General features: G+C 33.7%; 80 protein-coding genes (1 of these 80 running past the window's edge). 25 read left to right on the top strand and 55 right to left on the bottom strand.

Annotation, left to right across the window (positions count from 1 at the left end; all coding sequences use genetic code 11):
- The 7 genes from RBH94_RS08825 to RBH94_RS08795 all read right to left on the bottom strand — a co-directional run.
- Positions 1-890, bottom strand: partial view of an AhpC/TSA family protein gene (locus RBH94_RS08825; protein ID WP_307880580.1) — the 5' portion only. The gene continues 157 nt to the left of window position 1, outside the view; the window shows 890 of its 1,047 coding nt (coding positions 1-890); its start codon is at positions 888-890; the stop codon falls past the left edge of the window.
- Positions 891-908: 18 nt separating this feature from the next.
- Complete coding sequence (locus RBH94_RS08820) at positions 909-1,751, bottom strand: thioredoxin family protein (RefSeq protein WP_307880579.1); 843 nt, start codon at positions 1,749-1,751, stop codon at positions 909-911.
- A gap of 90 nt (positions 1,752-1,841) precedes the next feature.
- Positions 1,842-3,326 carry a PKD-like family lipoprotein gene (locus tag RBH94_RS08815; RefSeq protein WP_307880578.1) on the bottom strand — a complete coding sequence of 495 codons (1,485 nt, stop codon included), beginning with the start codon at positions 3,324-3,326 and terminating at the stop codon, positions 1,842-1,844.
- A 35-nt stretch (positions 3,327-3,361) separates the two neighbouring features.
- Positions 3,362-4,153, bottom strand: a complete 792-nt coding sequence (locus RBH94_RS08810) for a DUF4843 domain-containing protein (protein ID WP_307880577.1) — start codon at positions 4,151-4,153, stop codon at positions 3,362-3,364.
- An 11-nt stretch (positions 4,154-4,164) separates the two neighbouring features.
- A complete protein-coding gene (locus RBH94_RS08805) occupies positions 4,165-5,616 on the bottom strand; it encodes a RagB/SusD family nutrient uptake outer membrane protein (protein WP_307880576.1) in 1,452 nt (483 codons plus the stop codon).
- A gap of 15 nt (positions 5,617-5,631) precedes the next feature.
- Positions 5,632-8,835: a SusC/RagA family TonB-linked outer membrane protein gene (locus RBH94_RS08800; protein WP_307880575.1), complete on the bottom strand. Its 3,204-nt coding sequence runs from the start codon at positions 8,833-8,835 to the stop codon at positions 5,632-5,634.
- Between the two features lie 252 nt (positions 8,836-9,087).
- A complete protein-coding gene (locus tag RBH94_RS08795; protein WP_307880574.1) occupies positions 9,088-10,272 on the bottom strand; it encodes a FecR family protein in 1,185 nt (394 codons plus the stop codon).
- A 135-nt stretch (positions 10,273-10,407) separates the two neighbouring features.
- On the opposite strand from RBH94_RS08795, the gene RBH94_RS08790 reads away from it, so the two are divergent.
- Positions 10,408-10,992, top strand: coding sequence for an RNA polymerase sigma factor (locus RBH94_RS08790; RefSeq protein ID WP_307880573.1), 585 nt, complete (start codon positions 10,408-10,410; stop codon positions 10,990-10,992).
- Positions 10,993-11,030: 38 nt separating this feature from the next.
- On the opposite strand, the gene RBH94_RS08785 is transcribed toward RBH94_RS08790, so the two are convergent.
- The 3 genes from RBH94_RS08785 to RBH94_RS08775 form a co-directional block, all read right to left on the bottom strand.
- Positions 11,031-11,615: an HDIG domain-containing metalloprotein gene (locus RBH94_RS08785; RefSeq protein ID WP_307880572.1), complete on the bottom strand. Its 585-nt coding sequence runs from the start codon at positions 11,613-11,615 to the stop codon at positions 11,031-11,033.
- Positions 11,616-11,697: 82 nt separating this feature from the next.
- The gene (locus tag RBH94_RS08780) at positions 11,698-13,680 is read right to left on the bottom strand and encodes an adenylate/guanylate cyclase domain-containing protein (RefSeq protein ID WP_307880571.1); all 1,983 of its coding nucleotides are present in this window, start codon (positions 13,678-13,680) and stop codon (positions 11,698-11,700) included.
- Positions 13,681-13,686: 6 nt separating this feature from the next.
- The gene (locus RBH94_RS08775; RefSeq protein WP_307880570.1) at positions 13,687-18,378 is read right to left on the bottom strand and encodes a S8 family peptidase; all 4,692 of its coding nucleotides are present in this window, start codon (positions 18,376-18,378) and stop codon (positions 13,687-13,689) included.
- A gap of 450 nt (positions 18,379-18,828) precedes the next feature.
- Here RBH94_RS08775 and RBH94_RS08770 point away from each other — a divergent pair, with 450 nt between their 5' ends.
- From RBH94_RS08770 to RBH94_RS08750, 5 genes are all read left to right on the top strand, one after another.
- Positions 18,829-19,719, top strand: a complete 891-nt coding sequence (locus RBH94_RS08770) for a YitT family protein (protein ID WP_307880569.1) — start codon at positions 18,829-18,831, stop codon at positions 19,717-19,719.
- Between the two features lie 309 nt (positions 19,720-20,028).
- Complete coding sequence (locus RBH94_RS08765; protein ID WP_188224205.1) at positions 20,029-20,430, top strand: DUF2541 domain-containing protein; 402 nt, start codon at positions 20,029-20,031, stop codon at positions 20,428-20,430.
- 133 nt (positions 20,431-20,563) lie between these two features.
- On the top strand, positions 20,564-21,286 hold the full coding sequence (locus RBH94_RS08760; RefSeq protein ID WP_307880568.1) for a DUF2092 domain-containing protein: 723 nt from the start codon (positions 20,564-20,566) through the stop codon (positions 21,284-21,286).
- A 17-nt stretch (positions 21,287-21,303) separates the two neighbouring features.
- Positions 21,304-22,398, top strand: coding sequence for a DUF6515 family protein (locus tag RBH94_RS08755; RefSeq protein WP_307880567.1), 1,095 nt, complete (start codon positions 21,304-21,306; stop codon positions 22,396-22,398).
- Between the two features lie 267 nt (positions 22,399-22,665).
- A complete protein-coding gene (locus tag RBH94_RS08750; RefSeq protein WP_307880566.1) occupies positions 22,666-23,922 on the top strand; it encodes a glycoside hydrolase family 27 protein in 1,257 nt (418 codons plus the stop codon).
- A gap of 57 nt (positions 23,923-23,979) precedes the next feature.
- Here RBH94_RS08750 and RBH94_RS08745 read toward each other — a convergent pair whose 3' ends face one another.
- From RBH94_RS08745 to RBH94_RS08690, 12 genes are all read right to left on the bottom strand, one after another.
- Complete coding sequence (locus RBH94_RS08745; protein WP_307880565.1) at positions 23,980-24,996, bottom strand: zinc-binding dehydrogenase; 1,017 nt, start codon at positions 24,994-24,996, stop codon at positions 23,980-23,982.
- Between the two features lie 163 nt (positions 24,997-25,159).
- Complete coding sequence (locus RBH94_RS08740; RefSeq protein ID WP_307880564.1) at positions 25,160-25,600, bottom strand: heavy-metal-associated domain-containing protein; 441 nt, start codon at positions 25,598-25,600, stop codon at positions 25,160-25,162.
- Positions 25,601-25,635: 35 nt separating this feature from the next.
- Positions 25,636-27,357, bottom strand: coding sequence for an efflux RND transporter periplasmic adaptor subunit (locus RBH94_RS08735; RefSeq protein ID WP_307880563.1), 1,722 nt, complete (start codon positions 27,355-27,357; stop codon positions 25,636-25,638).
- Positions 27,358-27,360: 3 nt separating this feature from the next.
- The gene (locus RBH94_RS08730) at positions 27,361-29,859 is read right to left on the bottom strand and encodes a heavy metal translocating P-type ATPase (RefSeq protein ID WP_307883151.1); all 2,499 of its coding nucleotides are present in this window, start codon (positions 29,857-29,859) and stop codon (positions 27,361-27,363) included.
- A 77-nt stretch (positions 29,860-29,936) separates the two neighbouring features.
- Positions 29,937-30,494, bottom strand: coding sequence for an AraC family transcriptional regulator (locus RBH94_RS08725; RefSeq protein ID WP_307880562.1), 558 nt, complete (start codon positions 30,492-30,494; stop codon positions 29,937-29,939).
- 2 nt (positions 30,495-30,496) lie between these two features.
- Positions 30,497-31,732: a TolC family protein gene (locus RBH94_RS08720; RefSeq protein WP_307880561.1), complete on the bottom strand. Its 1,236-nt coding sequence runs from the start codon at positions 31,730-31,732 to the stop codon at positions 30,497-30,499.
- A gap of 6 nt (positions 31,733-31,738) precedes the next feature.
- Entirely contained in the window at positions 31,739-35,464 is a 3,726-nt protein-coding gene (locus RBH94_RS08715) for an efflux RND transporter permease subunit (RefSeq protein WP_307880560.1), read from the bottom strand.
- A gap of 117 nt (positions 35,465-35,581) precedes the next feature.
- The gene (locus RBH94_RS08710) at positions 35,582-35,959 is read right to left on the bottom strand and encodes a hypothetical protein (RefSeq protein WP_307880559.1); all 378 of its coding nucleotides are present in this window, start codon (positions 35,957-35,959) and stop codon (positions 35,582-35,584) included.
- Positions 35,960-36,121: 162 nt separating this feature from the next.
- Positions 36,122-37,822 (bottom strand): beta-N-acetylhexosaminidase, encoded by a 1,701-nt coding sequence (locus tag RBH94_RS08705; protein WP_307880558.1) that lies wholly within the window; start codon positions 37,820-37,822, stop codon positions 36,122-36,124.
- A 156-nt stretch (positions 37,823-37,978) separates the two neighbouring features.
- A complete protein-coding gene (locus RBH94_RS08700; protein ID WP_188224219.1) occupies positions 37,979-38,419 on the bottom strand; it encodes a hypothetical protein in 441 nt (146 codons plus the stop codon).
- 54 nt (positions 38,420-38,473) lie between these two features.
- A complete protein-coding gene (locus RBH94_RS08695; protein ID WP_307883150.1) occupies positions 38,474-39,862 on the bottom strand; it encodes an MBL fold metallo-hydrolase RNA specificity domain-containing protein in 1,389 nt (462 codons plus the stop codon).
- Between the two features lie 2 nt (positions 39,863-39,864).
- Positions 39,865-40,704 carry an ATP cone domain-containing protein gene (locus RBH94_RS08690; RefSeq protein WP_307880557.1) on the bottom strand — a complete coding sequence of 280 codons (840 nt, stop codon included), beginning with the start codon at positions 40,702-40,704 and terminating at the stop codon, positions 39,865-39,867.
- Between the two features lie 165 nt (positions 40,705-40,869).
- On the opposite strand from RBH94_RS08690, the gene ggt reads away from it, so the two are divergent.
- Positions 40,870-42,582, top strand: coding sequence for a gamma-glutamyltransferase (gene ggt, locus RBH94_RS08685; protein WP_307880556.1), 1,713 nt, complete (start codon positions 40,870-40,872; stop codon positions 42,580-42,582).
- A 61-nt stretch (positions 42,583-42,643) separates the two neighbouring features.
- Here the strand turns inward: ggt and RBH94_RS08680 are convergent, their stop codons facing one another.
- From RBH94_RS08680 to RBH94_RS08650, 7 genes are all read right to left on the bottom strand, one after another.
- A complete protein-coding gene (locus RBH94_RS08680; protein ID WP_307880555.1) occupies positions 42,644-43,543 on the bottom strand; it encodes a serine protease in 900 nt (299 codons plus the stop codon).
- A 264-nt stretch (positions 43,544-43,807) separates the two neighbouring features.
- Positions 43,808-46,174 (bottom strand): hybrid sensor histidine kinase/response regulator, encoded by a 2,367-nt coding sequence (locus tag RBH94_RS08675; protein ID WP_307880554.1) that lies wholly within the window; start codon positions 46,172-46,174, stop codon positions 43,808-43,810.
- Positions 46,175-46,558: 384 nt separating this feature from the next.
- Positions 46,559-47,947, bottom strand: coding sequence for an alpha/beta fold hydrolase (locus RBH94_RS08670; RefSeq protein ID WP_307880553.1), 1,389 nt, complete (start codon positions 47,945-47,947; stop codon positions 46,559-46,561).
- A gap of 3 nt (positions 47,948-47,950) precedes the next feature.
- Complete coding sequence (locus RBH94_RS08665; RefSeq protein WP_307880552.1) at positions 47,951-49,930, bottom strand: TlpA disulfide reductase family protein; 1,980 nt, start codon at positions 49,928-49,930, stop codon at positions 47,951-47,953.
- A 59-nt stretch (positions 49,931-49,989) separates the two neighbouring features.
- A complete protein-coding gene (locus RBH94_RS08660) occupies positions 49,990-51,402 on the bottom strand; it encodes a RagB/SusD family nutrient uptake outer membrane protein (protein WP_307880551.1) in 1,413 nt (470 codons plus the stop codon).
- A gap of 10 nt (positions 51,403-51,412) precedes the next feature.
- Positions 51,413-54,928: a SusC/RagA family TonB-linked outer membrane protein gene (locus RBH94_RS08655; RefSeq protein ID WP_307880550.1), complete on the bottom strand. Its 3,516-nt coding sequence runs from the start codon at positions 54,926-54,928 to the stop codon at positions 51,413-51,415.
- Positions 54,929-55,126: 198 nt separating this feature from the next.
- Positions 55,127-56,296 (bottom strand): FecR family protein, encoded by a 1,170-nt coding sequence (locus RBH94_RS08650; RefSeq protein ID WP_307880549.1) that lies wholly within the window; start codon positions 56,294-56,296, stop codon positions 55,127-55,129.
- A gap of 121 nt (positions 56,297-56,417) precedes the next feature.
- Between RBH94_RS08650 and RBH94_RS08645 the strand changes: the two genes are divergently transcribed.
- Positions 56,418-56,999 (top strand): RNA polymerase sigma factor, encoded by a 582-nt coding sequence (locus tag RBH94_RS08645; protein ID WP_307880548.1) that lies wholly within the window; start codon positions 56,418-56,420, stop codon positions 56,997-56,999.
- 136 nt (positions 57,000-57,135) lie between these two features.
- On the opposite strand, the gene RBH94_RS08640 is transcribed toward RBH94_RS08645, so the two are convergent.
- The 5 genes from RBH94_RS08640 to RBH94_RS08620 all read right to left on the bottom strand — a co-directional run bounded on the left by RBH94_RS08640 (position 57,136) and on the right by RBH94_RS08620 (position 65,353).
- Positions 57,136-58,194, bottom strand: a complete 1,059-nt coding sequence (locus RBH94_RS08640) for a thioredoxin family protein (RefSeq protein ID WP_307880547.1) — start codon at positions 58,192-58,194, stop codon at positions 57,136-57,138.
- Positions 58,195-58,227: 33 nt separating this feature from the next.
- Positions 58,228-58,896 (bottom strand): DUF2927 domain-containing protein, encoded by a 669-nt coding sequence (locus tag RBH94_RS08635; RefSeq protein ID WP_307880546.1) that lies wholly within the window; start codon positions 58,894-58,896, stop codon positions 58,228-58,230.
- A 91-nt stretch (positions 58,897-58,987) separates the two neighbouring features.
- On the bottom strand, positions 58,988-60,406 hold the full coding sequence (locus RBH94_RS08630) for a RagB/SusD family nutrient uptake outer membrane protein (RefSeq protein ID WP_307880545.1): 1,419 nt from the start codon (positions 60,404-60,406) through the stop codon (positions 58,988-58,990).
- 13 nt (positions 60,407-60,419) lie between these two features.
- Entirely contained in the window at positions 60,420-63,995 is a 3,576-nt protein-coding gene (locus RBH94_RS08625) for a SusC/RagA family TonB-linked outer membrane protein (protein ID WP_307880544.1), read from the bottom strand.
- Positions 63,996-64,189: 194 nt separating this feature from the next.
- The gene (locus tag RBH94_RS08620; RefSeq protein WP_307880543.1) at positions 64,190-65,353 is read right to left on the bottom strand and encodes a FecR family protein; all 1,164 of its coding nucleotides are present in this window, start codon (positions 65,351-65,353) and stop codon (positions 64,190-64,192) included.
- Between the two features lie 122 nt (positions 65,354-65,475).
- Here RBH94_RS08620 and RBH94_RS08615 point away from each other — a divergent pair, with 122 nt between their 5' ends.
- A complete protein-coding gene (locus tag RBH94_RS08615) occupies positions 65,476-66,057 on the top strand; it encodes an RNA polymerase sigma factor (RefSeq protein WP_307880542.1) in 582 nt (193 codons plus the stop codon).
- 330 nt (positions 66,058-66,387) lie between these two features.
- Here the strand turns inward: RBH94_RS08615 and RBH94_RS08610 are convergent, their stop codons facing one another.
- The 8 genes from RBH94_RS08610 to RBH94_RS08575 form a co-directional block, all read right to left on the bottom strand.
- The gene (locus tag RBH94_RS08610) at positions 66,388-67,797 is read right to left on the bottom strand and encodes a TlpA disulfide reductase family protein (protein ID WP_307880541.1); all 1,410 of its coding nucleotides are present in this window, start codon (positions 67,795-67,797) and stop codon (positions 66,388-66,390) included.
- Between the two features lie 81 nt (positions 67,798-67,878).
- Positions 67,879-68,925: a TlpA disulfide reductase family protein gene (locus RBH94_RS08605; protein WP_307880540.1), complete on the bottom strand. Its 1,047-nt coding sequence runs from the start codon at positions 68,923-68,925 to the stop codon at positions 67,879-67,881.
- A gap of 22 nt (positions 68,926-68,947) precedes the next feature.
- Entirely contained in the window at positions 68,948-69,784 is an 837-nt protein-coding gene (locus tag RBH94_RS08600) for a thioredoxin fold domain-containing protein (RefSeq protein WP_307880539.1), read from the bottom strand.
- Positions 69,785-69,886: 102 nt separating this feature from the next.
- Positions 69,887-71,371 (bottom strand): PKD-like family lipoprotein, encoded by a 1,485-nt coding sequence (locus RBH94_RS08595; RefSeq protein WP_307880538.1) that lies wholly within the window; start codon positions 71,369-71,371, stop codon positions 69,887-69,889.
- Positions 71,372-71,392: 21 nt separating this feature from the next.
- Entirely contained in the window at positions 71,393-72,166 is a 774-nt protein-coding gene (locus RBH94_RS08590; RefSeq protein WP_307880537.1) for a DUF4843 domain-containing protein, read from the bottom strand.
- A gap of 19 nt (positions 72,167-72,185) precedes the next feature.
- Positions 72,186-73,619 (bottom strand): RagB/SusD family nutrient uptake outer membrane protein, encoded by a 1,434-nt coding sequence (locus RBH94_RS08585; RefSeq protein WP_307880536.1) that lies wholly within the window; start codon positions 73,617-73,619, stop codon positions 72,186-72,188.
- Between the two features lie 13 nt (positions 73,620-73,632).
- Positions 73,633-76,920 (bottom strand): SusC/RagA family TonB-linked outer membrane protein, encoded by a 3,288-nt coding sequence (locus RBH94_RS08580; protein ID WP_307880535.1) that lies wholly within the window; start codon positions 76,918-76,920, stop codon positions 73,633-73,635.
- A gap of 154 nt (positions 76,921-77,074) precedes the next feature.
- A complete protein-coding gene (locus RBH94_RS08575; RefSeq protein WP_307880534.1) occupies positions 77,075-78,214 on the bottom strand; it encodes a FecR family protein in 1,140 nt (379 codons plus the stop codon).
- A 106-nt stretch (positions 78,215-78,320) separates the two neighbouring features.
- Here RBH94_RS08575 and RBH94_RS08570 point away from each other — a divergent pair, with 106 nt between their 5' ends.
- A complete protein-coding gene (locus tag RBH94_RS08570) occupies positions 78,321-78,857 on the top strand; it encodes an RNA polymerase sigma factor (RefSeq protein WP_307880533.1) in 537 nt (178 codons plus the stop codon).
- Positions 78,858-79,213: 356 nt separating this feature from the next.
- Here RBH94_RS08570 and RBH94_RS08565 read toward each other — a convergent pair whose 3' ends face one another.
- From RBH94_RS08565 to RBH94_RS08520, 10 genes are all read right to left on the bottom strand, one after another.
- Positions 79,214-80,593, bottom strand: a complete 1,380-nt coding sequence (locus tag RBH94_RS08565) for a TlpA disulfide reductase family protein (protein WP_307880532.1) — start codon at positions 80,591-80,593, stop codon at positions 79,214-79,216.
- A 72-nt stretch (positions 80,594-80,665) separates the two neighbouring features.
- On the bottom strand, positions 80,666-82,048 hold the full coding sequence (locus RBH94_RS08560; RefSeq protein WP_307880531.1) for a TlpA disulfide reductase family protein: 1,383 nt from the start codon (positions 82,046-82,048) through the stop codon (positions 80,666-80,668).
- A gap of 15 nt (positions 82,049-82,063) precedes the next feature.
- Positions 82,064-83,275, bottom strand: coding sequence for a TlpA disulfide reductase family protein (locus RBH94_RS08555; protein WP_307880530.1), 1,212 nt, complete (start codon positions 83,273-83,275; stop codon positions 82,064-82,066).
- Between the two features lie 85 nt (positions 83,276-83,360).
- Entirely contained in the window at positions 83,361-84,326 is a 966-nt protein-coding gene (locus RBH94_RS08550) for a hypothetical protein (RefSeq protein ID WP_307880529.1), read from the bottom strand.
- Positions 84,327-84,389: 63 nt separating this feature from the next.
- Positions 84,390-85,799, bottom strand: coding sequence for a RagB/SusD family nutrient uptake outer membrane protein (locus RBH94_RS08545; protein WP_307880528.1), 1,410 nt, complete (start codon positions 85,797-85,799; stop codon positions 84,390-84,392).
- Between the two features lie 32 nt (positions 85,800-85,831).
- A complete protein-coding gene (locus RBH94_RS08540; protein ID WP_307880527.1) occupies positions 85,832-89,362 on the bottom strand; it encodes a SusC/RagA family TonB-linked outer membrane protein in 3,531 nt (1,176 codons plus the stop codon).
- Between the two features lie 158 nt (positions 89,363-89,520).
- Positions 89,521-90,687, bottom strand: coding sequence for a FecR family protein (locus tag RBH94_RS08535; RefSeq protein WP_307880526.1), 1,167 nt, complete (start codon positions 90,685-90,687; stop codon positions 89,521-89,523).
- Between the two features lie 187 nt (positions 90,688-90,874).
- Positions 90,875-91,441, bottom strand: coding sequence for an RNA polymerase sigma factor (locus RBH94_RS08530; RefSeq protein ID WP_307880525.1), 567 nt, complete (start codon positions 91,439-91,441; stop codon positions 90,875-90,877).
- Positions 91,442-91,597: 156 nt separating this feature from the next.
- A complete protein-coding gene (locus RBH94_RS08525) occupies positions 91,598-92,029 on the bottom strand; it encodes a hypothetical protein (protein WP_307880524.1) in 432 nt (143 codons plus the stop codon).
- Between the two features lie 22 nt (positions 92,030-92,051).
- Entirely contained in the window at positions 92,052-96,371 is a 4,320-nt protein-coding gene (locus tag RBH94_RS08520; protein ID WP_307880523.1) for a T9SS type A sorting domain-containing protein, read from the bottom strand.
- A gap of 637 nt (positions 96,372-97,008) precedes the next feature.
- Here RBH94_RS08520 and RBH94_RS08515 point away from each other — a divergent pair.
- From RBH94_RS08515 to RBH94_RS08490, 6 genes are all read left to right on the top strand, one after another.
- A complete protein-coding gene (locus RBH94_RS08515; RefSeq protein ID WP_307880522.1) occupies positions 97,009-97,554 on the top strand; it encodes a carboxymuconolactone decarboxylase family protein in 546 nt (181 codons plus the stop codon).
- Between the two features lie 62 nt (positions 97,555-97,616).
- The gene (locus tag RBH94_RS08510; protein ID WP_307880521.1) at positions 97,617-97,817 is read left to right on the top strand and encodes a hypothetical protein; all 201 of its coding nucleotides are present in this window, start codon (positions 97,617-97,619) and stop codon (positions 97,815-97,817) included.
- 102 nt (positions 97,818-97,919) lie between these two features.
- Positions 97,920-98,339: a nuclear transport factor 2 family protein gene (locus RBH94_RS08505; protein ID WP_307880520.1), complete on the top strand. Its 420-nt coding sequence runs from the start codon at positions 97,920-97,922 to the stop codon at positions 98,337-98,339.
- Between the two features lie 28 nt (positions 98,340-98,367).
- On the top strand, positions 98,368-99,396 hold the full coding sequence (locus RBH94_RS08500) for a DUF4405 domain-containing protein (RefSeq protein ID WP_307880519.1): 1,029 nt from the start codon (positions 98,368-98,370) through the stop codon (positions 99,394-99,396).
- Positions 99,397-99,428: 32 nt separating this feature from the next.
- On the top strand, positions 99,429-100,313 hold the full coding sequence (locus RBH94_RS08495; protein WP_307880518.1) for an AraC family transcriptional regulator: 885 nt from the start codon (positions 99,429-99,431) through the stop codon (positions 100,311-100,313).
- 30 nt (positions 100,314-100,343) lie between these two features.
- Entirely contained in the window at positions 100,344-101,273 is a 930-nt protein-coding gene (locus RBH94_RS08490) for a hypothetical protein (RefSeq protein ID WP_307880517.1), read from the top strand.
- A gap of 353 nt (positions 101,274-101,626) precedes the next feature.
- Here RBH94_RS08490 and RBH94_RS08485 read toward each other — a convergent pair whose 3' ends face one another.
- The 3 genes from RBH94_RS08485 to RBH94_RS08475 are packed head-to-tail and all read right to left on the bottom strand — an operon-like array spanning position 101,627 to position 104,205.
- On the bottom strand, positions 101,627-102,163 hold the full coding sequence (locus RBH94_RS08485; RefSeq protein WP_307880516.1) for a hypothetical protein: 537 nt from the start codon (positions 102,161-102,163) through the stop codon (positions 101,627-101,629).
- A 27-nt stretch (positions 102,164-102,190) separates the two neighbouring features.
- The gene (locus RBH94_RS08480; protein ID WP_307880515.1) at positions 102,191-102,868 is read right to left on the bottom strand and encodes a hypothetical protein; all 678 of its coding nucleotides are present in this window, start codon (positions 102,866-102,868) and stop codon (positions 102,191-102,193) included.
- Positions 102,865-104,205: a tyrosine-type recombinase/integrase gene (locus RBH94_RS08475; RefSeq protein WP_307880514.1), complete on the bottom strand. Its 1,341-nt coding sequence runs from the start codon at positions 104,203-104,205 to the stop codon at positions 102,865-102,867. Before RBH94_RS08475 ends, RBH94_RS08480 begins: the two co-directional genes overlap by 4 nt.
- A gap of 246 nt (positions 104,206-104,451) precedes the next feature.
- On the opposite strand from RBH94_RS08475, the gene RBH94_RS08470 reads away from it, so the two are divergent.
- The 9 genes from RBH94_RS08470 (at position 104,452) to RBH94_RS08430 (ending at position 115,115) form a co-directional block, all read left to right on the top strand.
- The gene (locus RBH94_RS08470; protein ID WP_307880513.1) at positions 104,452-105,048 is read left to right on the top strand and encodes a hypothetical protein; all 597 of its coding nucleotides are present in this window, start codon (positions 104,452-104,454) and stop codon (positions 105,046-105,048) included.
- A 480-nt stretch (positions 105,049-105,528) separates the two neighbouring features.
- On the top strand, positions 105,529-107,277 hold the full coding sequence (locus tag RBH94_RS08465) for a trypsin-like peptidase domain-containing protein (protein ID WP_307880512.1): 1,749 nt from the start codon (positions 105,529-105,531) through the stop codon (positions 107,275-107,277).
- A 405-nt stretch (positions 107,278-107,682) separates the two neighbouring features.
- Positions 107,683-109,875 carry an Hsp70 family protein gene (locus RBH94_RS08460; protein WP_307880511.1) on the top strand — a complete coding sequence of 731 codons (2,193 nt, stop codon included), beginning with the start codon at positions 107,683-107,685 and terminating at the stop codon, positions 109,873-109,875.
- Between the two features lie 7 nt (positions 109,876-109,882).
- Positions 109,883-110,383, top strand: coding sequence for a LysM peptidoglycan-binding domain-containing protein (locus RBH94_RS08455; RefSeq protein WP_307880510.1), 501 nt, complete (start codon positions 109,883-109,885; stop codon positions 110,381-110,383).
- Entirely contained in the window at positions 110,383-112,815 is a 2,433-nt protein-coding gene (locus tag RBH94_RS08450) for a hypothetical protein (protein ID WP_307880509.1), read from the top strand. The genes RBH94_RS08455 and RBH94_RS08450 overlap by 1 nt, the downstream gene beginning before the upstream one ends.
- Before the next feature lie 11 nt (positions 112,816-112,826).
- Entirely contained in the window at positions 112,827-113,105 is a 279-nt protein-coding gene (locus tag RBH94_RS08445; protein WP_307880508.1) for a hypothetical protein, read from the top strand.
- Positions 113,106-113,114: 9 nt separating this feature from the next.
- Entirely contained in the window at positions 113,115-113,561 is a 447-nt protein-coding gene (gene grpE / locus RBH94_RS08440; RefSeq protein WP_307880507.1) for a nucleotide exchange factor GrpE, read from the top strand.
- Positions 113,561-113,863, top strand: coding sequence for a DUF6804 family protein (locus RBH94_RS08435; RefSeq protein WP_307880506.1), 303 nt, complete (start codon positions 113,561-113,563; stop codon positions 113,861-113,863). Before grpE ends, RBH94_RS08435 begins: the two co-directional genes overlap by 1 nt.
- On the top strand, positions 113,853-115,115 hold the full coding sequence (locus tag RBH94_RS08430) for a hypothetical protein (protein ID WP_307880505.1): 1,263 nt from the start codon (positions 113,853-113,855) through the stop codon (positions 115,113-115,115). The genes RBH94_RS08435 and RBH94_RS08430 overlap by 11 nt, the downstream gene beginning before the upstream one ends.
- Positions 115,116-115,343: the final 228 nt, after the last annotated feature.

Genomic DNA, 115,343 nt, shown 5'->3' with positions numbered 1-115,343 from the left:
GGTGCCAATATCTGTACACCAGACATATTTTTGTCTTTTACCATTTTACTCCACTTTTCTTTATCGGATGGTTTATCAACAGACATGCTAACAAATACGATGTTCTCATCTTTATACTCCTTTTCCAGTTCTTCTAAATACGGAATCTGTGCCTTACAAGGTGTACACCAGGTTGCCCACACATCTATAAACACATATTGTCCTTTAAAATCGGAAAGCGAGGTTTTAGATCCATCAATATTCTCATAATCTTCAAATACAGGCGACACACTTCCTTTATCTAATTTTGTAGCAAAACTGTGTTCCTTTTCATATTTTGAAGTGATGTTTTTAATAAAACGTTCTACAAAAATGTTTTCAGTTTTTATTTGTTCGTCAGTGATATTTTGATAAGAATTCAGAGCTGTATTTAATGCGCCTCTTAAAGTATTAACATGCTCTTCAAATTCAGCTTCATTAAAACGATACCAGGTTTTACTATTAAAACCGATATCAGACGATATAATTCTGTATTTTTCACTCTGATAGTTGTTGTAATCTGCAAGGTCCTTTGTAAACCTAACTGTGTTCATGAAATCTTCTGCATTGGCTTCAAAATGAATATTTGCTCCATTCTCGGCATACAAACGCATCATAACTTTATCTTTATCTAGCAGTAATTGATAATTACTACCTCCACCTTTTACTTTAAAGCTATCTATAAAAGTACCATTCTCGGAAATTTTAATTTTCTTATTATCCCCACCCATGGAATAAACAGTAATCATCTCTGATTTGGCATTGGTTATTTTTCCTGTTATCTCAACATAATCCGGGTGTGGTTGCTTTGCTTTGCAAGCAAATATTGCGCCTAAAGCCGTTAATAATGCTAAAGTTTTAATCTGTTTCATTATAATTTTATATTAATGCTATAGTTGTTTATATTTTTCAAAAGTCTTTTTAAAATCAGAACCAAATTTATCCCATTCGTTAGTTGTAAATACTGGCTTAACCTGCTCTAATAAATTTTCAAATTCTTTTTGATTGTTTTCAGTTCCAAAATATTTAGCCTTTACGTTAACCATTCCCGACAAATAGTTTCTAACAGGAATTCGTCCGTAAGCTTTAGCCAATTTATCAGCATGACTTATAACATAGTCTACATACTCGCCACCGATTCTTAACCCTGTTATAATAACAAACGGAATTTCTGCATTCCAATCTTTTTGAGATTTCAAATAACTATCAACAACCTCAAAAGATACTTTTCTTTTGTTTTTTAAATACGCATCACTATAAAATTCAGGGTAATCAATATTTAATGCTTTTGAATAGGATTTAAAGTCTTTTGCATTAAATTTTTCCTTCGCCGCATTTAACAGACTTAACAATTCCTCAACTGATTTAAAACCTGAATTTACATCGACAGTATTGCCTTTAGAGTCTAAAATTACAAATGAAGGAAAACCTGTAACACCATATTTTCTTGCCAATCGCTTACCTATATCTTCTTTAAAAATATCGGACTTAAAAGCAACAAAATCCTGATTTAAAAGCTGTGACACTTTTTTGTCTGTGAATACAGTTTTGTCCATTTGTGCACAGGGAAAACAGCCTGTAAAGTATAAATCGACAAATATTAATTTGTTTTCATTTTCAGACTTTACTAATATTTCTTCCCATGGAGTCTTAATAAAATTAGTCTGAGCTATGCTAGAATTAAACCAGAATATCAATAATGCCAAAAGTGACATTCTAAATATATTTTTCATCAATATTTAAATTATAAATAATTAAGTGCAAAAAAATAGGAGATAATGTAAAAACAAAAACCTCCTATTTTTATTCATTTATTACTAATTTTAACGCTGTCTGTAACTAATGCTTTTAACCTTACCAAAACCTGTAAATGAACTCACAAAACTAAGTGGTTCAGGCCCTAAACTTAAAACATCATAAAACTCTACTGTTCCAACACCTCCATTACTACGCCCTACAATCAAATGGTTTTGCATCTCTACGTAATTTCCCTTGTTTCCTTTAAAATCATGAAATTTAAGCATGTTTATTTCATCACTTCCTGCGTCTAAAACTTCTTCTAGTTCGGGTACTTCAGGGTTCCAATCATATCTAAATACTTTCGATCCTACATTGTAAAACACATAACCATACACCGGGTTTATAGCAATATTACTCGCCTGATCAAAATTTGAAGCCTCTATTTCATTGAAATACATCTGAGACGAATTAGATACATTAAAAATAGCCAAGTAGTACTTTGAAGTTTCGGCATTTTTTAAAATAGCGAAAGTCGCAGCACCACTTAAACCTCCATAATCATTACTTGTTAAATAAACAATCTCCATACCTGTATCGTTATAATCGAATTTGGTTGAGGCAGCAGGAGCAAATGTTACAACATTCCCTCTAAGGCTTCGTAAAAAACGTCTGTTAGTTACATCATATAAAGTTGAATATGTAGCAATACCACCTTTACCAATCATAGGAGCAACATTAAAACTAACCCCTGATATGTTATTAATAGGGCTTCCATAAGCTATTTGACTGACATCATTATAGTAGTAGGCATTCCCATCTGCAAAAGTGTAACACGTACGACCAGATTGAGATTCCATAAAATCAATTTCTAAATCATCTGGCTGTGATGACAAGAATTCATTTGAAATTGGAAAGTCCGGAAACCATTCAAAGGTATTTTGTTCTATTCGGGTTGTTCCATTACCAGACGTTGATACATAAATTCCATAATTATTAGATTTATAACCATATGTGTATACAAATCCAGCTTCTCCACTAAGTTCTAGGCCTGAACCTGCTAAAACATCGTATAACGGCTCATATTGTCCATCTATTAGTGAGACCATATCTAATCTTGGAGATTCGTTGGTATCACTCAAAATCAGCCATCCTTCATAAATACTATCTACAACTTCAATATTAAATTTGTACTGCGTTTCTATTCCTGTTTTTACATCTTTCACAAAATAGTAACCAAAATAATTACCAGTAGTGAGAGGTATTGGCGCATCCAAATTTTTTGTTGTCGCCAACTCTGTTAATTCTTGAATACCAATTCCGGTATCTTCAACAGCAACCCATCTGTACTCGTAATCGCCAGTACCATCTACATCTAAATTAAATTTAACTTCCGGGTTTATAACCAAGTTTTTAAATCGTTCTACAGTATAGTCTTCTTCTATTGCACCAATTTCTACCTCGTTAATCTCACTATAATCATAATTTCCTTCATCTTCCATGCAAGACACCACTAACAGATGCATTGCCAGAAGACTTAAAAATTTTATTCTTAATGTATATAATTTCATAATTTTTAAAATATTATCATTTACTCCTAAACCAATTAAATATAGGAAGCATAAATTCCTACGGTCATTTCGGTAACACCATCTTCTTCATAAACAGGGGTACCTGCTGCTTTTTGAGCAGCCAAATAGTCTCTCAACGTTCTCGTGAATGCAAAGATTTGAGGTAATGATGGCATTGTAGCAAATACTTCCACATCAGTCCCTGTTAATTCAGCCAACAAGTAAATTTTCTTTGCCGACCATGTTCCAGGATAATAATCGAAGAAAGCACTCCAATAAGCAGGCTTGGTTAAAATATCTGAAAATGTAAATTCAAATTCTGTAAAGCTCAGTTCTCTGTCTACATTATAATATTCTTCGGTAGTGTAAATATCTGTGTTAAAATACTGGTTTTCCGATAATTGAAACTTCAACGATACTGGTCCATCTTTTAGGGATGCATCTCTAAATAAACTCACAGGTATATAAGCACGTACTGAATCTGCTGGTAAAACAACTGAATTTGGCATTTGATAATGTACACCTTCAATAGCTGTTGATTCATCTGCTAGTACCTTTAAATTTATAATTCTATCAAAATCTGCAGTATACCCTTGTATTTTAACAGGAACATTAATAAGGGAATCGGTTACTGTAGGTAATTCGAAAGCAAATGAAACATCTAAACTATCTAAAGTTTCACTTTCATTTTCTCTTCCCTCTTTTGCCCATTCAAAATAAATATTACTACTTGTAGCATCAAATAAAGGAATCTCATCTTCGGCACAAGACATAAATGCTAGTAGCATACAACATGTCAAAACTGGTAAATAAATATATTTCTTCATTCTACTATTTTTTAATTACGATAATCGGTTTCAGATAAAGGTAGCGGCACAACATACTGATCTGCCCCCATTGTAAAGGCAGCAACTCCAGGAGTTCCACTACGCAATGTTTCAACATTTAAACGCTTGTAATAAAAGAACAACTGGCCCTCGCCATAAAACTCTTTTTGATATTCTTTTAGAATCTCATCTTGTAAATTTATCTCACTTGATAAGCTTTCTAATCCTCGACTATTTCTAACTGTGTTAATATATTGTAATGCTTTAGCTGCATCCGTTTCTGCTTCGGCTGCGATATAATACATTTCTGTTAAACGAATTAAAGGCTGTTTAAATCTAAATGTTGTTCTATTATCGCTAACATCGGCATATTTTAAAAACGTTTTATATGCCTTTACACCAGAGGCAGGTTGCTGCCAAGTTGAATTAAAGCGGTAGTCTAATGTATTATTCTCAAAAACTTCAGCTAAGTACCCTTCTTCTGCTGTTAAAATATTTTCATCTCTAACTGATGGAGCAAAGTAGCTTCTATATCTATCGTACATTGAAGTGTTTACCAATCCAAATACCACTTCCTTTGAAAAAGTACGATCAGGGTTTGCTGCTTCTGTAAAAATCTCACTCTCCGAAGTCCAAGGGAACCATTTCGACGCGTCTTGTATTATAAACGTAGCGGCCTCCAAAGCCTCTGCTTTATTACCTGCATAGAGATGCACTCTAGCTTGTAAAGCCTTTACTGCATAGTAATTAAAACGAAATTGTCTACCTGCAACAAATTTAAAACGATCATCTGGCAAGACTGCTAAACCTAAATCGTTTGGTCCATATTCCCTTATAACATCGTTAACTAATAAGCTTTCGGCCATTGCCAAATCAGACAGCACCATATCTATAACTTCTTTAGCGGGCTTGAAAGGTTCTGTTTCCCCTGAATTATTAGTGTAATATGGGATAGCTTCTTTATCTGGACTCACGCTATAAACAGGCCCAAACAAACGTAATAAATCAAAATGTAACATAGCTCTCAACCCATATGCCTCGCCCCTTAATATACTTTCTTCCCAAGCAGATAATACTCCTGGATAGGTATCTAAGCCAGCCAAAAAGTTATTTACGCTTAAAACATTTGCATATTGCTCTGACCACGCCGCATTAAAGGTTGATCTAGCAGCTGGTTCTTCATAATTATAATTAGCCACTTCATACCAGGCATGCTGCTCTCCTGCAGCCCTATATCGCTGACCCAAAACATCTACCGCTGTCATAGTTAAATTGCCACCGTAAGTTGCAGGTTTCGTCATATTGGTATAAATACCATTTAAAGCATCTAATATGCTGCTCCTAGATTGGAACACTTGTTCTTCTAGAAATTTATCTTCTGGTTTAACATCTAAGTAGTCATCACACGAAACGAAAAATATTCCAGTGAATAACATTAAAATATATTTTGTATGTATTTTCATAATTCGTTCTTTTCTTTAGAAGTTAGCATTTAAACTAAATGAAACAGATCTGGCAAAAGGGTAATTAATACCACGTTCTGAGGTTATTGAAGATATACGGAAAATATCATTCATATAAGCATTTAATTTTAAACGTTCTAAACCAATATTACGCATCCATGCTTTATCTCTAAATTGATACCCTAAATTAATAGATTCCCCTATTAATACATTTTCTTCCTGTAAAAAACGTGAAGACATTCTAACCTGATCGAAATTTGAAATAGATTTAAACTGAGAGATATCTCCTGGATTTTGCCATCTATCTGTTAAAGCTCTCAAATCCTGATTATTAATACGACCTGCTCTTGATATGTTTTCAACTTTACTAAATAAAGCGTTATTAAACACATCACCGCCTAAACGATATCTTAGATTAACTCCCAGAGTAAACTCTTTAATTCTGAATGTATTACCAATAACGCCTTCAACAGACGGACGGCTATTGCCCATCTTTTTAATATCCTCTGAACTATATTCAAATGTAGGTCGCCCATCCTTTGTTAAAAATACTTCTTCTCCTGTTGCAGGGTCAATACCCAAGGATTCTACCGTCCATATGTCGTCAGGACTAAACCCATCGTAATAACGTTGTAATGAATTATTTAAAGTGGCCTCATCATTTAAGTTTTGTAATAAATTTCTAAAATTATCATACTTACTACTAACCGTAGATGCATTAACCACAACCGTCCATATAATTTGATCTTCTAAATTATACACAGGAGAAAACCTTAACATACTTTCTACACCAGTTGTATTCATTAAACCGGCATTAATTGGATATGAAACAACCCCTGTTGATGAAGGTTTATCTATTGATACAACTAATGGGTCTGTAAGCTTTTTATAGACATTAAACTGTGTACTAATTCTATTATTTAACAATGTTGCTTCTACACCAAAACTATAATCTAAAGTTTTTTGCCATTCCAAATCAGGGTTTGCCAATGTGTTTAAATCTATAGATTGACCAAAATTATTAACGCTTGTTAAAAAACCATAGACACTTACATCTGATAAGTTACCAAATCCTTGATTTCCGGTTTTACCAACACTCCCTCTTAATCTAAATGCAGACACATATTCTTCATCGAAATTAAACTGATTTGCTAAATTCCAACCAGCTCCAACAGACCAGAATGGCGTATAGGTATTATTAACTCCAAAAACAGTAGATCCATCTAAACGATAATTTAAATCAAAGAAATACGTTTTATCATATTCGTAATTGGCACTACCAACCACATTCACTCTTCTATAAACATTAGAGGTATTTGATGGTTTTGCATTTTCTTTGTAACTAAATGCAAAGCCTGGATTTCCGTTGGTACCCAGAGGAAATCCTTCAGCTGAAAAACCAGTTCTTCTATTATTGCTTTCTTCTATAGACCCCCTTAAGTTCGCTGTAATTCTATGCTTATCATTAAAGACCGTGGCATAAGTAGCCATGGTGTTAAAATTATAACTAAACTGCTCTGTTTGATTAAAGTCATACGTACCTGCTTGAGTATAATTATCACCTATAAAACGTGTGTTTGCAGGGTCAACAAACACTTCTGCTCTGGTACTTATTTTATTAATCTGTAATTGCGTGGTTAATCGCAATTTAGAATTTAGCTTTAATATCGCTCTTAAGTTATTTGTAATTTGCGTGTTTTTAGTTTTGTCGTATGAATTTAAACTGGCATTAAATAGAGGATTGGAAATCAAAGGTCTATCCAAAGTTCCATTCCAGAAAGAATCAATATCTAAAAACATAGACACCTCACCTTGTGGATCGTACTTTTTAAAGTAAGGGTTCGCCTGGGCATAAGTTGCAAATGAACCATATGGTGATTCGGCAGCGTCATAACCATTAATACGCAAACGGTTACTAATATTTAACTTTCCTTTTCTGTAAGTTAAATCTAAATTAGTACCCCAGGTTTTACGACCAGATCCAATCATAACTCCTTCCTGATCTCTATAGTTAACACCAACACCATAAGTAATATTCTCAGCGCCACCGCCTGCATAAATAGAATGTGCTAAAGATGTTCCTACCTGAACAGGCTCATTTAACCAATACGTATCAACTCCACTTTCAATTTCAGACAATATGTTGTTATACTGTTTATCTAACTCGAATTGCGCCTCATAATTCGATGGGTTACTTGTTGTCCATAAACCAGACAGTCTTTCATATTCTAATTTTTGTCTGGAATTCATTAAATTATAATCTGTTAAATCTGGCATCTCGATTCTAAAGTCAGACGTATAATTTACGGTTAGTTTTCCAGCCTTCGGCTTAACGGTTTCAACCACAATAACACCGTTCGCTGCTCGAGCTCCATACAAGGCTGTAGACGCAGCATCCTTTAAAATCGTAATCGATGCTACGCGATTCATATCTAAATCTATAATTGTACGCAAAGTAGTTTCAAAACCATCAAGAACAAATAATGGTTGATTTGGATTTCCTCCAAATTCATCTCGAATATCATCAGTTGAAATACTTGTTTTACCACGTACCTCAATATCTGGTAAGCGGTTTGGATTAGATCCTAGAGCATTATTTTCAACAATAACAAATGATGGGTCTAGTGTTTTTAAACTCTCTATGACATTTAAATTCCCAATTGCCTTTAAGTCGTCTCCTTTTACTGTTGTTACAGCTCCTGTAAAACTTTCCTTTTTACGTTCTACAATACCTGTAATTACGACCTCCTCTAAGGTGCTTACGTCTTCTTGTAAAACAACATCTACTTTGGTTTTACCATCTAAAGTAACTTCTACAGTTTTATATCCTATATAACTAAAAACTAAAGTGGATGCTTCATCTGCTCGTAAAGCATAATTACCATCAAAGTCTGTTGTTGTTCCATACTTTGTTCCTTTAACAAGCACTGTTACCCCAGGTAAAGGCATACCATTATTATCTATAACTACACCACTTACATTTATTTCATTGTTAAAAGAGGCTGTATGTTTTGGACTTATTAGAATAATACCATCTTCAGTTTTTTGAACATTATAGGTGTTACCTAATAAAGTATAGAGTACATCTAATACATCTGCATTTTTAAAATCTACTGAAACAATTCGATTTACATTAACTTCTTTATCACTATAAAAGAAGTCTACATCTGCCGACTTTGTAATTTCTTTAAGAGCTTCATATAGTTTAACTTTTCCCATTTTCAAGGTTACTTTCTGCGAAAAAGAAAAAACTGATATACTAAAAAATGCGATACATAACATGAGAGAACGTTTCATGAATCGTATAATTAAAGATTTGTGTTTACTGAGTAACCTACAACTTCTTGTGGTTAACTTTTTTTCCATACATTTGTGTGTTAAGTTAATTTATTGAGTTTTAATAGTTTTTTATTAGCTAACAAAATCTAAATGGGGAATGTTGCAGCATTTCCCATTTTTCTGTTACTAATCTTACTTGGTTAACCTTATTTCATATTTCCCAGAACTTGTATTTTTTGTTATTTTATAATTGACTTTAGTCGTTTTACTAATCATGTTTAACAGGTAATCGACCGGCTTATTCTTATAAGCCACTCCGGTAAATGTTTCATTCCTCAAGCTTTCATTTTCTATAATCACATCTACATTATACCAACGGCTCATTTTTACCAGAATTTGCTCTAAACGCTCACGCTCGAAATAGAATTTACCTTCTTTCCATGCCGTGTAGACTTGAGTATCGACCGAAGCCACATCTATACTCGGATTCATCATTTCAATTACAGCTCGTTGTCCAGGTGCTAATATTGTACTGCTTTGATCCTTTAAATTTGAATTTAAGGCGATACTTCCTTCAACCAATGTTGAAGAGAAATATTCGTCATCATCGTAAGACGACACATTAAACTGAGTACCAAGAACAGTGATATCTGCCGAATTGGTTTTTACGATAAAAGGACGTTTGCCTTTAGTCACCTCAAAATAAGCCTCTCCTTTTAAAGTTACCACACGTTGCTCTCCTACAAAACGTTCTGGAAACTCTAACGAGGTTGCCGAATTTAACCACACCTTAGTACCATCAGGTAATTTTATTTGATACACACCTCCAACAGGCACATTCAGGGTATTTATTTTAGGGGCTTTTACCACTACCTCATCTGCATCCCCCAACACATCATAAACTAAACCTTCTTTGGTGTTTTGAATGCTTGCCAGTTCATCCTCAGCAATCAATTCTTCCTGATGCGCCGCTAAATCAACAATGGTACCATCAGACAAAACTAATGTTGCCTTTTGATCTCCCGGAAGAATTTCCTTTAAAGCATTTTCGGTTATAACTTCTACATTAGTATTTGTTTGATTGTATATACCAATTCCAACAGCAATAAATAAAATTAATATGGCTGCATACTTAAATACGGTTTGTAACTTAAATACTTTAGGCTGCTTACGTATTGTTTTTAATAAAGTATCTACCGTAGCTTTCGTATTTGGTGTATTTACACTATAACTTATAGCGTAATTGGTCTTCACAAATTCTTTGAAAATTTGTTTATTTTTCGAATCCTCTAACCATTTCGAAAGTTCCTTTAACTCCTCAGGAGATGCAGATTGCGACAAATACTTTAATAATATGTTTTCTATATTCTTAGACATGTATTGCTACCTTGTTTTTAATTATTACTCAACAAAAATCACCTACCCTTACTTTTATTCTTTCTTTTTTTACTTTTTATTGTTTTTTTTGTGACATTTACGAAACATTTCTCTTTTTTTGACACAAACTTATTCATGTCCGCATCACAGGAACATAACATAAACTTAATACGTCAGCTCCAAAACGGTGATGAAGAGGCCTTTTCGCACCTTATAAATACCTACCATAAACCGCTTTATATTTACGCCCTCAACCTTACTAAAGATCACGCTGCGGCTGAAGATATTGTTCAAAATACATTTTTAAAAACCTGGAAATACAGAAAAAAACTGAATCCAGATTTACCTATTAAAAATCTGCTTTATAAATCGACCTTTAACAATTTCATAAGTCATTACCGCAAAGAAAAACCTTTTCAATCTATTGAAGAAACTTATATTGAAGCTATTAACGAAACTATTGAGGATGATAATGCCGAAATACTTTCAAAAAAAATAGAAATGGTTACTCAAGGCATTGAAGAACTTCCAAAAAAATGTAAAGAGATTTTTTTATTAAGTAAACAAGACGGATTAACGAACTCTGAAATTGCAGAATACCTAAGTATTTCGGTAAAAACAGTAGAAGGACAAATAACAAAAGCTTACCGAATTTTAAGAGATTTAATTGGAGAACAATTGAAAGAGATCCTGTTTATTCTATTCGATATTAAAAAATAACTTAAAGAAGCCTCTCCAACAGGTATCTTTACCCCTTGTTACATTTTTAAAGAATCCTTTAGCTCCCTAATTCGTTTTACTTTTTTTGGTTTCCTGTATTTTTTTGCAAACTCAGTATGATACCTGTGTTCTTCTAAAAACGCCACCTGCATTTTATTCCACTGGTCAACATCCAAATCTAATCCTTGATTGTTTAATTCTTTTAAAAGCTGATCTCCGGTAACATAAAAATCACGACGCCCAAGATAATCTAAATCGGAATCACATATTATTTCCTCTAAATGAGTCCTTGGATTTTGAGGGACTTTTGTTGCCATAATTAAACCTTTTACTGTTTTAATAGCTTCCTCAGGAAATCCATATTGATGCATTAATCGTTTTGCTATTACAACGCCCTTTTCTTCATGATTTTCTCTTCCCACTGTAAAACCAATATCGTGAAGAATAGCTCCAACACGCAGCAATTTAGCATGATAACCATCTATTTTTTCGCGTCTTATGTATTTATTAACCACATTAAGGACATCCAACGTATGAATAATGTTATGGTAGCAAAGTTCTTCAGGCAATTCTGTATTTAAAATATGTAGAGCATGTTTTCTTAGTTTCAAATAGCCTTTCATACGCTAGTGCTTTATGATCCAATCCCTTTTGGAATTGACAAAAGTAATTTATAATATTTTTCTTATTAAATATAAGAATTTTTTAAACAGCTGTTTTTTTCAATTGAAGTCGGTCTAAAAACTCCTGATCTTTTACGCCATTCACAAAATACATTTTCATCATACCTCGATTCTTTACTTCTATCTCACCACGATATTTACAATCAAACACATCTTTCACTATTTCATAAGTATTTTCAGAGATATTAATTCTTCCAGGATCAGAAAGTGTCTCCATCCTTGATGCAACATTTACCGTATCACCCCAGATATCATAAGCAAACTTGTGAATTCCAACCACACCCGCTACAATAGGACCTGTATTAACCCCTATACGAATATCAAAAGTAGTTACATTTTCTCCGGCATTTCGCTTTGTTTCATCAATAAACCGGGCTATTTCAAAAGCAGCCATAATAACTTTAAAAGGATGATCAGAGGTTGGGAAAGGCAATCCGCCGGCACACATATAAGCATCTCCAATAGTTTTTATTTTTTCAATGCCATATTTTTCCATGATTTGATCGAATCTTGAAAAATAATAATCAACACTATTTACCAGTTCTTCAGGAGATAAATCTTTTGCAAAATAGGTAAACCCTTTAAAATCGGTAAACAACACAGTAACCGATTCAAATTTCTTAGCTTCCACCTTACCTTTCTCCTTAAGTTCCACAGCTGTTTCTTCAGGAAGAATATTATGCAATAAGTTATCTGAGCGTTTCTTTTCCTGCTCTATAATCAGATTGGTTGCCTTCACAAACTTGTACCGTTTATACAACCCTACTGCAGAAATAAAGACAACAAGTATGGTTAGCAACGACACTAAAATAACACTCTTTTGGCGCTTTTGTTTTAACTGTTGAATTTCCGATTCTTTCTCCAAGAGTCCAATTTGATCTTCTTTCTTCTCTAAATCAAAATCAAATTGAAGTCCACGTATTTTATCATCTGTTTCTAAATTGAATAAACTATCCTTTTTGGCAACATACAACTCCTTATACTGGTAGGCCTTTTTGAAATCCTGATTTAAAGCATATGCACTAGACAAACCTTTGTACACATCCCTTAATTCATCATTAGCTTCAATACGCTTGGCTAAAATTTCTGCTTCTTCATAAACTTCAATTGACTTAGTAATATCTTTATATTTATAAGCTTCTCCTAAGGCATACAATGCTTGTACTTCATCAAGCTGCAAAGCATTTAATTGCGCAATATTGTAGGCCTCATTTAAATATTTTATAGACTCCTCAATATCATTTTTCTTTAAAAGTACCCTGCTTGTTTTTATAAGAATATCCGCTCTTGAAGCCACCTTATCATTACTTGATAATGCCTCTTGATAATAGTAAAGCGCTTCATCATAAAGTCCCTTTTTGAAATAAACCTCTCCTACTCCCATCAAGTAACTAATAACAAGTTGCGGATCTTTTAACTCTTCCTTAAAATCATTACATCTATTATAATATTCAAGGGCTTTATCATAGCTCCCCATTTCAGCATAAAGCCCTCCAATATTTAACAAGGCAGATGAAATTCGCAAAGGATCCTTTAATTTCTCTGAAATATTTAACGACCTCAAATAATAATCCAAGGCCCTCACATTACTTCCCTGGCTATAATAAACGGCCCCTAAATTATTAACAAGGTTTGCCATTCCAATAGTATCGTTAATGGATTCAAATTCTTTTAAAGACTCGGTCCAGGAATTTAGCACATCTAAATATTTCCCTTGAAAATATTGAGTAAGACCAATGTATTTTAACGCATAGCCTTTCCCTCTTTTATAATCTAAACTAGTAGCCAATTCATTTGCTCTTTGTGCAAATTCGTGAGCTTTATTAATGTCGCCAATATTCAAGACCTCTCTACTTAAATCATTTAGATTAATTACCATAGAAGTGTCTTTAACTCCTGTATTAACAACATGTTTCAAACTATCAATGGTACTGTTTTGAGCCATACCAGAAAAAGACAAGAAAAAGAAAAAACAGACTAAAATTATACCTGACCTTAATTGCATACAATTTTATTCTTTTAAAATATTATAAGTTCTCAGTTCAGTCTCACTAGCAATCCTAACGATATATAATCCTACGGGCAAGCCAGACATATTAACCTCTATAGTATCAAGAGGGTTAACAAAAGTACCTGCATCAATTACTACAAATCCGTACATATTGATCACTAAAACCGACACATTATTTTCCATGACATTCTGCTCAATATACAGTATTGTAGAAACCGGATTTGGATATATAGAATAGGCACCGTCTAATTTCGCATCGCATTTACCACTCTCACTGGTTGATGCCGATGACACCGAACTTTTTTGTGTCCCGTCGTAAGTTGTTAAACTCCAAACTAATTGGGTTCCATCAAATTGAATTTCAAAGGTTCCCTCCCCAGGCATAAAAACGGTTGGGAGTAATCCACTATGCTCTGCTCCTGTTAATTTATTATCCTCACCTTCATTAACATACACTGGATAATCATTATCATTTTCATACCTGTAAACCACAGTGTATTTCAAACTCCCAATCGCGTTAGGGTCGTAAGACACACAATCGGCATACGTACGTACCTTTCTGGAACTGTCTGATGGATTTACAAACAAATGCGCATTATTAGAAACAATTATGTAATTTTCAGGTTCAGTAATTTTTACATAATAAGATCCTGGGATATTTGTATCATAAAAAACATTATCCGTATCATCCACAAAATAATATGGAACACCATCTGGAAACACCGTATCTTCACTATCTTCTCCAACAAAGCCATCAAACGTAAACATCAGTTCTGGTTGCTCCCCTTGATAAACCACAGATTCTTCCGGAGAAACAATAACATTAAGGGTAGCTGGTGTAATGACTAAGGTGCCGAAAGTTTCATTTAGCAGATTATGTATCACATAATTATTAGGGTTTCTGATTTTAATCTCATATGCACCCAGCATATCAAGTTCTGATAACTCGTACTCCACATTATCCTTAACAAAGTAAAATGGCACACCATCTGGAAAAACAGTTGTAACAGATTCCACAGCCTCACCTTCAAAAGCCCATCCTTCAAAAGTTGTCTTTTCCAAAAGCATAGCTTCTGTTAAATTAGTTCCGTAAGGCATGGTTATATTTTCAGTACTAACATTTAAATCCTTTGGATTAATAATTACATTCCCAACACCGTAAGTAATATTGAAGTTTGCTGACATTTCATTTAAGAATGCACCCGGATACACTTGATGGGTATCCTCATCGGTTGGCGTCACATCAATACCTGTTATCATATTTAAAGCGTAAATTTCAGAAATGGCGCGTTCATCATCCGATCCGTCTTCTGGCGGAGCATCCTCTGCATCGATAATAGTGAATACCTCACCATAATCTTTAAAAGGCCTATCAGGGTCATCTGTATTCACTACTGCACGAAACTTATTAACAACCGCTCGAAATTTATTCTCGATTCCCAACTCAACATCTCCTGTAAACAAATCTTCGGCATTTACTACCGCTCGAAATTTATTAACTACAGCCCTAAACTTACTCGTTGTTCCACTATCAAAGTCATCTCTAGCAGAAATATAATTGGTTATATCATCTGTTTCAAGGTCTACTACATTCATTCCATTTACAACAGCCCGAAATTTATTTTGTATGGTACGCTCTGAGGCACTCCAGCTACCACCATTTAAAAAGCTCAAATCATAATCATTTACAACCGCTCGAAATTTATTTACCACCGCCTGAAACTTGCTAGGAATACCATCTTTAAAGTCATTAGCATGAGTTTCATCAATTAATAACCTAAAACCATCTTCATCTGAGATTCCTGCACCATCAAATTGATAATTAAACCCTATTGAAATGGCATCACCATAGGTATAAACAACATCTTCAGGCATAATTGTTAAATCTTTTTTAGTAATGGTTAAATACCCGATCTTACCAATATCTGGGTCTGGATCTATATAACCAGACACAAAATTCACCTGATATTTCTCCGATAACTCAGTAGATAATTCTTCCGCAAAGGATGGGGTTATTACATAATCAAAAACAATAGGATATTCCCCTAAAGCCAATTTAGCATCCGCACCAGAACTTAAAATTACTTCAGGAAAACCAAGTGTTGTCATAATTTCAGGGAAAGATAAGGTTGCATCTTCAATATCTTCAGGAGGTAAACCTTGAACATAATAGGACAGACTAATATCCTGTCCATATTCAAATGCAGTATTATTAGGCACAATATTTATAGCGTACTTGCCGTCTGGTAATATTTTAACCGGATCTGAAAACCCTCCATTACCTTCAGTTCCCGGCTTGGGCTCGGTATATATCTTTAAATCAGGATTACCAGTAAACTCTGGAATGACAGCTATAATCTCTGTATCCGATACCACCTGGATGTCGGTAATCTCATTTCCATCAAAAAAGACTTTCGCCGGATAAGGCTCTTCACTTTCAGACGGGAAGAACTCACCTATTATAGAGAGTGTAATAGGTTCGGCTCCCGGGTTTCCTGTTAAGATAGTTAAAGATGTGATATTAGCCGTTTGTGCTGCTATACTTTTAAAAGCATTTAAAGTATTTAAAAACTGAGCATTGCCGCCATCTCGAGCCGTAAAGTTAACTGCTGTATTCTTAAACGTGGATAATGCTTGACCATCTGAAAAGGTAGAAGCACCTGAACCATCGGGATACCAATAGGGTAACGCCGACTTAAGTAAAGCCATTGCAGCTGCTGCATGCGGTGCCGCTGCCGAAGTTCCGTAAAAATTTAAGGCTTCATCATTGTCACAAGTATCACATGTTGCCAATTGACCTATGGTAGTCGAAGCCGTATTACCTCCGTCAGGAGCATACATATCAACATCAAGCGTCACACCATCTTTTAGTAAGCCCCCATAACTGGAGAAGGCTTCTGCAACAGGATTGTCTGCAAAACGATAATCTACAGCTCCAACAGTAACAGATTCCGGTGTCATGGCATGCCCACTTACCGTCGGGGCACCATCGCCAAAATATTCCGGAAATGAAAGTCCGTCTGCAGTACCATCTTCTCCCGTAGTTCTAAAAGCGATATACCGAAACGGTACATTCGTTGGACCGTTGGCACTCGTGATTAAAATATTAGCATCTCCGGTGCCTGTGGATCGAAACACAATAATTTCGGTAGGATCACCATTTACATTAACGCGATTATTTCCCACCAGTAACCGTCCTGCATCATCAACAATATATATATCTAAATCGTTATCTGCACCCAATTGATTCTCTTGTGATGCTACATCCTCTTTCCATTGAAGCGCAATTAAATAGGTTCCTGGAACCACACTTATTTTTTGTAAATAATCAGGTGTTCCATCAGTATTTGTTCCAAACACATGTGCTACTGTAGGCGTTCCATTTGGAATAAAATTAGTTAATGGTGTACTTGGTGAACTGTTAAAAGTTGCCTGATATCCTTTATTTGCAACATTTCCGGCCGATGTAAAATGAAATTTACCTAACTGCCCCACAAAGGACTGAACGTTTTCTGAAATTCTTCCTATTCCAAAAAACGGTTCTGTAATAAACGTAATATCATCTACTATTAAATCACAACCAGCATCTTTTAAAGCATTAAACCCCACTTCAAACTGTCTGGGTGATGCTGTTGCTGTATGAAACGCTAAAGAAGCTCCGGGAGCTACATCATGAATAATCTGAAGCATGGCTCGCCCTTCATCAGACGACTTATATTTATTATCTTCTAAAACCTCAATACCTGCAGGCAACTCGCCATTTTCAACATCAAGTGCGGCATACTCAGGGGAACCTAAAGCCATATCATAACTATCAGACAACACGCCTATTTTAACTCCTGTTCCATCTACAGGTAAAACAGTACCATCCTCTTGAATTATTCGAAATGACTGTCGCACCAAATTTGAAGTTTGAGCACCATCGCCTTGCGATAGAATTCCTCCGGAATTATTATAAGCCGGATAAACTGGTCTGGCGAAATTTATAATATCCGGATAATCGTTTAGAGCGCATAAGTCTGCTGGATTAAAATATACATCTATCGCTGCCAACCCTAAATATTCCGATATATCCAGAAGAAAGTCGGAAGCCGGAATGTTAAATGTATCTTGAAGCAAACTTAGTACTGCCTGCATCTGGTTAGCCACTGGTACAATTTCAACCAACACCTTACCCGCTTCTATTTGAAAAATTAATTCGGAAGGTGTTTCTCCTGCTACGCCATCACACAACGAAGATAATTCCTGCCCTATAAGATCGTACGACTTCCCGTTATTTCCAATAACTGGAAAAACAAAACCATCATCAGGGTTACATTTCGCTGAATTAGCATTTGCTCTTACTGTGTGAGTATTACCGTTACTGATAATGGTCCACTCTACATAGTCATGCGGACCAAACTCTTTAGTAAACACTTTTTCTACGGTACCCGGTTTAAATTTATTTAAACCTTTAGCAACTTTTTTCCCGTTATTCGTTTTTATAATACTTCCAGATTCATCAATAACCACTTCCTTATTAGTAGGGTTATAATAACTAAAGGTTGCTTGATACAGACCATTGCTTAAATCTTTAACACAATAAACAACGGGCTCTATATCTTTATTTTTCTGAGCAAAAGATGGTAGTGAAATAAAAAAAACTATGAGGCAAAACAAAAAGACATCCTGAGGTGAGTATTTTTTTTTCATACTAAAAAGATTTATAGTTAAATCCACATTTCACGATAGTTTCTAGCGTAAAAAATGACCAATACTACTATACCATAAATCTTAGAGAGGTTGAGAGGTGACCCGAGAAGCCTCGTAAATTTACCACAAATAATTGATTATTAACCAAATAAACCAATATTTAACATTACAATATTTATATTGTTAATAAATTATGTAATCTCTATTTTTTTTAACATTTATTTAAAATTAATACAAGTTTTAACAAACATACTAACTATCAACATGTTAAATTAGAACCTAAAACAACAGATTTAAACAAGAATACACCACATACTGTAGTAGTTATTTTCAAACAATAGAATTACTATGTATTTTTTTACGTACCTTAGACTGTCCTCATATCACACATGAACCACCTCTTTTTGAATTAATTAGCAGCATGTTCAGTTTCATTTTAATTAAATTTATATGAGTGATATTAATTCTGAAGAGTTAAACTTCAAAACCATTTTTTCGTTTCGATCATTATCATTAACCCTTTTGGGAGTTTGTTTTGCTGTATTCGCCATAAAGGGATTTATGATACCTAACCATTTTCTGGATGGTGGTCTTTTAGGTATTTCCATCTTAATCCATGAGTTTTACCATATAAGCGTAAGTATCCCACTGGTTCTTTTAAACCTTCCTTTTGTATATATTGGTTATTTAAAAATCGGTAAAAATTTCGCAGCCAGTTCTTTAATTGCTGTTATTTTACTGGGTTTTGTAATGCATGTATTACCTGTTCCGGAAGTTACCAACGACCATTTTTTAACCGCTATTTTTGGTGGTGTCTTTGTTGGTCTGGGTATAGGCTTTGTTATTCGGGGAGGCGGAGTAATCGACGGACTTGAAGTTATTGCGGCCTATACCAATAAAAGTATTGGGTTATCTACAGCCGAAATTATCATGACCATTAATACCACGTTGTTCTTAATCATTGCATTTTATTTAGGTATTGAAAAAGCCATGTACTCCATTGTAACCTTCTATACCGCACTAAAAACTTCAAACTATGTCGTTGATGGATTTGAGAAGCTAATTTCTTTAACCATCATAGCTCCAGACTCCGAAAAGGTAAAATCCTTAATTGTAAACGATTTTAAAAAGGCGGTTACCGTCTACAAAGGCGAACGAGGTAACTTACCGGGGTCTTACGGCATAAAACAAGACTGCGATATTATTGTTGCCGTGGTCACCAGAATTGAAGTTCATAAAATAAAAAAAGCCATTAGAAGTGCCGACCCTAAAGCCTTTATGTATGTGCAAAACATTAATGAAGTTGGCGGTGGCATTGTAAGTAAACGTAGCAACCATTAACCACTTTTATTCAAAAATTTCAGCAAAAATAACGCCAGAGGTTCCGTTAATTTCTTATTCGGGTTTTGTTCGAGTTTCGTTAGAGACTTGTTCAGTTCTAAAAACAGGATGATTTTCACCTATTTTATCAAAAAGTATCGCTAGACGAACAAACCTAGACCTTAACTCAAATTAAACCAAAACATTAGCCTTGCTATTTTGTTTTAACACCCCTAGATTATCTAAATATTAAAATTTAAAAAATGTAAGAAAAAGTGAAGATAATTCACTAAATTTAAGACAGAAAATGTTAAACCTAAACCTTTTACAATGAAATATTTATTTATTCTATTCTTCTTGATTTCTGTTGCTGCACCTGCACAAAACGACAACTGGAAAAAATTAGCTGAAAAGACTGTTGCTTTTAAAAATGAAAAAGATAAAGTGACGCTTACCGGTTCTGAAAAAGATATAACCAAAGTAAAACTGACCTGTACACAAGGTACATTGGAACTAAAAAGTGTTACCATTGTTATGGAAAATGGTGAAAAAAAAGAATACGACGCCAAAGGTCTTGGTGTTTTAACCAATGGTATGTCATCAGTACCTTATGCCGTTCCAAGCAAAGGGGATAAAGTAAAATACCTGGAGTTAGAATACGACACCAAAGGGAAAGTTATATTAACCAAAAGAGCTAAAGTTGAAGTTTGGGGTAAAAAAGGAAAAGATTAAAATCATATACTTAAAAGTCGGGTTCAATTCATAAAATCCGGCTTTTGTTTTTTTTCAAACCTCCTAATTACGCGCTTAATTTTCAGTTGGCGTCTGGTTAATTAGGTATCATTTCTTCTTAATAAACTTTCCTATGAAAAACTTTTTAACCCTTATAGTCCTACTCGCTGTTTTCTGTTCTCAAGCCCAAACCAAAAGCATTGATTCTACAGCAGTTTATATTCTTGATAAAATGGCAGATATCATTGGTAGTCTGGAATCGGTTAAATTCGATATAAATACAGCTAACGATAAGTTAGATACCGATGGTAATTTAAGCACCTACTATGCTACAAGTAATATTGCCATGACCGGACCAAACAAATTTACCTCAACAACAAATGGAGATGCAGGCAATTTTGGATATTGGTACGATGGCAAATATATTTCGTATTACTCGTTAACAGAACATAATTATGTGACGCTGGAAGCACCGGAAACCATATTAACTATGATCGACTCCATGCATACCGCATTCGATTTTAAATTCCCTGCAGCCGATTTTTTCTATCCATCATTCACAGATGATCTTATTGAAGATTTCGACACGATTAGCTATGAAGGCCAACGTAGTATTGATGGCGAAAAATGTTTCTACATTACTGCCACAAATGCAGACAAACACATTCAACTGTGGATAACAAGTAACACGACCATGTTACCTAAACGACTGATTATTGTGTACAAAACCGAAGGTAACTTACAGTTTGAAACCAGCTTTTACAACTGGGAATTGAACCCTAATATTCCAGAGGCTATTTACAATTTCACTCCCCCTCCGCATGCTAGTCTAATAAGCATTCTGGCTAAATCCTAACCTTAACTCAAGTAACTATGAAACTCATATTAAACTCTATTAAATATTTTTCGGCCACAGCCTTAATAGTTATTTTAAGCTTAGGAACAACCGAAACCACGCACGCTCAACGCTTAAAACATCCCGTTTCAAGAGGAGGCAATAAAAGCATGGCTCATAAACCTGCGAGCCGTCCGGTAAGCAGACCAACAACAGCTAACCGAAAAGTTACGACACCTACAAACAGAGGAGGTTCTATAAACGGAGGGCACACAAAAGTGATATCCAGAAATAATTTACCAAATAGAAACACTAACAATAAAACCACGGTAAATAGAAATAAACCAACTATTAACAATAATAACAAACAGGTTATTAACAGAAACAAGCCAACCATTAACAATAACAAAGGAAAACAAGTTATTAACCGGAATAAAAACACTTCAAATGTTAAAACTATAAATCGAAGACCAGGTAATACAGGCGGTGGTGGTCGCAATAATATCAACATTAATAACAGTCATAACAACATTAACATTAATGTCAACAATAACCGACATAACCACAGGAACACGTATGTAAGACACAGTCATAGGCATTATACGCGTCCCCCTCATATTTTTGGAGGTTTTAGATTTTATTGTCATTGGCCATATTATTACCATCCTTATCGTCCATACTACTGGGGACCACACTGGCACCCTTGGGGTTATTTCGTAACCTCATTGGCAACAACTGCTATTATTGTAGCCATTATAGACGACAGTAATGATAATAATGAAGAATACCATTACGATAACGGCACCTACTATTTAAAAACCGAAGATGGCTTTGAAGCGGTTCAAGCGCCTATTGGGGCTCAAGTACCATCAATACCAGATGAAGCAGAGAAAGTTACTGTAAATGAAACCAACAATTACTATTATGGTGGTGCCTTTTACGAACAAAATGCAGATGGCTACATTGTGGTACCTGCTACTGCCGGAACCATTGTTCCTAACTTACCTGAAGGCGGAGAGGAAGTAAAAATTGGCGACCAAACCTATGTACAATTTGGCGACACGTATTATCAACCTATTCAGGTAGATGGTAAAAACATGTATGAAATTGTAGATGTCCTTGAAGACGAATAAATTCTTTTAAAAAACATTAAAGCTATCTTTGATGGCTTTAATGTTTCATGAAAATATTTAAATCGATTGATTTAAATAAACACAAATTAGGTGCAAACATTTTGGACTTTTTACTTCATTAACTAATCCCCAAGTTTAATATTCATTTTTTATTATTTCTATCTAATACCAAACAAGGGTAAGCTAAGTTTTCTGCGTATTAACAGTACGAATAATTAAATTATATTTATCGTTTTTCAATCTATACCAACATTACAATTCACATAAATGAATCTATTAAAACTTCTATTCTACACCCTTCTTTTAAACTTAATCAGCATTTCATGTAAAACTCCAAACACCTACGAAAAGCCACATGAAAATAACACACTCCATCCTCCATTAATGGGCTGGGCTTCGTGGAATAACTACCGGGTAAACATAAATGAAAACATCATAAAAAGTCAGGCTGATGCTTTGGTTAATCAAAAATTAAATGATTATGGCTACACGTATTTAAACATAGACGATGGGTATTTTGGAGGAAGAGATGAAAACGGAAAAATAAGATCTCATGAAACTCGTTTTCCTAATGGCATGAAGGCCATAGCGGATTATATTCACTCTAAAGGATTAAAAGCTGGCATCTATTCTGATGCTGGTATTAACACCTGCGCCTCCTACTGGGACAAAGACACTATTGGTGTTGGTATGGGGTTATACGGTCATGACAAACAAGATTTAAACCTATTTCTGAAAGAATGGGATTTCGATTTTATAAAAATAGACTGGTGTGGTGGTGAATGGTTAGGACTTGATGAAGAATCGAGATATACTGAAATTGGCAGACTAGCCAAATCCATAAAACCATCTGTAATTTATAATGTTTGCCGTTGGAAATTCCCTGGCAAATGGGTAACACAAGTCGCTAATTCCTGGCGAATAAATGGTGACCTAGCAGATACTTTTGAATCGGCTTTAAAAACCATCGACGCCAATGCCGACTTATGGCCTTACAGTTCCTACGGACATTATAACGATATGGATATGCTTCAGGTGGGACGTGGTATGACTTACGAAGAAGATAAAACCCAGTTCTCGATGTGGTGTTTAATGCATTCGCCTCTTTTATTAGGTAATGACTTAACCACAGTATCGGAAGAAACCAAAGAAATCATAACCAACGAAGAACTTATTGAATTAAATCAAAGTACGTTTGTTTACCAAGCCAGAAGAGTAGTTGACTATGGTGAAACTGAAATCTGGGCGAAACCAGTAACTTCAACAATGAGTGGTATTGTAGCGGTGGCTTTATTAAACCGAACGGACGAACAACAAAATATTAGCTTTAATTTAAAAGATATTGGAGTTAAGGCTTCGGAAGGTTATGACACTAAAGATTTGTGGTCCAAAGCGGTTCTGCCAACTTCAAAAGAGCCTAGTATAACTAAATCGGTTGCTCCTCATGGGGTTGTTGTTTTAAAAATTACTGGAACACCCATTCCGTACAACGTTTTTCAATATAAAGGCAAAAAACAAAATTAACAGACACAAAAAAGGCTTGGATAAACCAAGCCTTTTTTAATATTTTCAAACTGAATATTAATTGCAGTTTACAACCACTTTTACCGATTGACTACTATCTGCCTGAACTTCGAAAGCCTTTGGCAATTCATCTAATGGAAAACGGTGTGTAATAATTGGAGTTACATCAACCTTACCACTTTCAACCAACGCAATCGCTTCTGCAAAATCTTCATCTGTATAAAATAAAGATCCTTGTACATTCAAACGTTTGTAGACCACCAAATTAGGATTCACTGTTGTTTCCTTGCTATAAATAGCTAAAACTGTCATTTTCCCATCTGGCGCTAAAAGCTCAAGGCATTGTGCAAAAAGAGAGCTTACTCCTGTACATTCAAAAACAGACGTTAAATTTGGTACTTTACCTGAATAATCAAGTGCATCAACCTCTCCATATTGCTCAACAATAAAGTCTTTTAAATCGCCATCCTTAGTTGGATTAAACGTAAACTTGGCCCCTAAAGTTTTTGCCAACTCTAAACGCTTTTCACTGATATCGGTCGCGATAATATTCTCAATACCTTTACTTTTTAAAGCAGCAATAGTAACCAAACCAATAGTTCCGCAACCTGACACCAACACATTATCTGATGACGTTAAATGCGTTTTATTAATCGCTGCCAAACCTACAGTTAACGGCTCTAAAAGCGCTCCTTTATCACTGGTAATTTTATCAGATATTTTATGAATATTTTTTCCTAATAAAGCTTGATCAACTTTTACTTGTTTGGCAAATCCACCGGCGCTTATACCTAAGCCAATTCCGTTATACATCGGGTTAACTACTACACGGTCACCAACTTTTAAATTTTCAACAGCCTCGCCAACTTCAACAAGTTCTCCGCAAAACTCGTGTCCTAAAACAGAACCCGAAGGCACTAAACCCTCATGATAAATATGTAAGTCTGTTCCACAAATACCTGTTGCTTCGACTTTAAGGATAACACTATCGTTAGTTAAAATTGGTAATTCTCTTTCTTCTACTTTTATTTCATGGATACCCTGAAATACACCTGATGGATTTTTCTCTTTCATAATCTTTATACGTATGTTACTTTAGTTCAGAATTTATATTTTTAATATAATTCTACTTACAAATTTGAAAAAAATTAAGTGTATCTCAAAAATACCCTTCAAAAATTAACAATTTACCAACATTAAAGTAAACATAAGTTACTTTTAATAAAAGTAACTTACTTTACATGTGATGTTCTCCATGATCTTCAGCCTTAATTTCACCAGACTGATTCATTTCCATAGTATGATCGTACTGACAACATCCTGGTAAATTTTTGTAAGCTTCTTCGCTTCCTGCAACCTTTTCGGTATCGTACCCCGAAGCAGCAATCGCTTTATGAATACTCATAGCATCAGTTTTTGATCCATCAAAAGCGACATCAATTTTCTTTTTATCAACATCCCAGTCGGCTTTAGTCACACCATCAACAGCGTTTGCAGCCTTTTCAATGGTGTTTTTACACATGCCGCAATTACCACGAACTCCAAAAGACAGCTCGGTTAAAGCTACTTCGCTAGCTCCTTCTGTTTGTGTTGTTTCCGCTTCTTTTTTGGTGTCGTTCTTACAACTTACAAATCCTAATACGGCAATAACCGCTACACTTAAAATTACTTTTTTCATCTCTTAATACATTTATTGATTTTTAATTTATTTGATTATTCTATTATTTGTTTTACTTCTCCACAGGTTAACATAGCATCTCCAAAATATGGATTCAAGACTTTTTCTTCTTTACTTAACCAAAACGCTCCTTGATTGTCATTAGCCATTGGACAATACTCTAAAAATACTTTTTCATTAACCCCAAACGATTGTATCGCTGCTATTAATGCATCCGACAGCCCTTTAAAATGCTGCCTTTGTTCTTCAATTTTAGAAGACTTTGAAATTGAAGCTGAATTACTTTCTATCTTCTTTAATTGAGTCATCCATCGCATATGTGCTTCATTCTCTTTCAACAATTTCATATCGACTTTCGGCAGGCTTTTTTCCAAACTTTGAGATGCCTCTGAAGCCTCTTCTGAATATCCTTCAACCAAAGCATCTTTTAAAGCGATGTACTCATCATACACTGATTTTAGCTGCTGCTGAAACTCTTTTGAAACCGTTAATCTATTCGTTTTTAATTCATCAGACTCCATAGCCTCTTCCTTAGCATGATTCATCATCGATTTTTTACCTTGTAATTGTGCTGCTGCATCTACAGTAAACGTTCCGTTAGTTACAATTTCATCGCCAGCATTTAAACCTTCTAAAACCTGATAAGTATCTCCTAGTCTTCCTCCTAAAGTCACTTCACGCATTTCAAACACGGGTTCTGTTTTGCTTGATTTTAGGTAAACAACCGAACGTTGTCCTGTCCACAAAACGGCTGTTGACGGAACTGTTAAAATCTCTTTATTCTTAGCATTCACTCCTTTTAATTCTGCTTCCACAAACATGCCTGGCTTGAATTCTCCTTTAGTATTATTAAGCACTACGCGTAAATTAACCGTTCTGGTATTCGGGTTTAATACAGGATCTATAAAATCGACGGTACCATTAAATACTTTTCCCGGATAAGCTTTCGCTGAAACATCAATAGCCTGACCTATTTTAAACTGTGAAATCTGATTTTCATACACATCGAAATTAGCCCAAACAGTTTCTAAATTGGCAATTTTTAAAAGTGGCTGACCTTGTTTAATATAATCACCTTCATTAATTAATTTTTGAGTTACCACACCCGATACTGTGGCATACACAGGAAGTTTTTCCTTTACCTTTCCGGTGGTTTCAATCTGATTAATTTGACTATCGGACAACTTCCATAACTTTAATTTGTTGCGAACCGCCTGATACAACTCGGGTTGAGATTCCTTTAACGACACCGCGGTTAACAATTCCTGCTGTGCTGCATACAATTCTGGTGAATAAACGGTAGCCAACAGTTGTCCTTTTCGAACATCTTCACCAGTAAAACTCACATTCAAGTGCTCTATTCGACCCGATACATAACTTACCTGAACAGCATTTGCACTTTCATTTTCTGCTATTTTACCTGATAACGTTATTCCGTGATTCTCTGACTCATTATTCCCCACAATGGTCGTTTGAATATTAGCCAAAGCCATGGCGTTTTCAGTTAGCTTAAACTGATCTGCCGTTAAACCTGTTGCTCCTGCCTCAGCTGGAATTAAATCCATACCACAAATAGGACAATCTCCCGGTTCAGGCTGCATAATTTGAGGATGCATGGAGCAGGTCCACATTTGCGTTATCGAAGTTTCCGCTTCATGATTATGTTCTGTTTCTTGAGAAGACGCGCCTCCAAACAACAACCAACCTAACAATAGGCCTAAGCCTAAAACTGCAACGTAAATGATATATTTTTTCATTGTCTATATTTTAAATTTTCTCAATCTTAATGCATTCGTAATAACCGACACCGAACTAAAACTCATAGCTAAGGCCGCTATCATGGGAGATAATAATATGCCAAAAAACGGAAACAACACCCCGGCAGCTACCGGTACCCCGAGCGTGTTGTAAACCAAAGCAAAAAATAGGTTTTGCTTAATGTTTTTCATCACCGCATGACTTAAATGACGTGCTTTAACGATGCCTTGCAAATCACTTTTTACTAAGGTTATCATCGCACTTTCAATAGCGACATCGGTTCCAGTTCCCATGGCAATACCTACATTACTTTTAGCCAAAGCAGGCGCATCGTTAATGCCATCGCCAGCGACAGCCACAATTCTACCCTCATTTTGAAGCTGTTCTACTTCTTTTAATTTATCTTCTGGTAACATCCCGGCTTTAAACTCCGCCAGATTTAATTCTGAAGCCACGGCTTGAGCGGTATCGTGATTATCACCTGTTAGCATAATCACATCGACCCCTTTATTTTTTAACTCTTTAATCGCGGCCTTACTGGTTTCTTTTATTTTATCACCAATCACAACATAACCAACAATTTCATTCTCTATAGCTATGTAAGATACTGTTTTACCTTGCTTCTGAAATTGATTTACTTCAGCTTCTTTTTCTTTATTGATTTCAGCTTTAACAAACTCCATCATTTTAGGATTACCCAAGGCTACTTTATTACCTTCAACAACAGCTTCAACACCTTTTCCTGTAACGGCATTAAATTGCTCCGATTTAAGAATTTTAGTCTGATGCGCTTTACCATACTTCACCGTTGCCTCAGCTAATGGATGTTCACTATTCATATTCAAAGAAACAATGTACTGCAAAACCTCCTGTTCAGTCATCTTCTCTCCAAAAACTCCAATTTTTTCAACACTAGGTTTTCCTTCTGTGATTGTTCCGGTTTTATCAATAATTAAAGCATCGACTTTATTCATCAACTCTAAGGCCTTCGCATTTTTAATAAGTACACCATGCTGCGCACCACGACCAACACCCACCATAACCGACATTGGAGTAGCTAAACCTAAAGCACAAGGACAAGCAATAATTAACACGGCAATAGCATTAACCAAAGCAAAAACGTAAGCAGGCTCTGGTCCCCAAATAGCCCAAACGACAAATGTGATTACTGAAATAATAACCACAATAGGCACAAAATAAGCAGATACTTTATCGGCTAAATTCTGAATAGGCGCACGACTACGACTGGCATCATTTACCATATGAATAATTTGTGACAACAGGGTATCGCTACCTACTTTTTCAGCTTTCATTAAAAACGACTGATTGCCGTTGATGGTACCGCTACTTACCTTATCGCCTTCCTGCTTGTCTACAGGCACAGGTTCCCCCGTAATCATCGATTCATCAACACTCGAATTGCCTTCTGTCACAACACCATCTACCGGAATTTTATCGCCGGGTTTTACTTTTAGTATATCGTGTATCTGTATCTTGTCTATGCCAACTTCAACCTCTTCGCCTTCAACCATTTTAATGGCTTTATTTGGTGCCAATTTCAACAATTCCTTAACCGCTGAATTCGTTTTACTATGCGCGCGCGCTTCCAGCAACTGCCCCAAAAGCACCAGAGTTAAAATAACGGTTGCCGCCTCGAAATACACATGCACTGCTCCTGATTCTGCTTTAAACTGTGCTGGAAACACATTTGGAAACAACATAGCAACTACGCTAAAAACCCAGGCCACACCGGCACCTATACCAATTAAGGTAAACATATTCAAGTTCCAAGTTTTGATGCTGCGGTAAGCACGCTCGAAAAACATCCAAGCCGCATAAAATACCACTGGAATAGACAATACAAACTGTACCATATTCCAATATTTTTGCTCCATAATGTCGTACAACGGGTTATGATTCAGCATTTCGCTCATGGCGATTAAAAAAATGGGGAGGGTAAACGCCGTAGCTATCCAAAACTTTTTTAATAACGACTTATATATTTTCTCTTCTGCTGAAAGTTCCGGTTTTAAAGGCACGAGATCCATACCGCAAATAGGACATGAACCACTTTCCTTTTCTACAATTTCAGGATGCATCGGGCAAGTCCATTGTTCTGATGTTTCTGTCGATAGGTTTTGTTCTTCCACTAAACCCATACCACAAACCGGACAATCCCCAGGTTTATCATAGGTTTTATCGCCCTCACAATGCATCGGGCAATAGTAAGTTCCTGTACCTTTTCCTTTAGGCTTTTCTTCTTTTTTAGGTTCTTCATGATGGTGATGTCCTGGCATATGGATGCTGTAACGTCCGCAATCATTTTTTAATGCTAGCTGAAAGGTTTCAATAGGAATATGTTTTGCCATCTCTATCTCGGCTTCTGCTTTTGCTAAATCGACCGATACATGGGAAACACCTTCCATTTTAGCAAGCGTGTTTTCAACATGACCGCGACAGCCATTACAAGTCATACCGTGTATGTGATATGTATGTTTCATCATTTTCTCATTTTAAAATTTACCATTCAAAATTACCGCAACCTTCAAATTTCGGTTTTCCTAATTATGGTTAATCTTTATACAATTTGGTCTATCGATTTTCTTTCCCAATTCTGAAGGTTTTTATAATCCGTCATCGACATGCCAGTCACACTTTTAAATTGCTTCGCCAAATGGCTACTGTTTTTATAATTAAGACTATAAGCGATTTCAGAAAAATTAAGCTGTTGTAACTGAATATACTCCTTAACCTTTTCAATCTTTAAATTTATCAGATACTTCTCAAGCGTGATGCCTTCATGCTTACTGAAAGTCTTGCTTAAAGCTGAATAATTCTTCCCAAGCTTTTTAGCAACTTCCGAAAGGATCACATCGGCATCTCCTTTTTCAATGTCTTCTATTAAAGCTATTTTTATCTGCTCTATTATCGCTTCGGTTGTTTCTTTAATAAGCTCAAAACCTAATTCGTTTAACTCAATTTCCAAATCGGTATAATTATAATCTTTATTTTCAGCTACCACGACTTTTCCTAATTCAACCGACTGTACCTCAAAACGCAAATCTTTCAACACTTTTAAAACCGTCATTTTACAACGATCGCAAACCATATTCTTTATCATTAATGTATGCGACATAACTACTGAATTAAATAATTAATGATGGTAGACTGCATATAATAGGCTTTTACAGCTTCAATTTGGTTCATTTGAAATTTTAACTGCAATTCCTGAATATCCAGAACATCGTTAAAGTTTATGGTTCCTGTTTCGTAACTTTTAATCAAAATACTTTCGGCGTCTTTGGCTTGTTTCAAATTTTTGGTTTGCGTGTTAAAACTAATACGCGCCGCAGTTCTGTCTTTTATAGCCTTATCCAATGTAGTTTCTAAAGTATTGTAACGCTCCTGTTTTTGATATACCAGTTCCTGCTGTTGCAATTCATTCTGTTTGGTTTGTGATTTGTATTTGTTATTAAAAATGGGGATCGATACCGAAACCATAGGCATGATAATGTCTTTTCCGTTATCGGAAAAATTCATATTCGGACGCTTTTCAACATTAATATAATCTAAACCAAAACCTATCATCGGGCTACTTTCTTTTTGATTTAACAACTCCGATTGTTCAACCGAATGAAATAACTTATCGTACTTTATCAACTCAGGGTGTACTTCTAAGCGTTCTAAAGTACCATCAATATCTTCACTTGGTATTTCTAAATCCTGAATTACCTGAATTCCTGTGTTTTTATCTCGATTCAACAACTTGTTCAACTTAGTTTGCTCAGCCAAAAACTGCTGAGACAACACGTCTTTTAACTGTTGTAAATCGTTTTGACGCATTTGTAATCGCAATACACTTACCGCTGATGCTTTTCCAACTTCAACTGAAGTCAGCGCCATCGTTTCGTAGGTTTTCAACAGCTTTATATTTTCTGTTAATACTTGCTGTTTAGACTGAATGGTGTACAATTCGTAATACGATTGTGATACCGACGCCATAAGTTTGCGTTTGGCAATCACATAATCTTCATACTTGGCATCAGCCATAGCCCCCATGTAATGCTCTCTCGCTGTTACATTACCAAACCAAGGCAACATTTGCTTGGCAGATACTTTAAATTTTTGAGCTCCCGTTCGGGTTTCCGGTTCGCTAACAAAATACCCCACTCCAAATTCGGTGTTCGGGACCGTATTGACTTCATTAATCTTTTCGGAAGCCATCTGATATTGTAAATCGAACTTCTGAAGCTCTGGATTATTATTTATTGCTTCATGTATCAGAATATCTAAATCCTGAGCATGTGAACAAAGACTCAAGAAAAAAGAACCAAGAACCAAGAATCTTTTAAAATTATTGTAATACACTTTCATCTTTCTTTAGTTTTTTACTTTCATTTCCGCTTTCCAACTGTATAATACAGGCACCACAAAAAGTGTGATTAAAGCAATTAGCATCCCTCCAAAACTTGGAATCGCCATAGGAATCATAATATCACTACCTCTACCCGTAGATGTTAATACCGGCAACAAAGCAAGAATAGTAGTTGCCGTAGTCATTAAACACGGTCTGATCCGTTTTTCTCCGGCTTCAACAACCGATGCTCTGATTTCCTTTTTAGTTTCTGGTGTGTTTCTATCGAATGTTTGCGTTAAGTAGGTGGCCATAACCACACCATCGTCGGTTGCAATTCCAAATAAAGCGATGAACCCAACCCAAACCGCAACACTTAAATTGATTGGATGCATTTGGAATAACTCTCGAAGGTTTTCACCGAAAAAGGATATGTTTAAAAACCAACTTTGTCCGTATAACCAAATCATAATAAATCCACCAGCAAAGGCTACGGCAATTCCAGAAAATACTATTAATGATGTCCCTACCGATCTAAACTGAAAATACAGAATTAAGAAAATAATCATTAGTGCAAGAGGCACCACTACCGACAAAGTTTTCTCTGCCCTAAGCTGATTTTCATAACTTCCTGTAAACTGATAACTAATCCCTTTTGGGACCACTAAATCACCTGAATCAATGTTCTCCTTAATGAGTTTCTGAGCATTTTCAACCACATTAACCTCAGCAAAACCATCTAATTTATCGAATAATACATATCCTACTAAAAACGTATCTTCACTTTTAATCACCTGCGGTCCCTGCTCATAACGAATGGTTGCCAATTCACTAAGTGACACCGGACTTCCTTTTTCAACAGGAATATACACTTGCTCTAAATCGGTTGGATTAGCACGTAATTCTCTTGGGTAACGCACCCGAACACCATAACGCTCACGCCCTTCAACAGTTTGCGTTAACACCATACCTCCAACAGCTACTTTCAGCACGTTCTGAACCTGCTCAATACTCACACCATATCGTGCAATTTTGTCGCGATTAATATCGATTAGCAAATAGGGTTTACCAACAATTCTATCTGCAAAAACAGCTTCTTGTTTAACACCTTCAGCATGTTTTAATACATTTTCAAGCTCCATTCCAAAGGCCTCAATTTGTTTTAAATCTTGCCCTTTCACTTTTATACCCATTGGAGCACGCATACCCGTTTGCAACATCACTAATCGGGTTTCGATAGGTTGCAGTTTGGGTGCTGAAGTCACACCAGGAAGTTTTGTTGCTTTTACAATCTCGTTCCAGATATCGTCTGGTGATTGTATTTCGGGACGCCAGTTACGGAAAAACTCGCCATCATCATCTGGAATGAGTTGTTCTTTTGTATTTACAGGTTGCCACGCTTCAATATTTTCAGCTCGCAATGACTTCCCGTTTTTTAATACAAACTCACCATCTTCATTTACTTTATAGCGCTGACGCACACCTTCAGCATTTAACATATACTCTGGTTTGTACTGAATAATATTTTCATACATCGATAATGGCGCAGGATCTAAAGCCGATTCTGTTCTTCCCGCTTTCCCGACCACAGTTTCTATTTCAGGAATATTTGCTACAGCCATATCGAGTTGCTGCAACACACGCTTATTTTCTTCAATACCGGAGTGCGGCATCGATGTCGGCATCAATAAAAACGAACCTTCATTTAACGATGGCATGAATTCCTTTCCGGTATTTTTCATAATAAAAAACCCAGCAATTACAATGGCTGCCGGAACCGACAAAAACAATACTTTATTATCAAGACACCACCGTAATATTTTAGTGTAATTCATTCTGAAAAGCGTAAAAACACCTAACAAACCGAAACAGATAATCGCTACAAAAATGAGATTCCAAAAAATACTTCTATCAACCCCCAGTGGTCGCCAATATTCCGCTAAAAGAAAGACAATAACTAAAGCTGAAATAATAATATTTAAACTGTTTTTTGAAAGAACAAACTGTTTATTTAAAAGTGAAGTACCGTATTCTTCCTTACCTAAATACAAACTCATTACAGTAACAGCCGAAAAACCTACTAGAACCAAACCTAACCAATACCCTTTAACGATTGATAAAATACCAACAGTAAACAGTATGATATTAACACCATAATTAAGTTTCTTTTTTATATCATGCTTTTTAAAAATGAAAGCTGCAAACGGCGGAATTAAAAATAGCGCAACAACAATGGAAGCTGTTAATGCAAATGTTTTTGTGAATGCTAAAGGACGGAATAATTTCCCTTCGGCACCTATCATCGTAAATACAGGAATAAAACTGATAATGGTTGTCATAACCGCCGTTACAATTGCTCCTGACACTTCAGCAGTTGCATTATAGACCACTGTATTTATAGAATGTGTTCCATCATTTTCATCAAGGTGCCGAATGATATTTTCAGAGAGGATCACACCTACATCAACCATAGTCCCGATGGCAATGGCAATACCAGAAAGTGCCACAATATTGGCATCAACTCCAAAGAATTTCATGGCAATAAAAACCATTAGGACGGCAACTGGCAATAATCCTGAAATAAGAATCGACGCTCTTAAGTTAAATACCATTACCACAATGACCAAAACTGTAATGAGTATCTCTAAAGTCAGCGCTTCGTTTAAGGTTCCTAAAGTTTCTTGAATAAGCTCTGATCTATCGTAAAATGGTACAATAGTTACTTGAGATGTCCTGCCTTCGCTAAGTTCTTTAGTAGGCAACCCCGAACTTAACTCGTTTATTTTCTCTTTAACATTGTTAATAACTTCCATTGGGTTCGCCCCATATCGTGCCACGACCACGCCACCAACAACTTCGGCACCTTCTTTATCTAAAATACCACGACGTGCAGCCGGACCCAACGATACTTTAGCAACGTCCTTTATTTTTATAGGCGTAAAATCTTTTGAAGTCACTACTGCATCTTCGATATCGGCAATAGACTTCACATAGCCCAAACCACGCACTAAATATTCAGCTTGGTTAATCTCCAGTGTTTGTGCACCAATATCCCTGTTACTTTCTTTAACGGCTTTTACGATTTGCTGTAATCCGATATTGTATTGACGCATCAATTCTGGATCGACATCCACCTGATATTCCTGAACATAACCGCCTATTGAAGCCACTTCGGAAACTCCACTTGCCGATGACAAAGCATATTTCACATAATAATCCTGAATACTACGTAACTCTTGTAAATCCCAGCCTCCAGTAACGTTACCATTCTGATCGCGTCCTTCAAGCGTATACCAATATATCTGTCCTAAACCGGTGGCATCAGGCCCTAAAGCAGGACTTACATCTTCCGGCAGTAATCCGCTTGGCAAAGCATTTAACTTCTCCAGAATACGACTTCGACTCCAGTAAAACTCCACATCTTCTTCAAAAATGATATAAATACTTGAAAACCCGAACATAGACGAACTACGAATGGTTTTCACTCCAGGAATTCCTAGTAAAGATGTCGTTAACGGATAGGTAATCTGATCTTCAATATCCTGTGGTGAACGCCCATCCCACTTGGTAAAAACAATTTGTTGATTTTCACCTATATCAGGAATGGCATCAACGGCAACAGGGTTATTTGGAAGAAATCCGGTATCCCAGTTAAAAGGTGCATTTACTGTTCCCCAGCCTATAAAAAGAATGAGTAACAGAACCGCGACCAGTTTATTTTCTATTAAAAACTTAATGCTTTTATTCAGCATGGTTTTGAAATTTTAGTAATTAAAATAGTGTATATAGTAAGAAAGAGCTATTATAAAAAATGCTCAAAACACGTCAAGGTCATAACACATAAAAGTATTACAACCGTTTTACTAAAATCAAATTAAATAGGTCTCGACCAGCTTGTAGATTTGCCTGCTAACGAGTGGTGGCTTATAAGCCGTAAAAGAATTATCAAGTTGTTCTTCCCCTTCAAAAAGATTGATAAAGGTGTAAACAAAAGAGGTTACAAACAATTGTTGGTTAAACGATAATTTTTCAAAATTCTGCTGTAGTTCATCTTGACCTTCAACAATCAACTGTTTATCATCACAACAGTTTTTCTTTGTAACGGCACATGCATCAGTTGAAGGCGTGTCCATTTCCATTCCGCAGCCTTTGGCTTTGTGAAATACAGCCATTTCAACTAAAGTATCTCCACAATAATGCATATCTACAGTAAACGACATTGTAGTAAGTAACACTACAAATGCCATAGAGATCGCTATTATTTTTTTAAATACCGTTTTCATGATTAAAGCAAAGTTACAAAATTTTAATTATGAACGTTTTATTTAACAGAAGTTTAGATTTTGAATTCTCTGAAGTTATCATTTACACCAGAACCAAAAAAGGTTCCTGAAACAGGAACCTTTTTCTTATTCTTCTTCACTTAAACTATGCTTGGCATAATTTAAATTCATGGCTTTATACCGTTCTATTAGATTTGGAAGTCTTAGTTTAAAATCGCTCCAATCGCGTTGCTCTTGTGCTGTCCAAACCACTTCACTTAACGCTGTCATTCTAGGTAAAATCATATACTCCACATAATCGGTGGATTCCATGTATTCTGTCCAAACATTAGCCTGAGCACCTAAAATATATTGCTTTTCTTCTTTGGTTAATTCTTCCGGCTCCGGATTATACGAATACACCTTTTCAACATTGGTAAACCCTCCAATAGCCAATGGCTCATTAGCTTTATCTTTAGATTGATAATGATCGAAATAACAATGGGAATTAGGTGTCATAATAACATCGTGATGTTGCTTTGCCGACTCAATGCCTCCTTTTGTACCACGCCATGACATTACCGTTGCATTTGGAGCCAAACCGCCTTCTAAAATTTCATCCCAACCAATAATTTGCTTGCCTTTGGCATTTACAAATTTTTCGATACGCTGTATGAAATAACTCTGCAACTCGTGTTCGTCATGTAAGCCTAATGACTTTATTTTACTTTGACAATGCGGACAACGTTTCCAGTTTCCTTTCGGACATTCATCTCCTCCAATGTGGATATATTTAGAAGGAAATAACGGTAACACTTCCGCTAGCACATCTTCTAAAAACTTGAACGTATTTTCTTTACCCGCACAATATACATCACCAGTTACACCCCAGGTTTCGTAAACCACTTTAGCAGTTCCGTTAGCTTGAAGTTCCTTACTTTTTTCAGACATTGGGCTTTTTCCTAAATTGGTTGGCTCCTCTGGAAAACAACTTAATTCAGGATATGCAGCAATGGCAGCGGCGCTATGCCCCGGCAATTCAATTTCAGGAATTACCGTAACATGTTTACTTCCTGCATATGCAACAATCTCCTTTATTTCCTCTTGAGTATAGAACCCACCATACACTTTTTGATCGTTTTCTGTACCAGGATGGTGACCGACTATAGTTCCATTTCTGTAAGCCCCGATTTCTGTAAGTTTAGGGTATTTTTTAATTTCTATACGCCACCCTTGATCTTCGGTTAAGTGCCAATGAAAGGTATTCATTTTATGCATCGCAATTAAATCGATGTATTGTTTAATGAAACTTACCGGAAAGAAATGACGCCCCACATCAAGATGCATGCCTCTGTATACAAATCTTGGCTCATCTTTTATAATAACTGCTGGAATTGTAAACGAACTTCCTATTTTTGTTGCCTTTTCAATATCGGCAGGCATTAACTGTTTTAAAGTTTGAATACCATAAAACACTCCAGTACTGGTTTTTCCGGAAATTACAATTTCATTGGTGTTAACCTTTAACTCATAACCTTCGGTATTCTCGATTGCATCATCTAATTTTAACACAATATCACCACTTACTTCCTTCGAATCTACTTTCAATGTTTTTCCCAAAGCAGTACCTAACATTCCAGATAAATAATCAGCTTCTTGCGTTAGCTCTTTATCGCAAACAATCTTTGTTTTTTTATCAACTTTAAACGTTCCGTTTAGAATTTCCTGAAATGCAGGTTTGGGTATAATTTGATAATCACTTGTTTCATTAGATGTTTGTCCAAACAAATTAGAATTGAACAAGATTAAGAAAATAAGCACCAAAGGCACCGAAAATTGAAGTTTCATGTTTAATGTTTTAGTTTGAGTGACAAGGTATCTGAATACTTACAATTTTGAAAAAAGTTTAGACAGACGCCTTTATTTTGATATTGAACGACGTATTTTCATAAAAAAAGGCCTCCAATTAACTAAAACTGAAGACCTTCTAAACAACTAATTACTCTATTCAAGCAAACGTTTTTGTTTGCCATCTTTTATAACACCTTTAACAAGTTCGAATAACTCTTTTTTAAGTGCTCTGTACTCATCTAAAAAGGCGTTTACTTTAATTATAAGTTTGCGGTGTTCGTCTCTATAAGCTTCTTCCTGCTCATATTGATCCAACCCATCAACCATAATTTCCAATCCGTTTTCATGACGTTTTACTTCTTCTAACAAAGTGATAATTTCATCATGAATTTTACTTATTTGCTCCGACATTTTTTTTCCGTCTTCAAAATGTTTGGAGTCGATTAACTGTAGGGTGTACGACTTGATTAAATCATTAAAAAACAATTGCTCGTCTTTTGCAAATTCTAATTCAGACATCCACTTAAGAGAACTTTCATGCATGTTTTCGGAGTTTAGCCATACGCGATACCCTTTAACTTCTTGTGTTTTCATCTTTAATATTGTTTTATTTCTCTTATTTAATTTTAGTTTAATTCTTTAATTTCCTTAATCTGAAAAGGAATACATTCTAATTGTTTCTTCATCAAACAATTTTGGAATCGTGGTATTCCAACCAAAGGTGTTTTTAAGTTTTAATCGTAACGCATCTAATGCTGTAGGTTCGCCATGAATTAAAAACACCTTTTCAGGAACATTCATAATATTATTCATCCAATCCAGAAGTTCATACTGATCGGCATGAGCCGACAAACTGTCAATACTTTTCACTGTTGCTTTTACCGGATAATATTTTCCATAGAATCGAATTTCATGCGCTCCTTCTTTTAATAAACGTCCGCGAGTTCCTTCGGCCTGATAGCCCACTAATAAAATGGTTGTTGACCGTTGATCGATAAGTTGCTGCAAATACGTTAACACGCGACCACCAGTTACCATACCACTACCGGCAATGATTATCTTAGATCGGTTGTCGTCTATAGTTTCCCAGGTTTCTTTGTAAGACTGAACAATATTCACATGATTACACATCGCCTCATATTCCGCATCAGATAACTTATGCCATTTACTGTATTGCTTAAAAACCTTAAGTACATTAGTCCCCATAGGGCTATCGACAAAAATGGGAATATTTGGTATTTTGTTTTGTTTATACAATTTCCATAGTAAAAACACTAACGTTTGTAAACGCTCTACGGCAAAACTCGGAATGATTAAATTACCGTGTTTATCAATCGTTTCATTAATGATTTCTGATAGTTCCTCTTCTACATCATTTTTTGGATGCAACTTATCTCCATACGTACTTTCAACAAATAAATAATCCGCCCATTCCGGCTTTTTAGGAGATTCCAACAGATAATCATTAATTCGGCCTACATCACCTGAGAACACAAAACGCTTACCGTTAATGTCTATTTCAATAAAAGTTGACCCCAGAATATGACCATTAGATTGAAAACGATAAGACATGTTATCGGACAGGAAAATCCACTTGTTTGGCATTTCAACCTGAAATTTTCTAATCGTCCGTTCTACATCAAGTTTGGTATAAAACGGTAATGCCGGATCGTGTTTGGTATAATCTTCTTTATTCGCCTTTTCGGCATCCTCTTCATGAATTTTAGCACTATCTAACAATACAATTTCGGCAATAGATAAAGTTGGTGCCGTGCCAACAATTGTTCCTTGAAAACCTTGTTTTAGTAGTCTTGGCAAATAGCCCACATGATCGAAATGTCCGTGGGTGAGCAAAACAACATCTACTTTCCCTACATCAATAGGTAAATCGTTCCAGTTTTGTAACCTTAGCTCCTTTAAGCCTTGAAACATTCCGCAATCCACCAGAATATTTTTTTCAGCTGTTTCAATAAAAAATTTAGAGCCTGTAACGGTTCCTGCTGCTCCTAAAAACGTTATTTTAACAGAATCGTCCATGATTAATGATGACATAACATGTTTATTTCGTTTAATATTTTTTCTTTTCTTTTCTCTGAAATCCCTAAATGATCGAGATAAAACGCATCACCAACTAATTGCCGGCATAACACCACATCACGGCTCAATAAAAACTGTTTTTCTCGCTGGGTTAACAAGGTAGATACTGTAATTGGGTATAATCCGAGACGATCAATCCTGTCCTTCAACCCATTACTTACAGGATGATCCCAACTTAATAAATATAGATTAACACATGTTCCATATTTAAGAGCATCTTCAGTAAATCTGGTATTTGTTACCACCCAACCTTCAGTTAAAACTGAGGTGTTTTTTAAATTTTTGTTCCAATGCGCCTTGATATCGTTATAACGGGAATTAATGTAAAGAGGCACTTTTACATTACACTTAAAAGTCTTTTCGCTATGAAACTTACACTCGATAATAGTTGTTAAATTATTTTTTGTGGCCACAACATCAACCTCGTGTGAAATGCAATGTCCTTGTAGTACTTTATCGACTTCGGTTTTATACCCTGAATATGTTAAAACGGCACTTATAAATCGTTCGAACGGAAACCCAGTTGGCCCTAGTTCATAAATGGCTCGTTTTAACTTATATTTCGAAGCCAAATAACTCTTCTCTTTTCTAAGCAATGCGAAGGCTCTATTATAAATTTCTTTTGTTGAAATGTTATCGTACAACTCGCTAATTACAGTATCGACAATCTCATCTACCGTGGCTTGTTTTGCTCCACTTCGCAGTAAAGATTTTCTTAATTTATCTATTGAAAACTTTACTCTCTCTCCTGAAGATTTTATAACATCAACGGTAGTTTCCATGTTTTCATAGTTGTTTTAAGCTATTAAATTTAAAAAACCGATCCCCCTATTGCTATGATATTTATCAGTTTTACATTCCTCTAGAATAGTCGTCTCAGTTTTACTATCTTAGAAACTCCTACAAGCACCTAAAAATCAAAACACAAACAGAATATAAAGACATATATGAAGCACCTTAAAACCGTAATTTTATTCCTCTTTTTTATTACTTTTGGCTTCCCAAAAACCCATGGTCAAACCTATGCTAAAAACGGCATGGTAGTTTCGAGTAGTAAAATAGCCTCAAAAGTTGGTGTAGACATCTTAAAACAAGGTGGGAATGCAATCGATGCCTCGGTTGCTACCGCTTTTGCACTTGCCGTTACGCACCCATCAGCGGGAAATATTGGTGGTGGCGGGTTTTTAGTTTATTTTGACACTACCGGATTTTCGACCACTATTGATTTTCGAGAAAAAGCTCCTTTAAAAGCACATCCAAATATGTTCTTAAACGAAGAAGGAACATTACCTAAAGACAAAAATCTATATGGAAAAGAATCGACTATTAACCATATTGGATTAAAGTCTGTTGGGGTTCCAGGGACTGTTGCTGGTTTGTATCTTGCCCATAAAAAATACGGAAAACTGCCGTGGAAAACTTTAGTTCAGCCCGCTATTGATTTAGCCGAAAACGGATTTGAACTCCCCTATTCCATAGCTCAGTTTGCAATTTTCACCAATGAAAATTCTGATATTGAGTTTCTAAAAGATTACTTCAAAAATAAAAAAGGAGAACTCGTAAAATTTGGAGAAGTATGGCAGCAACCCGCCTTAGCTAACACTTTAAAACTAATTAGAGATAAAGGCAAAGACGGTTTTTACAAAGGTGAAGTCGCCCAAGAAATAGAGCTCTTCATGAAAAAGAACGGTGGTATTATCACCAAGAAAGATTTGAAAACATATGAAGCCATAGAACGTAAGCCTATTGAAGACACATATAAAGGTTACGACATTTACGCCATGCCACCACCGAGTTCAGGAGGTGTTGCTCTTGTTGAAATGATGAATATGATGGAACAGACTAATCTAGATTCTATTGCCTTTAACTCCACCGAATACGTCCATCTTTTAGCGGAAGTGATGCGCAGAACCTTTGCTGACCGTGCAGAACACTTGGGTGATCCTGACTTTAATCTAAATATGCCCTTAGATAAATTAACATCCAAAGCCTTTGCTAAAACTCGTTTTGAAAAGATTGATATGACCCAGGCATCTCCAAGCAATCCCACAACTTTTGGGCAGATTTACGACGGAGAAAACACCACCCATTTTTCGGTAGTTGATAAAGACGGAAATGCAGTTGCCCTAACCTACACGCTTGAGCATTCTTATGGTTCTGGGATGGGTTCAAAAAAACTTGGTTTTATATTCAACAATGAAATGGGCGATTTTAACCCCATACCTAACACCACAAACGAAGAAGGTTTAATAGGCACTAACCCAAACATCATTCAACCTAAAAAACGCATGCTTTCCAGTATGACGCCAACAATTATCGCTAAAGATGGAAAACCTTATTTAGTTATCGGAAGTCCCGGCGGAAAAACAATTATTAACACTGTTTTTCAAACCGTTTTAAATGTGTTGGCCTATAACATGCCCATTGACAAAGCTATTGAGTCTATGAAAATACACCACCAATGGTTACCCGACCGAATTGTTTATGAAGAAGACAAATTATCTCCGGATACTAAAAGAAATCTCGAACTCATGGGACATCAGCTTATGCCTGTTTATAGATTAGGTGAATTAATGGGCATTCAAATAAATAACGAAAACCACATTCTTATAGGCGCATCAGATTCATGGAGTGCAGAAGGCGCGGCTATTGGCTATTAAATTTCATAAAAAAAGAGCAACGTGGGTTGCTCTTTTCGTTTAATAATCAAAATAATTTTAATTATTTATTTCCTTCCTTTATCAATCCGTTAAGTGCTGAAACTGGAATGGTAGCTTTAAGTACCATCTGGGTTTTTGTTTCATCATCGGAATGCTGAAGTGTCTTTGTATAAGACACGGTTCCAATAACATTTCCAAACTTATCGATGATTGCCGAACCACTTGACCCCGCCTCATAATCAGCTGAAATTGCCATAATATTTCTATACCCTCCAAAGGTTATTTCACTAAACTTATCCGTCACCATACCTGATGAAAACGCATAGAAATAGCCTTTAGGATGGCTAACGATATATACAGGATCTCCTATTTCTGCATCTTTAGTAGCCACTGGCAATGCTGGAAGTTCTGTACCGTTAGTATCAACCTTTAAAATAGCTAAATCGTTTTTTTGATCTGCTAGCAAAACCTCTGTTACAGGAAAAATAGTACCATCTTTAAGCATAACCACCATAACATCTCTTGCCTCTTTGTTGTACTTTGTTACATAGCCATTAAGCACATGATAATTGGTTACTATAATACCTTCTGAGCCTATAATATATCCAGAAGCCGGGTAAGTATGCACTTTATCACACACGTTTCCTTTCGCATTAACTTCACCACATCGACCAGCTGGTGACACTATAACGATAGATTCTGAAACACGATTATATAACTCACCTGGCGTCAGGCTTTTTTTCTTTGGTGATTTTAGATCTATCGCAACCGGACCATATCCTTTCTTTTTAACAGACGGACTAAGAGCATCGGCTGAAATTACATTTCCTGAATCGATAAGTTTCCCTGCCTTAAGTGCTAACGGCACTTTATACTGACGGATGTTGCTTTTATAATTCTGAGCTTGAACCGTTGATGTTACTACTAATAAAAGTAAAAATATTTTTAAAAAGTATTTCATGATATAAAATGATAATTTACCTTATTTAGACAGGCAATAATATTTAAATTTTAAAGGCGCAAGGTACATTTTCACCAACAAAGCTTTCTTAGAACTATGTTAAAATTAACTTCTATAAACCCTAAAAAAGCACAGTAAAAACTGCGCTCTTCAACAAAAAACTAACTCAAAAAAATTGAATTAAACATAAATTTTAATTAGTAAGCGATATTACCCTTTCTGGATAATCAGTAATAATACCATCTACTTTTAATTGAATTTGTTCTAGGTAACAACATTTAATTCTGTATTTACGTTGTTAGTACATCTTTGAATTTTTTCCATAAGTAAATCTCTTTTTACAGGTTTCGTCATGTAATCATTCATACCCATATTCAAAACACGTTCTCTTGTTTCTGCCATAGCATCAGCTGTAACGGCAATTATTGGAATACTTCCAATGGCCTGTCCTAACTTACCACTTCTAATAAACTCTGTTGCTTCATAGCCATCCATTATAGGCATTTGTAAATCCATAAGTATTAAATCGTAGACTTCCTTTTGTAAAGTTTCTATTGCTTCCTTTCCATTTTCAACTACAGCAAAACTAATACTTGGAAAACTACTTAAAAGCTTACGCATAACCATTTGGTTAAGTTTATTATCTTCAACAATAAGTATATGCATTGGCTTTTCATTAGTTTGTTGATCACACTCTTTTAGTGTTTCCTTTTTTTCAGAAGTTTTTAGAGGAATCTCTATAAACACATCTGTCCCCTTATTTAATTCACTTTCTACTTTTATTACACCGTTAAATAAAGTCACTAAATGTTTAGCTATTGTAAGTCCTAAACCAATACCACCGTATTGCCGTTTATGGTTAAGTCTCATCTGATTGTAACTATCAAAAATACATTCCTGGTTTTCTTCACTCATACCAATACCTGAATCTGAAACTTGAAAAGAAAACTGACATATATTTTTAGCCTTTATTACACATTTTAGTTTCAATACCACACCACCAGTATTTGTATATTTTACAGCATTACTTAAAACATTATTTACGACCTGTAATAACCGATCTGAATCTCCTATTACACTCGCAGGGATTTCAGAATCCATTTCAAAATGATAATTTAAACCTTTTTTTAAAGCTTCAGATTTCCAGTTTTCGCTAATTTGATTAAGAGCTATAGATGGATTAAAAGTCTCATTTTTTAATTGAATTTCATTCTTTTCAATTTTCTCAAAATCTAAAACATCATTAACATTACTCAACAAACTAATACTCGCATTCCTAATTATTTGATATTTTTTACGTTCTTCAATTGTACTTTTTTGATTTGCCAGTTCGGTTTCTACAATTCCCATAATAGCATTAATTGGCGTTCTTAATTCATGACTCATATTAGACATAAAGAACGTTTTAAGTTCACTTACTTCTTCAGATTTCTTAAGTGCCAATATTTGAGATTTTTCATTTTCCTCTCTTAATTTTTTCAAAAGATTTGTCATTGAAAGCGATAAAAACACAACCTCGAACCCCGTCCCAAATTTAGAGCTGTTTAGTGTATAAAAATTTGTGGGTAACATGCCAAGGTTATTCATTACAAATCCCAAAAGCCCAATCACTAAAAAAAATACACCTACAGAAAAATAGGGATCTATTTTAACTTTTTTAAAACGCATTTTAAACACCGTAGTTAAAATAAGTATTAAACTTAAAAACCCATTAAAATTACTAAGCGGATAGGCCAACTCGAGGGTTTTTGAATTTAAGAACACTAACAACAAAAGCACGGCAAGAACCATATAAATGGTATTATATAACTTGCTAAAATCTGGTAAGTATAATTTCACATTCAAAAAATATTCACAATATCTCAACAAGAAAAAATTTGAAAATAATGCAGAAATTAAAACCATTCTACTATTTATATACCCTCCATTTGAGAAAAAATACTGGTAAACAAATCCATCGAGAGCTGCCTGCATTAAAGCTATTGAAAGCACATACAAACCATAATATAAAAAGGCTTTATTATTTAAGCTGCTATAGAAGAAAAGATAGATTAATCCAGCCAAAAGAAGTACACCATAAAAGAGTCCTAAAAACAATTGTTGCCTATAATTCGTTATTAAAAATGTTGACTCATCATATAAATTAAGTGGAATATTGATGGTTTCGCCATCGCTTTTTAATTCAATATAAAATTGATTTTCACTCTTTGGCTCCAATACAATTTTGAAAATAATTTGTCTATGAGCCAAAGCCCTTTCATTAAATGGAATTTGATCTCCACTTTTTAACTTCTTAATGGTTTTACTAATACCGTAGAGATTAACTACATCCGTTATAGGTCTGGCTGTTTCTAAATAATAAGTTTTTCTTGAATCACTAGTATTCTTTAATTTAAATCGTACCCAATAGGTATCTGAAGTGAAACCTAAATCATGATTTTCAGATTTTAAATTCTGAAAATCCAGTTGCGTATTATCTAATATATCATTAATTGAGTATTGCGATTTACCAACATTCGCGAACTCTGCATATTGATATAATTTACCTGCATTTGATTCTGGGTTAAATGCTGGCTGCTGTGCAAAAGTAAAATTGCTTACAATTAGAGCTATTAATAGTAGTGTTTTCATAAGTGAGAGACTAAACATTGACCTACCTACGAAAAATTACAACTACTGGTTTTATTTATTTTTAATCTTTATGATAACCTCCATTACCTCTAATTAATATGATACATTAAAATTACTGCATAAAACACCTAACTTAAAGAAGATTAACAGAACTCAATACATAAAAAAAGAGAACCTATTTGTAGATTCTCTTGCTTCGTGACGAGAACAGGGCTCGAACCTGTGACCTCTGGGTTATAAAATCATTACCTGACAAATTCACAATACAAAATAAGATCTTCCCGGATGCTATATTTTAAATTCGTGTTCCAAAACGTGTTCAGTTTTGTGTTCACTTTTTTATTAAAATTTTTAACAAAAAAAGGGATAAAAAACTCCTATCTCCTAATGTGATTCTATTTGTTTAATCCATTTTGAAATATCTTTTAAAGCTTCCTCTGAAAACACTTCTTCTAGCTCCGAAATTTCTTCGTTTGTACATTTTTCACAGTGTTGAAACATATGGTTAAGCTTTGAATAAACCTTTGTTGTAATTTTTTTCTTTTTAGGAAGATATTTTCTATATGCTTCTAAATTCTCATTAGACAAAACCATAATATCCTGTTCGCCATTTAAAGCCAGAACAGGTACCTTTATTTTAGATAAGTACTTTTTAGAATTATAATGAATCATATAACGATACCAATTGGTTTTTGCTATTCTGGCATATCTATAAATTAAATCTAAATCTCTACCATCATCTAAATTAAGAGCTTTAATAGTCGTACTATCTTGCTCTTGTTTCCACTTAGTAACCGAATGTTCTAATCTCAACTCTAAACTGTCTTCTTTTTTTGAATGATAAACCGTTTGAAACATCGTATTAAACATTTCCATATGCTTATCTAACAACCCGTCAGTCTTATGAATTCCTTTTAAAATAGCCTTATTTTGTAATTCTAACGTCTTTAATCCACTAACTGCAACACCTGCCAAACTAACCATAAATTTAACATCTTTATTTCTTGAGGTTTCGATGGAAGCAATCATACCACCTTCGCTGTGACCAATTAACCCTAAAAATGAATGATCAATATCTGTTCTATTTTTAAGATAGTTTAAAGCTTCCTGCACGTCGTTAGCAAAATCAAGACTTGTTGCCAAACTAAAATCGCCCGTTGTTTCATCTTTTCCTCTATCGGCAACCCTTAATGAAGCAATACCGTTTCTTGCTAAATAATCTGCGAGAACGGTAAAAAACTGATGCCCTGAATACGTGTAATTACGATCATGTTGACCTGTTCCTGAAATTAATACTGCCAAGGGATATTTACTTTTACCTTTAGGAATGGTTAGAGTCCCCCCATAAACAAGCCCCGTTTCAGATCCTTTAAACTTAACATTATCAACAAAATAAGGATACGGTTTTTTAGGATGTTGAGAAAAAAACAAATCCTTTATAGCATTTACTTTTTTAAAATTCAGATTAAAGGCATCATTATAATATTCAAACTGTGCTATAATAGAATCAGCATTTTTATTCTGTAATTTAATTTTAAAACCTCTTGTGCTTTGAGCCAACAAACTATCTCCTTTATAATTGGTCCATAAAGGAACATCGTTAACATATTGCTCTGGAATAGATAAGTATAAGGTATCCGAAACTAGGTCTGAAGTTCCACTTTTTAAAATATAACGTTTAGAATGATGTTGGCTCTGCCAAATACTTTGTGCACTTACATGATTAAGCAAACCAACATATACTAAACTTAAAATTACTTTATAAAAACGCATGTTTTACTTTTCGTTTTTAAGATATTCAATAACTATTGATATTTCGTCTGCCAACTCACTAGGGCTTCCTAAATAACCTGTAGAGCGCCATCTCAAATTTCCTTTAGCATCGATGATCATTTTTTGTGGAATTCCTGAAAATTTAAAAGCTTCTGCATATTTTGAATAGGTGTCATCTAATTTTCCTGTTTTCGGATTTTCAGTATCGAAAAGCACTTCAAAATCATACCCTTTTTCTTCAACAAACTTAGCTACTTTAGTTTTATAATTTTTATCAAATTCCTGAGTATCTAAAAAGAAAAATTTAACATTCCTATCGTCTGCATACTTATTAACAGCCAACTGCATCCCTGGCATTGCTTTTTTGCATGGTGCACACCACGTAGCCCACATATCTATAACTACTATTTTACCTTTTTGTTTACTCAACTTTACTTTTCCTCCTTTTGAGCTCTCCAGTTTAAATCCTTCAATAGGTTTATTTATAAGTTCTGAAATAACTTTTGCTTTATGCTCTTCAAAAGCCAATCCTTTCGATTTTAAATCGGAAACATAAGCATCAAAAGACATGCTGTAGTTCTGCTTTTCAAAATCTTCCTGAAGTATTCTAAGCATCGCTGGCGTTGCGTTATTTTCTTTTATACAAGCTTCTATAAAACTAATAGCCTGATTATGCTGATTATCTCCTATTAGCAAACGGACATTTAAGTCATTAAATTCGGTGTTTTTATATGCCATTAAAGGTTTTACTTTTTCAAGAAACTTTTTAGCATTTATATAATCTTTAGCTTTTTCTGAAATAACAGCATAACTTAAATACTCTCTCGCAGAATATTCTATGGCTCTATTTTTCCATTCTAAAGCAGACAAATGACCTTGAAATTGTTTGGGTATAATCGTTTCGCGACGTTCTAACTCTGTTATAATTACATCTGCTTTGGTTTTTAAAGACTCTATATCCTCAGTTTCTCTACTTAAAGGAATAGACACAAAATGCCATGCATAATCTAACAACACATTATACGGCGTTTCATTTAAATTGTTAAAAGCATAACTATAATCGTTATTTTGAACAATATACTGGTATGCTACCGATTTAAACAGTTTATCGTAATACAGCTCTTCTGTTTCTGTGTAAACATCATTAAAACGTTTTTGTGGAAATTGTTTTTGAAACTCATTAAACAACTGCATTTTCTTATTTGCATCTATTTCTCTAAAGAGACTTAATATTTGCTGATCTCTAGCTAACACCCCTTTAGGATAGCTTTTCAACAATGCGGTTTTAACAGAATCAACAAACACCTTCTCTTCATCTTGTGGCAAAAGATTTAATGCCTTTTGTACCTGATATTGTTGTTTATTATCTAAGTTTAAAGTTAAAATATAACGTAATTCGTTTTTTATAGAGGATTTATGGTCTCCTCTTTTTGACAAGGTGAGTAATTTTAATCCTTGATAGAATACACGACCTCTACTTTGCGGGTGATATTTTAATTCATTCTTAACCCAGAAAAATGAAATACTGTCTGCTATAAAACCATTATCAGGCACAGCTTCCGGAAGTTCGGTTACTGCTTTATTTCTGAGTGTTCCCCAAGCCAAATAGGCTCCTGGCGAATCTCCCAAAATCCAGGAATAAGGCCATCTTTCTCCTTTATCTATAAGCGTATCAGATTTAAAAACACATGAAATAAAAGCCGACTTATCTGATAATTTAACCCTGGTTTTCCAAATATTTAAGGAATCTTGATTTAGAGTAATATCTTTGGCTTCCCATTTAAAATCGTTAAACAAATAAATAACGGCAGAAACCTGTTCTACATTCTTTAAATGAGTGTTTGCGGAATTATATCTAAGTGTTATTTCTTCCCCTGCCTTTGGGTTTTCGGGAAAAACAGAAAAGGTTGCATTTGTCTTTTGAGCAATAGCTGCAAAACAAACAAGCCATGCTCCTATTACTGTTATAATAGATCTATTCATTTAATATATATTTTAAAGCACCCTAAACAATTAGAGTGCTTTATTTTATGTAATTCCTATTAATTCTGCTCTAGATTTGGAGCATAATCGAATAATTTAGAAGCAAATGGCATTTGGTATCTTTCGCCTTCTGGTTCTAACGTAAAGGTTTCGTCTAAATACTTGTGGGTAATAGTTTTTGCGAAACGCGGATCTTTATTTAAACGTTTTAAATCAAACCAACGGAACCCACCGCGAACCATTAATTCTCTTCGGCGTTCTTCCAGTACTTTTACTAAAGCATATTCTGCATCTGCCGCTGTTAAAGCTTCGTAATTTTCTGCTTGAAATCTTTTTTCGCGAAGTGCATTCACAGTTTCCATAGCTAAAGAAGCTTCATTATTTCTTGCTAAACACTCTGCTTTAATTAACATCATTTCTGGAACAGATGGTCCTGCGTTTCTTGCTTCTCCTGTTAAAAACTCACCGCAATAAGCTCTACCTTCTGTTAATTGCCCCCATGTTATATCGGCTACAGATCGTGTAAATAACTGATATCTTAAATCATTTTCATCAAACGAGTTTAACAGTTCATCATCTAATGATAAAAACACAGGAGAATACATATACGTTGATGTACTTTGCTTAGACAAAATAACTTCTGGATTTTCAAATCTTCTAGGAAAAGAATAATCTGAAACGCCTATATAATCTTCTAAATTTAACAGTGTATTCTGAAAACCTAAAGAAGCCTCTGCATTTATAATTGCCTGTTCGTAATTTCCCATATACAAATAGGTTCTTGCCAACAAAGCATGTGCCGCAGATTTAGATGCAAAACCTACATTTCTACCTGTTTGAACAGACGGAAGACCTGCATTTACAGCTTCTGTTAAATCGGAGATTATTTGTGCATAGACTTCATCTACTGTCGACCTGTAAATATCGCCCTCTACAATAGGTTCTGTAAACATTGGAATTCCTAAATCTGAAGTAGAAGTATTAATATCATACGCTTTACCAAAAATATTAACCATCGTTAAAAATACGTATGCACGGTTTACAAGGGCTTCCCCCTTAATAGCTAATTTTTCGGTTTCCGTTCCATTTTTACTATCCATTACCTCTGTAATAACTACATTGGCTTTATACAAAGCTGAGTACATACTATTTAAATCGTAATCTGACTCCCCTGTATAATAAACAGAATCTGCCCATTTATAAACTTCTTTAAAAGGACGATAATAGGCACTGGTTCCGTAGTAATCTTCAAAATATTGCGCATGATCATTTCTGATTACAATATCATCAGACATTACGTCTACTATACCATAAGATTTATCGAATGTGTAAGTATCGTTTAAAAGGTATCTGTAGTTTATGGTCTCTTCAGGAATTAATTTCCCTTCTGTTCTGATATCTACATAATCATCACAACTCGTTATATTTAAACCAGCTATAATAGCACCTAAGTATATAAAATATTTTTTCATTTTCACTGAATTAAAAGTTAACATTTAGTCCTAAAGTATACATTGCTGTAGGAGGTAAATTAATTTGAGAAGTTGTATACGGTAAAAAGTCTGGATCTATTCCTTCTTTATTTTTTGTCCAGATAAGACCTAAGTTTCTTGCTGTAAACGATAAATTAGCTCCTTTTACTAAAGTATTCTCGAAAATATTAGACATATCGTAACTTAAAGAAATCTCTCTTAATCGAATATGGTCTCCCTCGATAACTCTTTTATTACTAAAATTATACCTTGAATAACTGTAACCATTCATCCCTAAAGCCCCAGGGACATCTGTAAACTCTTCATCTCCCGGCTGTCTCCATCTATTAGCTACATTTGCATTTAAATCGTAACCATAAAAATAATATCTAGAAACGTATGGTCTAAAACTAGGGTTGAATAAAACGTAATCGAACTTATATGTAGCCAACGCGAATAAAGTCCATTTTTTGTAGCTTAAGGTTGTATTAAAACTACCATAATATCTTGGTGTTCTAGTTCCCATAAACTCCATATCTTCTATATCTGTAAGCACAGTATTAGGCCCAACAACTTCTCCGTCTTTATCGTATACCAATGTTTGCCCACTAGCATCTAAACCAGCCGATCTAAAGGCAAACATACTGTTTAGAGGATACCCTTTTATTGGAGGTGTAGAGCCTGTTCCGTTAAGGTAATTTGAATAACTTTCATACCTAGAGTCTGTAACTTCATTTTTATTGTATGAAAGCACAAAAGTTGAATTTAAACTAAAATCTTTAGATTTTAAGATCACACCGTTAACATTAAAATCGATCCCGTTGCTTTCTAAAGTTGCGGTGTTACGGGTTAAATTGTTGTTTGGTAAACCAAAAAACTCCGAAACAGGAAAATCCTGAATTAAGTCTTCACTTTTCTTTTTATAATACTCAAACGAACCGCTTAATCTGTAATCAAATAAAGTAAAATCTAATCCTAAATTGAATATTCCAGTTTTTTCCCAGCGTAAATAAGGATTAGCTGCTGCATTAATTGATGCATACGGTAAGTTAGATAAATTATAATCTGTATCTCTTATAGACATGTTGGTAAACGGATACGTTGTTAAACTTATATTTCCATTATAACCATATGATGCTCTTAAGTTTAGACTATTAATAAAATTGGCATTTAATAAGAAGTTTTCTTTATAAATGTTCCATTTAGCCCCGGTAGACCATAATGGCGTTCTTCTATATTTTTTATCTAATCCAAAATTATTGTAGTCGTCTAACCTTGCACTACCTGATAAGGTATATTTATTTCTAAACGAATATGCTATATTTCCATAGTAGGATAAAAATCGACGTCTTATATCTCTTCTAATATTACCATAGGTAATTGTTGAAGAATATCCATTAATATTAGTATAAGTTGTTGAAGGTAAATCTATAGAAGTTTGGGTTTGTTTATTATATCCAAACAATCTACCTCCATTTGTTTTATCTCTGGTTTGTCTAAATTCTATACCAGCAATACCGTCAATAGAATGTTCTCCTTTAAAGGTATTATTATAATTTAATTGTCCTCTGGCGGTATAACTACTATTTATGTAATTATTGGTTTGAAATACTCCACCCAACGGTATGCCTCGAACTAATTCTCCTGTATTTTCATTTATAGAAGTCGCGTTATTTATTAAGTCTCTGGCATAAAATGTTTCCGGACTATAATAATTCGGGTTATCTGTATAAGAACGTTCTACAGAATAATTTGTTACCGCTTTAAACCCATAAAATAATGGAATATTAAGAGCTATGTTAGCAGAGTAATTTTGTTCATTAATAGATTTATCGCTGTTTCTTAGCTCATCTAAATAATTGTATTCCCATGGTAAATAACCTTGATTTTCAAATTCCTGACTGGTTTTACCATAATAAGATCTATAATAATCTACTGAATTTCCATTATCATCAACAACCTGGTTGTAAGGTAAAAACGTTGTTAATGTTGAAGCTAAAGGAGACAAACCTAAACCGTTTTGAGAATAATTAAAAATAGATCCTTTTAAGCTTGTGCTTACGTCTATATAGTTAAACATTTTAAAGTCCTGATTCGCTGTTAAAGTGAATCGTTTACCTTCATTCTGTTTAGATTGTGTTTTTTCGTTAGCAAACGAAATTGAAGTAAAGAAACTATAATCGTCATGCCCTCCACTTAACGACAAATCGTGTGTTGTAGCTTCTGATGCTTGTAAAAAATAATCTTCAACTTGTCTGTAACCACTTTTCCCTCTGTTTCTTAAAACATTAAGCGCAATCTCTTTTTCTTCTGCAGTAATTTCACCACGCATTTCCTGAAACATAATTTCCATACCTTGACTAATAGGTATAGCGGAATAAAGGCTGGTTGCTGCAGCTGGATCTGAAACCACGAAATTATCTACCAATTCTTGCTCTAAATCTAATACTTGAGTGGCATCCATTAACGGCAAACTAGATAATGATGGTTTTGTTGAAAACGTATAGCTTTGTGAATAATTTATACTCGTTTTTCCCTTTCCTCCCTTTTTGGTATTGATTACAATTACACCATTTGCTGCTCTTGCTCCATAAATAGAAGCCGCCGCTGCATCTTTTAAAAAGGTAATAGTTTCAATATCTTTAGGGTTAAGTGTTCTTATATCTAGTTCTGTAGGCGTTCCGTCTAAAACCACTAAAGGCATATCTTCTGCCTGATAAGTTGACTGCCCTCTAATTCTAAAATTATAACTTGTATTACCTTCTGTTTCAGGCAATAAATTACTATAAACAAACGTATTATCAGACTCTAATATATCTAATTGAAGTCCTGGCACCTGGCCTTCAAGTTTCATAATAGCATTAGATCCAGGGATACGCTCCAAATCTTCTGATTTAACAACCGCAAACGATCCGGTTGCTCTTTCTTTTGAAATATTCTGGTAACCAGTTGAAACAATTTCAACAGCATCTAATTCGGCTACATCTTCTTCTAAAGTTATATTAATAACCGTTCTATCTCCTACTAAAACTTCCTGAGTTTTAAAACCTAATGAAGAAATCATTAAAATATTCTTTGAAGACGTTACTTTCAATGAATAGTTTCCATCAAAATCTGTAAAAGTACCTAAATGCGTTCCCTTAATCATAATTGAAGCACCTGGAACAGGAATTTTAGCTGCATCAACTATTTTACCTGATACAATAAATTCTTGAACTTCATTTCTTTTCTCAATTACAATGGTATTGTTTTCACTAAGTACAATAGAAAAATTGCCTTTAGGTATGCTGTTACCAAGCAATTTACCTACAGTTATATTTCCTTTTTCTAATTTTACTTTTGGGGTATTGTTAAATAAATTTTCTGGATATAGAAAACGATATTTCGTTTGATCCATAATCATTTCGAAAACCTCATCAATTGTAGCTGTTTTATCTGCATTGATTTTAACGCGATCTTGAGCTAAACTACTGTTAGTGTTAAAACTAAAAACCGTGGCGCACAGTAAAAAGATAAATGTTCTCATAATCATCCTTAAATGCCGCTTTCGTATAAGAGAACGGACATTAATTGTTTTTAATTCCATAAATTTGTTTTGTGTGTTAGTTAGACATTTGTTTAATTATTACATGATATAGGGACGAAATCTGTGACACCGCCAAATGTTTGAATTTCGTTCCCTTTTTTTATAAGACACTCATAAAGCATCTGCTTTTATTCTTCATTATTTAATCACAACGTTTTTGTTGTTTATTTCATAACCGTTAATTATTCCAAATCCTTGAATGGTATTTAATATTTCGACTATACTTTGATCTTTTCCTAAAACCCCTACGAATTTAACATCTTCAAGGTTTTTATTTTCAAACACTACATCCATATCATACCACCTTGATAACTCTTGCATAATGGCTTTTAATGTTTTGTGTTTTAAGATAAATTCACCATTTAACCAGGCTGTTTCTGTTCTAATATCTGCAGGTTTAATTTCTATGTTTTGACTTTCTATATTAACCACTGCCTGCTGATTGGGTTTTAGTAACCTCTTTTCGTTTGGTAAATTAATTGAAACTTCTCCCTCTTGTAATGTGGTATAAATATTTTTGTCTTCCGGATACGACTTCACATTAAATTTAGTCCCTAAAACCTGTATTTCCTGAGCATAACTAATTACTCTAAAGTCTGAGCCTGAATTTAATTCACTAGGACTCACTTCGAAAAAAGCCTCGCCATATAGCAATTCTACCTGACGTGATTTACCTTTAATAAAATGTACGGGATATTTAAGTTTGGTCTCTGAATTTAACCACACTTTAGTTCCATCTGAAAGAGTAACAAAAAACTGCCCCCCTCTTGGAATAGTAAGGGTATTATAAACAATTTCTTCACTATCTGCAGCATCTTCATAAACAATTTCTTCCCCATTAGCAGTTGCATTTTTTGTTTTTAACGAAGTCCCTTTAACAAAAAATATTTCTTCCCCATTTTCTAAAGTAAGTTTAGCTTTACTCTCTCCTGGAGTGATATTATTGTTGATAATAACTGTATTGTTTTCAAAACTGCTTTCTTTAACAATATCGTCTCTAAAAAAATAAACTAAAGAACTAACACCAACTAAAACAGCCGCTGCATACTTTATAATCGACCTCCTTGTTTTTAACCTTAAAACGTTACGGTTTTCATTTTTAATTCTATCAAGTAAAACTGTCTTTATTTCATTGACATCACAGTCAGCCACAGCTAAAGTAGCCTTGTAATGTACCCTAACATAATTTTCAAAAAGCAATTCATTATCAGGATGTTGAATCCACTCATTCAGTAAATCCAAATCTTCCAAATTTGCCTCATGAACCAAATATTTTGTAATGGCAAGCTCTACTTTTTTAGCGTTCATTTTTAGTTTTATTTATAGTATGACAAAGCTAAAGTTGCAATACCCTAACTTTTATTTCATCTTTTTTTCATTTATTTCTCGATATATTTGCATAGAGCACATTATTTTCAAGTTTCTAGCAATGAAATACATAGATCAAAAGGCATTAATAAATGACATAAAAAAAGGGAAAGAAAGTGCGTTTGTGTTTGCTTTAGAAACGTATAACAAACGACTTTATGCTTATGCTTTAACTCTAACTAACGATAGTGCTATGGCTCAAGATGTAGTACAAAATGTATTTTTAAAAACCTGGGAACAACGCTCAAAAATTAACATTAAATCTTCTCTCCTAAACTATTTATTTAAATCGGTATACAACGAATTTATAAACGAATATAAAAAGAATAAAGCGTTACTATCTCTGGAACAAAAATACTATAATGCTCTCGATAAAATTGTTTCTGACGATGACAATAATTTTTCTGAAAACGCTATAAATTTTATAAAACAAGAAATACAAAATCTTCCTCCAAAATGCCGTGAAGTTTTTATTTTAAGTAGAAAGGAAGGTTTAACCAATATAGAAATTGCTAATTACTTAAATATATCTATTAAATCGGTAGAAGCGCACATTCACAAAGCAATGAACGTATTAAAAGAGCGCATAGGCAGCAAAATGAATAATATTTTATTTATGATTTTTGGTATTAAAACCAATTAGCTCATTGTTCCCTAGCAACATATAAGTCTTCAATCGAAAACAAACTATCTGAGCTTAAATAAGAGCATGCTTGAATTTTAAAAAAAAAACCGCAGCTTAAAAGCTGCGGTTTTTTTATTATTTAGCTATATATTATTTACCTGTAAACAGATCTAATAACATAGCCTTTCACACCTTCATCATCAACTAATTTTAATAAATTGTCCTTTTCCTCGTCGGTTAGATACTTTTTAATTCCTGGAATAAGTATATAAAGCATTAAGTCTTTTTCTCTTTCACTAATATTTGGAATGGCATTATTAATTTCCTTTAAAACATCATCTTTCCCTGACTCTGTTAATTGTAACATTGCAGCCGATGTAAACGCTGGTATTGCTTTTAAATTTGAAATACCTAAACTATTTACATGGTCGAACTTTTCGTTTACACCTTCTACCGACGCCTTTCCTGTGTATCCTTTTGCTATAATGCCAAAATATTGTTCATATTTGCTTACTAAAATAGAATCGACTCTATTTTTTCCTAAAACGTCTCTAAACTCATCTCTATGGGTTTCTAAAAAAATTGCCTTATCGGAGTCTATTGGTGCAAATCTTTCAAAAATAAACGCAGCCTCTTCACTTACCTTTTCCTGATCGCTTAGGGTATCATAAAAGTTATTAACCAGAGAATCTGGTTTAATCGTACTGGTACCAATTAAAGCTTGAAGGTATGCCGATACTGTTGCATTATCGCGTTTACCCGCATCGTATCGTTGCTGAAGCATTCCAAATGCTTTAGATGCATCAAAAGATGTTTCAACTTTGGCTATAAATTTTTGAGTATCTAAAAGGCCGCCTGCAAACATATGTACCAAATCGCCTTTATCGTCTAAAATAACAAAAGTTGGATAAGCTCGAATTTTATATTTATTAGCCAACTTAGCGCCTTCAACACCAGACTCAGCATTAACTTTTAAACTCACAAACTTCTCATTAAAATAGGTTCCTACATCTTCTTTTGGAAATACTTGAGCATCCATTAGCTTGCATGGACCACACCAACTTGTATAAAAATCTATAAACACATATTTATCTTCTGTTTTTGCTTTTTCTATAGCTTGATTTAAAGTTAAATCCTGAAATGCTACACCTTGCGCAGCTACTTTTAATACCAACAATAAACAAGGTATTAGCAATACTATTTTTTTAATCATAATTTTTATATTCTAAGCAGTTTCACAAATCTTTTATTCTACATTTAAAATTTCTCTCAAAACTCCATCTACCTGATCTTCGTCTAATCCTGTAGTCATATCTGGGTGATATAATAATCTTATTAATTCTCTATCAATTGAAGTATACTCATTAACTACAGTCCATTCTGACTGAAAAATACTATCTGGATACCAATAAGAATCTTGAGCCAATCCTAAAGATTGTGTTAATTCTTCACGCAACAAATGTTTCTGTCCGTTTAATTGCTCTCTTTCAATATCTACGTACATATGTCCTCTCGTTAATTGATTTTGACTATTCGTAGAAACAGTAAACAATCCTGAATTATTAATCACAAAATTAGATAGACTTGGATATATTTCTGCATAATCCATACCTCTTCCAAAAAAAACATGATAATTAGACTGTAAAGAATCGTTTACAACAGTTATCTGAAATCCATCTGTAGCTAAATCATTAATTTCTGCTATGATTCTATCCAATTCACTAATTAATTCTGAACTTGGTGCTCCGCTAACAAACACCCTCATATCTGAAGTCCATTTCCTAGTAACGTGACTTAAATTTCCATACTCAAAACCTAATGCAATTTCTTTGAAATAATTAATAACCCTCGTTTCATTATCCATTGGTTCTGGCAATGCATCTTCATCTTGAGAGCATGATATTAGAAGTGTCAAAAAGTATAATAAGATTAATAATTTTTTATTCTTAAAACATTTTAAATTAGCATGTTTAACACACCTTGTAACTTGGTTAACTTTCATAACACTAATCGTTATCTGTTAAATTAGGGTTTTGATCTAACACGGTTTGCGGAAACCTTAATACCAGTCGCTCTTTTGTTAAGGTGTGACTACTAACAACATTACCTTGACTATCATAAACAGTATGAGTAAAATTTGAAACAGGCGTAGGTATATCGACATCAACCGTTAAACGACGTACATCGAACCAGTAAAAACCTAAACCTGCAAATTCGCGTAAACGCTCGTCGAAAATAAAACGAAGTAATGCTTCTTTATCTGAAGTAATATCAGTCGGAACAACTGCAAATTCAGCAGGCATTCTGTGGCGTCTAAATTCTTCAAGCACCTCAACAGCGCCTTCTAAATCATTTAGACGACATTTTACTTCAGCATTGAACAAATAAATTTCCTGAATACGAACACCACATGCTGTTTGTCCGCTACCTGTAACTTTTCGGTTAGCACCTTCGACCGAGTAGGCCCCGCCCCCTCTAATATTTGGTGAATACAGGTTTAAACGCAAATCGTTTTCATTATATAAGGCCATAACTTCTGGCTTCACAGCAAACTCACTCGATGTATTTGCCCAGTTGTTTACTATTTGCTTTCCATAAAGGCTCTCTGGATCAGTATCTACACGTTGCCCTGAATATCCTTGGTTGTGATCAATTAAACGCGCTTCAATTCCCATATTACTCATCTGGTTATAAGCATCTTCCAAATAAGGTTCAGCTTTATCAAATTCCCCCATAAACATATAGGTTTTCCCCAGCAAGGCATTACCTGTTGCTTTGGTTAACCTAAATCTACTTATTACAGAAGTTGGCAAATAAGGAATGGCAGAGGTTAAATCTTCTATTATAAAATCGTAAACCTCTTTTACGGTAGCACGTGTAAAATTTGATGCAACAAGATCGGCTTCGGTTATTAATGGAAATCCTAAATCGGTTGCAGAGGTTTCACTGTTATATGGCAAACCATAATAATTAATTAATAACAGATATACCCAGGCTCTTCCTACTTTAGCTTCAGCCTGTAAGGCTAATTTATCTTGTTCTAACCCATCAGTTGCCTGTAAAACCTCATTTATAATTTTATTATAGATATAAAGGTTTTCCATTGTGTTTTCAAGTTCACCTGAATTCTGCTCGGCTTCATAAACAAGAGCTTCCCATTTATACAAACGTTGCGTACGTAAATCGGCACTACTAAACTGTGGTTCGAAAGCTATAAACTCTGGCCCTAAAGGCACCTGAGCATTGGTAGACCTCATATTTACCAGATTTAAATTGTAGAACATTTTATCGTAGTCTACAACCTTTTCAGCTATTAATCTACCTTTTGGGATAACCTCAAGAAAATCATCTGAACATGAGGTAAAAATGGCTGCAAATAAAAGGAATAATAATTTATAATGTATGTTATTATATTTAAGTTTCATAGAAATACTTTTTTTAGAATTTAACATTTAACCCCAAGGTTATTCTTTCTCCTGGCTTAAGCGTTCTGGTTCCTCCGAAGTAATGATATTCAGGATCAATACCATCGTCATTATTTGCCCATAACAGAATATTAGAAACTTGTCCTCTAACTGTAACTTGCTTAATCCAATTAGTCTTTCCGAAGATGTTTGAAGGTAATTTATATACTAAGTTTATATCTCTAATTTTAATAAATGAACCACTTATTACATTATTATCTCCAAGTATATAATAGTTTGTATTTCGTGTGCCGTCTTCTGCTACAACATGACGAGGTATATTTGTTATATTTTCATCACCGGATTGCTGCCATCTATTTAAAAAATCTTCATTAATATTTCCTGAAGTAAAATTATAATTACCTGCATATAAACGAGTTCCACTATAGAACGTATTAACATCTCGACGCATAACATGACCAAAACTATATACTGCATTTACATTTAAAGACAGGTTCTTGTAAGCTAGGGTATTTCCAAATCCACCATTCCACACAGGCTGTGTTGTACCCATAAACTTAATATCTTCTGGAGTTGTCACGTTAGGATCTGTGGTTATAGTTCCATCGGCCAATTTAATTTGTGGATCTCCGTTTTCATCAAGACCTGCATAATCATAAGCAAATAAACCAAATGTAGGATAGCCAACGACAAACTGCTCTCTAACTCTAACATCTCCTGAAGTTGTCTCTTCGGTTAGATTAAGTTTGGTTAGCTTATTTTTATTGTGTGCTAAATTCAAGGTAGTAGTCCAAGAAAAATCTTTTGAGACAATGTTTCTTGTTTGCAAAGACACTTCAATTCCATCATTATTTATATCACCTAAATTACCTGTTACACTACTATAACCTGTAAGCGGATTGGTTGGAATAGTTCCTAGTAAATCTTCTGTTCTACGTTGGTAATAATCTACCGAACCTGAAATACGCCCAATGATATTGAAATCTATACCAAAATTTTGGGTTGCTGTACGTTCCCAACTTAATTTCCTATTTCCTGGAGTTGAAATTCTTAATCCCACCTCTGGAAAGAAAAAGCTTGATGTAGGTGATAAAATATCGAATGATGCAGCTGTACCGGGCCTTGGTGCATTACCTGCAATTCCATAAGTTGCTCTTAAAGCTAATGCATGTAACCAATTGGAATTTTTAAAGAACGACTCTTTACCAACATCCCATCGTCCTCCAACGCTCCATACAGGCTTATTTTGCGCCGATTTATCTAAACCAAATAAATTACTTTGATCGTTTCTAACACTTCCATTTACAGAATATTTCTGATTAAAAGTATAAGCCACATTACCATAATAAGACGTAAATCTAGTAACCGATTCTGAACGCCCAAAATAACGTTCTTCATTCATGCTACTAATAACCAAACCATAGGCTGGTAAATTATAGTAGTTTGGCTTCACTGTATTATATAACAATGCTAAATCACTATATTCTATTTGTTCGTAAGTTTGTAACCTATCATCATAGCCTCTCACTTGGCTTAACTTGGTTATACTAAGTTGCTCTTGAGATTCCTGACCTGCTATTAAATTAAGTTGGTGTTTTAAATCGTTCCAGGATTGACTAAAGGTTAACTGATTTCTTACCGTCCATGCTTCTACATCTGTTCTTCTTGTTCCGTATTTACCTCCCGTTGAAGGCAAATAATATACCGGTGCAGCACCTGCCGATGGCACAACAGTGAATTCAACTAACTCGGTTCTTTCTCCGATAGCTAAATGGTCGGTATAATCTTCATTATCCACGGTGTTTAATGTATAACCATATTTGCCCTGAAACTTTAGTCCTTCAACTATATCAATATCGAAACCAAGATTATTCCTTATCGATTTTGTTTTGCTTTCAGAATATGCATAATCAATCTCATCTAAAGGTGTATAACTTAAATCAATACGACTGGCATCTTGCATTACCGTTCTAATGGAATCGTTTAATTGTGTCATGTGAGACATTTCTATATTATTCCCATTAGCATCTCTAAATAATTGATAAGGCAAAAAGCGACTATCTACATTTATATTATTTGGACTAAATTTATCCTGATAGGTGACATCTGTAATTAAATCTATATTAAAACGTTTACCTACTTTAAAGTTTTGCCTTAAATTTAACTTATACCTATTGTCTTTTTCTCCCGGAGTATGACTTTGGGTTCCGGTATAATTCCCTGAACCATAGAAAGCATATTTCTCACCTCCACCAGAAACAGAAAGTGTATGTGTTGTTAAAACTGAAGGACGATACCAGATTTTCTCAATTTGATTTCTATTATTTATTGATGCTAAACTATCTAGGCTTCTTCTTGCTGTTGTGCTGCTAATTATCCCTCGATACTCATCATATAAAATACGTTCGTGAGGTGGAATGCTATTTCCTGTGGTAGTATAACCTGTTACGGCATCGTATGTATTTCTTGACGGATCGAAAAGGTTTTCGGCTACCTGAATAAATTCATTACTATTCATTTGTCTCAAATAATCTAAATCTGATCTTCCTTCGGTTGAAACAAACGTATCGTACTGAAATTCTACCTCGCCTGAATTTCCTCCTTTTTTAGTATTGATTACGATTACTCCGTTTGCAGCACGAGCCCCCCAAATAGATGCTGCCGTTGCGTCTTTCAATACCGTAATATCTTTAATATCTTGAGGGTTGATATTTAATAACCCAGATAAAGCCACTGCACTTGATGTTTGAGGTGCTATATCGGCAATAGGAATACCGTCTACAACAATTAACGGACTTGTTTGTGTTAATTGTAAAGTTGACAAACCTCTTACTAATAGCGGATTAAAAAACTCCGCTCCAGGGCTTCTGTTAACCGTAAGACCTGGAATTAAACCATCTAACCGTTCGGCAACATTCATACTACTGCTACGGTTCTGAAACACCTCCATATCTGGTTTAGAATATGCGCCTGCACTACGCTCTTTTGAAATGGTTTGATACCCTGTAGACACTAATTCTACGGCATCAAGTTCTGCTATATCTTCTTCTAATGTTATATTTATAACATTTTGGTTATCAACAAGAACTTCTTTCTTTTTAAAACCTAAAGCTGAAAACACCAGAATATTCTCTGAAGACGGTACTGTTATAGCATACTTCCCATCAAAATCTGTAGACACACCTTTAATAGTTCCCTTTATTAAAACCGTTACGCCCGGAACAGGCATACCTGATTGATCTAAAACTTGACCTTCTACTTTTATACTTTGAAAAATTGAAGATTTTTTGATTAATATGGTATTATTTTGGGTAAGAATAACATCTAAATCTCTCCCTTTAAGACTTTTACTAATAAGAGCACCCATGCGAATAACCCCTTTATTTAACTGAACTTTTGGGAAGTCTTTAAATAATTCTGCTTTATAAATAAACATGTAATCTTTTGTCTGCTCTCGAATAATATCGAAAACCTCATCTACTGTCACAGTCTGATCTTTCTGAATAACAATTTTAGCATTTTGAGATTCTAAATGCACTGAAGATAAACCAAATACTGTAGTACATAAAAAAAAGATAAATGTTCTCATACACAGAATAAGAAGCCGCTTTAAAAAACGCCTTTTAGTTAATTTTATTTCCATAAATTTGTTTTGGTGTTAGTTATTTTAATTAATACTGTTAGCGGAGGGATACCAGTTTTCTACTTTGGACGGTGTAAACTGATTTCCTCCTTTTTTTGTTTTTATTTAGAATTATCTGTTTTTAAGTCATAGGCTATTCATTATTTTATAGTAAGTTGTTTGTTATTAATTTCGTAGTTGCTTATAATTTCGGCTCCCTTTATACTAGATAAAACATCTTCGATAGAGTGATTTTTACTTAACCTTCCAGTAAATCGCTGGTCTTTTAAATTTTCATCTCGAAACCTCACATCCATATCATACCATCTGGAGAGTACTTTCATAATTTCTCCTAAAGGCACATTGTTGAAATCGAAATTCCCATCAATCCAGGAAATCACTGTGTTTGTATTTACCTTATTTTTAATCATTTTACCATTAGATTTAGTCAATTTAACCTGTTCTCCTGGAGCTAAAAACTGATGCGCTCCATTGGCAGTTAGCATAACTTTCCCAGTTACCAATGTGGTGTAAACCGACTGGTCTTCATTATAGGTTTTAATATTGAAAGTTGTACCTAAAACTTCAACCTCTTGATTATTATTTAAAACCTTAAAATGAGTACCACCATGTTCTGAACTATGAGATACATCAAAATAGGCTTCACCATAAACCAACTCAACTTCACGCATTTCTCCTTCAATAAAACTTACAGGATATTTCAATTGCGATTCTGAATTTAGCCATACCTGTGTACCATCAGAAAGTCTTATAAAAAATCGACCGCCCCGAGGAATAGTCAGCGTATTAAAAACCAATTCTGTACTATTGGAATTAGCGCTATAGATAATTTCCTCTCCATCACTTATGGCATTTTGTGTTTGCATGGAAGTACCTTTAGTAAAGATTATTTCTTCACCATCATCTAAAGTTAAAACAGCCTTGTTTTCTCCGGGTTTAATATTGTTGTTTACAATAATAGGAACTAATTGGTCTTTCGAATTATCGAACAAACCATTAAAAACAAAATTTCCTATTAACAAAGCCACAACTAGAATAGCCGCTGCGTAACTAGACCATCTATAAATTTTTAAGCGTCTTTCTTTACGTTTTTCTTCACGTATTATTTTTAAATAATTTTTCTTGAAAATTTCCGAATTAAAAGTATTCAATCCTGAATCCATTATATAATTCGATTTAATGTAGTTTTTAAATAGTTGGTTGTTTTTAGAGTCTTTAAGCCATTCATTCAAATGAGCCAAATCATCAATATTCGCCTCATTTGCAAGAAATTTCACTGATGCTTTTTTATCTCTTTCTGTCATTTTATAAAAGGTTATACTATTATTACGAATGAGAATTAATACCACCCACATTTTTTAGAAAAAAAATTATATGTTTACACAAACTTTCAACTTATTTAACACTTAATCCGACGTTTATTCAGGTGAATAATAAAATCCTTATTGAAAATTTAATTGAAGGAAATGAAAGCGCCTATGCTTACATAATGGATGAATATTACACCAGATTATGTATTTATGCTCAGGGATTAACAAAAGATAAATTTAAGGCCGAAGACATTGTGCAGAATGTGTTTTTTAAAGTCTGGCACAAAAGAAAAAAGTTATCGTTAGATATCTCTATAAAAAACTACTTATACAAAGCCGTTTACAACGAATTCATAGACCAATACCGAAGAAGTAAAATTATGTCTCCTCTAGAAGAAGAGCATATAAAACATCTGAATGCCATTGTTGAAGACACAGATTATAATGAAATTAATAGGCTAATTGAAGTTGTAAAAAAAGAAATTTCAAACCTTCCTCCAAAGTGTAAAACCATTTTTACCATGGCTAAACTAGAGGGTCTTACCTATAACGAAATTGCAGATCACCAAAATATATCTGTAAGAACCGTAGAAAACCAAATGTATAAGGCTTTTGAAATTATAAGACAGAAGGTTGGTGATAAAATGGAAGGCATTTTATTCTTATTATTTAAACTTAATTCCAAAACCAAGTATTAAATAAACTCTGGGCTTGCAATATATCAGAAATATTAGCCATAAAAAAACGGTTTAGTTTTCACTAAACCGTTGATTTTACTTTACTTAAGCTTCGTATCGGGAACAGGACTCGAACCTGTGACCTTCGGGTTATGAGTTCATCACCTGACTAACCCATAACACAAAATAAGGGCTTCCCGGACGCTATATTTTAAATTCGTGTTCCAAAACGTGTTCAGTTTTGTGTTCACTTTGTTATTTAAATTTTTACTAAAATATAATTAATTAATCAAACAAAAAAGACACTTCTAATCCAATAAGGTGTCTTTTTTTTCTAATGTATATGCTATTCTAATTTTTTTCCAAACCTAGCAACTCGTCAAACTGTTCTTTTAACAAAGGATCTGAAGGACGCATGGCATCGGTGGAAATAATCTTACCTTCTTTATCAAATAACAAAAATCGTGGAATAGCATTAATCTCATAGTTTTTGGCAATACCTGAACTAAAATCATTATCAACCATTAGCTGAACGCCTCCTAAATCTTCACTTCTAACAAAATCTATCCACTTCTGCTTATCTTTAATTTTATCCACAGAAATACTAACGAAAACAATATCCTTTCCTTTATAGTCATGCTCTAATTCCTTTAAATATGGAATTTGCTTTTTACAAGGTCCACACCATGTTGCCCATACATCTATATAAACAAATTTACCTCTAAAATCTGCAAAAGAAACTGGATTGCCATCTACATCTTCATAGGTAAATTCAAAACCGGCTTGACCTTTATCTTTGTGTAGTTGTTTTTCGTATTCGAGAGTATAATTTTTACTTTTCTCTGAAGTTAAATATTTATATAATGGCGGAATAATTTTTTCATATTCCTCTGGCTTAAACTTTATTCTTTTTAACATTGCAAGAATGTAAATTTCTTTTATTTTAACATCTGAAATATGTTTAATATCGTTTTCAATAATCTCTAATTTAGGCACTGGAGCATCTAGATGATATCTATAGTAGTAAAAATATCTATACATCCACATTACACCATTATCTAATTTTAAAACATCAGGATTCGAAAACTTAATACCATCTGAAAATAGATCTCTATATTGCTGTGGCCTATTATCTTTTTCAGGATGAGCTACTCTCGGTAATTGGAAAAACATATACAATTCTGTTTCATAATCTGCCTGAACAGCCAATTTCAAGAGCTCATTAAAATCTTTATCTTTCGTATTTATTGATTGTTTAAACGCTTCTACCATTTTAGTCCCTTCATCCTCTAAAAACGGGAAAAAATCTTTATAAGTAATCAACCCTCCAATGCGGTTGTATTCTCTAAAAGTATTATTTATCGAATTTGCTTTTTGAACCAAATCATTATATCCATTCTTTTTCCCTTTTAAAATATAGTCTCCCTCATTAATATCCATTTTAATTTCCAAACCAGGCTGAATATATAAACGAATAACTTGCCCTCTTAATCTGTCATTATACTGTCCGTAATCCACAAAATAAAACCCTGGTACTTTTACAGGTATCTGAAAACCAAAATCACCATCCTGATTTACTAAGGTTGTTGAGTGAACTTCTAGTTGCCCATCAACGACATGATGCAATGTAACCTGACCTGTTTTCGATTCGAAATTCAAATGACCTGTTACCGTAGTTAAATTTGTTTTAGATTTTGCGTGTAACATATTTACAATGAACAGGCAACTAGCCAACACATAAAAAAATTGCTTCTTTATCATTATATTATATTTTAAAAACCATTGCTAAATGCAAATAGCCTCTCGTTTTTTTTATTAAAAAGTCAAAATTCACTTTTCTTGTTAAGATTTCACGACGTCTAATAAGTTATGGATAGCCTCTTTATTTGAAGGTTTAGGCGCATCGAAATCCACAATATTTCCTTGTGGGTCAATGAATATAAATCGAGGAATAGAATTTATATTATAAGCTCTTGTAAAATCGGATCCTGTTTCGTTTGGTGCCAATATCTGAACCCCAGACATATTTTTATCTTTCACCATTTTGATCCATTTCTCTTTATCATCTTGTTTATCTACCGACATGCTTATAAAAACAATATTTTCATTTTTATACTCCTCTTCTAACTCCTCTAAAAATGGAATTTGCACTTTACATGGTACACACCAAGTTGCCCAAACATCGATAAAAACATATTTTCCTTTAAAATCTGATAACGACGTCTGGGTACCGTCTATATTCTCGTAATTTTCAAATACTGGAGAAACACTCCCTTTATTAAGTTTTGAAGCAAAGCTGTGTTCCGATTTATATTTAGAACTGATATTTTTTATGTAACGCTCTATAAAGATGTGTTCCGATTCCTTTTGATCTGCTGTGATATTTTGATAAGAATTTAATGCTTCGTTTAAAGCCTTTTTTAAGATATTAATATGTTCATTAAACTCGGTCTCCTCAAAGCGATACCATGTTTTTTTATCAAAACCAATATCAGAGCCCATGATTGCAAATTTCTCATTAATATAATTGTTATAATCAGCAAAATCTTTAGTAAACTTAAGAGTGTTTTCTATCTCCTTAGTATCTGCTTCAACATGAATATTAGAACCATTTTCTGCATATAATCTTATCATTACTTTATCCCTTTCCAAAAGTAGATGCACGTCATTTCCTGGTCCCTTTACTTTGAAAGTATCGACAAAAGATCCGTTATCATTAATGGTAATTTCTTTACTAGCACCTCCCATTTCATATAAGGCAATCGTATCCGAGTTTGTATTTGTTATAGTTCCTGTTAATTTTACATAGTTAGGATGCGGTTGCTCTGTTTTACAGGAATACATCAAAATTACTATTACAAACAAGGCTAAATATTGAATCTTTTTCATTGTAAATTTTTATTCTATTTTTTTAATTAGTTTTAAATTTTTTTTGAAAACTAGCATTAAACTTTTCCCATTCTTGATTTGTAAAGGAAGGCTTTACCTTTTTTAAAAGTCCTTCAAAAGCTTCTTGATTTTGTTCCGCTCCAAATCTCTTGGCTTTATTATTGACTATATGAGCTATATAATTTCTAACAGGTACTCTGCCATAAGCTTCAGTCAAATCTTTAGCATGATCAATAACATAATCGGCATATTCTCCTCCTACTTTTAATCCTGTAATTACAGCGAATGGAATTTCGGCGCTTAAATTGCTTTGAGATTTTAGATACATATCAACAACGTCAAATGTTACATTTCTTTTATTTTTTAGATAAGCATCACTAAAAAACTCGGGATAATCACCTTCTAATCCAACTGAGTAAGATTTAAACTCTTTACTTACAGCTTTTTCTTTTGCTTTGTTTAACAATCCTATAAACTGCTCTACTGTATGATAACCTGAAGTTACTTCAAGTGTATTACCGGTTGAATCTAAAACGATAAAAGAAGGATATAGTGCTACACCATATTTTCTAGAAATTCTTTTTCCTATGTCCTCTTTAAAGATATCTGACTTAAAAGCGACAAAAGCCTCATTTAATACCATTGCAACCTTTGGATCGGGAAATATCTTATCATCCATTTGCTTACAAGGAAAACACCCATTAAAATATAAATCAACAAAAATTAGCTTATTTTCCTTTTTAGCTATATCCAATACGTTCTCCCAAGATTCTTTAACAAAATGAGTCTGAGAAAATGTTGAATTAGATACACTTAAAGCAATTAAAACAACAATGTTCTTTATAATATTTTTCATCATTTTTTAAATTTGAATTACAAAAACGATTTACTAAAAACACATCATAGAAAAGGGTTGATTGATAACAACCAACCCTTTTTCATTACATTATTTTGTAAATCATTATTGGTCGCGGTAAGATATACTTACAATTTTTCCGAAACCATCATATGATTCTAATGGCACTAAATCTCCATTAACTGGAGCAACCTCGTAAAGAGACATTTTACCACTAGATGCTCCTGCCCCATGGGTGGCTAACAACAAACTATTTGAATATGGAGATAATTTTTGAAATTTCAATACGGTAACTTCCTCATCTCCCCTATCTATCATTAATTTGGTTTGTTTGAGACCAAAATCGTATTCATATATTTTGCCTCCAACATTATAAAAGACATACCCAAATTGTGGGCTAACAGCAAAATGATCTGCCTGAGCCATATCTGCGGCAATCTCGGCAGGAATCTCTTCATAATATACTTGATTTATCCTTCCAAATATACCGCTACTCATTCTGGCTAAAAATAGCTTTTCAAGACCTGGTTCTTTTAAAATGGCGAAAACCTCTCCTCCATTATACGAGGTTCCATCCATAAACAACAAGTCTTTACCCGTGTTATAATCGAATAAGGTCCCTTCAGGCATAACATTACATTTTTGAGCGCCCCATGATTGGCGTAGAAAACGTCTTTCCTCTACATCATAATATAGATTAGCACCTCTAAATTGTCCCACAGCACCAACAAAAGGAGCTGCCTTAAATGGCTCTACTTCTCCATCCACAATATTTATAGGCACACCATATCGATACTGATAAACTCGTACATAGTAATAAAAATTACCATCTTTATACATAACACTTTCATTCCCCCCAGTTCTTTCAATAAAATCGGCACCAAAATCCGTAGGAACATCAGACAGCATTTCAAAAGAAAGGTAATACTCTACTTTCCAATCAAAAGTATCAGGCTCTATTTTAGTTGTACCTGTACCCTCTGTAGTTACATATATACCATAAAATTGCGGATCGTAAGCATAGCAATAAACATTTACCGGAGCGCCTTCTAAAGTCAATGAAGAATTAGCATAATCCAACACATCATAAATAGGACTATATTCTCCTGCTACTTTAGAAACCATATCTAAACGAGCAACTCCATTAACATCGTTCAAGACCATCCACCCTTCTGATATTGTACTTTCTACATTCAATTTAAAAGATGTACTCCATTGTACACCAGTTTCAACATCTGTAACTAAATACCTTACATTGTAATCGTTTGGAGGAACAGTAAGTGCTTCTAATTGTAGATTTTTTGTCGTTGCCAAAGGCCATTTTTGGTCTGCCTGTAGTGCTGTTTCGTTATAGGCCACCCATTCGTAACTATATCTACTTTCATCTGCACTACCATCTTTAGTATAATTTAAAGTTGGAATAATCTCAAAAGGTTCTCCAAACAATGCCGTATAATTTGATGCTATACCTTCAAACTCTACCTGATTAATGTCTACATAGTCGTAATTACCAAGATCTTCACTACAAGACCAGAATAGCATGCTAAATACTAATGCTAAAATGATCTGAAATTTTATATTTTTAAACATAATTTACTTTTATTAAATTAATTACTGAACAAATCGTCCCATTACCATTGGCGTTCCATCTTCTTCGTATATCGTTTCTCCTGCCGCAGCCTTTTCGTTTAAGTAACGCTGCATAAATGTTCCATAATACTGCGATTCTGAAATCGGCACACTATTGGTGTAATAATCCAAAGGGATATTAAGTAATTCGGTCATTAGCAGCATCTTTTTGGCTGTAAATTCTCCTAAGTAAGGCTCAAACCAACGTGCTGGAGTTTCCAAAATATCATTTACAGATAACTGAAAAACAGTATAATTTAATGTTTCACCCGTTTGCTCATCAATTAATTTATTTGTCATGTTGACCGAGAAATTATCATTAGACAAAAGTTCCAATATTAGAGTTAAAGACTCATTTTTCATTTCAGGAGTTCTGTAAAGTGTAATAGGAATACTATCTACACTCTTATTCGCCCCTAAAACAATAGTTTCTGGCAAATCGAAATGTAAGCCCTCTTTAGCGGTCGACTCAGCCTTAACGCTAAGGTTGACAACCCTATCTTTATCTGACAACTCCCCTTGAACTGAAATCGGAAGTTTAAAAACAAAGCTTGTTACATCTTGAGGTTTAAAAGCAAAGGTTACTCCTAAACTATCTATATAAGAATACGGGTATCTGTTATCTGGTTTTTGTTCGGACCATGTAAAGTAAATATTATCTTTATCTTCTTGATATGTATTAATTTCATCTGTATTACATGACACAGCTATGAAACCTATACAAAATAGACATGCGTATATAAAAATATTTTTCATGTTTTACTGTAATTTAAAATTATTGATACTTTGTTTCAGAATCCGGTAGGGGCAATACATACTGATCTTCAGTCATGGTCTTTCTGCTAAATGAAGATGTTGATGAACCATTTAATATTCTTGATACATTCTTCCTTTTGTAATAGAAAAACAACTGTCCTTCACCAAAAAATTCCTTTTGGTATTCCTTTTCCAATTCGGCATCAACATTTGCTCCAGGTCCTAAATCGACTAAACCTCTATTAAATCTAACGGTGTTTAAATATTGTAGAGCTAATGCTTCGTCGGTTTCAGTCTCTGCTGCTATATAGTACATTTCACTAATTCTAATTAATGGCTGTAGATATCTAAAAGCCTTATGAGAATCGGACACATCAGCATATTTATAGAAGGTTCTATATGATTTCTCCGCTGGTAAAATCCAGGTTGAATTATAACGATAATCATTTTCATTACTCTCAAAAACACCGCTTAAACGTGATGCGTTTGGCGCCAATATATCACTATCGATTAATGAACTACTAAAATATCTGTTTTGACGTTCATATAATTCTACATTTTGCATTCCAAAAATAACTTCTCTAGAAAACGTACGGTCTGGATTTGCTCCCGCAGAAATAACGTCTGCCGGAGGTGTCCAAGGGAAAAAAGTTGATGCATTATCTATTACCGTCTTAGCTGCTGCATTGGCTTCCGGAATTTTACCCGCATACAAATACACTCTAGCCTGCAACGCTTTAACAGCAAAATAATTTAAACGTAAATTTCTATTATGGTAATAAAAAACATCCTCAATACTTTGGTTGCTTACGCCTTCCACTCGAATTGGATCATCCATTAAAAACTCTTCGGCCTTTAACAGATCTGCTATTACATTATCTAAAACAATATTAGCGGATAATATTTCTCCATTTTTTGCTTGTGCTTTCGTATAATAAGGTATCGAAGAATTTTCTGGGGCTTCATCATAAATTGGCCCAAATAGTCGCAATAAATCAAAATGCAGCATGGCACGCAACCCATAAGCTTCTCCCTTAATTAAATTAGTCTTAAATGGTGTTAATGTATTATATTCATCTACATTAACTATTAAGTCATTTAAATTTAAAATATTGTTATAAGCTGAAGACCAAATAGCTTCAAAATTACTTTTTACATTATTTTGTTGATAATTATAATTAGCAAAATTATAATAAGTCCACCTAGAGTCGGGAACATTATAACGCTGAGCTAAAAGTTCGACAGTGCTCATGGTAAGGTTACCTCCGTAAAGATCTGAACTCGTTAAATCTAAATAAACGCGATTAAGCACCCCATTAGTTCCTTCCTCTGTACTGTATATTTGTGATTCTAAAAGTTTATCTTCCGGTTGTACATCAAGATAATCACTACAAGAGATATGTAAAACCGTGATCAGGAATAATAAACCTGATTTAAATATATTTAATTTCATAACTGTTTAATTTTTAAAATGAGGCATTAATACTGAATGATATATTTCTCGCAAAAGGATACTCGATACCGCGCTCTGCAAGTATGGTTCCCGATCTAAAGATATCATTCATATAAGCCGTTAAACGTAATGATTTCATACCTAGGTTATCTAACCAAGGTTTATTTGCCACTCTATACCCCAAATTAAATGACTCTCCAATTAACACATCGTTATCTTGAACAAAACGCGATGAAATCGGGGTGTTTTCTGAAATGGCTATAGATTTAAATTTAGATATATCGCCAGGTTGTTGCCATCTATCGTAAAGCGCACGCTTGTCCTGATTTAAAATAATATCGGCTGTTCCAATATTTTCAACCTTTTCATAAAGTGCAGTATTGAAAGATTGACCACCAAATCGGTATCTTACATTTAACCCCAAGGTAAATCCTTTGTAGTTAATGTAGTTATTTAAAACTCCCTCAACCTTTGGTCTTGAAGTTCCAACAACAACTTCATCTTCAAAATCAAAATCAAAAGTTGATTGCCCGTTTTTCTTTAAAAATATTTCGCGTCCGGTCGCTGGATCTATACCTAATGACGGAACAGCCCAAATGTCATCAGGACTACCACCATCTCGATAACGTCTTAAAGAACCGCTACTTAATGCGTCCTCATCAAGGTTTTGTAAAGTATTACCAAAACCACCATATTCCATATTAACAATTGCAGCAGTTGCACCAATTCTCCAAACAAATTGATTTTCTATATTATTAATTATTTTGTAGTTAGCTATAGCTTCAAAACCATCAACCTGTAAATACCCCACATTTAATGGATAAGCTACTAAACCTGTAGAGGATGCTAAATTAACAGGTACTACTAGTGGATCTGTTTTCTTTCGGTACACGTTTAATTGTGCATCAAATCGATTATTGAATAATTTTATATCTAAACCTAGGTTCATATCGAAGGTTCGCTGCCATTCTAAATCAGGGTTTGCATAAGTTGTTAAACCTAAACCTGGACCAAAATAATTAATCAAATCGCTATAGGTATATACGGATGTAGAAGCAACGCTACCTAAACTTTGATTACCAGTATATCCAAAAGTTTGTCTAAGTCTTAGCAAATTAACAACCGACCCCATGTTTAACTCTTTATGAATATTCCAACCAAATCCTAGAGACCAGAACGGAGAATATTTTTCATTAGATCCAAAAGCTGTTGACCCATCTAAACGGTAGTTTGCATCTAACAAATATTTATTATCGAAGCTATAATTCAACGACCCCATAATATTATTTCTGCGATACTTTCTAGTTAAGTATGTTGGTTTGGCATTAGGGTCATAACTAAATGAAAAGCTAGGGTTTCCATTAGCTGTTTCAGGAAAACCAACAGCTACAGTTCTATAAGACTTATTATTTTGCTCTTCTAGCTCAGTTCTTAAATTTGTGGTTAAAATGTGTTTTTCGGCAAATACATTATGATACACCAACATGGCATTGGCCAAATAACTGAAATTATCAACTTCTGTATTTGTATAGTCTCCTTTCTCAAAAAATGCCATATTATCGAATACAGATTCCTGAGGAGAACGAAATACTTCCTTATCAGATGTTGACTTTCTTAGCTGTACATTACCTTGAAACCTTAATTTAGAATTTAAGGTCCAAATCATGCCTAAGTTATTTTGAATATTAAATTCTGTTGTATTGTTCTCGTTATTTAAAGTAGAACTATATAATGGGTTTATAACATTATAACTATTAGCCGTTCTAACGCTGGCACCTGTCTCTAAGTATTTTGTTATTTCTCCTGCTTCATTACGTTTTTTATAATAAGGATTGGCTTGCGCAAAGTTTGAGAAAGAACCAAAAGGTGATTCGTTGGCTTCAGAACCACTTACATACATTCTGTTAGTAATATTTAATTTTCCCTTTCTATAAGTTACATCTAAATTACCACCCCATGTATCTCTACCTGAGCCTTTCATTACACCTTCCTGATTTCTATAATTCAAACCAGCATTAAAACGCATTTCATCGCTCCCACCATCCACATAAATAGCATGCTTCTGCGTAAAGGCTGTTTGTACTGGTTCATTAAGCCAATACGTATCTACTCCTCGTCTTACATCAGCCAATTTCAAATTATATAAACTATCTAAAACCACTTGCCTAGAAGGATCATTTACATAATCTGTCCATCTACCTGACAAACGCTCAAATTCAAGTTTTTCAGCTGCATTCATCAAGTTATAATCTCTTAAGTCAGGCATATCTACTGAAAAATCTCCGGTATAACTTAATCGCATTTTACCTGATGTAGGTCTCTTTGTTTCTACAACTATTACTCCGTTAGCGGCCTTAGCCCCATATAATGCAGTAGATGCTGCATCCTTTAAAATTGTAATAGAAGCCACTCTATTCATATCTAAATCGACGATAGTTCTTAAATTTGTTTCAAAACCATCTAAAACAAACAAAGGACTATTTGGGTCGGCCCCGAACTGGTCACGAAGATCATCAGTTGAAATACTTGTCTGCCCTCTGACCTCAATATTAGGTAATACATTTGGATTAGATCCCTGAAGATTATTTTCCAACACGATGAATGAAGGATCTAAAGTTTTGATACTTTGAATAATATTTTGATTACCAATTTCCCTTAAATCTTCTCCGGAAATAGTATTGACTGCTCCAGTAAAACTTTCCTTTCTACGTTCAACTACCCCGGTAATAACAACCTCTTCCAAGGTACTTATATCCTCCAGTAAAACGACATCTAACTTTACTTTACCATCTACACTTACTTCGACAGTTTTATAACCTACATAACTAAAAACTACAATAGAGGATTCATTTACTCTTAAACTATAATCCCCATCGAAATCGGTGGTTGTACCATTTTTTGTTCCCTTTACGAGTACAGTAACTCCAGGTAGAGGCATACCTTGTTCATTCTTTACAGTTCCATTCAAAAGAAATTGTTGATCTGTAATAGTATTTTCCTCTATAATTATGGTATTTTTATCTTCCGATAAATTAATTTTAAAATCTGAAAAAGAAAGGCTTTTACCTAGTAACTCATTTGCTGAAGTCACTCCTTTTTTCACATTGACCTTTGGCAACCCTTTGAACATATCGACACGATAGATGAATTTATAATCTGTTTGACTCATAATGAGCTCAAAGACTTCATCTACCGTTATTTCCTTATCGGCATCAATAATAATCTTAGTATTCTGCGACAACAAAGTCCCTGAACTAAAACTGAACACTGCTGTACAAAACAAGAGAATAAATGTCCTCATAATTAATTTGAATAGCTTTCGACTCTCTGTAAAAAGCTTTTTAGTTAATTTAATTTTCATAAATTTGTTTGTGTTGTTAATTAGTTAAATATTAATTAATGATATGCAAGGAATAAGGACTATAACTTTGGCGAGTAACCCCTTATTCCTTTTTCTATTTTATAAGAATTCCATTTTTTTGTATCTCATAATTTTCAATTGATTTTGTTTTCTTTATTAAACTTAATATCTCCTCTAAATTCTGATTTTTACCTAAAATACCATTAAACTGTGCTTCCTTAATTTCTTCATTATCGAAATAAATATCCGTATCATACCACCTAGATAAAACCTTCATTATTTCAGACAACGGTTTACCTTTAAAAGCGAACAATCCTTTAGTCCAGGCAGTTTCGTAATAGGTCTCAACTTCTGTAATAAAAACTTCATTACTAGATAAATTTAAAACAGCCTGTTCTTTGGGTTTAAGATTCATTTTCATTGAAGATTCGTTCACTATGACATTCACTTTTCCTTCAACTAATGTTGTATATACATAAGGTTCATCTTTGTATGCCTTAATATTAAATTCGGTACCCAATACAACAACCTCTTGTCCCTTTGAAACTACCTTAAATTTTGAACCATTATGATTAGTGCTTGGTGAAACATCGAAATAAGCTTCTCCGTATAATATTTCTACCTGCCTAACTTCAGAATTAGCAAAACTCACTGGATACTTTAACTTTGTATCAGAATTTAACCAGACTTTAGTTCCATCTGCCAATTTCAAGATATATTGACCTCCTCTTGGAATACTTAAAGTATTATATGCTATTTCTCCTGACGTAGATTCTTTATAAACTAATTCCTCTCCATTACTGGTTGCATCCTCTGTTTTATAATTTTTGCCCTTTTCAAGTAAAACAGAAGTCCCATCTGAAGTTGTTAGGACAGCTTTATCCCCACCAACTTCAATGGTATTAACAATCTGTGGAGACACTAAGGTTGAACCAAAGTTATTTTTTGAAATAAATATCCCTACTGAAATAAAAATAATCAAAGAAGCAGCAACATACCATATTCTTTTTTTGAAACGACTCTCCCTTTGAGACTTTTCTAAAAATTGTTTCAAAGAATATCTATGATCAAATTTCTTATTTGAATTAACTAATTGATTAACTTTTACAAACTCATTAAAATAATTAAGGTTTTCTGGGATTTCTAACCATTTAACCAATCTTTCAGAATCTATCTCTGAAATAGTATTATTTATAAGTCTTAAGATTAATCTATCAATGTCCTGATTATCCATTTATTTATTAATTTTATAGTTATGATGCAAAAAAGAATAAAAACCCTCTATTAATTTATTTTTTTTTTCACATTTGTATAACATTCCTATACAAACACCTTAAAAATTGCATAAAAAAGAAAACATAAACTTAGCTTTTAATGCTATTAAAAATGGTAACCGAAAGGCTTTCGAAAGGCTTTATTCGGACTATTATGAAAAGCTATGCACGTTTTTATTAGGATACACTGATGATGAAATTATTGTTGAAGATATAGTTCAAGATGTCTTCTTAAAAATTTGGACAAACAGGAAAAAAATCAATATCACAACATCACTGAATAGCTATTTATACAAAACTGCCTATATAACTTTAATGGGAAATTACAGAGAACTTAAGAAGAAAAACAACATGCTCTCAACCTATTACTATACAGCATTAATCCAAGCTTCAGACACGGATGATGACGAAAAGACTTCTTTAATAAAGAAACTAAAAAACTGTATTGACAATTTACCAGAAAGAAGTAAAGAAGTATTTCAAGAAAATAAAATTTCAGGCTTGAAATATTCTGAGGTGGCAAAAAAATTAGACATCTCAATCAAAACAGTGGAGGGACATATTTCTAGAGCTTTGAGCTTTATTCGATCATGTATGCACTAAATTAATAAATTAGGTTTCGAACATGCAACCTCTAGGTTATGAGTTCATCTCCAGACTTATTCACAACACAAAATAAGGGCTTCCCAGATGCTATATTTTAAATTCGTATTCCAAAACGTGTTCAGTTTTGTGTTCACTTTGTTATTTAAATTTTCACTAAAATAACATAATTAATTCTTACCATTTTAATCTTGGTTTAAAAATAATTACATGATCGTTTTTTATCCCTGATTAACATATTAATTATATAAAACAAAAGGACCGCAAAAGCAGTCCTTTACAATTCACATTTACTTAAAGGGAACTAACTCAAATATGAATTCTCAACCAAAAAAATTAAGATATAAACTCGATACTTATAACTTCAATTCATCAAATAATGCTACTAATTTTTCATTAGAAGGTCTTGGTGCATTGGCTGTAACTATGTTTCCTTGTGGATCTAAAAGAATAAAACGAGGTATTCCTTTTATTAGATAATGTTGAACAAACTTGGAGTCAAACGCATTATCTGCAAGTAACTGAATACCCCCAAGTTCCTTCTCTTCAACCATGGCTTTCCATTTATCTCTATTATTAGGAGTATCTACCGAGATGCTTACAAACTCTATATTCTTATCGTGATATTGCTTTTCTACTTCTTTTAAATAAGGAATCTCGGCTTTACATGGCCCGCACCAAGTTGCCCAAACATCAATATAGACATACTTTCCTTTTAAATCGTCTAAAGAAGTTGTTGTGCCATCGATGTTCTCATAACCTTCAAACTTTGGCGATGGTTGGCCCTTAGCAACGGTTTTTAAAGCCAGGTAACTTTCTTCTATTTCTTTGTTATTAACCTCATCTGTACTTCCTTTTAGATATTCGGCATAATACCCTTCTAAATCGGAGGTATAAGTAATACCGTATTTAGCGCTTTTGTAACACAGAATGTTTTTTATGGTTTGATTAGATAAAGTATTAACCGCCTTCAAGTAAGCAACATCTTGATCTATTTCAATAGAATCTGACAATTTTCGAGCATGTTCAGTACAATAATTACCCACTAACCTACCGTAATTACTTGAAAAAAAGTAATCTTCAGCATTATTATAATTTAACTCTTCCAATTCTTTTAAAAACCCTTCAGACACCTTAAAGTCTTTTGTCTTACTGTAATAGGCGTGAGAACCTTCAAACTCATTTAATCGACTTAAATAACTATACCTAATATTTCTTCTCTCTTTATCAATGTATTCACTTGGCAAACCTTGAGTAGTTTCCAAAAGCTTGAAAGAAGCTAATACTATATCTTGTTGTTTCTTTTTAAATTCATTTTCAGGAAGCAAATAAACATTACCTACTCCTTTTAAAATGTCTTTTGAAACTTTTTGCTTCTCTAGTAAATAATTATTGTAAGCAGCACCTGTTCCTGAAAAATTTACAGTTTCATCGTAGTTATTGACATCAAAATTTAATTCAACATTATCTCCTGCTTGCAAATACATGTATGTTAGCTTACTTCCGTAATACAGCATAACATTATCAGCCTCTACTTGTAATGTATCAACGAATGTTCCATCTTCATTAATTGGAATGTATTTACTATTTGAATAAACCAAACTCATCAATTTTAAATCATCAGCCTGTGGATTTAAAACCTTTCCTCGCAAAATGATATAATCATTTTCATGTCCCATATGACAGGAAACCAAACTCATCAAGACGGCTCCGACACCTAAAATTTTTTTTATCATATTAAAATAATTTTTAAATATTCACCTCTACCCTACAACAGTCTTAAAATCAAAATTCTCTGACCTATAGAATTAAAGATTTAGTTCTGCAAATACATCTAAAAGTTCACTTGACGATGGTCTTGGCGCATTTCGATTAACAATATTACCTTCGGGATCAATTAAAATAAATTGAGGAATACCCATGATTTGATATGCTTTTATAAAATCGGAATTAAAAACATTATCGGCGATTAACTGAACTCCCCCTAATCCCTTTTCTTTAACCATGGTTTTCCATTTATCATAGTCTTTTTCTTTATCAACCGAAATACTTACAAAAGCAATATTGCTATTATCATGGTATTTTGTCTCTACCTCAATTAAATATGGAATTTCAGCTTTACATGGTCCGCACCAGGTTGCCCAAACATCGATATAAACATATTTTCCTTTAAAATCCTCGAGAGAAGTTTTACCTCCACTGTAATTTTCATAATTAGTAAAAGCTGGTGACGGATTTCCTTTTTCTAATGCTTTTACTTGGTTATATTTTTCTTGAACCTTAGCTTTTTGAGTTTCATTAGTAGTCAATTCTAAATACGTGTTATAGTCTGCTGTGAATTCATTAGCAAAACCTAAAGCCCCCATAATTGTTTGATACAAAAGGTCATTACGAATGTAATCTGACTGAAATTGGGTTGCTACTTCAAGCCTTGCTTGTCTAACAGATTTAAACCCGTCATTTACAAGACTATCTGCCATTTCTCTATGCTCAATATTCACTAAATTATTATAGTATCTAGACCCTCTATAATCCTCTTCAATTTGAAAATCAAGATGCTTTGCTTCTTCTAAAAAATCATTTGACACAACAAAATCAGGATCCTCAGCAAAATATCTATGTGAGCTTTGATAGTATTGTAAATTGTGAATAAACCAATAATTTATATATCTAGTTTGTTGCTCTTTAAAAAGTGGATTTATAACTTCTGAAGAATTCAACAATGACATTAATTTACTTTTTTGATTTAAAAGCAAACTTTTATAAGCCTCCTCTTCCAGCGTATAGTCGTTTTTTCTGTTTTCATCAAAATCTTTCATTTTACTATTAATACTCTGTAACAAAATATTTTCGTTCGCTCCTTGTCCTTCAAATTTTAATGAATCAGCAAAATTTTCGGCATCACTCTTTACTATAAGGTAATCTCCATCAAATAAAGCGACACTTATATATTTTCTTCTATCCAGAGATAAAGTGTATACACCTGAAGCTATATTCAATGTATCTTGAAAACTACCATCTTCTGCAATGTCTATTTCATACTTGAAATCCCGATCATTATTAGTTAACGTCAATTTATTGAGTTCTCCTTTGTTCTCAATTTTACCTTGAAGAATTGCATAATCTACCGTGGTATTGGTTTTACAAGCTACAAGAAGAATTAATATGAAAATTACTGATATTCTTTTCATTAGATTAAATTTGTTTTATCCTTTTTTAAAAATATTGTCCAGCATGGCATACATGTCTACCTTTTCCGGATTTTTTGAATTGTAAATAATCTTACCTTCCGGGTCTATTAATATTTTAGTTGGAAAAGAATTTACATTAAACGGTACCAACAAATTATTTTCATTTGTGGTTTGGATATGCTCCCAGTTATAATCGTTTTCTTCAACTGTTTTTTTCCATCTCGGAACTGCATCTCCAGAATTAACCCCTACTACAACAAAATTTTTATCTGAATATTTATTGTAATACTCTTTTATTTTTGGTATTTCGGCCATACAAGGTCCACACCAGGTTCCCCAGTAATCCAGTAACACATAGTTTCCTTTAAAATTTGACAATTTAAATTCTGAACCATCTAAAGTATTATTAGTAACAACCTCAGGGGCTGGCATGCCTATTTGTGTACTTTCAACAGCTTCTATTCTGCTTTTAACTTCATCATAAAAAGGCGTGCCTGATAAGGCTTCTGAATCAAAACCGGCAAGAACTGCTTTAGCTTCATCGTGCGTAAAATACTTTCTGTAATACCCATCCATAAACACATAAGACGCTGCTATAGATTTTGGATGATTTTTAGCAAACTCCTTTTTTAATTCGATTGCTTGTTTAAATAGCACATCTGATGAATCTGATAACTTTTTAGATTCTTCTTCACTTAATTCTTCGGTATATGTTCTAACTTTTAAAGCATGAGCTTTATCAATTAATGGAAATGTCTTTTCCTGAATAATCGTAAAATCCTGATTGACGCCTTTTTTATCAGACAACTTTGCATTTACCATATAATCGTCTACTCTACCTGTACAGGTAATTTCAGCGCCTGGATAACCGATAAACCATAATCTATTCACATCGGCTTTTGTTGAAGATGTATAGGTTTTACCATTATACTCACGTTGCCAACTTCTGGTATTTACAACATGAATGAAATACAGTTTATAATCATCAACCGAGTCGGTAAAAGTAAACCTCCCATTTTTCACCCAAAGGGTATCTCTTCGGTAACCATCTGGATACGCATCATTCTTTTCAGAATAAATCAAGTATTCAGTATCAAGGTTTTCTAAATTCGCCTTTAGCGTAAATGTTGATAAGTTCTCCTTCTGCAAACCAATATCCTTAGTTTTACAGCCAAAGAATCCCGTAGAAGCCATTAATATGGCTCCCAGTATTTTTACTGTTTTCATGTTTTTAAAAATTAATGTAATACGTTTATTGTATGCCGATACAGGCTGCAACCTGTATCGACACCAATAAAATATGACTTACAAATTAGTTTGTGTAGATATTAGAAGGCCAGTCTTGACCATCTGTTCTGGTAAGTGTAAAGGTTCCATACTCATCATATCCTGCTGAATATTGGTAACTAAAATCAATGGTTAATGTTGGACCACTCACATCAACAATATCCCATTTCTGAGCATATCGTCCTTCAATTTCAACCAGACCACTTTCATAATCGTATGTTAACGTTCCTCCACTACCATAATAATAATCGGCAGTTAAATGACTTACATCATATACTGTAAAGAAACCAGGCTGCAATGTAAAGGTCATGGTTCCTGTTTGTCCAACAGTTACTCTTCCATAAATCGTAGCGTTAGCAGTTGCCGCAATCCATTCATAGTTAAACGTTCCTTCCCAAATTGGAGGTGCTACATCAATTACATTTGTTCCAATACCATAAGTACAATTAAACCCGAAACAATCTACTCTCGAGTCTACTATAGATCCATCCTTTCCGGTAATAACCCATTTAAACTCAAAAATATCATTGGTAGCTACCTGACCGTTATGATTTGCAGAAAAATCATTTTTAAATAATTCCTCTAACTTATCTTTTGAAAAAGAAAGCACAAATGTATCGGAAGGATTTGAAATAGTTTCGTATAATTTCCCCTGTTCGCCTCCTAAATATGTAAAATTCTCACCATCTGTTTCTTCTGCAAACGCATAGATATCAATTTTGCTAATTTCTGATGCTGTAGCATCACCTAACTCCAATGTAACATTAAAATCTACATCTGTTGTATTCCAGTATTCACTACCATTAGCACCGGCTTCAACATAATATTCAAAAGCCTTTAGGTCTTCTATTGCTGGTGTAAATTTAAGTGTTGCATTATCTACCCATGTCGCATTGTATGGTCTTGGTGTTACTACATCTTCTTCTTCCTCACAAGATTGAAAAACAGGAAGCAATAACAAGCCTAAATAAAATAAAATTATTTTTTTCATCTCTATATTGTATTTAATGATCCTACTTTATATATAAAATATAAAACACTGACCTTTAGTTAATTAATTTAAGTTTGGGTTTTGATCGGTAACTGCCGGAGCAATTTTCACAACATAACCGTCGTCTCCTGGTTTTAACTCTATAGTCTCACCTGTTTCTGGATTGATACGCGTGTAGGTTGGGACTGCATCTCCATATACATGATACCTTTTTTGATCGAAAAGATTTATAGAGGTTCCTGCTAATTCCTTACGTCTTTCATTTTTAACAATTTGTAAGGTTGTTGCATCATTTGTATGGGTTAATGCTGTAAACGTTGACATTCTATTTGCTAACAATGTATTTAAAACTGCTATAGCTCCTGCTCCATCACCTGTGCGCACTTTAGCTTCTGCATTGGTTAACATTAATCTTGGTACAGTTAAACCATTACAACGCTCAGAATTTGCGTGCATGTAAATATAGTTTGGAGACACATCTACTCCTGCACTTGATGTTTGTGTTGCAAACAAATACCATCTTCTGTCGTTATCTTTATCGTACAACGCTTCCAGCTCTGGAGCATATAAGTGAAATGGGCGACTAAAAGACCAGTAATTGTATCTGTTCCACATATTCTCTTTATTTAATGTACCACTATACCATAAACTACCATTATTATACCCTGACCATGGATTAGATGGATTTGCAAAATCTATAGTATTGTAATCATATAAGAAATCGTAAAGATTTAAAGCTCTATTAGAGTTTTCTACAGCTTCATCAAAATCACCCATGAATAAGTTAATTTCTGCAATTAAAGCATAGATAGAAGCGCGACCTGGTCTAAAATTAGCATAAGAGTTTATAGCCTGATAGTTATTCCCTAATAAGCTAAGTGCTTCGTTTAAATCTTTTAACATTTGCTCGTATACTTCACCCAGCGTTGAACGCCCTAACTGAGCCTGTAAATCGATATTTAATGGCATCGCTACCCCAGGTAAATCTGGGTTTGCCGGATCGTAATGGTGTGCATACTCATTAACCACTAAGAAATATTCAAAAGCACGCTGGGCTAAAGCTTCAGCTTTTAAGATATCGCGATTTGCCGGATTAAAATTCCCTGGATCTACACCATTTACATTCTCTAAAATATAATTCATAGTATGAATGTAGAAATAGAAATTATTATAATCATTATCACTTACACCTGGCTCAAAAATATTGTGTTTCCATGCATAGGCATTTACATCTGTTGTACTATTTGCAATAGAAGCAAAACTGGCATCGTTATGGTACACATCCGGGTCCATATATCGTGTATTCGTCCCTACAGAACGCAGTATGGCATAATTCTGTAACAACTTATCTATATCTTCTAAAGTAGAAGGTATAATCAATCCTGTAGGCTCTACATCCAAGAAATCATCCGGGCTTTGACAAGCCGACAAGGTCAAAAATGTTAGCAATAAATATATATATGTTTTTTTCATGATATTACGTTTTGTTTTCATAGTGCTACTTTTTAAAATGACGCTCTAACCCCTAAAGTATAACGTGTTAAATTCCTGTAAGCTTCACTGTTTGGAGCGGTCGGATCTACTCCTAAATCATTTTTAACCCAAAGGAACGGATTGGTAACCTGCATGCTTAAGCGTAAGTTTTTGAAAAATGTTTTATCTAAAAACTGTTGTGGCATACTATACCCTAAAATAATATCCTGTACTCTTATGTAGTCGGCTTTATGAATATTACGTGTAGACTGGCTCCAGATTCTATGCATAGTTCCTGTTAACGATCGACTGATTAATCCAGGGACATCTGTAGTGGCCTCATCTCCCGGTTGCATCCAACGGTTAGCCCACTCCTTGTGCATTCTAATATTACCAAAATCGTAATCGTAGTTATTGTAAGTACCATATCCCACTGATCCGTAGTTATAAGACATTCTAAATACATGTCCTGCCTGATAGTTCATGTTTATAGTAAGGTCTAAGCCCTTATATCTAAACGTGTTTGATAAACCTCCATAATGAGGCGCTGTTCTGGTACCAGAATATTCCATTTCTTCCGGCATGATTGTACCATCATTCCATTTCTTGGTATTACCATCTAAATCATATAATAACACCTCTCCGTTATCATCTAAGCCAGCAAAGTTATACGCATAAAAAGACCCCATGGCATCACCCTCTACATAAGCATTTCCTGATGACAATCCATCTGCTGTTGGATTAGATTCAATTAATGATTTTGATAAAATATTCTTATTGTGGTTAAAATTAGCTCTTACAGACCATTTAAAATCACCATTACGAATAATGTCTGCATTTAATACCAATTCAACCCCTTTATTGTCAATATTAGCGTAATTTACTCTCGAGGTTGAAAAACCAACCGTTGGGTCAATAGGTCTGCTCGTATACACATCGGTGCTCTTTTTTACATAATAATCAAAGCTACCAGACAATCTATCATTAAAAAATGCAAAATCAAGACCTAAGTTTGTTGTTGCTGTTTCTTCCCATTTTAAATCTGGATTAGCTGGTTGACTTAGATACAAGCTATTATACACATTACCCCAAGTAATATTTCTAATGCGTGCTGCTGCCTCTGGGTACACCCCTGTTAAACTATTTCCAGCTAAACCGTAAGTTCCTCTAAGCTTTAAACGATCTATCCAACTTGCATTAGACATAAAGGATTCTTTATTTAAATCCCATCCTAAACCTACTGACCATAATGGCTTGTATCTAAAATCTGGATTACTTCCAAAAATATTAGCCTGGTCTATTCTGAAACTACCGTTAAGGGTATATTTTCCTTGGTAGGTGTAACCTACATTAGAAAAACCACTCACAAATCGGTTATCTCTATTCGTTACATTAAAGACTAATGCAGCATAGTAATCATAAAATCTACCGCCATTCCAGTCGGTTAATCTGTAACCAACTAATGCAGCTTCATCAATTGGTAAATACGACGTCGATTGTTTATCATATCCAAATTGTCTGTTTCTTGTAGACTCATTAAATCGTCTTGAATATTCACCTCCGGCAAACACTGTTAACTGATGATCATCCCAGGTTTTATCCCAGTTAATGGTATTTTTAAACACCCATCCTTTTGAATAAGAACGTTCCTGTAAATACATTGACCCAGGAGGTATGCCGTACTGATAATTTCCTGTTGATGAATCATAGACATAATAATCGTTAACAGTATTACGCCAAGATGGCATATTCATAGATCTAAACTCATCTAAATCGTTAGTATTTCTCTCATATCTAAATGCACTACTTACCACGAAATCTTTGAATAATTCGATATCCAATTGAAAATCAGCCCTAATATCTACCAACGTACTGCTTTGATCACGGTTTCTGCTATCTTCCAACGGATTATAGGTATAAGGCACACCCAGTTCGGCTTCACGCTCTTGAGACATCCATGGATTCCAGTTGTAATACTTTTGAATATACTGACCATTCTCATCAACCAATTGGTCGTAAGGTTGCGCCAACTTAACCAATTCAATAGGGTCTAATCCATATTGAGAAGTTAAATAATCTTCATTTACTTTTCTCAAAGCTGCTGTCATACCAGCTGTAAAGGAAATTTTATCATTAAAATCGAACGTATTTCTAAGGTTCATGGTCATACGATCGTTATCATCGCCTATTACAGCTCCGTTTTGATCTACATAAGACAACGATGCAAAAAAAGCATTACGTTCTCCACCACCTGATAAAGACAGATTGTATGTTTTTTGAGTTCCTGTTCTTAAAAAGTATTTACTCCACTGTTGGTCTATATCTCTCTTCTTAAGTTCATTGATATAGTTATCAAAAGTGTTTTGAGACCACACTACACCATCAGGCGACGTACCATTTCTGTATATATGCGCTAAATGAAAATCGTTAATACTACCTGTACCTGTTTCTAATCCATTTATATTAGTCCAACCTCTATCGATATACTCCTGATCTAAAGCTAGTTCTTGAGCTGTAGTCATGAAGTTAAAGTTCTTTAAATCAATATTCTCTTCTAAATCGACAAATGTTGAAGCGTCTACTTTAAGCGCCTGATTTTTACCTCCTCTTTTGGTAACAACCACAACTACACCGTTAGCTGCCCTTGACCCCCAGATTGATGACGCTGCTGCATCTTTAAGAACCGTAATTGTTTCTACATCTTCCGGGTTTATCGACTCTAAATTAGACTGGTCTGCTAAAGGGAATCCATCTACCACAATTAGCGGACTGGTATTAGAACTCAAGACAGAACCTCTACCTCTAATTTCAAAAGTGCCTTGTCCAAATGCATTATTAATATTCACACTAGGAATTTGTCCAATAATACGATCAATAATATTGGTACTACTTGGTCTTTGCTGAAGCTGTTCTGCTCCAACCTGAGCAAAAGATCCGGTTGTTCTTTCTCTAGATAAGGTTTGATATCCCGTAACAACAACCTCCTGTAAGGCATTTACATCTTCCTTTAAAGTGACATCTACATTAGAATAATAGGTTAAAGCACCAACCTCTCTGATTTCTTTAATAAAACCTACATAAGTAAACTCTAAAACAGCATCGTCAGCTACAGAAATGGAATATACCCCATTAAAATCTGTTGCCACCCCATTTCGAGTCCCTTTTTCTAATACCGTAACACCAGCCAGTGGCATACCTGTGGCATCGGTAATGGTTCCTGAAACGTTAACCTTTTGTTGTCTTCTGTCGTAAGTATGATCTACCTTTTTAATTAAAATGGTGTTATTCTCATCTATTTCAAACTCCAGACTACTATTTTGAATCGCCTTATCTAAAAGACTTATCACCAACACTTCTCCTTGTTCCAGTTGAATATTTGGAGAATTCTTAAATAATTTTTTTGGAAATATAAAGTGGTAATTGGTTTGTTGCTGAATGATATTAAACATTTCATCTACCGAAACAGACTGGTTTTGGTTAATAAACACCTTTTCCTGTGAAAAGGAGGTATTCGGATTAAACCCAAAAACCGTTGCGCACAACAAAAAGATAAATACTCTCATAATGCATAAGGGTAATCGCTTTCGTATTAGATAGCGATAGTTAGTTAATTTAATTTTCATAAATTTGTTTTGTGTTAGTTAGACATTACTTTAATTAATACATACAAGAGGGAGAAAGTTACTACACGGCCAAATGTTTAAACTTAGCTCCCTTTTTTTTATTCTATAATTATGTTTTTCTCATGGAATTCGTATTTGTTTATGATTCCTAAATCTTTCAGGTTTTTAAGAATATTTTCAATTTTTTCATCTTTACCCAGCGTTCCCACAAACAGTTCATTTTCAATCGTTTTACTTTTAAACTCTACATTAAAATCGTACCAACGCGACAGTACCATCATAATCTCTTTTAAGGTTTTATTATTGAAACTAAAAATGCCTTCTTTCCATGAAATTTCATGAAAGACATCAACCTCTTTAAATGTTATGGTATTGGTGCTGCGATCTAATACAGATTGCTGGTTTGGAAGTAAAATATGGTCTTCATCCTGATATTTAACATTCACTTTACCTTCTACTAAAGTGGTGGTTATGCTTGATTCATTACTGTAAGCTTTCACATTAAATTCGGTTCCTAAAACTTCTATTTCATGATTATTATTAGTCACCATGAATTTCGAACCTTTATGTGCTGTACTCGGTGAGACATCAAAATAAGCTTCACCATACAAAAGTTCAACCATACGTTTTTCACCATCTACAAAAGCTACAGGGTATTTTAATTTTGATTCGGAGTTTAACCAAACCTGGGTTCCGTCAGAAAGCTTTACGAAAAATTGTCCGCCTCTTGGTATGGTTAAATAATTATACGCTATGGCTTTTGAAGCGGTCTCTTTATTAGTATAAACAAGTTCTTCTCCATTACTTTCTAAATTATCAAAGGCAAGTTGCTCACCTTTTTCTAATGTAATATTAGAACCATCTTCTCTAGTTAATACCGCTTTATTGGTTCCTACTTCAATACTCGTATTAACAACAGCGTCCTCTTGAACTATAAAGTCTGTCCCATTATTTATAAATGTATAGATTGCTAAAAATGCTAATATTGAAGCAGCAACCGCATATTTAACATAAACAGACTTAAAGATTGAAATAACTTTTGGAGTTTCTGGCACATCATCTTCTTTAATCGCTTCCAAGATATTAACCAGCATACGTTCCTTAATCACGTCTTCTGGTCCTAAAGCTTCCACCCACTCATTTTCCTTTTGGAAACTTTCGTAGTAATTAACCAAGAGCTTTAACTCATCGGCAGTCGTTTCCCCTTCAAGATAGCGTTCTATCAATCTGCGGAAAAACTTGTTATTCATTTCAGTGTTGTTCATTAAAATATTTTTTTATAGCTTGGTTTATCTCTTATGTGTAGAATAAAGCATGTATCCCCTAATGAAATTTAAAAAAAATTTAACTTTTTATTTACAAATACGACAAAACCTCAGTATTTAAAGGGATAACACTGAATTATTTTTCAAATAAAAAAAGAAAGTATAATTGATAAAAAAGAAATATCGACTAGTGTATAAAATATAGTATTTCTATACTTAACAAGTACCCTAGAGACGAACGAATAGTTCTTAAAGCCAGTGTGATATGATTCTCAACGGTTTTTGTTGAAATGCCTAATTTTTCGGCTATTTCTTTATGACTTAATTGCTGGTTACGACTTAAGATATATACCTCCTGGCAACGCGCAGGCAATGTTTTTACAATAGCATCAATTTGCATCACCAACTCCTCGTGCATCAATTTTGTTTCGGGCGTAGCGTACTGAAATCGATCGTTTAAGCCTTCAAACAATTCAACTCGCTGAATTTTATTTTTTCGGAATTCGCTAAACACCTTATATCTTACACAAGCATATAGATATGATTTTAGAGAAATTTTTATCTGAAGATTTTCTCTATAATTCCAGACATCAATAAAAACATCCTGAATAATTTCTTCACAAAGCTCCTTATTTTTTAAAAGATTATAAGAGCTAATGTATAATGGCTTCCAATAACTATCATAAAGCTCGGTTAAAGCCTTCTTATCCCCTTTTTTAAGACGATCTACTATATCTGAATCCTGTGAGAGCATAAATTAAAAATAGCAAAATAATAGTTAATTTCAAATGTAAACATTTGAAACAAAATCCACATTGTTTTTTTTAAAGTATTACCTATGTATTAAGAATCAAAGAGCCTGATAATTTTTCTTATCAGGCTCTTTTCTGTATTAGTCAAGTTTATTGTTTTACTCTTTTTCAGGATTTGAAACTTTAGATTCAAAGAGACTTACATCCAGTTTAAATTTCACTTCAGTGCCTCGTCTGGCAGAACTTCGCATTTGGTATACTCTAATTTTGTAAACTCCTGTTTGTGGTAATACCATTTTGCAAGTATCCCCTTGGGTTTGACCAATAAAATCGGCTACATTATCAGAACCCGGTGGTAACAAATTAAAGTAACTCGAGTTTATTTTTCTATTCAAAATAATATTAACCGAATCTCCCTTTTTTACGTTTAAGGCATAATCAATAATTTCTTCACCTTTAAACACATCCTCAATAACAAGGTTTGCCTTATCTGAGTCAAAATGTAATTCTTTAGTTATAATTTGAGCAAAAGACACTCCTTGTACTATTACTAAAAACATTAGTAATACAAAATATTTCATTTTAATCATGATTCTCTAAGGTTTTATGATACTATTTACTGATCATTAATTTAAAATCTTTTTCTCCATTTTCACCTGTAACCTTTAAAATATACATAGCTTCTTCCAATGAAGTTAAATCTAAATTAAAAGTGCTTCCCATATTGATAAGGTTAATTTTTTTAACCAGTCTACCCCTTAAGTCATATAGCTGTGCTGATTTTAAATTCTGACCTTTAGAATTCTTAATAGTTACTTTATCCTTAGCTGGATTAGGGTAAATTAAAACACCTTCTAAGTTAATATCTGAATCATTTATAGAAAGCGTCTCTTCTACAGTTAAATCAAAAGAGTAATTTTTCACCTCACCCACTGTATTTTGTGTTGTAAATGTGATGGTATGCACACCAACGCTTAAACCAGTTCCTGCTGCTATCGATTGTAATAATGTTAAATTTTCCAAACATCCATTTGTCGCAATTAGCTCCCCATTGGCTATATAATCTGGTAAAATAAATGTTGAACCGCTAGAAACATAAACTGTTGTTATTTGTGGCAATGTAATAACAGGTTCCAACTGCTTAATTTCTACAGTCGTAGAAACTGACTCACTACATATTCCATGAATTATAATTTCATGCGTACCTACAGGAAGATAATTTATTGTTGTATATCCATTATCTAAACCATTTTGAATTGTTCTTGATCCTGTTCCTCCATCGGGATAAGTAGATAATACTCCTATAAAATAAACCTCTCCTGTCCATTCTAAATTAACTCTACCAGTGCTATCGCCTGCTCCAAAACAAACATCAAATGGTTCTGCATCAACTAAAGTTAATTCATCTAGCTGTTTAATTTCTACATCTGTTGACACTGTTTCACCGCATACATCCAGTATTTCAATGTGGTAAGTTCCTGCCTCTAATGGCAATATCTTTAATTGTCCGCTCTCTAACCCTGTACCATATGTCCAGTTGCCACCTGGGAAAGATACAGAGATGTTTTCTGCGGCACCAGCCCATTCCAAATCAATATAACCCGAGTTAGTTGCTCCGCCAAAACAAATATCATTTGGATACGCTCCTGTAATAGCTAGCTCGTCTAACTGTTTAATTTCAACATCTGTAGATACCGTTTCTCCACAATCACCCAGTATTTCAATATGGTAAGTTCCTGCCTCTAATGGCAATATCTTTAGTTCCCCGCTCTCTAGCCCTGTATCATAAGACCAGTTGCCACCTGAGAAGGATACATAAATGTTTTCTGCGGCACCAGCCCATTCCAAATCTATGCTTCCGGAGTTCGATGCCTCTCCAAAACATATATCAATTGGATACGCTCCCGTTATAGCTAGCTCGTCTAACTGCTGAACTTCTACATCGGTAGATACCGTTTCTCCACAATCACCCAATATTTCAATATGATATGTTCCTGCCTCTAATGGCAATATCTTTAGTTCCCCGCTCTCTAGCCCTGTATCATAAGACCAGTTGCCACCTGAGAAGGATACATAAATGTTTTCTGCGGCACCAGCCCATTCCAAATCTATGCTTCCGGAGTTCGATGCCTCTCCAAAACATATATCAATTGGATACGCTCCCGTTATAGCTAGCTCGTCTAACTGCTGAACTTCTACATCGGTAGATACCGTTTCTCCACAATCACCCAATATTTCAATATGATATGTTCCTGCCTCTAATGGCAATATCTTTAGTTCCCCGCTCTCTAGCCCTGTATCATAAGACCAGTTGCCACCTGAGAAGGATACATAAATGTTTTCTGCGGCACCAGCCCATTCCAAATCTATGCTTCCGGAGTTCGATGCCTCTCCAAAACATATATCAATTGGATACGCTCCCGTTATAGCTAGCTCGTCTAACTGCTGAACTTCTACATCGGTAGATACCGTTTCTCCACAATCACCCAATATTTCAATATGATATGTTCCTGCCTCTAATGGCAATATCTTTAGTTCCCCGCTCTCTAGCCCTGTATCATAAGACCAGTTGCCACCTGAGAAGGATACATAAATGTTTTCTGCGGCACCAGCCCATTCCAAATCTATGCTTCCGGAGTTCGATGCCTCTCCAAAACATATATCAATTGGATACGCTCCCGTTATAGCTAGCTCGTCTAACTGCTGAACTTCTACATCGGTAGATACCGTTTCTCCACAATCACCCAATATTTCAATATGATATGTTCCTGCCTCTAATGGCAATATCTTTAGTTCCCCGCTCTCTAGCCCTGTATCATAAGACCAGTTGCCACCTGAGAAGGATACATAAATGTTTTCTGCGGCACCAGCCCATTCCAAATCTATGCTTCCGGAGTTCGATGCCTCTCCAAAACATATATCAATTGGATACGCTCCCGTTATAGCTAGCTCGTCTAACTGCTGAACTTCTACATCGGTAGATACCGTTTCTCCACAATCACCCAATATTTCAATATGATATGTTCCTGCCTCTAATGGCAATATCTTTAGTTCCCCGCTCTCTAGCCCTGTATCATAAGACCAGTTGCCACCTGAGAAGGATACATAAATGTTTTCTGCGGCACCAGCCCATTCCAAATCTATGCTTCCGGAATTAACTGCATCTCCAAAACAAATATCATTTGGATACGCTCCTGTAATAGCTAGTTCGTCTAACTGCAGAACTTCTACATCTGTCGATACCGTTTGGTCACATGGCCCAATAATTTCTATTGTATACATACCCGCTTCCAAATTTTGGATAGATAACTCTCCATTCTCTAAACCTGAAGTATAGGAGTTAGTTGTTGTTGATGAACTCACATTAACCTCTTTTGCATCACCTTGCCACACGACATGAATCATTCCTGAATTTGATGCATCTGCGAAACATATGTCGTTAGGCTCTGCACTAGTTATAGCTATATTCCCAACCTCAACCGTAACAGTTGCAGTACATGTATCCACCTGACCTGCAGAATCGGTAACGGTTAGTGTAACCTCTACAGGGGTCCCAACATCATTACAACTAAAAGTATTGGGGCTAACTGACAATGACACCTCTCCTTCAAAATCTGAGGATCCTCCATCTATATCTGCTCCAACAATAGTATGAGTTCCCGAAGCATCTAATTGCACAGTAATATCCTGGCAAACTGCCAGAGGAAATGCATCTATACTAAATACTTTAGCTTGACCCGTTTGTGTACTATTTAAAGGTGAACCGGCAACTAAATGAGAGCCATCTGCACTTAATACATTACTAAAACCAAATTTATCTCCAGCTGATTCTCCATCAATATCTCCTCCTATTTGCGTCCATACTCCTCCTATATTATCAAAAACACGCACATGACCAGAACCATCACCATTTCCACTATTATTAATAGCAGATATAGATATACGGTTTCCGCTGCCATTAATTGATACTGTGCTACCTGAAAGATCTCTAGCATTTTCCCCTCTAATATCACTACCTATTTGAGAAACAACCCCCAAAACATTATACACCCGAGTAACTCCTATCTCTGGAAAAAACCCCTCATTACTTAAATTTCCACCAACAACAATAATATCTCCTTGTTCATTAATATCAACTGAATGCCCTATACTATCATTATCATTCTTTCCTTCTATATCATTTCCATGCTGTACCCAACTTCCTCCACTGTAATCGAAAACCCTAACATGACCTCTCATAACACCTCCTCCTGCATTATTAGGAGCTCCAACTACTAACCGTTCACCTGAACCATTTAATGATAAAGAAAAACCAAAAATGTCCCCCGCACTTTCACCTATTAAATCTGCTCCTATTTGATTCCATGCTCCAGAAGACAATGAGTACACCTTAACTTTTCCTGAATTATTTCCATTATCATCCGTATACCAAGCACCAACAGCAATAAAGTTTCCTGCCGCATTTAAACTTATTGCCCCTCCATAAGCACCCCCATTTACATCTCCTTCCAAGTCATTTCCAACTTGTATCCAACTGCCTGCAACAAAAGCATAAACTCTAACTAAACCTCTAGACCCATTGGCACTTGGAGCTCCAATAGCCAGAATAGACCCATCGGCATTTAACGAAACTGTACTACCAATACGTTCGTTGTTTGCTTCTCCATCTAAAACTTGACCAACTTGTGTCCAAACACCACCTATATTATCAAAAACACGAACTTGTCCAGAATCATTTCCTCCTCCATCGCTATAAGGAGCTCCAACCACAATCCTACTACCACTTTCTGAAATTGATGCTGAATACCCCAATTCGTCTCCTTGAGTTAAACCATCTATATCGGCTCCCAATTGCTGTATTTGTGCATTTGCTAATGAAAAACAAAATAATAAATGAATTAAAATTGTTAATCGAGTGTAAAACTTTTTCATAATAATTACTTTTAGTTGAGGTTAATATTACCAGTATGTAAATTTAAGACAAAAAATCTGACATTTATATCAAAAATTTAATAGGTTACACCTATTAAGAGCTTTTTATTTAAAGCATCCCCTAGTTAATTGTTAAAAATTTTAACTTTTTTAAGTTAATCTCATAATTTTATAAAAACATATACTCATCTATCATTTATTAATACGATACTATTTTGTTTTATTTGTAATGTTACTTTGGTTATGCTTTAAATAAAAAATACACAGTTAAAAATATTCTTTCCTATTCTATTGCCAGATTTGATAATCTAATTGAAGCATATAAATTTGAACACACTTAAGATAATTATGTAGAAGTAAAGAGAAACATATACCTCCAACCGACTTGGTATAGTTAACAGAACATTTCTTTATCCCGATTTTTACCAAACCCGACCATCGAAAAGTATCTCATGATAGTTAAATGATTTTAGATAGCCCCGCTAAAACCAAAGTTTAAAAAACTTACAAATCAATTAATTATCAGTTTCTAAAAGAAAATCATCCATCCATTGAAGACATTTATCCATTTCTTGTCCTTAGCATATTCAGCAATTTTGTAATGTCAATAATGACAAACAACAAAAAAATTAAAAACATGGAAAATGTAACTAGTTTGGAATTTAATGTTCCTACAAAAAATGAGGTCTCTTCAGCCAATCAAGAGATTTTTGACAACTTAAACAAAGCTTTAGGTTTTGTTCCTAACCTGTATGCTACAATGGCCTACTCTGATAATGGTTTAGGCAGGTATTTGAATTTTCAGAATGCAAAAACTTCATTTTCAAATAAGGAAAAAGAAGCAATCAACCTAATTGTAAGCCAAATAAATGGATGTGTTTATTGTTTAAGTGCCCATACTGTTATTGGGAAAATGAATGGGTTTACTGATGCACAACTAATAGAAATCAGAAAAGGGAAAAGCGAACACCCTAAATTGAACGCCCTGGTAAAACTAGCTTCTGAAATTACCGAACGAAAAGGAAATACAAGCGAGGAAGCACTAGACGAATTCTTTACTCAGGGGTATACCAAAGAACATTTAGTGGATTTGATTCTTCAGGTAAGTGATAAAACTGCTATGAATTATTTGCACAACCTTACTAAAGTGCCAGTAGATTTCCCTTTAGCTGAAACTATTTAAAGTGTATAAAGGGAAGCATGGTATTACATGCTCCCTTTTTTAATTTCTAAAAATCAAAAACAATGAATTTTACAAATAACATACTTCAGTATTTAAAAAATATAGGTCTTCAAAATAATTCAACGGCTTCGGAAGAGGTTTGTCCAAACTGCTGGGGACGACAAGAATATGAAGGTCATTATTACAAGCCTTTGAAAGCTAAAAATTTCAATGATGAAATTCAAAAAAAGGATGGATCGAATCCTATGTTGAGCAGCATTTAAAAAATATCAGGTTAACACCTAAAAGCAATAAGCTTGCCTGCAATATCTGCTACGTTAGGGACAATTAATTAAAAAAAGATTCTTCTTAGAAATAAAAACAACATGATAGCAAAAGAAATAAAACACCCACTTCCACCCTTTACACCGGAAACAGCATTACAAAAAGTGCAAATGGCAGAAGATGCCTGGAATAGTAAAAACCCTAAAATTGTTTCGAAAGCCTACACAAAAGATTCAGAATGGCGCAATAGAACTCAGTTTATTAATGGTCGTGAAGAAATCGAAGCCTTTCTGCAACAAAAATGGGAAAACGAAAACCATTACAAATTAAAGAAAGAGCTCTGGGGATTCAGAGAAAATAGAATTGCGGTTCGTTTTGAATACGAATATCAAAACAATAAAGGGCAATGGTTTCGTGCTTACGGCAACGAATTATGGGAATTTAACAAAAACGGTCTATTGCAAAAACGCTTCGCCAGTATTAACGACATTGAAATTGAGGAAAACGAACGCGTTTTGTAAGGCTTTAAACTGAAATATTAAGAACATCATGAACAGGAGTTTATTGGGAAACATATTAATTGTTACGCTGCTCATTTTACTTGGGTCTGGTATTGTTATGTATTTTATGCCACATAGTAAAGAAATAGCCTCATTACATACCGTGTTTGGTTTACTCTTTCTGTTGGCGATGGGTCTCCATATCTTCAACAACAAAATACCACTCAAAAATTATATTACAGGTAAAAGAAAACCGAAATTGCAAAAGCTGCAGGCACCTTTAGTGTTTCTTAGCATTACTTTAATCGCAACAGGAGTTTACTTGAATCTACCTTTATTTAGAGAGGTGTATACTTTTGGAAACGAAATAAGAAACGTGCAATTAGGTAAAAAAGAAACCTTACTTGACTATGAAATTATAAAAATCATAAAGGACACAGGAACTCATCATATCGAACTCGAGTTAAAGAAAGGAAATGCTTTTCAGTATCCCTTATTTGCAGTATGGTTAGAAGATAGTTTGGGGAACTACATTGAAACCTTGTATGTTTCTAGAGTAATAGCTTCCAGCTCTTATGACTATGGAACCAAAGTAAATGGTGTTTGGGAAAAAGCCATAAAAAGACGCCCAGAAGCTTTACCCTACTGGTCACATAAACGAGGAATAAAAGCATCTGACGGATTATATGTTCCTTTAAACAATTCTAAAGATATCGACGCGGTTTCTGGTGCAACACCTACAGGTAATTTTATTTTACAATTAAAGAATGATCTCGAAAAGCTTGGTCATTATAAGGTACTGTTAGAAGTCAACCAATCATACGATTGGAATGCCTATTATAGTGAAGACAAGTTTCCTAATGACGCCATCTACTCTGGAACCGGAAAAGTAGGACAGCCCTCGCTCATTTATACTGTAGATATATTGCCTGAAGATTTAAATGAAAAAAACTATAAATTTATGCAACTTAAAGGGCATGGACACCATTCAGGCAAAGATGGTAAATTGTATACAGATATATCGAATATTACAACAGCCAAAGAAATTGTTGATCGGGCCATTCTGAGCATTTATTAATGCTTTTGAAAAACTAAAAAGAGTCTAATACTATGGAACAAAAGAACAGTTTTACACTAACAAATCCACAAACAGGAAATCTTGCTTTCAAGCTACATTTTTTTGACAAAGACAATCCTTTTGACCATGTCCAACGTTTAAATTATTATTCACTTATTTGGGTGAAAAATGGCCAAGGAACAGTGAAAGCAGATTTTTTAGAGCATGATTTCGGACCAGATAGCCTGTTCTCTTTTTCACTTTACCAACCATTTATGCTCAATGTTAACGGGAATATAAGTGGTTTGGCCATTCATTTTCATCCTGACTTTTTTTGCATCCATAAACACCAAAAAGAGGTTGCCTGTAATGGTGTACTGTTTAATAACATGTATGACCCGCCATTTATTCAATTAGATGACAACGCCAAAACTAATTTCGATCTGATTATTAATCAAATAAAAACAGAAATGCAGAATCCAGCATTGGCCCAATACGAATTATTAATTTCATACCTAAAAATATTCCTCATAACAGCTTCGCGTTTAAAAACAGAGCAACAAGATCAAAACGAACAAATTAATGATAAAACTGAGGAGCCCTTTATTTTACAGAATTTAAAGAACTACATCGAAACTCATTATAAAACAAAACATACTGCCAGTGATTATGCAGATATGCTTGCCATAACCCCCAAAGCATTGAGTAAACTCACTAAATCCCATTTCAATAAAACTCTAACCGAATTAATCTCTGAACGCATCATAATTGAAGCAAAAAGAGAATTGTATTTAACTAATAAAACAGTTAAAGAAATAGCTTACAATTTAGGCTATAACGACGAATATTATTTCAGTAGATTCTTCAAAAAAAATGTAGAAGTTTCTCCCCTATTCTTTAGGGAATCGATTGGTTTTGATAAATCGACCATGAATTAATTACGAACTTACAATACAAAAAACGAAGAAATGAACAAATCCTTTAGAAAATTAAAAAAGGTAATTTTATATACTTTTTCTATCTTTTTATTGCTTTCAATTACGGGTTACATTTACCTCTATGTTCTTCCAAAAGGACCTGAAATAACAGCTCCTCGTAAAATTAATGTCGGAATAGACACTTTCGTTATCCACGCGTATAAAGATAGTGAGCGAAAATCGATTAAGGTATGGACTTACAAACCCGAAAACTGGAACGATAAAGACAAAATAGTTTTCGTTATGCACGGCGGTGGCCGAAATGCAAATGACTATCTAAACGCTTGGATTGAATTAGCTAATAAGAATGACCTACTAATAATAGCGCCTGAATTCGAGAATACCTTTTCAAAATATACAACCAACGACTATCAAGAAGGAAATTTATTCACCTTTTTTGGAACTAAAAATCCGAAAAGCGAATGGGCTTATACCGTTATTGAAAACATATTTGACCACATTAAATCAGTAAATAATATTACAAACGAGCAATACGATATTTTTGGTCATTCCGCTGGTGGACAATTTGTGCATAGAATGGTAATGTTAATGCCCGAGTCGCGAATTGGAACAGCTATCGCCGCAAATTCTGGATTTTACAGTTTTCCAGATCAGAACCTTGAATTTCCCTATGGCATCAAAAATACAGCAACAGATTTACAAAAATCTTACAGTAAAAGATTGGTTATTCTGTTGGGCGAATTAGATAACAACCCAAACTTAGGGACTTTTAGAACAACGGATTTGGCAATGAAGCAAGGAGCACATAGATTGGAACGCGGAACTACTTTTTTCAATATGAATAAGGTCCTAGGAAATACAAATAACTGGAAATTTAACTGGACAATAGACACCATAAAGAATACAGGTCACAACTATAAAGAAATGTCTGAAAACGCAATTGAGTGGCTAACAAACTAATCCTAACACATAAAGCTTATTACTTCAGATTTCCCAATAAAACCAAGTTGTTAAAGCGAATTTTTGGAACCTTAAGTAAACCTCCAATTCGCACTTCCAAATTTTTATAAATTTCTCCGAAACGGAATCCTAAATTTTCAAAATAACACCTATTTGTATCACACAATTAAAAACACCCAATAATGGGTGCCACTGCTCTAAACATCCTTAAAACCTATTAAAATGGCGTTTTTTGACTACAATCGTCATCTACACCACACTACTTTTATTTTATGTGATAATTTTTTATCACAAATTTATCACATAAAATATCACAAGATTTTTAGTTGTAATTTTGATTGGTTTTCGATGTTTTACCCCAATTTGTTAGTCTCTTCTAATACAAATTCTCTTAATGCTTCGTCATCTAAAAGAAACTGTTCTAACAGCTTTAAATTAAACCTGTCCTTTTCTAAACTAGTTTCTAAAAACCGCAAACTTTGATATGAATATTCACTTTCTTCATACCTTACTTTCATAACATCTTGTAGTACTTTGTCAAACTCTCTAACAAGATAATCCGGAACATGAGTATGAACTTGTTTTAAGGTGGCGATATACCTATCTAGCTCTTCATTGGATTCTGTTTTTTCTCTTTTATAGCGTTTGCTATAAATCCAGACAACAAGCTGTATGAAGTCTTTGGAAAACAAAAAGTTTTCAACCTTATCTTTTAGCGTTTCATATCTGCAATAATCACCGCTATAAATATTCTCAAGTAATTCTCTTAAGTACTTTGAAACAGTTGTATTCCTTTTAGCTGCTTCCGCTTGTATGGTATCTTTTAATTCTTGCGACAGACGTAAATTTACTGATGGATCAGTATTTTTTACTGGGTATTTTTTGCTCATGGTATCTCTGGGTAGTTATGTGGGATTTTATTCCTTGAAATTGACATTAAATACGGTTTCTAACAGATAAGCATCAATATCTTGTTCACTAGGTAAATTTGCCTTTTTTGACTTTTTAACTTTAGTAGGTTTATCTTTTGATAAGTTCTCTTTCTTTAAAATATTGTTATAGGCTTTGTTATTGAAAACCGAATTGGGAAGTTCTGTTAATTCTTCTGGAGTTTCTTCTGTTTGTTTTCTATCTAAACAGAAAACAGCCTGAACTTTATCAATATGGCTACTAATCCAATCCAGTTGTAGTTTAAACAAGCTTAATTCTTCCTTTGTAACTTCGTTAATCGCTTCATTGGTATTGTTTAATAACCAATCATAAACATACTTGCAGGTAAGTATATGTTTTTGATATTCCCCTAGCAAATAATCAAATGTCTCTTTTGAAAGTTCGTCTCTTAGTTTCTGTAACTGATATACATTATTTTCAAGCTGGGTTGGTTTGCTTAAGAGCTCAACCGTTGGTGAGCATTTATTAGCATAGGTGGTATCACCATTAGCTTTTAAAACCCCTACAGCATTTATTACTCTATAGTCGTTAAATTCCTTTTCCTGTTCTGGGGTTAAATCCGGGAAAATATTATTGGGGATATAAAACAGGCTTGGTCGGTATATACCTTGTACCAACACTTCTAAATCATTGCCGTGGGTCATGTTTTAGTATTTAACAATTGTGAATAATCCTCTGGTAGTTCGGCATCAATATCTCGCAAATACTTTTCAAGAGCTCCCATAGTGGTATGTCCTGTAATTTGCATCAGTTTACTCTTAGCTGCAAATGGTGACGATTCTTTTACTAGTGCTCTGTAGACTTTCGTGATATAGGTATGTCTAAAGCTATATAAACCATAATCCTGATTAAAACCAAAATGATCTTTAACGACAGCTTTAAATCGTTTACTGAAATAATCACGTCTGGCCTCTAAGGAAGCTTCCCATTCGCCTCCCAGCGCTTTAGGTGTAAATAGATAACTATCCTTGTCTAATCCCTCTAGAACCTCTTCTAGTTCCTTAAGCAATTTTTCAGGTACAATTTTAGTTTTTAATGTCTTGGTTTTAACTTTTATCTTCAGAATATTTTCATCGAAATCAATATCACCAACCTTAAGTCTACAGACCTCTTTAGGTCTTAAAAAAACATAGGCTATAAACTTGATAAAAAGTAATAGTACTGGGTCCTTATCTTCTAAATGCTCAAAAATGTCATTTTCCTGTTTCTGAGTAAAGGTTTTATGTCGCTCTGGATTGGACTGTAATTTCGGAATATTTTTAACGAAGTTCTTATCGATGATTTCATTTCCTTCTAAAGTTTGGAATATAGTACTTAAACAGGTTCTGTAATTGTTTCTATTCCGTGGAGAAGTATTGAGCTGCACGTCATTTAGAAATGCTACGACCATCATTTTAGATACCTGATCAATTCCTTTAATATCTGCATGATGTTCGTTTACCCAAGTTTCAAAAAGTTTGCAACGGTTAGTGTAATCAACTAAAGTACGATCACTCACCAAATTCTTTTTAAGCTTTAAAGCATAGTCTAAGGCCTCTTTTAAACCCATTGAAGGTTCTTGTACTTCCTTAGGTTCTTCTTCCTTTAAAACCGCTTTATTTTCGGTTGGCTTTGCCGATTCTTTAACTTGTTTGACTTTTTCTGCTTTTTGCTGTTGGTCTTTGTAATGTTCCGTATTATCAACAAACGGATTATAGCCTTCCTTTAATAATTTTAATAAACGCTTTTTATAAAGTGCTAATAATGCATAACCTGCTTCCTTTGTTTTATGACGATTAACTTGACCATAGATGTTTTTCTGACGTTTCATCTTTCCTGTTTTAGGATCTAAATAGGAAAAATAAACATACCATCGCTTCGTTAAATCACCATCGGCATCGTAAATTTTTGGGATTGAAAATGGGGTTTTGTGTTCCAAATCGTGTTCTAAATCGTGTTCACTTTTAGAACCAAATGTAAGTAATTCTGTAATTAAATGCATAAAAAAACGGTTTAGAGTGAACTAAACCGTTGATTTTGAAAGAATTTAATCTTAGTAGCGGGAACAGGACTCGAACCTGTGACCTTCGGGTTATGAGTTTGATATTTTAACCCTTTTTTACGCTATTTCGCAATATTTTAGATAAAACCGTGTACGTAATTGTGTACTCTGATTTATAATTATTTTCTAAGTAAATATAAGCATTTATTTATAACTTAATACACTCATAACCAACACCTAAACAACATGAGACATCCTTCAACACCCAAAGAAATTTTATACAGTATTCTTTCTATTTTACCGCAAATTTCCAAAGAGTTTGGAAATAATGAAAAATATAGGCCTCTAATAAGCTTTTTGTTGGCAAAAGATTACTATAACGATTACGACATACCATATCCTACAATGAAAGAAATTGAAGAGGTTACTAAGCTCAAACCATACCAACTTCGAAAACAACTAACTGAAATTTACGCCAAACTATTTGCTTTTGACGAAGGCTTTGAATTTGAATTCTACAAAACGACCATGTTAGTTCATGTAGAATACTTTAAAAATTTCGGAGCGTTCAATTGCAAATCTTTGAAATATTTACCCAGAATTGGTGAAAACATATCGATACGATTTTTAAAAGCCAAGATAGGCATAGACTTCTTTTACGTACAAGATATAAAGCATTCCTTTGAAGAAAACCGACATATTATAGATCTTTATTTAAAAGGCGGGATTTTCAATTCATATTGGTACTACAGAAAGCATAAAGCAGAAGAATTAAATGAAATAAATTTTCGAGACATCCACAATCTGTACGATTTTCAAATAAAAGAAAAACTGGGTTTATAACTTTGAGCCATAAAATCTTACCTTATAGCTCATTGCTCTAAAAATATACAATTTGAATAGGACGGTAATCAAAAACCATCCAAACCGGATATAATGACATAGTCAAATTCTTGATATGAAGTGTTATTAAATAAGGACCTATTTGAAATTCAGCATGCTCAATTTTTCGCGCTGCGAGTGGTTAAGTATTTCCGTCTTTTTAATCCTTATACTATTTACATATTCCCTCATCTTTATGTCATGTCTCACAGAAAGTCTATTAAAACAAAGACTTGAAATTTAAAACATCTCGAATTGAAATAAACAAGGATTAACTTTATCTGTAATAACCTATAGATGATGTAAGTAATTATGTATATTTGAGTGTATCTAAAAAAGAAAATATCTATTTAAAGCAGAAATTAACTACATTGTTATATCTGTTTTAAAATATAAAGCTATATAATAACAAACTTGAATTAAGTTCAACATACTAAGATTATGAAAAAAATATTTTTATTAATATTTCTTGTCACAATTTTTAATTGTAAAAAAAATCCACCTGAACCAACGGAATTATATAATAAATTCAGAAATAGTGTTGTACTAATTCAAAACTCTTATTACTTCAAGACATCCCTTGATAACGGATTTGAATTCTTCTATACCATAGAAAATGATGAACCTGTTTTTTTTGAAGATGAGGAGGAAGCTAGACTTAATGCAGGAATAAGTTTTGGAACTGGTTTTTTTATTTCAAAAAATGGGGAACTTGCAACAAACAGACACGTAATTTATCCGAGTAAAAATAATGAATTGGTAGGAGAACAAATAAATGAATACTTAGAAAATTTAAGATATAAAGTCAAAAAAGCAATTAATGAAACCCAATCTGAACAGAGTAAATTAGTTGATCTTTGGAACGAATATTATGATTATTTAGATTATGATAAAAAAGCAAAAATAAAAGATGAATACTCTTCAAAAAAAAATGATGTATTAGAACTGGAGCAACTTTTAGAAAATCTAAACTTTAATCCCATAAACACAATAACGGAATTAAAACGTGTTTTTTTAGGTGTTGCTTTTGATGATACACATGTAACATCAATAAATGACTTTAAAGAATGTGTTGCTATAAAAAAATCAGATGATGAGAATGTAGATTTAGCAATAATTCAACTTAAAGATAAAATTACACCACAAAGAATTACAACTGTATTTTCTTTAGAAAAATTACATAGCAACGAGGAACTAAAACTCAATGACAATGTATATATGATTGGATTTAATCATGGATTTTCTCTTGCTAACACCGATAATGGCATTAAATCACAATTCACACATGGCACGATTACTCAAGACCCAGATATGAATAGAATTTTATATTCAATTCCTACTCTTCCAGGTTCAAGTGGAAGTCCAGTAATAGATAAATGGGGAAACCTTGTCGCTATTAATTTTGCTAAAACAAGTGATTTTCAAGGTTTCAGTTTTGGAGTTCCTGCCTTACAATTAACTTCTTTATATAAAAATCTTTTTATTAATGAAAATAAAGTTTCCAAAACGAATGAATTAAATCATTTTACCGAACAAAAATTAGAATCAAATATTAATCAAGCTAAACCTAGTGAATATTACGAAAATAAAATTAGAGGACTACTCAATGCAGAAGATCAAAGAGATTTTAATACTGTTATTTCGTTTTATGACTTAAATAATATAAAAAGATATTGGGATAATTCAAATCCATCATATGATGAATTAAGTCAAGCATATTACAAGGCTTGGAAAGCAACAGAACAATCTTCTAATAGCATAATATCAATCAATAAAGAATGGGAAAGAATTTATGATGTGAATCTTGATTATACGTTTTACCACAAAAGATCCGAAGAATGGAAAACAGTAAATAGTACAGTTAGATTTGTATTTGGTCAAAATGAAAAAATAATCGAAGTTTACGGGATTGACAGTAAAACCCTTGAACAATCTGAAGCATCATCAAATGACTCAACAACGGGATCGTTTTCTGATACTGGTGAATATTTATACGTTACCACTTTTGACAATCCAGTTTTCGAACTTTCCCTCTATGAAAAGCCTGACATAAATTCAATTGTAAGATATAAATGTCCCAAAAATGCTCAAGTAAAAGTGATTGAAAAACACAACGAAACTTTTTACAAAGTAATCGTAAATGGTTATTCTGGATTTGTTTCGAGAAAATGGTTAAAAAGACAATTCTAAGAAATTAGTAAAGCCTATATTTAAATGAAGCACTGAATAGCTAATATTTTTCATATTTCAATTTCACAAGACAATATAAAGTTTGAAATAACACCTAGCTGTTGAAAAAACTAAAGTAAACTAATGACTTCAGCGTACTGTGACAACCTGCATTTTTATTAACTTCATTTCTCCTGTGGTTCTTTCTGATTAAAGCATTCTAATTAAGAAATTATTAATTCAATTACCGAAAATTTTTCCAAGAAAATACTTTCAAATTTATTATATTGGTTTATCACTTCTAATAACCTAAATAAATTTTATAATAACCAATCCTTACGATACGGTTATCCGTAATGATAACAGCCTAAAACCACGTATATTCAGCAAATTGACAAGAAGTAAATTTAAAATTTTAAGCATAATATGAAAAAAGCTATCGGTATTGACCTTGGAACAAGCAATTCTGTGATTGCATTTAAAGATACTGTTCTAAAAATTATTCGAAACAAAGAAAACGAAGAACTAACACGTTCTTGTATCGGACTTAGAAAAGATGAAATTTTAATAGGAAGAACTGCATACCAATTACTAAAAACCGACCCATTAAACACTATCCTTTCCGTAAAAAGACTCATGGGCGGTGCTATCAAAGATAAAATGGTTCAGGATATGATCGACAGTTCATATTACAAATACGGAATTACATCTTTAAAAGGAGGTACTGATGACGCTGTTGCTGTTCTTCTTGGCGGAAAACAATATACACCTGAACAACTAAGTTCTGAAATATTAAAGAAACTTAAATCAGATGCAGAAGAAAAATTAGGAGATGAAGTTACCCATGCAGTAATAACCGTCCCAGCATATTTCACAGAAAAACAAAAAAATGCTACAAGAATTGCTGCCCAACTAGCAGGATTAAAAGTTCAAAAATTATTAGCCGAACCAACAGCTGCCGCAATCGCTTACGGAGTAGACAATTTGAAAGCGGGAGAAGCGAAGACAGTTCTGATTTATGATTTTGGCGGTGGAACTTTCGATCTTTCCATATTGAATATAGTAGACGGACAATATATGGAGGCAGGGACAGGTGGAGACCGTTGGCTAGGTGGAGATGATTTGGACAGAGCACTGCAAACCCATATACTTCAACGAATATCAAAAGATTATAATATATCAAACATTAATACACTAATTGAAAATTTAACCCAAAGAGAAAAGTTCAAATTTGAAGCTAAATTCAGAGAAGAAGTTGAAAACATCAAAATGCAACTCAGTTCTTCTAATACTGCTCAGCTAATAATGGACGGCTTTGAAGATGAAAATGGAGACTGGATAGATTTTGACCTTTCATTTACAAGAGAGGAGTTTGAAAAGTTGGCAAAACCTTTTATTGAAAGAAGTATTGAACTAATTGAAATCTTGTTAAAAGAGGTAGGTTACGATATTTCAATGATTGATAATATTTTATTGGTTGGAGGTACTTCATGTATTCCTTTGGTAAAACAAATGCTTTCTGAAAAATATGGGAACGAAAAGATCAAAATTTCAGAAAAGCCAATGCTAGCCATTTCCGAAGGCGCTGGTATTTTATCTCACAGATTAGGTGATGACTACGAACCTCCTATTGAAGGAGAAACTTCGATTGCTGAGATATCATACAGTACAAACCATAATTATTTTATTGAGTTAAAAGATGATTACGATAGAATCATTGAAAAACAAGTCCCTTTACCTTGCAATGTATTAAGAAACTACAAAACAACCGTTAATAATCAAAAAGTTGTTAAAGTTGGCATTTATGCTGACGTTGAGGGAGGGGAAAAAGAAAAACAAACTATGGGATTTTTTACCATTGAAGAAGATTTGCCGGTAGGTAGTGATATTGTTTTAGATTTCACTTTAGGAATTGATGAAGTTTTTGATGTAAAAGCATATCCAAAAATAAATAAAGGAAAAAGTAAAAATATTGTTTTAGCAAGAGGAAACAAGGATTCAAAAACACTTGACTTTTTATCCAGTTCTTTAGAGAAAATAATGGGCAGTTCCTTCACAGAAGCACAAAGAGAATATTTTTTCAAATCAGCAAAAAGGGAAATTGAACAAATCAATAATCTTGGCATTGATAATTATGATTCTGAACATTGGGATGAAATCGGTACTACAATTTTTACGTCATTTGAGCAAGCAGAAAGAGTTTCGGACGCTATTGATGAAGAAGAACTTGCAATCTTATTTGCAACAATTCTAATCAATGAATATCCAGATTTAATAGTAAGTGAAGATGTTGACACAATGAGGTCATTATTATCAAGAACAAAAAATGATCACGATCCATTACAGAGAATTCAAGCAATTCAAAAACTAAAAGAAATTACAGATGAATATCCAGTTCTAATTTCTTTATTTACGATAAAAATGTCATCCGATAATGCTGCAAAAGAAAATCCGAGCGATGGACATAGATTGTTACAAATGCATGATGAGATTGTATCCCATTTCAAAAACAGAAGAAAAGACCAAGCTTTTGATTTACTAGATGAAGCAATTGAATTAAGAGACAAGTATAGTAAAGGCAAATTGGATCTTGGCGGAAGTATTCATTTAGGAAAATAAAATTAATATGAATTACAATTGTCCTATTTGCAACAAAGCAGGCTTGCCAGATTACAAAACAAATTATGTAATTTGTCCGCAATGCAATTCTGACCTAAAGGTATTTTCACTATTAAATTCTATTTCAAAACGGAATAAATCAAAAATTGGAATTTATCTAATTATCAGTGCCTCCGTTATATCAATTGCATTTGCCGGATTATTACTAAAAGCTCATTATGACAAAAAAGAATTAATTACCAAGAACTTAAATTTGAATGATCGTATTTCAAAAATACAAATTACAAAAATAGATAAAAACAAAAAGGAAGAAGTAAAATCAATTCAAAACAAAAAAGAAGCAAGTATAAGATATATTGTAAAAAAAGGAGACTGCCCATATAAAATAGCTCAATTCTTTTACAATGACGGAAACAAATACAAACAAATTGAGTTAGACAACAATTTGAAACAGCCTTATATTTTAAAAGTCGGTCAAATTCTAACCATTAAAATTTTGCAAGAGTAATGGAAGTAATTATTGTTTTAATAATAATCGGAATTGTTGGGTATTTAATTTATCAGTCCATGCCTAGCACGAAATTTGAAAAGGCTCTAAATCTATACAATGACAAAAATTATATTGAGGCAATTAAAATCCTCGATGTTATTTTTGAAAAGCACGTTAATGCACCGGCTAAACTTGCAGAATGTCAATTGAACTTAGGTAAACAAACATCAAACAAGCTAGAAAGCAAAAGATATTTCTATAAAGTGGTTGAAATAAGAGAAAGAATAAATAATTCGTTATCTTTTATAAAGTTTGAAAGCATAGAGGCGAAAGCATTTTATGAAATTGCTAAAATTAAATATGAAGAAACCAACGGAGATATTGATAAGCTAACTAACAACATAAAATTTATTGACAATGTTATTAAAATAGGATCAGAAGATAATTTTAATTCATTAAAGAAAAATCATTTTCACGATTTAGCCAATTGTTATTTCAAAAAAGGGACTGAAAATGAAAAATCAGATAAAAACTCAGAAGCAATTCATAACTACAAAACAGCTACGGATTATGCTAAAAAATCGGGTAACAAATCTGCACAGAACAATTCTATTACAAGAATTGCCATTTGCCAACTCAAACGCAAAAACCAAATTAATTTAGATACTATTTTTGGAATTGAAAAGTCCGACAAAAATTTTCAACATGAATTATATTACAGATATACTATTAATCTAATAAAGAACAAAGAGTATCAGAAAGCCGAAAAAATCATTTCAGAACATCTCAATTTTCAATCTTCCAGTATTTCCATACTTAAGGAAATTCTCCTCACCGAGAAAAATAACAATGCTGTTAAAAGAATTGATGAAATCAACAATTCAATTGAAAAACTGCATAAAAACACATTCTCCACTGAAGAACTAAAAACACTGTATGAAAGTCTTGATTCTGTAATAAATGAGGTGAAAGTATTGAACCAACAACTTTCAGAAAAAATAGCAATAATAAAACCTACTTTATTCAATAGGTTACTTACTGTCTATATTTCAGAAGAACAATATGAAAATGCAATAAATATTATTCAGAAATACCCTAAGTTTTGGGAAATCCCAGAATTACTAAAGAATTTAGGTATCTGCTGTTATGGTTACGCTTCAAAAGGATTATTAACAGAATCAAATTACCGTAATGTTATTTCTAATTGGCTCACTTCTGTATTTTCAGATAAAGTAATTTTAAAATCATTAGACGATACGAGTTGGGATGATAATTATACATTCTCTCTTAAAGAAGCAATCGGTTCAAACTATTCACAACATGAAGAAATTCCTATTAATGTGAATTATGATGAAATTTCTGAAAATAACATATCAATAGGTGCCACCCAAAAAGAATTATTACAACAGTTTGAAACCATTATCCACAAAGAAATTGGAGATTCTAATTTATCCAAATTGATAAATGATTTTTATGACAAAGAAAAAGAAGCGCTGGAAAGAATTATACATGAAATTGAAAATGACATTTTCTTTGCTACCCCTTATTTTGCCAAAACTAACAGACTAAACAATGAAATCATAGAAGAATTAGACAACGACTATCTCAAATACGATAATGAAGATGCGCTAGAAGCGGGTATTCCATACATTGAAAACTCGCGCTCCTCCATTGTTTATCAATATTTTTGGGCAAACGATTTAATTAATAAAGTAAAATCAGCTATTAAGAATGAAAATTCAACCTCGATTAAGAAATTAAACACAAAAGAAAACAAACGTTGGATAGAAAAATTCGAATATGTGAGTAGTTCAGCGGAAGATAAACTTTTCAATTCTATATCAAACAAAATATCAGATAATGACGAAAACGAAAACCTAATTCCTGTAATGGAAGAATGTATTGCGTTTTTAAGCCAAAATTCAAAACTAAAACATCAATTTTCTAATTATGTTACTAACTATTGTATTTCTAAAGTTAACGATGAAAAACTAGACAACTTCAAAGCTCTGTCTTTGATGAAGAAAGCTTATTTGCGTTCTCCTAACAATCCAAGAATCTGTAAGAATTTCATAGCCATAATAAAGTTTAACCTAATGGATATCCTTAACGATAAAACCAGAAAAACTTCTGAAATTTACTCTATTCTTGATTGGGTTAAAAATAATATTTCAAAAACATACAAGCTAAATAGCAACGAATTAACCAAAACCTATAAAGACATTTTGCAACAATTGAAGCAAGCTGGAGCTGATATATCATTATTTGATGATAATAATCCCTTTGCTTCAATATTATCAGGACATTCTCTAAATTCACAAGGCTTAAAAATGAAAAAAGTATTGAAATATTTAAAAGAATTGGGAAATGAACAAGAATCAGAAGATCCATTAGATAAATTAAAAAGAATACGTAAGCAATTGAATTTAGGAGATGATTTACCCTTTTAATAAATTTAAAAATGAAAAACCCATATACAATATTAGAAATAAATCAAGATGCTGATAAAGCAGAAATCATTAAAGCTCAAATGCTTGCAATGAAGAAAAAAGAATTTCCTTTACAGGAAATTGCTGTTGCTGCAAAACAACTACTTAACCCCGCAAAAAGATTAGCAGCCGATTTCATGTTTCCTTCAAAAATAAGGACGAAACGGATACAAACCATTAAAAGCACATTGTCATTTAAAGAAATACGCATAGATTCTTTAGATGAAAATGCATTTGACTCATTAAAATAATGAAACTGTATGAAAGAATCTATAACAGAACTGCAAGAGCTTTTAATTGAAAATCTAAAAAAAACAAATTTATTAAAAAATGATGTTGAACAAAAAGAGAATGAAAAAAACGATTTACTCAAAGATATTTCTTTAAATATTATTGATATTATTGATTCATGCGAGAATATTGATGAATGGGTAAATAATAATCAATACAATGAAATTGATGAGGCGAAAAAAACTAACAGTAGATACAAAACCATACAAAAAAAACTATTAACCTTACTACAAAAACAAGGTATTACAAAAATTGAATTTCCAGATAACCGGTTAATTGTTGGGTTTTGTGAAGTATTAGAAACCGAAGTAGATAGGAATAGGAAAAATGATGAGATTGTATCAGTTATAAGAAATGGGTATATAAGAGGTAAAGAACTTATTCGACCAGCACAGATAATAGTAATAAAAAACTAATGAGCAAAGCTATTAAACTAAGTTTAGCAATATTATTCTTTCTCTGCTTAGCAGATATGCCATACGGCTATTATCAGCTAGTAAGGTTACTCGGTTTACTAGGTTTTGTCTTTCTTGCTTTCCAGGCATACCGACAAGAGAAACTATTGCAATTAATTATCTATGGAGCTTTATCAATACTATTCCAACCGTTTTACAAAATTGCACTAGGCAGAGACCTTTGGAATATTGTAGATGTATTGGTTGCTTCAGGTTTATTGATTTCCTTTTTGTTTAAAAACAAATTATTAAATGAAAAATAAAATACTCATAGGAATTGCTGTCTCATTAGTATTTCTCCTAATATCTGTTAGATACATTTTCAAAAATCAATTTTCAGAATTTGAAAAATCAGTAAAAAAATATGAAAAAGAACAGATAACAAATTTTATTCAAGAAAAAGATAAAAGAATTGCTTCACTTTCAATCGAGGGTTTATCAGAGGTTTTTAGTAAGTATTTTGAAGAATCTAAATTCATAACTGAAAAAGACACAACATTTTCATTCTTGTATTTAAATGGAATTGTGAAATATAAAACGGCTTCTTTAGAATATCTTGACTGTTTGCATAAAAAATGTATAATAGAAAAACAAAATGAAAAAGAACAAATTGAAATAAACAATAAAGTAACAGAACTTGAAAAGAAATTTGGAAATACTTTTTCTACGTGGTACCCCAAATTAAAAGATGAAAAATTATTGTTGAAAACACATAGAATTGAAAATTGTTCAGATTTCATTTCTGATTTTCATGAAATTACTTTCGATGAAAATACTTGGATAGAATTTGAAAAATTTATGGCTGCTTACGATTCTGAAATTAAGGAAGCACAAACCCTTAGCAAACAAGCAGAGAATCAATTCTTTTATAATGTTTTGGATACAAAAAATAACCTTCGAAGTAGTGCTGAAAATTATTTCGATGAAAAACTCTCAAGTAACAAATCTAATATTCTTAACACTACAACAGACAGTAAATCATTTTATTCACCAATACTAGGAACTATTATCTATGATATTACGAAAACAACTTTTAATAAACATGCTTTTCAAAATATTGCTGATAAAGCTTTTGAAGAACAATGGAAATATAATTCACTAAGTACTGGATCTAAACCTTACTCTTTCTGTTATGGTTCAAACAATTATTGTAATTCTTATAATTGCTCACAAATAATAGTAACAACAGGCGGAAGTGGAGATGTTTTGGTTTCTATTAAAAACCAAAATGGCCAAGTAATAAGACACGCATATATCAAAGGTGGTTACTCCTACACCTTTAATGTCCCTGACGGCAGTTATCAGGTTTTCTTTTATTCTGGAACGGGTTGGAACCCAAACAAACAAATACCTTCTTCTTCTTGTAATTCATTAAGAGGAGGTTTTGTATCAAATGAAAGTATTACTAAGGACAATTACATTAGCCTTTACAACCAAATAATAACTTATGAACTAATATTGCAAGAACAAGGAAATTTTAGCACTAAACCAAGCTCAAAAAGTGAAGCATTCTAAAATTCAATTTCTATGGTTTAAATGGATAGGATGGTAATCGAAAACCAACCAGAGCTGAAATAATAATATAGTCCAATTCTTGACAAGGAGTATTGTAAATAAGAGCCTATTTGAAATTCAGCTATGTTCAATATTTTCTACTGCAAGTGGTTCTGTATTTCCGTTTTTTGGAGTTAATATAATTCTCTTTTACCATCCCAAAAAACAAGCTGTAGTTACCTATTAAAA

The sequence above is a fragment of the Aestuariibaculum sp. YM273 genome, assembly GCF_030908365.1.
GTDB lineage: Bacteria > Bacteroidota > Bacteroidia > Flavobacteriales > Flavobacteriaceae > Aestuariibaculum > Aestuariibaculum marinum.
This window is presented reverse-complemented; position numbering and strand designations above follow the sequence as displayed.

Excerpts from the sequence above, each read along its gene's own strand:
- RBH94_RS08790 (WP_307880573.1), top strand. The coding sequence starts at position 10,408 with ATGTCCGCATCACAGGAACATAACATAAACTTAATACGTCAGCTCCAA.
- RBH94_RS08430 (WP_307880505.1), top strand. The coding sequence starts at position 113,853 with ATGAAAAATAAAATACTCATAGGAATTGCTGTCTCATTAGTATTTCTC.
- RBH94_RS08620 (WP_307880543.1), bottom strand. The coding sequence starts at position 65,353 with ATGACAGAAAGAGATAAAAAAGCATCAGTGAAATTTCTTGCAAATGAG.
- RBH94_RS08485 (WP_307880516.1), bottom strand. The coding sequence starts at position 102,163 with ATGAGCAAAAAATACCCAGTAAAAAATACTGATCCATCAGTAAATTTA.
- RBH94_RS08660 (WP_307880551.1), bottom strand. The coding sequence starts at position 51,402 with ATGAAAAAATATTTTATATACTTAGGTGCTATTATAGCTGGTTTAAAT.
- RBH94_RS08505 (WP_307880520.1), top strand. The coding sequence starts at position 97,920 with ATGATAGCAAAAGAAATAAAACACCCACTTCCACCCTTTACACCGGAA.
- RBH94_RS08640 (WP_307880547.1), bottom strand. The coding sequence starts at position 58,194 with ATGATTAAAAAAATAGTATTGCTAATACCTTGTTTATTGTTGGTATTA.
- RBH94_RS08755 (WP_307880567.1), top strand. The coding sequence starts at position 21,304 with ATGAAACTCATATTAAACTCTATTAAATATTTTTCGGCCACAGCCTTA.
- RBH94_RS08800 (WP_307880575.1), bottom strand. The coding sequence starts at position 8,835 with ATGGGAAAAGTTAAACTATATGAAGCTCTTAAAGAAATTACAAAGTCG.
- RBH94_RS08770 (WP_307880569.1), top strand. The coding sequence starts at position 18,829 with ATGAGTGATATTAATTCTGAAGAGTTAAACTTCAAAACCATTTTTTCG.
- RBH94_RS08700 (WP_188224219.1), bottom strand. The coding sequence starts at position 38,419 with ATGAAAACACAAGAAGTTAAAGGGTATCGCGTATGGCTAAACTCCGAA.
- RBH94_RS08710 (WP_307880559.1), bottom strand. The coding sequence starts at position 35,959 with ATGGCATTTGTAGTGTTACTTACTACAATGTCGTTTACTGTAGATATG.
- RBH94_RS08580 (WP_307880535.1), bottom strand. The coding sequence starts at position 76,920 with ATGAGGACATTTATTCTCTTGTTTTGTACAGCAGTGTTCAGTTTTAGT.
- RBH94_RS08550 (WP_307880529.1), bottom strand. The coding sequence starts at position 84,326 with ATGAAAAAAATAATTTTATTTTATTTAGGCTTGTTATTGCTTCCTGTT.
- RBH94_RS08435 (WP_307880506.1), top strand. The coding sequence starts at position 113,561 with ATGAGCAAAGCTATTAAACTAAGTTTAGCAATATTATTCTTTCTCTGC.
- RBH94_RS08530 (WP_307880525.1), bottom strand. The coding sequence starts at position 91,441 with ATGCTCTCACAGGATTCAGATATAGTAGATCGTCTTAAAAAAGGGGAT.
- RBH94_RS08525 (WP_307880524.1), bottom strand. The coding sequence starts at position 92,029 with ATGATTAAAATGAAATATTTTGTATTACTAATGTTTTTAGTAATAGTA.
- RBH94_RS08760 (WP_307880568.1), top strand. The coding sequence starts at position 20,564 with ATGAAAAACTTTTTAACCCTTATAGTCCTACTCGCTGTTTTCTGTTCT.
- RBH94_RS08730 (WP_307883151.1), bottom strand. The coding sequence starts at position 29,859 with ATGAAACATACATATCACATACACGGTATGACTTGTAATGGCTGTCGC.
- RBH94_RS08675 (WP_307880554.1), bottom strand. The coding sequence starts at position 46,174 with ATGAAAACACTACTATTAATAGCTCTAATTGTAAGCAATTTTACTTTT.
- RBH94_RS08500 (WP_307880519.1), top strand. The coding sequence starts at position 98,368 with ATGAACAGGAGTTTATTGGGAAACATATTAATTGTTACGCTGCTCATT.
- RBH94_RS08695 (WP_307883150.1), bottom strand. The coding sequence starts at position 39,862 with ATGGACGATTCTGTTAAAATAACGTTTTTAGGAGCAGCAGGAACCGTT.
- RBH94_RS08565 (WP_307880532.1), bottom strand. The coding sequence starts at position 80,593 with ATGATAAAAAAAATTTTAGGTGTCGGAGCCGTCTTGATGAGTTTGGTT.
- RBH94_RS08610 (WP_307880541.1), bottom strand. The coding sequence starts at position 67,797 with ATGATAAAGAAGCAATTTTTTTATGTGTTGGCTAGTTGCCTGTTCATT.
- RBH94_RS08585 (WP_307880536.1), bottom strand. The coding sequence starts at position 73,619 with ATGAAATTAAATATATTTAAATCAGGTTTATTATTCCTGATCACGGTT.
- RBH94_RS08495 (WP_307880518.1), top strand. The coding sequence starts at position 99,429 with ATGGAACAAAAGAACAGTTTTACACTAACAAATCCACAAACAGGAAAT.
- RBH94_RS08450 (WP_307880509.1), top strand. The coding sequence starts at position 110,383 with ATGGAAGTAATTATTGTTTTAATAATAATCGGAATTGTTGGGTATTTA.
- RBH94_RS08665 (WP_307880552.1), bottom strand. The coding sequence starts at position 49,930 with ATGAATAGATCTATTATAACAGTAATAGGAGCATGGCTTGTTTGTTTT.
- RBH94_RS08455 (WP_307880510.1), top strand. The coding sequence starts at position 109,883 with ATGAATTACAATTGTCCTATTTGCAACAAAGCAGGCTTGCCAGATTAC.
- RBH94_RS08445 (WP_307880508.1), top strand. The coding sequence starts at position 112,827 with ATGAAAAACCCATATACAATATTAGAAATAAATCAAGATGCTGATAAA.
- RBH94_RS08820 (WP_307880579.1), bottom strand. The coding sequence starts at position 1,751 with ATGAAAAATATATTTAGAATGTCACTTTTGGCATTATTGATATTCTGG.
- RBH94_RS08735 (WP_307880563.1), bottom strand. The coding sequence starts at position 27,357 with ATGAAAAAATATATCATTTACGTTGCAGTTTTAGGCTTAGGCCTATTG.
- RBH94_RS08545 (WP_307880528.1), bottom strand. The coding sequence starts at position 85,799 with ATGAAAAAAACATATATATATTTATTGCTAACATTTTTGACCTTGTCG.
- RBH94_RS08465 (WP_307880512.1), top strand. The coding sequence starts at position 105,529 with ATGAAAAAAATATTTTTATTAATATTTCTTGTCACAATTTTTAATTGT.
- RBH94_RS08780 (WP_307880571.1), bottom strand. The coding sequence starts at position 13,680 with ATGCAATTAAGGTCAGGTATAATTTTAGTCTGTTTTTTCTTTTTCTTG.
- RBH94_RS08540 (WP_307880527.1), bottom strand. The coding sequence starts at position 89,362 with ATGAGAGTATTTATCTTTTTGTTGTGCGCAACGGTTTTTGGGTTTAAT.
- RBH94_RS08590 (WP_307880537.1), bottom strand. The coding sequence starts at position 72,166 with ATGAAAAATATTTTTATATACGCATGTCTATTTTGTATAGGTTTCATA.
- RBH94_RS08745 (WP_307880565.1), bottom strand. The coding sequence starts at position 24,996 with ATGAAAGAGAAAAATCCATCAGGTGTATTTCAGGGTATCCATGAAATA.
- RBH94_RS08795 (WP_307880574.1), bottom strand. The coding sequence starts at position 10,272 with ATGTCTAAGAATATAGAAAACATATTATTAAAGTATTTGTCGCAATCT.
- RBH94_RS08645 (WP_307880548.1), top strand. The coding sequence starts at position 56,418 with ATGAAATACATAGATCAAAAGGCATTAATAAATGACATAAAAAAAGGG.
- RBH94_RS08520 (WP_307880523.1), bottom strand. The coding sequence starts at position 96,371 with ATGAAAAAGTTTTACACTCGATTAACAATTTTAATTCATTTATTATTT.
- RBH94_RS08510 (WP_307880521.1), top strand. The coding sequence starts at position 97,617 with ATGAATTTTACAAATAACATACTTCAGTATTTAAAAAATATAGGTCTT.
- RBH94_RS08725 (WP_307880562.1), bottom strand. The coding sequence starts at position 30,494 with ATGTCGCATACATTAATGATAAAGAATATGGTTTGCGATCGTTGTAAA.
- RBH94_RS08805 (WP_307880576.1), bottom strand. The coding sequence starts at position 5,616 with ATGAAAATACATACAAAATATATTTTAATGTTATTCACTGGAATATTT.
- RBH94_RS08480 (WP_307880515.1), bottom strand. The coding sequence starts at position 102,868 with ATGACCCACGGCAATGATTTAGAAGTGTTGGTACAAGGTATATACCGA.
- RBH94_RS08470 (WP_307880513.1), top strand. The coding sequence starts at position 104,452 with ATGAGACATCCTTCAACACCCAAAGAAATTTTATACAGTATTCTTTCT.
- RBH94_RS08705 (WP_307880558.1), bottom strand. The coding sequence starts at position 37,822 with ATGAAACTTCAATTTTCGGTGCCTTTGGTGCTTATTTTCTTAATCTTG.
- RBH94_RS08680 (WP_307880555.1), bottom strand. The coding sequence starts at position 43,543 with ATGAAATACTTTTTAAAAATATTTTTACTTTTATTAGTAGTAACATCA.
- RBH94_RS08785 (WP_307880572.1), bottom strand. The coding sequence starts at position 11,615 with ATGAAAGGCTATTTGAAACTAAGAAAACATGCTCTACATATTTTAAAT.
- RBH94_RS08575 (WP_307880534.1), bottom strand. The coding sequence starts at position 78,214 with ATGGATAATCAGGACATTGATAGATTAATCTTAAGACTTATAAATAAT.
- RBH94_RS08670 (WP_307880553.1), bottom strand. The coding sequence starts at position 47,947 with ATGCGTTTTTATAAAGTAATTTTAAGTTTAGTATATGTTGGTTTGCTT.
- RBH94_RS08555 (WP_307880530.1), bottom strand. The coding sequence starts at position 83,275 with ATGAAAACAGTAAAAATACTGGGAGCCATATTAATGGCTTCTACGGGA.
- RBH94_RS08475 (WP_307880514.1), bottom strand. The coding sequence starts at position 104,205 with ATGCATTTAATTACAGAATTACTTACATTTGGTTCTAAAAGTGAACAC.
- RBH94_RS08750 (WP_307880566.1), top strand. The coding sequence starts at position 22,666 with ATGAATCTATTAAAACTTCTATTCTACACCCTTCTTTTAAACTTAATC.
- RBH94_RS08740 (WP_307880564.1), bottom strand. The coding sequence starts at position 25,600 with ATGAAAAAAGTAATTTTAAGTGTAGCGGTTATTGCCGTATTAGGATTT.
- RBH94_RS08595 (WP_307880538.1), bottom strand. The coding sequence starts at position 71,371 with ATGTTTAAAAATATAAAATTTCAGATCATTTTAGCATTAGTATTTAGC.
- RBH94_RS08815 (WP_307880578.1), bottom strand. The coding sequence starts at position 3,326 with ATGAAATTATATACATTAAGAATAAAATTTTTAAGTCTTCTGGCAATG.
- RBH94_RS08655 (WP_307880550.1), bottom strand. The coding sequence starts at position 54,928 with ATGAGAACATTTATCTTTTTACTGTGCGCCACGGTTTTTAGTTTTAAC.
- RBH94_RS08765 (WP_188224205.1), top strand. The coding sequence starts at position 20,029 with ATGAAATATTTATTTATTCTATTCTTCTTGATTTCTGTTGCTGCACCT.
- RBH94_RS08715 (WP_307880560.1), bottom strand. The coding sequence starts at position 35,464 with ATGCTGAATAAAAGCATTAAGTTTTTAATAGAAAATAAACTGGTCGCG.
- RBH94_RS08560 (WP_307880531.1), bottom strand. The coding sequence starts at position 82,048 with ATGAAAAGAATATCAGTAATTTTCATATTAATTCTTCTTGTAGCTTGT.
- RBH94_RS08775 (WP_307880570.1), bottom strand. The coding sequence starts at position 18,378 with ATGAAAAAAAAATACTCACCTCAGGATGTCTTTTTGTTTTGCCTCATA.
- RBH94_RS08515 (WP_307880522.1), top strand. The coding sequence starts at position 97,009 with ATGGAAAATGTAACTAGTTTGGAATTTAATGTTCCTACAAAAAATGAG.
- RBH94_RS08535 (WP_307880526.1), bottom strand. The coding sequence starts at position 90,687 with ATGAACAACACTGAAATGAATAACAAGTTTTTCCGCAGATTGATAGAA.
- RBH94_RS08720 (WP_307880561.1), bottom strand. The coding sequence starts at position 31,732 with ATGAAAGTGTATTACAATAATTTTAAAAGATTCTTGGTTCTTGGTTCT.
- RBH94_RS08650 (WP_307880549.1), bottom strand. The coding sequence starts at position 56,296 with ATGAACGCTAAAAAAGTAGAGCTTGCCATTACAAAATATTTGGTTCAT.
- RBH94_RS08810 (WP_307880577.1), bottom strand. The coding sequence starts at position 4,153 with ATGAAGAAATATATTTATTTACCAGTTTTGACATGTTGTATGCTACTA.
- RBH94_RS08625 (WP_307880544.1), bottom strand. The coding sequence starts at position 63,995 with ATGAGAACATTTATCTTTTTTTTATGTACTACAGTATTTGGTTTATCT.
- RBH94_RS08690 (WP_307880557.1), bottom strand. The coding sequence starts at position 40,704 with ATGGAAACTACCGTTGATGTTATAAAATCTTCAGGAGAGAGAGTAAAG.
- RBH94_RS08600 (WP_307880539.1), bottom strand. The coding sequence starts at position 69,784 with ATGATGAAAAATATTATAAAGAACATTGTTGTTTTAATTGCTTTAAGT.
- ggt (WP_307880556.1), top strand. The coding sequence starts at position 40,870 with ATGAAGCACCTTAAAACCGTAATTTTATTCCTCTTTTTTATTACTTTT.
- grpE (WP_307880507.1), top strand. The coding sequence starts at position 113,115 with ATGAAAGAATCTATAACAGAACTGCAAGAGCTTTTAATTGAAAATCTA.
- RBH94_RS08605 (WP_307880540.1), bottom strand. The coding sequence starts at position 68,925 with ATGAAAAAGATTCAATATTTAGCCTTGTTTGTAATAGTAATTTTGATG.
- RBH94_RS08460 (WP_307880511.1), top strand. The coding sequence starts at position 107,683 with ATGAAAAAAGCTATCGGTATTGACCTTGGAACAAGCAATTCTGTGATT.
- RBH94_RS08490 (WP_307880517.1), top strand. The coding sequence starts at position 100,344 with ATGAACAAATCCTTTAGAAAATTAAAAAAGGTAATTTTATATACTTTT.
- RBH94_RS08630 (WP_307880545.1), bottom strand. The coding sequence starts at position 60,406 with ATGAAACTTAAATATAATAACATACATTATAAATTATTATTCCTTTTA.